Source organism: Prauserella sp. PE36 (assembly GCF_003311655.1).
GTDB lineage: Bacteria > Actinomycetota > Actinomycetes > Mycobacteriales > Pseudonocardiaceae > Prauserella_A > Prauserella_A endophytica.
The window spans coordinates 1-111,214 of sequence record NZ_QEQT01000092.1 but is presented as its reverse complement, the minus strand read 5'-3'; the positions used below and the strand labels follow the sequence as shown (position 1 = coordinate 111,214).

109 protein-coding genes, 1 pseudogene and 2 riboswitches (1 of these 112 cut by a window edge) are annotated in these 111,214 nt (G+C 71.7%); of the genes and pseudogenes, 52 read left to right on the top strand and 58 right to left on the bottom strand.

Annotated features, from left to right (window positions below; translation table 11 throughout):
• On the top strand, positions 1-22 hold the 3' end of the coding sequence (locus tag DI005_RS29175) for a TauD/TfdA family dioxygenase (RefSeq protein WP_113644278.1). The gene continues 905 nt to the left of window position 1, outside the view; 22 of the gene's 927 nt are visible here — the last part of the coding sequence; its start codon lies off the left edge, out of view; it ends in the stop codon at positions 20-22.
• 363 nt (positions 23-385) lie between these two features.
• Here the strand turns inward: DI005_RS29175 and DI005_RS29170 are convergent, their stop codons facing one another.
• Positions 386-985, bottom strand: a complete 600-nt coding sequence (locus DI005_RS29170; RefSeq protein ID WP_113644277.1) for a hypothetical protein — start codon at positions 983-985, stop codon at positions 386-388.
• 346 nt (positions 986-1,331) lie between these two features.
• Between DI005_RS29170 and DI005_RS29165 the strand changes: the two genes are divergently transcribed.
• From DI005_RS29165 to DI005_RS29145, 5 genes are all read left to right on the top strand, one after another.
• Positions 1,332-2,705: an MFS transporter gene (locus DI005_RS29165; RefSeq protein ID WP_233520359.1), complete on the top strand. Its 1,374-nt coding sequence runs from the start codon at positions 1,332-1,334 to the stop codon at positions 2,703-2,705.
• Positions 2,706-2,817: 112 nt separating this feature from the next.
• Positions 2,818-3,846 carry a sodium:calcium antiporter gene (locus DI005_RS29160; protein WP_113644276.1) on the top strand — a complete coding sequence of 343 codons (1,029 nt, stop codon included), beginning with the start codon at positions 2,818-2,820 and terminating at the stop codon, positions 3,844-3,846.
• Positions 3,847-4,096: 250 nt separating this feature from the next.
• Positions 4,097-4,621, top strand: a complete 525-nt coding sequence (locus DI005_RS29155; RefSeq protein ID WP_112269915.1) for a PadR family transcriptional regulator — start codon at positions 4,097-4,099, stop codon at positions 4,619-4,621.
• Entirely contained in the window at positions 4,618-5,298 is a 681-nt protein-coding gene (locus DI005_RS29150; protein WP_113644275.1) for an ABC transporter ATP-binding protein, read from the top strand. Before DI005_RS29155 ends, DI005_RS29150 begins: the two co-directional genes overlap by 4 nt.
• On the top strand, positions 5,295-7,613 hold the full coding sequence (locus DI005_RS29145; protein ID WP_113644274.1) for an FtsX-like permease family protein: 2,319 nt from the start codon (positions 5,295-5,297) through the stop codon (positions 7,611-7,613). Before DI005_RS29150 ends, DI005_RS29145 begins: the two co-directional genes overlap by 4 nt.
• Before the next feature lie 56 nt (positions 7,614-7,669).
• Here DI005_RS29145 and DI005_RS29140 read toward each other — a convergent pair whose 3' ends face one another.
• From DI005_RS29140 to DI005_RS29120, 5 genes are all read right to left on the bottom strand, one after another.
• A complete protein-coding gene (locus tag DI005_RS29140) occupies positions 7,670-8,239 on the bottom strand; it encodes a TetR/AcrR family transcriptional regulator (protein ID WP_112269919.1) in 570 nt (189 codons plus the stop codon).
• Positions 8,214-9,779, bottom strand: coding sequence for an MFS transporter (locus DI005_RS29135; protein WP_113644273.1), 1,566 nt, complete (start codon positions 9,777-9,779; stop codon positions 8,214-8,216). The genes DI005_RS29140 and DI005_RS29135 overlap by 26 nt, the downstream gene beginning before the upstream one ends.
• Positions 9,780-9,856: 77 nt before the next feature.
• Entirely contained in the window at positions 9,857-12,154 is a 2,298-nt protein-coding gene (locus tag DI005_RS29130; RefSeq protein WP_113644272.1) for a xanthine dehydrogenase family protein molybdopterin-binding subunit, read from the bottom strand.
• Positions 12,151-13,134, bottom strand: coding sequence for a xanthine dehydrogenase family protein subunit M (locus tag DI005_RS29125; protein WP_113644271.1), 984 nt, complete (start codon positions 13,132-13,134; stop codon positions 12,151-12,153). Before DI005_RS29125 ends, DI005_RS29130 begins: the two co-directional genes overlap by 4 nt.
• Complete coding sequence (locus DI005_RS29120; RefSeq protein ID WP_113644270.1) at positions 13,131-13,652, bottom strand: 2Fe-2S iron-sulfur cluster-binding protein; 522 nt, start codon at positions 13,650-13,652, stop codon at positions 13,131-13,133. Before DI005_RS29120 ends, DI005_RS29125 begins: the two co-directional genes overlap by 4 nt.
• Positions 13,653-13,841: 189 nt before the next feature.
• Between DI005_RS29120 and DI005_RS29115 the strand changes: the two genes are divergently transcribed.
• Both DI005_RS29115 and DI005_RS39545 read left to right on the top strand, forming a co-directional pair.
• The gene (locus tag DI005_RS29115; RefSeq protein WP_199543293.1) at positions 13,842-14,441 is read left to right on the top strand and encodes a TetR/AcrR family transcriptional regulator; all 600 of its coding nucleotides are present in this window, start codon (positions 13,842-13,844) and stop codon (positions 14,439-14,441) included.
• A 23-nt stretch (positions 14,442-14,464) separates the two neighbouring features.
• Positions 14,465-14,593, top strand: coding sequence for a hypothetical protein (locus tag DI005_RS39545; RefSeq protein ID WP_255565778.1), 129 nt, complete (start codon positions 14,465-14,467; stop codon positions 14,591-14,593).
• A gap of 26 nt (positions 14,594-14,619) precedes the next feature.
• On the opposite strand, the gene DI005_RS29110 is transcribed toward DI005_RS39545, so the two are convergent.
• Both DI005_RS29110 and DI005_RS29105 read right to left on the bottom strand, forming a co-directional pair.
• Positions 14,620-15,174, bottom strand: a complete 555-nt coding sequence (locus DI005_RS29110; protein WP_113644269.1) for a hypothetical protein — start codon at positions 15,172-15,174, stop codon at positions 14,620-14,622.
• Positions 15,175-15,251: 77 nt separating this feature from the next.
• On the bottom strand, positions 15,252-15,518 hold the full coding sequence (locus tag DI005_RS29105) for a hypothetical protein (protein WP_113644268.1): 267 nt from the start codon (positions 15,516-15,518) through the stop codon (positions 15,252-15,254).
• A gap of 370 nt (positions 15,519-15,888) precedes the next feature.
• Here DI005_RS29105 and DI005_RS29100 point away from each other — a divergent pair, with 370 nt between their 5' ends.
• The gene (locus tag DI005_RS29100) at positions 15,889-16,770 is read left to right on the top strand and encodes a helix-turn-helix transcriptional regulator (RefSeq protein WP_113644267.1); all 882 of its coding nucleotides are present in this window, start codon (positions 15,889-15,891) and stop codon (positions 16,768-16,770) included.
• Positions 16,767-17,597 carry an SAM-dependent methyltransferase gene (locus DI005_RS29095; protein WP_113644266.1) on the top strand — a complete coding sequence of 277 codons (831 nt, stop codon included), beginning with the start codon at positions 16,767-16,769 and terminating at the stop codon, positions 17,595-17,597. Before DI005_RS29100 ends, DI005_RS29095 begins: the two co-directional genes overlap by 4 nt.
• A 136-nt stretch (positions 17,598-17,733) precedes the next feature.
• Here DI005_RS29095 and DI005_RS29090 read toward each other — a convergent pair whose 3' ends face one another.
• A complete protein-coding gene (locus DI005_RS29090) occupies positions 17,734-18,141 on the bottom strand; it encodes a VOC family protein (RefSeq protein WP_113644351.1) in 408 nt (135 codons plus the stop codon).
• A 442-nt stretch (positions 18,142-18,583) separates the two neighbouring features.
• Entirely contained in the window at positions 18,584-19,474 is an 891-nt protein-coding gene (locus DI005_RS29085; protein WP_113644265.1) for a LysR family transcriptional regulator, read from the bottom strand.
• Between the two features lie 97 nt (positions 19,475-19,571).
• On the opposite strand from DI005_RS29085, the gene DI005_RS29080 reads away from it, so the two are divergent.
• Together DI005_RS29080 and helR are read left to right on the top strand one after the other, a co-directional pair.
• A complete protein-coding gene (locus DI005_RS29080; RefSeq protein WP_113644264.1) occupies positions 19,572-20,669 on the top strand; it encodes an alpha/beta fold hydrolase in 1,098 nt (365 codons plus the stop codon).
• 142 nt (positions 20,670-20,811) lie between these two features.
• Entirely contained in the window at positions 20,812-23,019 is a 2,208-nt protein-coding gene (gene helR, locus DI005_RS29075) for an RNA polymerase recycling motor ATPase HelR (RefSeq protein ID WP_199543290.1), read from the top strand.
• A 50-nt stretch (positions 23,020-23,069) separates the two neighbouring features.
• Here helR and DI005_RS29070 read toward each other — a convergent pair whose 3' ends face one another.
• From DI005_RS29070 to DI005_RS29060, 3 genes are all read right to left on the bottom strand, one after another.
• Positions 23,070-23,537: a nitroreductase family deazaflavin-dependent oxidoreductase gene (locus DI005_RS29070; RefSeq protein ID WP_113644263.1), complete on the bottom strand. Its 468-nt coding sequence runs from the start codon at positions 23,535-23,537 to the stop codon at positions 23,070-23,072.
• A gap of 246 nt (positions 23,538-23,783) precedes the next feature.
• A complete protein-coding gene (locus DI005_RS29065; protein WP_113644262.1) occupies positions 23,784-24,683 on the bottom strand; it encodes an LLM class flavin-dependent oxidoreductase in 900 nt (299 codons plus the stop codon).
• Between the two features lie 11 nt (positions 24,684-24,694).
• Complete coding sequence (locus DI005_RS29060) at positions 24,695-26,941, bottom strand: LLM class flavin-dependent oxidoreductase (RefSeq protein ID WP_113644261.1); 2,247 nt, start codon at positions 26,939-26,941, stop codon at positions 24,695-24,697.
• A gap of 80 nt (positions 26,942-27,021) precedes the next feature.
• Between DI005_RS29060 and DI005_RS29055 the strand changes: the two genes are divergently transcribed.
• Positions 27,022-27,492 (top strand): MarR family winged helix-turn-helix transcriptional regulator, encoded by a 471-nt coding sequence (locus tag DI005_RS29055; protein WP_113644260.1) that lies wholly within the window; start codon positions 27,022-27,024, stop codon positions 27,490-27,492.
• Between the two features lie 104 nt (positions 27,493-27,596).
• Here DI005_RS29055 and DI005_RS29050 read toward each other — a convergent pair whose 3' ends face one another.
• Positions 27,597-28,508, bottom strand: a complete 912-nt coding sequence (locus DI005_RS29050; RefSeq protein WP_112269947.1) for an alpha/beta hydrolase — start codon at positions 28,506-28,508, stop codon at positions 27,597-27,599.
• Positions 28,509-28,537: 29 nt separating this feature from the next.
• Here DI005_RS29050 and DI005_RS39540 point away from each other — a divergent pair, with 29 nt between their 5' ends.
• Positions 28,538-29,152, top strand: coding sequence for a TetR/AcrR family transcriptional regulator (locus tag DI005_RS39540; RefSeq protein WP_304481740.1), 615 nt, complete (start codon positions 28,538-28,540; stop codon positions 29,150-29,152).
• A 12-nt stretch (positions 29,153-29,164) separates the two neighbouring features.
• On the opposite strand, the gene DI005_RS38355 is transcribed toward DI005_RS39540, so the two are convergent.
• From DI005_RS38355 to DI005_RS29030, 4 genes are all read right to left on the bottom strand, one after another.
• On the bottom strand, positions 29,165-29,329 hold the full coding sequence (locus DI005_RS38355) for a hypothetical protein (RefSeq protein ID WP_158303063.1): 165 nt from the start codon (positions 29,327-29,329) through the stop codon (positions 29,165-29,167).
• A gap of 192 nt (positions 29,330-29,521) precedes the next feature.
• Entirely contained in the window at positions 29,522-30,523 is a 1,002-nt protein-coding gene (locus tag DI005_RS29040; protein ID WP_113644259.1) for an ABC transporter substrate-binding protein, read from the bottom strand.
• Positions 30,523-31,308 (bottom strand): ABC transporter ATP-binding protein, encoded by a 786-nt coding sequence (locus tag DI005_RS29035; RefSeq protein WP_112269953.1) that lies wholly within the window; start codon positions 31,306-31,308, stop codon positions 30,523-30,525. Before DI005_RS29035 ends, DI005_RS29040 begins: the two co-directional genes overlap by 1 nt.
• On the bottom strand, positions 31,308-32,375 hold the full coding sequence (locus DI005_RS29030) for an iron ABC transporter permease (RefSeq protein WP_113644258.1): 1,068 nt from the start codon (positions 32,373-32,375) through the stop codon (positions 31,308-31,310). Before DI005_RS29030 ends, DI005_RS29035 begins: the two co-directional genes overlap by 1 nt.
• Before the next feature lie 128 nt (positions 32,376-32,503).
• A riboswitch (cobalamin riboswitch) is annotated at positions 32,504-32,575 on the bottom strand.
• Between the two features lie 183 nt (positions 32,576-32,758).
• On the opposite strand from DI005_RS29030, the gene DI005_RS29025 reads away from it, so the two are divergent.
• Both DI005_RS29025 and DI005_RS29020 read left to right on the top strand, forming a co-directional pair.
• Positions 32,759-33,283, top strand: a complete 525-nt coding sequence (locus tag DI005_RS29025; RefSeq protein WP_113644257.1) for a hypothetical protein — start codon at positions 32,759-32,761, stop codon at positions 33,281-33,283.
• Between the two features lie 60 nt (positions 33,284-33,343).
• Complete coding sequence (locus DI005_RS29020) at positions 33,344-33,700, top strand: arsenate reductase family protein (protein WP_113644256.1); 357 nt, start codon at positions 33,344-33,346, stop codon at positions 33,698-33,700.
• A gap of 177 nt (positions 33,701-33,877) precedes the next feature.
• Here DI005_RS29020 and DI005_RS29015 read toward each other — a convergent pair whose 3' ends face one another.
• Complete coding sequence (locus DI005_RS29015; RefSeq protein ID WP_113644255.1) at positions 33,878-34,825, bottom strand: YafY family protein; 948 nt, start codon at positions 34,823-34,825, stop codon at positions 33,878-33,880.
• Between the two features lie 62 nt (positions 34,826-34,887).
• On the opposite strand from DI005_RS29015, the gene DI005_RS29010 reads away from it, so the two are divergent.
• Together DI005_RS29010 and DI005_RS29005 are read left to right on the top strand one after the other, a co-directional pair.
• Positions 34,888-37,152 carry an excinuclease ABC subunit UvrA gene (locus DI005_RS29010; RefSeq protein ID WP_113644254.1) on the top strand — a complete coding sequence of 755 codons (2,265 nt, stop codon included), beginning with the start codon at positions 34,888-34,890 and terminating at the stop codon, positions 37,150-37,152.
• Positions 37,149-38,036, top strand: coding sequence for a DUF2268 domain-containing protein (locus DI005_RS29005; protein WP_113644253.1), 888 nt, complete (start codon positions 37,149-37,151; stop codon positions 38,034-38,036). Before DI005_RS29010 ends, DI005_RS29005 begins: the two co-directional genes overlap by 4 nt.
• 91 nt (positions 38,037-38,127) lie before the next feature.
• Here the strand turns inward: DI005_RS29005 and DI005_RS29000 are convergent, their stop codons facing one another.
• The 4 genes from DI005_RS29000 to DI005_RS28985 all read right to left on the bottom strand — a co-directional run bounded on the left by DI005_RS29000 (position 38,128) and on the right by DI005_RS28985 (position 41,899).
• Positions 38,128-39,420, bottom strand: a complete 1,293-nt coding sequence (locus DI005_RS29000) for a TRAP transporter large permease (RefSeq protein WP_112269963.1) — start codon at positions 39,418-39,420, stop codon at positions 38,128-38,130.
• The gene (locus tag DI005_RS28995; RefSeq protein WP_113644252.1) at positions 39,420-39,998 is read right to left on the bottom strand and encodes a TRAP transporter small permease; all 579 of its coding nucleotides are present in this window, start codon (positions 39,996-39,998) and stop codon (positions 39,420-39,422) included. The genes DI005_RS29000 and DI005_RS28995 overlap by 1 nt, the downstream gene beginning before the upstream one ends.
• Complete coding sequence (gene dctP / locus DI005_RS28990) at positions 39,985-41,064, bottom strand: TRAP transporter substrate-binding protein DctP (protein WP_113644251.1); 1,080 nt, start codon at positions 41,062-41,064, stop codon at positions 39,985-39,987. Before dctP ends, DI005_RS28995 begins: the two co-directional genes overlap by 14 nt.
• 109 nt (positions 41,065-41,173) lie before the next feature.
• Positions 41,174-41,899, bottom strand: a complete 726-nt coding sequence (locus tag DI005_RS28985; protein ID WP_112269966.1) for an IclR family transcriptional regulator — start codon at positions 41,897-41,899, stop codon at positions 41,174-41,176.
• Positions 41,900-42,018: 119 nt separating this feature from the next.
• Between DI005_RS28985 and DI005_RS28980 the strand changes: the two genes are divergently transcribed.
• Together DI005_RS28980 and DI005_RS28975 are read left to right on the top strand one after the other, a co-directional pair.
• Positions 42,019-43,203, top strand: coding sequence for an acyl-CoA dehydrogenase family protein (locus tag DI005_RS28980; protein WP_233520358.1), 1,185 nt, complete (start codon positions 42,019-42,021; stop codon positions 43,201-43,203).
• Positions 43,204-43,214: 11 nt separating this feature from the next.
• Positions 43,215-44,414: a CaiB/BaiF CoA-transferase family protein gene (locus DI005_RS28975; protein ID WP_199543287.1), complete on the top strand. Its 1,200-nt coding sequence runs from the start codon at positions 43,215-43,217 to the stop codon at positions 44,412-44,414.
• Between the two features lie 13 nt (positions 44,415-44,427).
• Here DI005_RS28975 and DI005_RS28970 read toward each other — a convergent pair whose 3' ends face one another.
• Together DI005_RS28970 and DI005_RS28965 are read right to left on the bottom strand one after the other, a co-directional pair.
• A complete protein-coding gene (locus tag DI005_RS28970; RefSeq protein ID WP_233520357.1) occupies positions 44,428-45,204 on the bottom strand; it encodes a hypothetical protein in 777 nt (258 codons plus the stop codon).
• 80 nt (positions 45,205-45,284) lie between these two features.
• Complete coding sequence (locus DI005_RS28965; protein ID WP_112269968.1) at positions 45,285-46,994, bottom strand: FAD-dependent oxidoreductase; 1,710 nt, start codon at positions 46,992-46,994, stop codon at positions 45,285-45,287.
• A 510-nt stretch (positions 46,995-47,504) separates the two neighbouring features.
• Here DI005_RS28965 and DI005_RS28960 point away from each other — a divergent pair.
• On the top strand, positions 47,505-48,158 hold the full coding sequence (locus DI005_RS28960) for a maleylpyruvate isomerase N-terminal domain-containing protein (RefSeq protein ID WP_113644250.1): 654 nt from the start codon (positions 47,505-47,507) through the stop codon (positions 48,156-48,158).
• A 132-nt stretch (positions 48,159-48,290) separates the two neighbouring features.
• A complete protein-coding gene (locus DI005_RS28955; protein ID WP_113644249.1) occupies positions 48,291-48,653 on the top strand; it encodes a hypothetical protein in 363 nt (120 codons plus the stop codon).
• Between the two features lie 2 nt (positions 48,654-48,655).
• Here DI005_RS28955 and DI005_RS28950 read toward each other — a convergent pair whose 3' ends face one another.
• On the bottom strand, positions 48,656-49,294 hold the full coding sequence (locus tag DI005_RS28950; protein ID WP_113644248.1) for an NAD(P)-dependent oxidoreductase: 639 nt from the start codon (positions 49,292-49,294) through the stop codon (positions 48,656-48,658).
• Positions 49,295-49,384: 90 nt separating this feature from the next.
• On the opposite strand from DI005_RS28950, the gene DI005_RS28945 reads away from it, so the two are divergent.
• Together DI005_RS28945 and DI005_RS28940 are read left to right on the top strand one after the other, a co-directional pair.
• Positions 49,385-49,753 carry a helix-turn-helix domain-containing protein gene (locus tag DI005_RS28945; RefSeq protein WP_112269981.1) on the top strand — a complete coding sequence of 123 codons (369 nt, stop codon included), beginning with the start codon at positions 49,385-49,387 and terminating at the stop codon, positions 49,751-49,753.
• Between the two features lie 9 nt (positions 49,754-49,762).
• A complete protein-coding gene (locus tag DI005_RS28940) occupies positions 49,763-50,170 on the top strand; it encodes a VOC family protein (protein WP_233520356.1) in 408 nt (135 codons plus the stop codon).
• Between the two features lie 437 nt (positions 50,171-50,607).
• On the opposite strand, the gene DI005_RS28930 is transcribed toward DI005_RS28940, so the two are convergent.
• The gene (locus DI005_RS28930) at positions 50,608-51,006 is read right to left on the bottom strand and encodes a DUF4345 domain-containing protein (RefSeq protein ID WP_112269986.1); all 399 of its coding nucleotides are present in this window, start codon (positions 51,004-51,006) and stop codon (positions 50,608-50,610) included.
• A 94-nt stretch (positions 51,007-51,100) separates the two neighbouring features.
• Here DI005_RS28930 and DI005_RS28925 point away from each other — a divergent pair, with 94 nt between their 5' ends.
• Complete coding sequence (locus DI005_RS28925) at positions 51,101-51,703, top strand: TetR/AcrR family transcriptional regulator (protein ID WP_112269988.1); 603 nt, start codon at positions 51,101-51,103, stop codon at positions 51,701-51,703.
• A gap of 7 nt (positions 51,704-51,710) precedes the next feature.
• Here DI005_RS28925 and DI005_RS28920 read toward each other — a convergent pair whose 3' ends face one another.
• Genes DI005_RS28920 through DI005_RS28905 form a run of 4 tightly spaced genes read right to left on the bottom strand, consistent with a single transcriptional unit; the run spans position 51,711 to position 55,408 of the window.
• Complete coding sequence (locus tag DI005_RS28920; RefSeq protein ID WP_112269990.1) at positions 51,711-52,745, bottom strand: LacI family DNA-binding transcriptional regulator; 1,035 nt, start codon at positions 52,743-52,745, stop codon at positions 51,711-51,713.
• 48 nt (positions 52,746-52,793) lie between these two features.
• Positions 52,794-53,279 (bottom strand): VOC family protein, encoded by a 486-nt coding sequence (locus DI005_RS28915; protein ID WP_113644246.1) that lies wholly within the window; start codon positions 53,277-53,279, stop codon positions 52,794-52,796.
• Between the two features lie 8 nt (positions 53,280-53,287).
• Entirely contained in the window at positions 53,288-54,067 is a 780-nt protein-coding gene (locus DI005_RS28910; RefSeq protein ID WP_112269994.1) for an SDR family NAD(P)-dependent oxidoreductase, read from the bottom strand.
• A 12-nt stretch (positions 54,068-54,079) separates the two neighbouring features.
• Positions 54,080-55,408: an adenylosuccinate lyase family protein gene (locus DI005_RS28905; RefSeq protein ID WP_199543284.1), complete on the bottom strand. Its 1,329-nt coding sequence runs from the start codon at positions 55,406-55,408 to the stop codon at positions 54,080-54,082.
• A gap of 107 nt (positions 55,409-55,515) precedes the next feature.
• Between DI005_RS28905 and DI005_RS28900 the strand changes: the two are divergent.
• The 3 genes and pseudogenes from DI005_RS28900 (at position 55,516) to DI005_RS28890 (ending at position 58,715) form a co-directional block, all read left to right on the top strand.
• Positions 55,516-56,456: pseudogene (locus DI005_RS28900) on the top strand (thiamine pyrophosphate-dependent dehydrogenase E1 component subunit alpha).
• Positions 56,449-57,423, top strand: a complete 975-nt coding sequence (locus DI005_RS28895; protein WP_113644245.1) for an alpha-ketoacid dehydrogenase subunit beta — start codon at positions 56,449-56,451, stop codon at positions 57,421-57,423. The pseudogene DI005_RS28900 and the gene DI005_RS28895 overlap by 8 nt, the downstream one beginning before the upstream one ends.
• 20 nt (positions 57,424-57,443) lie before the next feature.
• Positions 57,444-58,715 carry an MFS transporter gene (locus DI005_RS28890; RefSeq protein WP_112270000.1) on the top strand — a complete coding sequence of 424 codons (1,272 nt, stop codon included), beginning with the start codon at positions 57,444-57,446 and terminating at the stop codon, positions 58,713-58,715.
• Positions 58,716-58,756: 41 nt separating this feature from the next.
• Here the strand turns inward: DI005_RS28890 and DI005_RS28885 are convergent, their stop codons facing one another.
• The 3 genes from DI005_RS28885 to DI005_RS28875 all read right to left on the bottom strand — a co-directional run bounded on the left by DI005_RS28885 (position 58,757) and on the right by DI005_RS28875 (position 61,359).
• The gene (locus DI005_RS28885; protein ID WP_233520353.1) at positions 58,757-59,008 is read right to left on the bottom strand and encodes a hypothetical protein; all 252 of its coding nucleotides are present in this window, start codon (positions 59,006-59,008) and stop codon (positions 58,757-58,759) included.
• Between the two features lie 537 nt (positions 59,009-59,545).
• Complete coding sequence (locus tag DI005_RS28880) at positions 59,546-59,944, bottom strand: NUDIX domain-containing protein (RefSeq protein WP_113644244.1); 399 nt, start codon at positions 59,942-59,944, stop codon at positions 59,546-59,548.
• Positions 59,941-61,359, bottom strand: coding sequence for a PLP-dependent aminotransferase family protein (locus DI005_RS28875; RefSeq protein WP_113644243.1), 1,419 nt, complete (start codon positions 61,357-61,359; stop codon positions 59,941-59,943). Before DI005_RS28875 ends, DI005_RS28880 begins: the two co-directional genes overlap by 4 nt.
• Here DI005_RS28875 and DI005_RS28870 point away from each other — a divergent pair.
• Positions 61,358-62,344, top strand: coding sequence for a DMT family transporter (locus tag DI005_RS28870; RefSeq protein WP_113644242.1), 987 nt, complete (start codon positions 61,358-61,360; stop codon positions 62,342-62,344). The genes DI005_RS28875 and DI005_RS28870 overlap by 2 nt on opposite strands.
• Here the strand turns inward: DI005_RS28870 and DI005_RS28865 are convergent.
• From DI005_RS28865 to DI005_RS28845, 5 genes are all read right to left on the bottom strand, one after another.
• Positions 62,307-63,077 (bottom strand): endonuclease I family protein, encoded by a 771-nt coding sequence (locus tag DI005_RS28865; RefSeq protein ID WP_113644241.1) that lies wholly within the window; start codon positions 63,075-63,077, stop codon positions 62,307-62,309. The genes DI005_RS28870 and DI005_RS28865 overlap by 38 nt on opposite strands.
• Positions 63,078-63,132: 55 nt before the next feature.
• Entirely contained in the window at positions 63,133-63,684 is a 552-nt protein-coding gene (locus DI005_RS28860) for a hypothetical protein (RefSeq protein WP_112270011.1), read from the bottom strand.
• An 85-nt stretch (positions 63,685-63,769) separates the two neighbouring features.
• The gene (locus DI005_RS28855) at positions 63,770-64,021 is read right to left on the bottom strand and encodes a helix-turn-helix transcriptional regulator (protein ID WP_112270013.1); all 252 of its coding nucleotides are present in this window, start codon (positions 64,019-64,021) and stop codon (positions 63,770-63,772) included.
• Positions 64,021-64,518 (bottom strand): DUF2975 domain-containing protein, encoded by a 498-nt coding sequence (locus DI005_RS28850; protein WP_112270015.1) that lies wholly within the window; start codon positions 64,516-64,518, stop codon positions 64,021-64,023. The genes DI005_RS28855 and DI005_RS28850 overlap by 1 nt, the downstream gene beginning before the upstream one ends.
• A 109-nt stretch (positions 64,519-64,627) precedes the next feature.
• Positions 64,628-65,143 (bottom strand): hypothetical protein, encoded by a 516-nt coding sequence (locus DI005_RS28845; protein WP_113644240.1) that lies wholly within the window; start codon positions 65,141-65,143, stop codon positions 64,628-64,630.
• A gap of 163 nt (positions 65,144-65,306) precedes the next feature.
• Here DI005_RS28845 and DI005_RS28840 point away from each other — a divergent pair, with 163 nt between their 5' ends.
• The 7 genes from DI005_RS28840 (at position 65,307) to DI005_RS28810 (ending at position 77,761) form a co-directional block, all read left to right on the top strand.
• Positions 65,307-68,750 carry a BTAD domain-containing putative transcriptional regulator gene (locus tag DI005_RS28840; protein ID WP_113644239.1) on the top strand — a complete coding sequence of 1,148 codons (3,444 nt, stop codon included), beginning with the start codon at positions 65,307-65,309 and terminating at the stop codon, positions 68,748-68,750.
• A 104-nt stretch (positions 68,751-68,854) separates the two neighbouring features.
• On the top strand, positions 68,855-70,060 hold the full coding sequence (locus DI005_RS28835) for an MFS transporter (protein ID WP_158303064.1): 1,206 nt from the start codon (positions 68,855-68,857) through the stop codon (positions 70,058-70,060).
• Positions 70,057-71,973: an FAD-dependent monooxygenase gene (locus DI005_RS28830; protein WP_113644237.1), complete on the top strand. Its 1,917-nt coding sequence runs from the start codon at positions 70,057-70,059 to the stop codon at positions 71,971-71,973. The genes DI005_RS28835 and DI005_RS28830 overlap by 4 nt, the downstream gene beginning before the upstream one ends.
• Before the next feature lie 6 nt (positions 71,974-71,979).
• Positions 71,980-72,792 carry a class I SAM-dependent methyltransferase gene (locus DI005_RS28825; RefSeq protein ID WP_113644236.1) on the top strand — a complete coding sequence of 271 codons (813 nt, stop codon included), beginning with the start codon at positions 71,980-71,982 and terminating at the stop codon, positions 72,790-72,792.
• 214 nt (positions 72,793-73,006) lie between these two features.
• Positions 73,007-73,432 carry a pyridoxamine 5'-phosphate oxidase family protein gene (locus tag DI005_RS28820; RefSeq protein WP_147263920.1) on the top strand — a complete coding sequence of 142 codons (426 nt, stop codon included), beginning with the start codon at positions 73,007-73,009 and terminating at the stop codon, positions 73,430-73,432.
• A 57-nt stretch (positions 73,433-73,489) separates the two neighbouring features.
• Positions 73,490-73,732: riboswitch (cobalamin riboswitch) on the top strand.
• Between the two features lie 136 nt (positions 73,733-73,868).
• Entirely contained in the window at positions 73,869-76,691 is a 2,823-nt protein-coding gene (locus DI005_RS28815) for a ribonucleoside-diphosphate reductase subunit alpha (protein ID WP_113644234.1), read from the top strand.
• 23 nt (positions 76,692-76,714) lie between these two features.
• On the top strand, positions 76,715-77,761 hold the full coding sequence (locus DI005_RS28810) for a ribonucleotide-diphosphate reductase subunit beta (protein ID WP_113644233.1): 1,047 nt from the start codon (positions 76,715-76,717) through the stop codon (positions 77,759-77,761).
• A 107-nt stretch (positions 77,762-77,868) separates the two neighbouring features.
• Here the strand turns inward: DI005_RS28810 and DI005_RS28805 are convergent, their stop codons facing one another.
• The 10 genes from DI005_RS28805 to DI005_RS28760 all read right to left on the bottom strand — a co-directional run bounded on the left by DI005_RS28805 (position 77,869) and on the right by DI005_RS28760 (position 87,583).
• The gene (locus DI005_RS28805) at positions 77,869-79,053 is read right to left on the bottom strand and encodes a 4-hydroxybenzoate 3-monooxygenase (RefSeq protein ID WP_233520352.1); all 1,185 of its coding nucleotides are present in this window, start codon (positions 79,051-79,053) and stop codon (positions 77,869-77,871) included.
• 114 nt (positions 79,054-79,167) lie between these two features.
• On the bottom strand, positions 79,168-80,256 hold the full coding sequence (locus tag DI005_RS28800; protein WP_113644231.1) for an alpha/beta hydrolase family protein: 1,089 nt from the start codon (positions 80,254-80,256) through the stop codon (positions 79,168-79,170).
• The gene (locus DI005_RS28795; RefSeq protein ID WP_113644230.1) at positions 80,253-80,918 is read right to left on the bottom strand and encodes a serine hydrolase; all 666 of its coding nucleotides are present in this window, start codon (positions 80,916-80,918) and stop codon (positions 80,253-80,255) included. Before DI005_RS28795 ends, DI005_RS28800 begins: the two co-directional genes overlap by 4 nt.
• Before the next feature lie 37 nt (positions 80,919-80,955).
• A complete protein-coding gene (locus tag DI005_RS28790; protein ID WP_113644229.1) occupies positions 80,956-81,924 on the bottom strand; it encodes a hypothetical protein in 969 nt (322 codons plus the stop codon).
• Positions 81,921-82,241 carry a WXG100 family type VII secretion target gene (locus tag DI005_RS28785; protein WP_113644228.1) on the bottom strand — a complete coding sequence of 107 codons (321 nt, stop codon included), beginning with the start codon at positions 82,239-82,241 and terminating at the stop codon, positions 81,921-81,923. The genes DI005_RS28790 and DI005_RS28785 overlap by 4 nt, the downstream gene beginning before the upstream one ends.
• On the bottom strand, positions 82,238-82,585 hold the full coding sequence (locus DI005_RS28780) for a YbaB/EbfC family nucleoid-associated protein (RefSeq protein ID WP_112270040.1): 348 nt from the start codon (positions 82,583-82,585) through the stop codon (positions 82,238-82,240). Before DI005_RS28780 ends, DI005_RS28785 begins: the two co-directional genes overlap by 4 nt.
• Before the next feature lie 29 nt (positions 82,586-82,614).
• On the bottom strand, positions 82,615-83,424 hold the full coding sequence (locus DI005_RS28775; RefSeq protein WP_112270041.1) for an ESX secretion-associated protein EspG: 810 nt from the start codon (positions 83,422-83,424) through the stop codon (positions 82,615-82,617).
• The gene (locus DI005_RS28770) at positions 83,421-83,807 is read right to left on the bottom strand and encodes a hypothetical protein (RefSeq protein ID WP_113644227.1); all 387 of its coding nucleotides are present in this window, start codon (positions 83,805-83,807) and stop codon (positions 83,421-83,423) included. The genes DI005_RS28775 and DI005_RS28770 overlap by 4 nt, the downstream gene beginning before the upstream one ends.
• Complete coding sequence (locus DI005_RS28765; protein WP_113644226.1) at positions 83,804-85,078, bottom strand: hypothetical protein; 1,275 nt, start codon at positions 85,076-85,078, stop codon at positions 83,804-83,806. Before DI005_RS28765 ends, DI005_RS28770 begins: the two co-directional genes overlap by 4 nt.
• Positions 85,079-85,204: 126 nt before the next feature.
• The gene (locus tag DI005_RS28760; RefSeq protein ID WP_113644225.1) at positions 85,205-87,583 is read right to left on the bottom strand and encodes a helix-turn-helix transcriptional regulator; all 2,379 of its coding nucleotides are present in this window, start codon (positions 87,581-87,583) and stop codon (positions 85,205-85,207) included.
• 116 nt (positions 87,584-87,699) lie between these two features.
• Between DI005_RS28760 and DI005_RS28755 the strand changes: the two genes are divergently transcribed.
• From DI005_RS28755 to DI005_RS28745, 3 genes are all read left to right on the top strand, one after another.
• Complete coding sequence (locus tag DI005_RS28755) at positions 87,700-87,912, top strand: hypothetical protein (RefSeq protein WP_113644224.1); 213 nt, start codon at positions 87,700-87,702, stop codon at positions 87,910-87,912.
• Positions 87,913-88,088: 176 nt separating this feature from the next.
• Positions 88,089-88,346 carry a hypothetical protein gene (locus DI005_RS38350; RefSeq protein ID WP_158559918.1) on the top strand — a complete coding sequence of 86 codons (258 nt, stop codon included), beginning with the start codon at positions 88,089-88,091 and terminating at the stop codon, positions 88,344-88,346.
• Between the two features lie 255 nt (positions 88,347-88,601).
• Positions 88,602-88,955 carry a VOC family protein gene (locus tag DI005_RS28745; protein ID WP_233520351.1) on the top strand — a complete coding sequence of 118 codons (354 nt, stop codon included), beginning with the start codon at positions 88,602-88,604 and terminating at the stop codon, positions 88,953-88,955.
• Between the two features lie 13 nt (positions 88,956-88,968).
• Here the strand turns inward: DI005_RS28745 and DI005_RS28740 are convergent, their stop codons facing one another.
• A complete protein-coding gene (locus DI005_RS28740; protein ID WP_112270051.1) occupies positions 88,969-89,313 on the bottom strand; it encodes a TfoX/Sxy family protein in 345 nt (114 codons plus the stop codon).
• Between the two features lie 69 nt (positions 89,314-89,382).
• Between DI005_RS28740 and lnt the strand changes: the two genes are divergently transcribed.
• On the top strand, positions 89,383-90,867 hold the full coding sequence (gene lnt / locus DI005_RS28735; RefSeq protein ID WP_113644222.1) for an apolipoprotein N-acyltransferase: 1,485 nt from the start codon (positions 89,383-89,385) through the stop codon (positions 90,865-90,867).
• Between the two features lie 161 nt (positions 90,868-91,028).
• On the opposite strand, the gene DI005_RS28730 is transcribed toward lnt, so the two are convergent.
• Positions 91,029-91,712 carry a TetR/AcrR family transcriptional regulator C-terminal domain-containing protein gene (locus tag DI005_RS28730; RefSeq protein ID WP_113644221.1) on the bottom strand — a complete coding sequence of 228 codons (684 nt, stop codon included), beginning with the start codon at positions 91,710-91,712 and terminating at the stop codon, positions 91,029-91,031.
• A gap of 70 nt (positions 91,713-91,782) precedes the next feature.
• Between DI005_RS28730 and DI005_RS28725 the strand changes: the two genes are divergently transcribed.
• Positions 91,783-92,262 (top strand): nitroreductase/quinone reductase family protein, encoded by a 480-nt coding sequence (locus tag DI005_RS28725; protein ID WP_112270057.1) that lies wholly within the window; start codon positions 91,783-91,785, stop codon positions 92,260-92,262.
• On the opposite strand, the gene DI005_RS28720 is transcribed toward DI005_RS28725, so the two are convergent.
• The 3 genes from DI005_RS28720 to DI005_RS28710 form a co-directional block, all read right to left on the bottom strand.
• On the bottom strand, positions 92,237-92,812 hold the full coding sequence (locus tag DI005_RS28720) for a TetR/AcrR family transcriptional regulator (RefSeq protein ID WP_233520350.1): 576 nt from the start codon (positions 92,810-92,812) through the stop codon (positions 92,237-92,239). The two genes, DI005_RS28725 and DI005_RS28720, sit on opposite strands and share 26 nt — an antisense overlap.
• 138 nt (positions 92,813-92,950) lie before the next feature.
• Positions 92,951-94,123, bottom strand: a complete 1,173-nt coding sequence (locus DI005_RS28715) for an acyl-CoA dehydrogenase family protein (protein ID WP_113644220.1) — start codon at positions 94,121-94,123, stop codon at positions 92,951-92,953.
• A 12-nt stretch (positions 94,124-94,135) separates the two neighbouring features.
• Positions 94,136-95,698: a long-chain fatty acid--CoA ligase gene (locus tag DI005_RS28710; protein WP_113644219.1), complete on the bottom strand. Its 1,563-nt coding sequence runs from the start codon at positions 95,696-95,698 to the stop codon at positions 94,136-94,138.
• A 168-nt stretch (positions 95,699-95,866) separates the two neighbouring features.
• Here DI005_RS28710 and DI005_RS28705 point away from each other — a divergent pair, with 168 nt between their 5' ends.
• The 5 genes from DI005_RS28705 (at position 95,867) to DI005_RS28685 (ending at position 101,553) form a co-directional block, all read left to right on the top strand.
• The gene (locus tag DI005_RS28705) at positions 95,867-96,835 is read left to right on the top strand and encodes a tripartite tricarboxylate transporter substrate binding protein (protein ID WP_113644218.1); all 969 of its coding nucleotides are present in this window, start codon (positions 95,867-95,869) and stop codon (positions 96,833-96,835) included.
• A complete protein-coding gene (locus DI005_RS28700) occupies positions 96,828-97,337 on the top strand; it encodes a tripartite tricarboxylate transporter TctB family protein (protein WP_112270067.1) in 510 nt (169 codons plus the stop codon). The genes DI005_RS28705 and DI005_RS28700 overlap by 8 nt, the downstream gene beginning before the upstream one ends.
• Positions 97,338-97,373: 36 nt before the next feature.
• Positions 97,374-98,894 (top strand): tripartite tricarboxylate transporter permease, encoded by a 1,521-nt coding sequence (locus DI005_RS28695; protein ID WP_113644217.1) that lies wholly within the window; start codon positions 97,374-97,376, stop codon positions 98,892-98,894.
• Between the two features lie 207 nt (positions 98,895-99,101).
• Positions 99,102-99,722, top strand: a complete 621-nt coding sequence (locus DI005_RS28690) for an antibiotic biosynthesis monooxygenase (RefSeq protein WP_113644216.1) — start codon at positions 99,102-99,104, stop codon at positions 99,720-99,722.
• A 322-nt stretch (positions 99,723-100,044) separates the two neighbouring features.
• On the top strand, positions 100,045-101,553 hold the full coding sequence (locus DI005_RS28685) for an FGGY-family carbohydrate kinase (RefSeq protein WP_112270073.1): 1,509 nt from the start codon (positions 100,045-100,047) through the stop codon (positions 101,551-101,553).
• Positions 101,554-101,630: 77 nt separating this feature from the next.
• On the opposite strand, the gene DI005_RS28680 is transcribed toward DI005_RS28685, so the two are convergent.
• Positions 101,631-103,073, bottom strand: coding sequence for an MDR family MFS transporter (locus tag DI005_RS28680; protein ID WP_112270075.1), 1,443 nt, complete (start codon positions 103,071-103,073; stop codon positions 101,631-101,633).
• A 259-nt stretch (positions 103,074-103,332) separates the two neighbouring features.
• Here DI005_RS28680 and DI005_RS28675 point away from each other — a divergent pair, with 259 nt between their 5' ends.
• The gene (locus tag DI005_RS28675) at positions 103,333-103,668 is read left to right on the top strand and encodes a cupin domain-containing protein (protein WP_113644215.1); all 336 of its coding nucleotides are present in this window, start codon (positions 103,333-103,335) and stop codon (positions 103,666-103,668) included.
• A 9-nt stretch (positions 103,669-103,677) separates the two neighbouring features.
• Here the strand turns inward: DI005_RS28675 and DI005_RS28670 are convergent, their stop codons facing one another.
• Positions 103,678-104,949 (bottom strand): erythromycin esterase family protein, encoded by a 1,272-nt coding sequence (locus tag DI005_RS28670; protein WP_113644214.1) that lies wholly within the window; start codon positions 104,947-104,949, stop codon positions 103,678-103,680.
• A gap of 147 nt (positions 104,950-105,096) precedes the next feature.
• On the opposite strand from DI005_RS28670, the gene DI005_RS28665 reads away from it, so the two are divergent.
• Positions 105,097-106,467, top strand: coding sequence for an FAD-binding oxidoreductase (locus tag DI005_RS28665; protein ID WP_112270081.1), 1,371 nt, complete (start codon positions 105,097-105,099; stop codon positions 106,465-106,467).
• 44 nt (positions 106,468-106,511) lie between these two features.
• On the opposite strand, the gene DI005_RS28660 is transcribed toward DI005_RS28665, so the two are convergent.
• On the bottom strand, positions 106,512-107,777 hold the full coding sequence (locus DI005_RS28660; RefSeq protein WP_113644213.1) for an RNA polymerase sigma factor: 1,266 nt from the start codon (positions 107,775-107,777) through the stop codon (positions 106,512-106,514).
• 1 nt (position 107,778) lies between these two features.
• Positions 107,779-108,198, bottom strand: coding sequence for a YciI family protein (locus tag DI005_RS28655; protein WP_112270084.1), 420 nt, complete (start codon positions 108,196-108,198; stop codon positions 107,779-107,781).
• 185 nt (positions 108,199-108,383) lie between these two features.
• Between DI005_RS28655 and DI005_RS28650 the strand changes: the two genes are divergently transcribed.
• The 4 genes from DI005_RS28650 (at position 108,384) to DI005_RS28635 (ending at position 111,199) form a co-directional block, all read left to right on the top strand.
• Positions 108,384-108,899 (top strand): VOC family protein, encoded by a 516-nt coding sequence (locus DI005_RS28650; protein WP_113644212.1) that lies wholly within the window; start codon positions 108,384-108,386, stop codon positions 108,897-108,899.
• Positions 108,896-109,543 (top strand): alpha/beta hydrolase, encoded by a 648-nt coding sequence (locus DI005_RS28645; protein WP_113644211.1) that lies wholly within the window; start codon positions 108,896-108,898, stop codon positions 109,541-109,543. Before DI005_RS28650 ends, DI005_RS28645 begins: the two co-directional genes overlap by 4 nt.
• A 249-nt stretch (positions 109,544-109,792) precedes the next feature.
• Entirely contained in the window at positions 109,793-110,245 is a 453-nt protein-coding gene (locus DI005_RS28640) for a hypothetical protein (protein ID WP_112270090.1), read from the top strand.
• A 47-nt stretch (positions 110,246-110,292) separates the two neighbouring features.
• Positions 110,293-111,199, top strand: a protein-coding gene (locus tag DI005_RS28635) for an IS5 family transposase (RefSeq protein WP_369973583.1) whose coding sequence is annotated in 2 segments (ribosomal slippage) — positions 110,293-110,663 and positions 110,662-111,199 — 909 coding nt in all. Because the reading frame shifts where the segments join, the coding sequence is not laid out codon by codon here.
• The last annotated feature ends 15 nt before the right edge of the window (positions 111,200-111,214 follow it).

Here is a 111,214-nt window from a genome sequence, read left to right as displayed (position 1 = left end):
GCACTACTCCACAGTGGACTGACGGGCCGGGGCTCGCCTGCGTGCCCGGTACGCCGCGGCCTTGACGCGGCTGTCGCACGCGTCCATGCCGCACCAGGTGAGCCGAGGTGCCACTGGCCTGGTCGGGGACGGCGGGCGACGCGGGGGAGCCGTGGTCGAACTCGTCGGAGCCCGCCGCGATCGCTGGCTGCTCCAGCCGCGGCGCTCGGCCGCCGCGTCCGGCAGGCCGGAGCTTTCGCCGCGCCGCACCAGGTGACCATGACCGGTGCGGCCCCGCGCGAGCGAGTCCGCAGGTGGATCATCCCCGGTGTGCGATGCGTGCCGGCCGATGGCATCGGCCGGGTCCGGGAGCGCCGGCGACCGCGGCGCCCGGCACCGGCCGTCGTCAGGCAGGCTCGGTGCGGGAGTTCACCAGCCACTTGCCGGAGGATCTGGTCAGCTCGAACGTCGCCGTCACGGGAACCTGGGGCGGGAACGGCGGGTTGGCCGAGTCCCGACGGCAGCTGGTGACGGCCACCGCCTGCACGAGCACCCACTGGCTCTCCTGTGCGCCGGGTGAGGAGGGTGAGGGCTGGGTACGCACGTCGCGCACGGTACGGGAGCACTGCTTGCGCTGGAAGTCCTCCCACACGATGCCGCCGTTGCCGTCCCGGAACTGTGCCAGCCCGGCCCGCATCCGCTCGGTGGAGAGCTGTTCCACGCGGCTGATCCAGGCGTCCGGCCGCGCGTCGTTCGCGTGCAACGTGTGCTGGCCGGTCAGCCACTGCCCGGCCACGGCCTCGGGCCGCGGAGCCCCGGGAGCGCTCAGGCTCGGCGGGGTCGGGCCACCCTTGGCCTGGTCGTCGATGGGCTCCCCGCCCGCTTCGGTGACCAGGTTCGCGCGGTCGTCGTCGGGGGCCTGCTGGTAACCCGCCCAGAACCCGCCGGCCAGCACTCCCACGACGGCGAGAGCACCCAGGTTGACCCAGATCTTGCGTCGGCTCACGACACCCCCGTTGTCACTCGGCTACGAGCGGTCGACGGTACCTCGGCGCTGATCGTTTCCACCAGCCGCGGTCGGACGGCCATTGAGGCCGGTGATGATGAATCTCTCGGCGCAGGTCAGGCCGCGCGTGCCCGTGTTCTCGCGGGGAGGGCGCCGGTCCGGACCGTGGTGTCCTGCTAGTCTGCGCGACATGTCTGGCGCTTCCGCCGCGGCCGCGGCCGTGACGAGGACGCTCCGCCACTAGCGGCGGAGCGGTTCTCCCGCAACATTCTCCGTCGCTTCGTTCTGGACCGGAGCGGCCTTATTTGTGCTGCTCGGATTTCTCTCGAGCAACGGAGCATCTTTCGTGCGTACGGACATTCACCGGGCGACGTCCGGGCTGCGGCCCTGGCTCGTCCTCGGTTCCCTTTCCATGCTGCAGTTCCTGATCGCGGTCGACGTCACCGTGGTCAACATCGCGCTGCCCTCGATCGGCGCCGACTTCGGCGTCGGCGCCCGCGAGCTGACGTGGGTCGTCGTCGGCTACACCGTCGCGGGCGGTGGCCTGCTGATGTTCGGCGGCCGTCTCGGTGACGTGCTCGGCAGACGGCGGGTCCTGCTCACCGGCGCGACGGTGTTCGGCGCCGCCTCGCTGCTGGCGGGCGTGGCGCCGTCGTATCCCCTGCTGGTGGCCGCGCGAATGCTGCAGGGGGTAGGCGAGGCGCTCGCCCTTCCCTCGGCGATGGCGGTGATCGTGCTGACGTTTCCCGAAGGGCCGCGCCGGACTCGCGCACTGAGCGTGTGGGCCGCCGTCGCCAGCACCGGCCTGGTACTGGGTTTCGTGCTCTCGGGCGTCATCACGGAACTGCTCGGCTGGCGGTGGATCTTCCTTGTCTGCGTGCCGTTCGTCGTGTTCGTGCTCGCCGCCGGCGCGGTCCTCGTTCCCACTGATCCACCGGGCGAACGGACACCGCTCGACCTGCCCGGCTCGGTGCTGCTGACGCTCGCGCCGCTGCTGCTGGTGTTCGGGATCGTCGAGGCGGGGGAGGGCGGCGGGCACCCGTGGGTGGCGGCTGTCGCGCTGGCAGGCGCGGCGGTGGCGGGCGGCCTGCTCGTCGTCGTGGAGCGGCGGGCGGCTCGCCCGCTGCTCCCGCCCGCGTTCTTCCGCAATCGGGCCCGGGTGCTCGCCAACGTCGCGACCGCGTTGCTCAGCGGCGCCCTGTCCACGTCGTTCCTGCTGCTGACGTTCCAGCTCCAGCAACGGGCGGCCCTCGGCCCGCTGGCGGCGGGCGTGGCGCTGCTGCCGCTCGCGGTGACGCTCGTGGCGGCGGCGACCCTCGTGCCCCGCGTCGTCGGCAGGTGGGGAGCGCGGGCCTGCGCGCTCGTCGGCATCGTGCTGACCGCGGCCGGGATGGTGTCGATCGCACTCGGCTCCGGTGTCGCGGCGGGTGCGCTGGAGTCGCTCCCGGCGATGGTGCTGATCGCCGCAGGCATGGGCTTCGGCCTCGTCGGCCTGCAGTACGCGGCGGTGAGCGGCGTGACCGGCGACGACGCGGGTGTCGCGTCCGGTGTCCAGCGTGCCGCCGACCAGCTCGGCGGCTCGTCGGGGGTCACGCTCTACGTCGGCATCGGTTTCGCTCCCGCGCTCTCCGGTTTCGATCCGTTCGTCGTCAGCTGTGCGCTGGCGACGGCGGGACTCGTCGCGGCGGGCCTGCTCGCGTGGCGCATCAGAGTGACCTGACCAGCGGTCTGTCCGCCGTGTCGTCCTCGGCGATGCATGAGACGGGGGGCACGCGGGTAGCCAGTGGCCACGTGATCACGGAGGCGGGACCGAAGGGGGCGGGGAGCCCGCGGTGCTGACCCAGCAATGGCCGGTCGGGTTGTCCGTCGCGGTGTTCGTGGCCGCCGCGGTGCTGACGGTGTTGTGCAGCATCCGGCTGGCCGCGCTCGGCGACACGCTGGCGGACCGGACCGGCTGGGGCGAGGCGCTGTTCGGCGCGGTCTTCTTCGGACTCGCGACGTCGCTGTCCGGGATCGTCATGACAGGCGTGAGCGCGGCCGCCGACCAGCCCGAACTGGCCTACGGCAACGCCGTCGGCGGGATCGCCGCCCAGACTCTCGCGATCGTGGTGGCCGACGCCGCGCACCGGCGGGTGAACCTCGAGCACGCGGCGGCCTCGCCCGGAAACCTCCTGTTCGGCTGCCTGCTGATCGTGCTGCTGAGCACGGCCCTGCTCGCGTCGTTCAGCCCGGACGTCACCGTGGCCGGTGTGCATCCGGCCTCGGCGATCCTCGTTGCCTTCTACGTCGGCGGGCTGGCGCTGATCCGGGGGCAGCCGCACCCGATGTGGCGTGCGATCGCCACCAGCGAGACGCAGCCGGACGAGCCGGACGACCACGGGCGATTGAGCAGCCGCGGTCTCGGTGCACTGTGGACGGAGTTCGTGCTGATCGCCGCCGTGGTGGTGGTCGGCGGCTGGGCGGTCGCACGTGCCGCCGACAGCCTGGTCACGGCAACGGGTCTGAACGCGGGCGTGGTCGGTGCCGTGTTCATGGGCCTCGTCAACGCTCTGCCGGAGACGGTCACGGCTCTCGCCGCGGTGCGCCGGGGCGCGGTGACGCTGGCCATCGCGGCCGTGGTCGGGGGCAACAGTCTCGACGCGCTGAACCTGGTCGTCGGCGACGTTCTCTACGGAGGCGGCTCGCTCTACCACGCCGCCAGCCAGGACCAGCTGTTCCTCACCACCTCGGCCCTGCTCATGACGGCGGTGCTGCTGGGCGGGCTTCTCGTGCGCCAGCGCAGGGGCTGGTGGCGGCTCGGGTTCGACGGCGTGGTGCTCGTCGTCATCTACGCGGTGACGGTGCTGACCCTCGCGATGTGAAACGGCCCGCGGCCGTCGTCGCCGCCGCAACGCCGCGGGGAGCCGTTCGGCGATCTCGAGGCCCCACAGTCCGAAGTGGTCGGTCATGGCGCCGGGGTCGGCTCGCCGGTCCAGGGCTTGCCTGCCTTCCTCCTCGGATCGCGCGAGCACCGCGGGGGCTCGCGGGCCAGGTCCCGGGTATACACGCAGTGAATACACCGTGTGTATAGTGCACGGCACAGACGCTCGACCACAGGGAAAGGAGGGGCCGATGTCGGTCTCGCGCACGCTGCTGGCGCTGCTCGAACCGGGGCCGCGACACGGCTACGACCTCAAGCGCGCCTACGACGAGCAGTTCGCCCATGGCAAGCAGCTCGCGTACGGCCAGGTGTACTCGACGTTGTCGCGGCTGCTGCGCAACGGGCTCGTCGAGGAGGCAGGGGTCGAACACGGGGCCGGTCCGGACCGCAAGCGCTACACGATCACCGACGCCGGGGTGACCGACGTCGAGACGTGGCTGCGCACGGCGGAGAACCCGGAGCCGTACCTGCAGAACACGCTCTACACCAAGGTGGTGCTGGCGCTGCTGTCCGGGCGCAGCGCCCACGACGTGCTGGACACCCAGCGCTCGGCCCACCTCGCCGTCATGCGCGACCTCACCAGGCGCAAGGCGGACGGCGACCTGGCCGACCAGCTGATCTGCGATCACGCCCTGTTCCATCTGGAGGCCGACCTGCGGTGGCTGGAACTCACCGCGGCGCGGCTCGACGCACTCGCGGAGGTGGTGCGCTCATGACCGAACCATTGCTCGCCGGACGAGACCTGCACAAGTCGTTCGGCCCGACCGAGGCGCTGCGTGGCGCGGACGTCGCCGTGCGCGCGGGCGAGGTGCTGGCCGTCATGGGCCCCTCGGGCTCCGGCAAGTCCACGCTGCTGCACTGCCTCGCGGGCATCGTCCGACCCGGCTCGGGCTCGATCCGATACCAGGGCCGGGATCTGGTCGAAATGTCCGACGGCGAGCGCAGCGCGCTGCGGCGCACGGACTTCGGGTTCGTCTTCCAGTTCGGTCAGCTGGTCCCGGAGCTGACCTGCCTGGAGAACGTGGCGCTGCCGCTGCGGCTCGGCGGGGCCAAGCGCAAGCCAGCGGAGGCCAGGGCGCGGCAGTGGCTGGAGCGGCTCGAGGTCGGCGACCTCGGCGACCGCAGGCCCGGCGACGTCTCCGGCGGCCAGGGTCAGCGCGTGGCGGTGGCCAGGGCGCTGGTCAGCGATCCCAAGGTGGTGTTCGCGGACGAGCCCACCGGCGCGCTGGACTCGCTCAACGGCGAGAAGGTGATGCGCCTGCTCACCGACGCCGCGCGCGGCGCGGGCGCCGCGGTCGTCCTGGTGACCCACGAACCGCGCGTGGCCGCTCACTCCGACCGGGAGATCGTGGTCCGCGACGGCCGCGTGAAAGACCTGGAGCTGGCGGCATGATCCGCGATCTCCTGCTGGGGCTCCGGCTGGCCGTCGGGGGTGGCCGGATCTCGGGGCAGGCGCTGCTGCGGCTGGCGATGACCACGCTCGGGGTCGCGCTCGTCGTCGCGGTCCTGCTCCCGGCGGCGTCGATCAACACGCTGGTGAGCGAGCAGGACGCCAGAGAGGCCGCCCAGGTCCCGCAGGTCGAACCGCGACCCGGTGTCGACCCGCTGTACCGGCTCGACTGGTTCATCGACGGGGGCGACGACTACCTGCAGGCCGTGGTCGTCGCGCCGGACGGGCCGAACGCGCCGGTGCCACCGGGGCTGGACCGCATCCCCGCTCCTGGGGAGGTCGTGGTCTCGCCCGCGGCGGCCGACTACCTCGCCACCCCGGCCGGTGAGCCGGCGCGGGCCCGCATCGGGGGCACCGTCGTCGGCGAGGTCGGCAAGGCGGGTCTGGGCCTGGCCAGCGACCGGGTGGTGTACGTCGGGGACACGGCGGAGCGGCTGAAGGGGGAGGACTACACCACGCCGGTGTACGGGTTCGGCGCGGAACCCGACGGCCTCGCCCTTGACATCACCACGGCGGCGTTCGTGGCGCCGGTCGCGGTGGTCCTCCTGCTGCCGCTGCTGATCTTCGTCACCACTGCCTCGCGCATGGGCGCCGCGCAACGGGAACGCAGGCTCGCGGCACTGCGGCTGCTGGGCGTCAGCGGACGTCAGGTCCGCCGCATCGCTGCGGCCGAGTCGCTGGTTGGCGCCGTGGCGGGGCTGGTGCTCGGTGGCGCGCTGTTCCTTGCGCTGCGCCCGCTGATCGGGCACCTCGACCTGTTCGGGATGCGGTTCTTCCCCGAGGACTTCGTCCCGTCGTGGCCACTGGTCGTCGTCATCGCGCTGCTGGTGCCGGGGCTGGCCGTTGGCGCGGCGATCTTCGGCCTGCGCCGCACGATCGTCGAACCGCTCGGGGTTGTCCGGCAGGGCAAACCCGCACGCAGGCGGATGTGGTGGCGCTGGTCGGTCGCGGCACTCGGCGGCCTGCTGATGGCGGGCACCCTGCTCGCCGATGAACGCTCGAACGCCACGCCGGTCGGCCTGGCGCTGGCCGCGGGCAGCTCGCTGCTGCTGATCGGTGTCGCGGCGCTGCTGCCGTGGGCGGTGGAGAAGCTCGTCGCCGGGCTGCGGGGCGGCACGCCGGCCTGGCAGCTGGCGGTGCGCAGGCTGCAACTGGAGAGCGGCACCGCGAGCCGCGTGGTCTCCGGGCTGGTCATCGTGCTCGCGGGCGCGATCCTGATCCAGACGCTCGTGGGCGCGGTCAGCGCGACGGAGTCCGAGGGCAGCAGGTGGCAGGCGGCGACCCCGGTCGCCGCGCAGGTCGTGGGCGACGACGAGCAGGTCGACGAGGCCGCGAGCCTGCTGGCCGGAACCGACGGGATCACGGCGGTGCACGAGGTCGTCGCGGCACCGTTGCGCGCGGCAGGCGACGGCTCGGGCTGGCACGGGCAGGTCCTGATCGGCGACTGCGCGGCGCTGGCCTCCCGTGCCGAGCTGGGCACGTGTGCCGACGGCGACGTGTTCTCGGTCGGCGCACTACGGGAGAGCAGCGGCCTCGCCATGCCCGAACCGGGCGCGCGGGTGCGGTTCTACTCCTACGGCGGCGACGGTGAGCAGACCGACGGTCCGCAGTGGACACTCCCGGCGGAGGTGCGGCAGGTGCCCGCGGACCAGGCTGCGCGCGAGGTCTCGTCCACCCTGCTCGTCACGCCGGGCGCGCTGGGTGGCGTGACCCCGTCCGACGCCGAGCGCGTGCTGTACGTGACGGGCACCGGGGCGCCGGCCAGGGTGTTCGAGGCCGCCTCACTTGCGGTCGGTCCACTGAGCTGGGAGGTCGACGTCCGGCCCGCGCTGGCGGTGTCCGACTCGAGCCGCCTCGACGAGACGACGCGCACGATGCGCGGCATGTTGCTGGTCGCGTCGATCTTCGTGCTGGCGGTGGCCGCGCTGTCGTTGCTGATGCTCTCGATCGAGCAGATCGTCGAACGCCGCCGCCCGCTGGCGGCCCTGTCGGCGGCTGGGGTCCCGCTGTCGGTGCTGACCAGGGGATCGTTGTGGCAGAACGCCATTCCCGTCGCCATCGGGGTCGTGCTCGCCGTCGTGGCGGGGATCGGGATCACGCTGCCGACCCTGCGCTACGCGGGCCTGAGCCTCAGCCTGGACGCCGGGCTCATCGGGATCGTGTGTGGCGCGGCGGTGCTCGCCGTGCTCGCGGCCACGGCACTGACGCTGCCGTTGCTGCGTCAGGTGACCAGGCTGGACGGTCTGCGGGCCGAGTAGTCGCGCCTCGCTCGACGGGCTCCCGGTGGCCCGGCGACGCCTTTCCAGGGTGAACGCTAGCGGTGCGGGTTCGTCAGCGCGTCGTTCAGGAGCTTGCGGATGTGCCTGGGATCCGCGTCGCGGTCGTCGAGCAGGATCGCGGCACACAGGCCGTCGGCCAGCGCGACCACGGACTCGATGGCGTCGGCGTCGGCGGTGAGCGTCCCGGCGAGCTCGGCGACGTTCTCCCGCCAGCGCCGCGCCACCGGGCGGAGAGCGGGGCGGCGCGCGGCCAGTGTCGACAGCTCCCGCTCGGCCAGCGCTCGTTTGCGGCCGGGGCCGGACGACTCGGCGATGAACTCGGCGAGCCCGGTGAGTTTGTCCCCATCGGACTCGATGAGCCCTCGGATGCGTTCGGTGTAGGCGTCCGCGATGCTGCTCAGAGCGCCGACCAGGAGATCGTCGAGGGTGGCGAAGTAGTAGAGGGTGAGGCTGGCGGGGATACCCGCTTCCTTGGCGACCGTCCGGTGGGTCACCCCCGAAGCTCCGTCGCGCAGCACCACGGTCAGCGTCGCCTCGATGATCTCGGCCCGGCGGCGCTGCCCGCGGAGCTTGCGCCCGTCAACCTCGTGGTCCCCGTCCGCCATCGTCCCTCCCGTGAGTCGAGAGTGCCGAGTCTGCCTCAACCGTGTCGGCGCCGATCGGGTGGAGGTGCCGGAGCGTGCTGAACGCCGCGAGCGCGCACAAGGCGATCGCGAGTCCGGCGGCGAGCGCGGAGACGTTGAGCCCGGTGGTGAACGCGGCCTTGGCCTGTTCGACCGCTCCGGCAGGCAGCTGGTGGGCGACCGACAGGGCTCCCGACAGGCTGTCGGTCGCCGTGGCGGCGGCGGCGGGCGGCACGCCGGGCGGCGCCTCCGCCATGGCCCGGTAGATGGCGGTGGTGAGGCTGCCGAGCAGGGCCACCCCGGCCGCGACGCCGAGCTCCTGCACCGTTTCCGACAGTGCCGCGGCCGAACCGGACCTCTCCGCCGGTGCGGCGCTCACGACGATGTCGGTGCCGAGTGCGGCGATGGCCCCGAGCCCGAGATAGACGAAGGCGAAGCCGGCGATCACGCTCGGCGCGCTGCCGGCACCGGCGACGGCGAGGAGCGCATAGCCGAGCAGGGACAGCGCGAGGGTCGCGGCCATGACGGCGCCGGGGGAGAAGCGGCGGGCCAGCAGGGGGGCTCCGATGGCCGCGACCAGCATCGCCAGCGCCGGCGGGCCCATCCAGAGCCCGGCGGTCATGGGCGACTGCCCTTCGACGAGCTGGAGGTACTGGGTAACCAGGATCATCACCCCGCCGACCCCGACGAGACCGATCAGCAGCACCGCCAGCGCCGCGGAGAAGGCCCGGTTCGCGAAGAGCCGCAGATCCAGCAGTGGTTCCCGCAGGCGCAGCTGACGCCGGGCGAAGGCGATCCCCGAGCCGACGCCGAGCAGGGCGGCGATCAGCACGTCGGCGCCAAACCCTTCGGTGGCCTGCTTGATCGCGTAGGTCACCGGCAGGATCGCCGTCAGCGACAGGCCGACGCTGAGCGGGTCGAGCCGCGCCGTGCGGGCCGACCGGTACTCCGGGAGCAGCGTGGGTGCGACGGCCAGCACCACGAGCGCGATCGGCACCGCGAGCAGGAACACCGCGCCCCACCACAACCCGGCGGCCAGCGCTCCTCCCACGACCGGGCCCGCCGCCATGCCGATTGCGAACATCGTCGCCCACACCCCGATTGCCACGGCACGCTGGCGGGCGTCGCGGAACATGTTGCTGATCAGCGACAGGGTCGACGGCATGAGAGTGGCTCCGGCGATGCCGAGCAGCGCCCTGGCCACGATGAGCCACGCGGCGTCGGGGGCGAACGCGGCGAACGCCGACACCGCGCCGAACGCGGCGATGCCGACCATGAGCAGGCGCCGCCTGCCGATGCGGTCGCCCAAGGTGCCCATGGTGATCAGGAACCCGGCGATGAAGAAGCCGTAGGCGTCCATGATCCACAACGTCTGCGCCGCGCTCGCGCCCAGCTCGCCGGCCAGGCTCGGCAGCACGAGGTACAGCGCCGTGACGTCGAGCCCCAGCAACGCGGTCGGCAGAGCCAGCAGCGCGAGGCCGCTCCACTCCCGCCAGTCGGCCCGTCCGGTGTCCTGCCCCATCCGCCCTCCAGCACAAAGTTGAACCGATGTACTAGTTTTACCATCGTTCAACTTTAGGCGTCGAGAGGGCCCCGTGGTCAGAGCAGCTTGTCGGGTGTGAGCGGGAGATCGCGGACGCGCTTGCCGGTGGCGTTGAAGATCGCATTCGCCACGGCGGCGCCCGCGCCGGTGATGCCGAGCTCGCCGATGCCCCGCGCGCCCGCGGGCGCGTGCGGGTCCGGGAGGTCGGTCCAGATCAGGTCGATCTCCGGGACGTCCAGGTGCACGGGCACGTGGTACTCCGCGAGGCTCGCGTTCAGGATGCGGCCGCGGCGCTCGTCGAACTGGGTCTCCTCCATGAGCGCGAGCCCGAGCCCGAGACCCATGACGATCCCGCCGCGCAGCTGGCTTCCCGCTGTCTTGGGGTTGAGCACGCGCCCGCAGTCGATCGAGCCGAGGAAGCGGCTGACCCGCGTCTCGCCGGTGACCGCGTTGACGCGGACCTCGCAGAACATCGCGCCGAACGAGTGCATCGACCAGTTCATCATCTCCAGCGGCGGCGGACCGCTCGCCTCGACCGACACCTCTTCGCGTCCGGCACCAGCGAGGATGGAGGGGTAACTCTCGTACCGTTCGGGCTCGTCGAGTTTGGCCAGCCCCCCGTTCACGGCGCCGATCTCGTCCGCCTCGAGCCCGGCGAGCGGGGAGTCGTCGCTGACGAGCTTGAGCAGCTCAGCCACCAGCGCGTGCTGGGCGGCGACCACGGCCGCGCCGATCGACGCGCTCTGCTGCGACCCGGCGGCGGGCACAAGCCCCGGCAGCGCAGAGTCCCCGTAGCGGAACGACACCTGGCCGGGCTCCAGGCCCAGCCGCTCGGCGGCGACCTGGGTCTGCGCGGTCTCGGTGCCCATGCCCATGTCGTGCGCGGCGACCTCCACCCGGGCGAGGCCCTTGTCGGTCAGCGTGATCCGCGCGGCGCCGCCGGGCATGCGGACGTAAGGATGTGACGCGGCCGCGCAGCCCATGCCCACGAGCCATTCACCGTCACGCACCGCGCCGGGCACCGGGTTGCGCCCGGCCCACCCGAATCGTTCGGCCCCCGCGCGCCACGCCTCGACGACGTGCCGGGAGGAGAACGGCCTGCCGTCGGTCGGACCGGTGGCGGGCTCGTTGCGGATGCGCAGCTCGACGGGATCCATGCCGAGCTTGGCGGCCACCTCGTCCACAGTGCACTCGAGGGCGTAGACCCCGACGGCTCCTCCGGGCGCGCGCATGCTCCCGTTGGCGACCATGTCGACGTACGCCGTCTGCAGGTCGAGCAGGAAGGTCCCGGCCGCGTAGTGGCTGTGCGCCGCCAGCATGAACGGCTCGGGCCACGCGCTGTGCCGGGTCGTCGCGCTCGTCCCGGTGTGGATGAGCGCGGTGAACCGGCCTTCCTCGCTCGCCCCGATGGCCACCCGCTGCTCGGTGCGCGCACGGCCGCCGATCAGCCGGTACACACCCTCGCGAGGGAGCGCGATGCGCACCGGGCGGCCGGCCAGCCGCGCGGCGGCCGCGCCCAGCACCTGGTGCTGGGCGACGAGCTTCCCGCCGAAACCACCGCCCACGAAGGGCGAGGTGACGTGGACCTGTGACTCGTCGACACCGAAAATGTGGGCGAGGGTCCACGCGGTGTGGGTCACGAGCTGGGTCGCGTCGTGAACCACCAGCTCGTCGCCGTGCCAGGCCAGCGTCGTCGCGTGCGGCTCGATGGCGTTGTGGTTGTGCGGCGGGGTGCGGTACGTGACGTCGACCGAGACGGCCGCCGCCCGCAGCGCCTCCTCCGCGTCGCCGATCTCCAGGTGGAGTGGACCGTGGAAGTCGCCGGTGTCGGTACCGTTCGCCTTCGCCTCGGCGAAGGAGGTGACGGCGTGCCCGGGCTCGTACGTCACGCGCACCAGCGACGCGGCGTGGTCCGCCTGCTCCTGCGTCTCGGCCAGCACGAGTGCGATCGGCTGCCCGTTCCAGTACACGCGCTCGTCCTGCATGATCGGCAGCGTGTCGGCGCCGCCCGCCTTCTCGCTTGAGTCGAACTGCTGCATCGGCCGCATGCGGGGAGCGTTGCGGTAGGTCATCACGAGGACCACGCCTGGCGCCGCCTCGGCGGCGGCGGTGTCGAGCGTGGCGATGCGGCCCTTCGCGATCGTGCTGAAGACGAGCGCGGCGTAGGCCATCCCCTCCGCCGGGAACTCGGCGGCGAACGGCGCCTTGCCCCGTACCTTGAGCGGACCGTCGAGCCGCGACACCGGCGCGCCGATCCGCCCGCCACGGCGACGGGCCAGCGGGTCCTCACCGTCCGCCCAGTTCTCCGGGCCCAGCGCGAGTGCGTCCTTCACGGTGTTGTCCGGCTTGCTCATGCTTGCTCCCTTGCCAGTCGGCCGAGCACGGCGGTGATGGTGCGGGCGGCGAGCTCCACCTTGAACCCGTTGTCGCGCAGCGGTTTCGCGTCGGCCAGCTCGGCCTCGGCGGCGGCGCGGAACGCCTGTTCCGTGGCGGGGCCGCCGAGGAGCGCGGCCTCCGCCGTGCGAGCCCGCCAGGGTTTGGGCGCGACCCCGCCGAGCGCGATCCGCGCGGCGGTGACGCGGCCGTCCTCGACGCCGAGCACGGCGGCCACCGACACCAGCGCGAACGCGTAGCTCGCCCGGTCGCGGACCTTGCGGTACGCCGACCGCGTCGCCGGTGGCGGTGCGGGCAGCTCGATCGCGGTGATCAGCTCACCCGGTTCGAGCACGGTCTCGACGTCCGGACGGTCTCCCGGCAGCCGGTGCAGCTCGGTCAGCGGTACGGTCCGGGTGCCCGTTGTGCCGTGCAGGTGCACGTCGGCGTCGAGAGCGGCGAGCGCCACGCCCAGGTCCGAAGGATGGACGGCGACGCACGCCGACGATGCGCCGAGGATCGCGTGCGTGCGATTGGAGCCGTCGACGGCGTCGCAGCCCTCGCCGGGATTGCGCTTGTTGCAACGGAAGCCGTCGGCGTCGTAGAAGTAGGGGCAGCGCGTCCGCTGGAGGAGGTTGCCGCCGACGGTCGCCATGTTGCGGATCTGCGCGGACGCGCCGGAGGAGATCGCACGGGAGAGCACCGGGTACCGGGTGCGCACGAGACGGTGCTCGGCGACCGCGGTGTTGCGGGCCGCCGCGCCGATCAGCAGGCCGCCGTCGCGCTCCTCGATGGCCGAGGACAGGCCCGTCACGTCGACCAGCGTGGTCGGCCGCTCGATGCTCTCGCGCAGCAGGTCGACCAGGTTGGTGCCACCGCCGAGGTACTTCACGCCGTCCGCGGCGCCGAGCCGGACGGCGTCGGCCGCGTTCTCGGCCCTGGCGTAGGTGAACGGGATCATCGGGCCTCCGTTCCGTAGGTCTCGGTGATGGCCGCGACGATGCCGTTGTGCGCGCCGCAGCGGCACAGGTTGCCGCTCATCCGCTCGCGCACCTCGTCGCGGCCGGGTGCGATCCGCGCGGCGGCGAGGTCGTCCGTGACGTAGCTCGGCACCCCGCGCTCCAGCTCCGCGGCCATGCCGACGGCCGAGCAGATCTGGCCGGGCGTGCAGTAGCCGCATTGGAAGCCGTCGTGCTCGACGAACGCCCGTTGCAGCGGATGCGGCCCGTCCTCGCCGGTGAGCCCCTCGATGGTCACGACCTCGCGCCCGGTGTACTGCACGGCGAGCGCGAGGCACGACACGATGCGCTCGCCGTCGGCCAGCACGGTGCAGGCGCCGCACGCGCCCTGGTCGCACCCCTTCTTCGTGCCGTGGAGCTCCAGTCGCTCCCGCAGCAGGTCGAGCAGGGACACCCGCGGATCGCCGGGTGGCTCGACCGCGGTTCCGTTGATCCGTATCGCGTCGGCACTGTCGGCCACGGAGACTCCTTCAACGATGTGGTGGTGGGAACGATGACGCGTTCACGGGATAACTGGAACGCTGATCCGATTATATGGAGCGCCGTTCCGCTTATCAACCGATCTCCGCCGTCCGCGCCGTAACCTGCGCGTTCGGGTGGCCTATCATCGAGCGAACGGCAGGTCGGACGGGTGTGGCTGAGGAGTGGCGTGGGCCAGGACAGCAGCGAGGAGGCGCCCTCGAGGCCGCTGCGCGCCGATGCGCGACGCAACGTCGACGCGCTGGTCGCGGCGGCGAAGGCGGTGTTCGCCACCTCGGGAGTGGACGCCCCGGTGCGCGAGATCGCGGCGAAGGCCGGGGTCGGCCTCGGCACGCTGTACCGCCACTTCCCTCGCAGGTCCGACCTGGTCACGGCAGTGTTCCGGCACGAGGTCGACGCCTGCGCCGACGAGGCGCCCGTCCTCGCGGCCGAGTGTGAGCCCGCCGAGGCGCTGGAGCGGTGGCTGTACCGGTGCGTCGACTTCGTCGCGACCAAGCGCGGGCTCGCCGCGGCCCTGCACTCGGGTGACCCGGCCTTCGACGCTCTGCCCGCCTATTTCGAGAGGCGGTTCCGGCCCGCACTGGCGGCGTTGCTCGAATCCGCGGCCGCGGCCGGGGCGATCCCCGCCGACCTGGACGCCATGGAGCTGCTCCAGGCGGTGTCCGGTCTGTGTTATGCCACCGACGCCGACCGGCCCGACCAGGCGCGGCGCATGGTCGCGCTGCTCGTCGACGGGCTGCGCTACCGCGCGGCGGAGCGGCCACGGTGATCTCCCCGGCGTCGTCTACCGCGGTGAGGACGCACCTCGCCATCGCGAAGCTGCCCGACCTCGCGGCGGCCGCGCGCGCCGGCGAGCTCATGGTCTCCTGGGAAACGCAGGACATCGCGGAGGCCTGCGATCGCGAACAGAACTCCTCGTAGTCGGCTTGGGGCCGGCTCGCGGCAGGTCACCCAGGAGGTTCTTCAGGTTCTTCGAGCTGGAAGGTCTTGGCCTTGCCGCTGAAGGGCAGCTCCACCACCCGCCAGTGGTGTCCACTTTGGATCAGCTCGGCGGTGGCTGCGAGTTCGTCGGGGTGGGCGGAGAGGGTGCCGCCGTTCTCCCGCAGCATGGTGAGCATGATCGCCAGGTGGGTGTCGGTCTCGGTGTCGCCGCTGAGCCCGGGTTTCGCCGCGGTCAGCGTCCTGTGGTGAGCTCGCAGACCCCCGTCGGGGCTCCCGGTGATGTCGATCAGCTGGACGCGGTGTGGTGTGGTCTGCCGCGTGTCGTGCAGGTGCAGGGTGAGCGTGTTCTGCGACGGGCGCTGCATCGACAGCTGCCATCGATACCCGCGCTCGACGTCTTCTCGGGCCAGTGCCCACCCGCTGGCCGTCAGGGACAGCACCCCGCGTCCGGCCCGCAGCGCCAGCAGGGTGACCGCCGAGGCCAGCTGCCACTGGTCGACGGCGAAGGTCGTGCCGTCACGCCGCTCGCCGGTGAAGATGGTCTGGGCAGCCGGCGTCACCCAGTCAAGTCCTGGAACACCCGTGGGAACCCTGCGCTGGGGCCGTGATCCCGAACCCTTCGGTCGCCGTTTGCGACTCACTCGACAGCCTCCTCCGCCCGGCCTCGGTGGCCGCTCGGGGCACCGTCCTCGGCCGCGATCTTGGACCCCGGAATTCCGGCGCCGGCTGCGCGCTGGTCGGCGTGTTCGTCGAGCAGGTCGCCGACCTCGATCAACCGTGCCGCCAGGCGGTGCTCCTGAGTCACCGAGAGGCCCTCACCGGTCGTCATCTGCTCCACGGCCTCGTGGGCGTCGCGGCACACCCCGCGCAGCGCGGCCGTCACCGCGGTGTCATGCACAACCACAGCTCGGCCTCCGTCCCCGTTGCGGACGTCGGCGCGAGAACAGCGAGTCGACTCCGGCCCTGATCGCGCGGCGCAGGTCCACACCGGACGGACAGCAGCACCCGCAGGCCCCAGCCACAACACCGAAGCGTGATGGCGCCCTCTCCGGGCGCAGGTCGGCAGCCCAGCCAACGTCATCGACGACAAGTGTCACGCTCATGCCATTCCTCCCCGCCCTGCTGCGTTTCATTAGATGAAACCATATGTGCTCTCAATGGTTTACGATAGTCGGCTATATAGCCTTTTCAAGGGGGCCATTTGAGCGACGCACTTGCCGTACCCGTGCCGACACGGCCAGGATTCAGGCTTGCCCTGGCCCTTGGGAACCGCGATGACCGCTTTCGACGCCGCCGTGGCGCGCACGCCGACCGGCCGCCGCCTCCAGTTGGCCGCGTTGTGCCATCACCTGCGTGCCCGCGCCGGGCTCACGCAGCTGGACGCCGCACGGACCGTGCGCCCTGGCATGAGCAGCGGAGTGGGGCAGAACAAGATCGCCCGGCTGGAACGCGGTGACGGCGGCATGCGCGAGGCCGACCTGATCGCGCTACTGCGCGCCTACGGCGCCGAGGACACCGTCATCGAGCTGGCGTGCACGCTCAGGCCCCGCTACGCCAAGCGCGACCGGTGGGGCGGACCGCGGGCGGCGTACGACACCGACAGCAGCCGGCGCTACGTCGACCTGGAGGAGGACGCCGCAAGTATCCGGCTGCTCGGCAGCGAGATGATTCCCGACCTGCTGGCCTGCGAGTCCTACGCCTACGCGGCCCTCGCCGGCCAGCCGGCGCGGCTGCGGCGGGCGAAGACCGACGCGATCCTGTCCCGCCACGACCGCGTGCTGTGCCGCCAAGACCCACCCGAGATCTACGCCGTGCTCAGCGAATCCTGCTTCTACCGGCGTCCGCCCGGTCCTCCAACGGTGCTGGAGGAGCAACTCGACCATCTCACCGCGCTCGCCGGTCAGCCGAACATCACCGTTCAGGTCTCGACGTTCGGCGCCACCCCCGGAGTACAGGACGCTCTCACGCTCCTGCGCCTGCCCCACCCAGTTCAGAGCCTCGACGACCTCACCTTTGCCTGGGGCCGCATCGGCGATGACCCGATCCCGATCAGCCGCATCGAGGCCTGCGAGCGACTCTGGTCCTCCGCCGTGCGCGCCGCCCTGCGCCCCGCCGACTCTCTGCGGTTTCTTCACGAGTTCAAGGAGCAACGATGACCCTGTCCGGCGAGCAGCCCGTCTACGGCCCACGGGAATCCGACCCCAGCAAGCCCAGCCCGGCCCGCGTCTACGACTACATCCTCGGCGGCTCGCACTACTACCCGGTCGACGAGGCCGCCGGCAACCGCATGGTGCGCGCACTACCACTGGTGCCCGTGCTGATGCGCTACAACCGGGAGTTCCTGCAGCGCGTGGTGCACCTGCTGACCGGCGAGTACGGGATCCGCCAGTTCATCGACTTCGGCTCCGGCCTGCCCACCGAGGACAACGTGCACGAGGTCGCCCAGGCCATCGCGCCAGAGACACGGGTGGTCTACATCGACTACGAGCGTGGCGCCGTGGACCTCGGCCGCGAGATCCTGGCCGACAACCCGCACGCCACCTCGATCCACGCCGACATACGCCAGCCCGAGCACGTGCTCGCCGATCCGGACCTGCGGGGCCTCATCGACTTCGACAAGCCGGTCGGGCTGCTGATGTTCGCCGTCCTGCACTTCATCTCCGACGAGGAGCTTCCCATGATCGAGCGGTACCGCCGCGCGGTGTGCCCTGGCAGCTACCTGGTCATCTCCCACGGCACCACCGCGCAGACCGCTCGCGTGGCCGCGCAGCAGAACCTCGCCAAGAAGGACTACGACCAGCGCACCGAACGCACCTGGATGCGCAACAAGGACCAGATCGCAGCCATCTTCACCGACGCCGAGATCCTCCACCCCGGCATCGTCCACATACCCGACTGGCGCCCCACCGACTCCGGCTACACCCCCGACCCCGACGACGAAGCCCGCCAGCTCGGCCTCGCCGGCGTCGGCCGCCTCGTCTGAGCACCGCCGCCCCGGTCGAGGCGCCGTCCGCCCGCCGAGTCCAGACCACAGCCTCCCGCGCCGTCGGCGGGGGGGGCGACCCGGCCACCGCGGTCGCGCCGGAGCAGCAGCCAAGCGCCCCGCACTGGCCGCGCGGTCACGCGGCGGGGTCGCCGGGACGGGCGTGCGCGGACACCTGCAGCGGCGTGCCGTCCGGGTCGGTGAACGGAAGCACCCATTGCGTGGGGAGCCGCTCGATCTCACCGATCGCCGCACCCGCCGCCGCCATGCGTTCCCGGAGTTCCCGCAGAATCGCGAGGGAGCCGACCGCGAGCCCGAACCGCTCGATCGCCGTGGTGGTGTGCGGCGCCCGGTAGGCCGGGTCCTCGACGAACTTCACATACCGGGTCCCACCGAGCTCGACGATCGCCGTGCGCGGGTGACCGTCGGTCGCTTGCCGTTCGAACACGATCTCCGCGCCGAACATGTCCGAGTAGAAGCGGGCCATGCGGTCGAGGTCCGTGGTGAACGTGGTGACGTGGTTGATTCCGGAGGTGACGGGCATGGACCCGACCTTGCCAGTGCGCACAGCCGGGCGGCTGGGATTCCTTTGCCCCAGGGTGAAACACCGAGGCGCCTGCCGACGATCAACCGGGCGCCACGGTGACAACGACCGCGCCGTGCCGGACATGCACAGGAAGGGGCGCCGCGAGATGACTCGGTTCAGCAGGATCTCCATGGGAGCGGGAAACTTGTGGAGGCGGTTGCTTGCCTGGCTGGACTCGCCGGTCCGCACGCGTTTCTAGACCGGCGCACGACGCACCGCGTGTGGGTGGTTCCGGTCGGCCGTGGGGACACGGTGTCCAATGCCCCGCGACGCCGGAACCGACACCGGGAACGCCCGGCTGTAGCGCGACCTCGATGAGCTCGGTGGCCAGGGCCGGGAGACGGCCGGTTGCCTCGTGCCGGTTGTCGGAGCGGGGCAGGCGATCGGCATCGGCGTTGCCTCATGAGGCCGCGCGCCTCACGGCGGTGACGAAGTTGCGCGCCACCGGGTTCTCCTCGTTCCGCCGTCTGGCCACCGCGAGGTGCACGACCCGGGCCGAGGGGCGTAGCGGCCGGAAAACCGCTCCCTGCCTGCGGGTGCGCGCCACCGACGAGGGCACGACCGATACCCCCAGCCCGCTCGCGACGAGCGCGACGATGGTCTGCATCTGCACCGCCTCCTGCGCGATGGCGGGCGCGAAACCGGCCTCGGCGCAGTAGCCGAGGATCCGGTCGTGCAGGCCGGGTCCGAGCTCGCGCGGAAAGAGCACGAACGGTTCGGCGGCGAGCCGTCCGGCGTCGACCACCCGCTCGGCGGCGAGCGGGTGGTCGACGGGCAGCGCCGCCATCAGCCGTTCCGCGCCGACCGGGTCGACGGTCAGCCCGGCAGCCGCATCGGCGGGCAGCGGCGGGCGCAGCAGACCCACGTCCAGCGCGCCTTCGCGCAGGGCGTGCGCCTGCTGCATCGTGGTCAGCTCCCGAAGGTGCAGCGTGACGTCCGGGTAGTCCCGCCGGAAGGCACGCAGTGCCTCGGGCAGCAGGACGTTCGTGGCCGAGCCGACGAACCCGAGCGACAGCTCGCCCGACTCGCCCCGGCCTGCCCTCCGCGTCGTGCGCCGCGCCGCCTGCACCGAGGCGAGGATGTCGCGCGCGGCCGGGTACAGCGTCTGCCCCGCGGCGGTGAGCCGCACCCTGCGGCTGCTGCGGTCGAACAGCGCGACCCCGAGGTCGTCCTCGAGCGCCTTGATCTGCTGGCTCAGCGGAGGCTGCCGGATGCCGAGCCGCTCGGCGGCCCGGCCGAAATGCAGTTCCTCCGCCACGGCAGCGAAGTAGCGCAGGTGCCGCAGCTCCACCGGCGTCCTCCCTCGATCGATACGGCCGGGATATCGATGGCCCCTCGCGCAGCTATATCACGTATCGAGAGGCGCCGGTCGGTCCCAGGATCGAGGCATGCGCAACGTGTTCACCATCCTGTCCAGCACCGCTGCGGCGATCGCGGCGGCCGCCGCGACCCTGGTCGCCCCCGCACCGCCGACCGAGGCCGGGCGCGAGCTGGTCCGCGCGGAGTTCCGGGTCACGAGCGATCCCGGCGTGCGGATCGCCGTCCGGGAAGTCCGGCCTGCCGGGCGACCGGCGCGGCCCAAGCCCCCGGTGCTGCTCCTGCACGGCGCGCGCGTGCCCGGTGTGGCGAGCTTCGACCTGCCCGTCCCCGGCGGTTCACTCGCAGCCGACCTGGCCAGGGCGGGACACCGGGTCTACGTGATGGACGCCCGCGGCTACGGCGCCTCCACCCGGCCCGCCGAGCTGCAGCGGCCGCCGGAGTCGAGCCCGCCCGCCGTCCGCTCCGCGGCCGTGGTGCGCGACGTGACCGCCGTCGTGGAGGCGATCACGCGTCGCGCAGGCAGCGGCCAGGTCGCGTTGCTCGGCTGGGCCACCGGCGGACACTGGCTCGGCCAGTACGCCGCCGCCCATCCCCACCGCGTCAGCCACCTCGTGCTCTACAACGCCCTCTACGGACCGCTCGACGGGCACCCGACTCTGGGCAGGGGCACCGACAACGAGGACCCCGACCACCCCGGCCGGTTCAACGCGGCCCGATACGGGGCCTACCGGCTGAGCACCGCTGCGAGCCTGCTTCCATCGTGGGACAGCGGCATTCCGGTCGAGGACAAGTCGGTGTGGCGCGATCCCGCCGTCGTCGACGCCTACGTTCGGGGCGCGCTGGCCTCGGACCCCACCAGCGGTTCCCGGCAGCCGGCGAGCTTCCGCGCCCCGTCCGGGGCGATGGAGGACAGCTTCTACCTCGCGACCGGCCGGCAGCTGTGGGACGCCAGCCTGGTCACCGCGCGGACCCTGATCCTGCGCAGCGAGTACGACTTCTGGAGCAGGCCGGGCGATGCCGACCTGCTGGCCGAGCACCTGGTGCACGCGCGGTCGGTGCGGTCGGTCGAGCTGGCGGGCGCGACGCACTACGCGCACCTCGATCGCGCCGAACGCGGTCGTGGGCAGTTCCTGGCGGAGGTGCGGGACTTCCTCGCGACGCCGTGATCCCTCGCCGACTGGCGTCTTCTCTTTCGTGAATCGCGAGAGGACTTGACACGAAGGGGACAATAAAAAATCGGCGTGCTTTCCGGAAAACAAAGGAAAACCCCGCCGAACCTAACGCCAGTTTAGTCACAGCGAGGGGCATGTGTCAACACAGGGGTACGACGAGGAACTGCGATCCGAACGGGACTACGTGGCCGGGTTGTACGCGCGGCTCGACGCCGAGCGCGCGCGGGTGAAGGGGGAGTACGAGGCGGCGTTGCGGGGAAACGGCGCGACACCGATGGAACGGGACGTGGAGGTGCGGTCGCTGGCGAAACGGGTGAGACGGCTGGAAGCCGTGGACAACGGACTGTGTTTCGGGCGGCTGGACAGCGATTCGGGCGCGCGTTCATACATCGGCCGGATCGGGCTTTTCGACGAGGAGAACTCGTACGAACCGGTGCTGCTCGACTGGCGGGCGCCGGCCTCGCGCCCGCTCTACACGGCGACCGGCGCCAACCCGGAGAACATGCGGCGGCGCCGCCAGTTCCACACCAGGGGGCGGCACGTCGTCGGCTTCACCGACGAGGTGCTCGGCCGTCCGGGCGACGCGGAGGGCGACGCCAGGGGAGACGCGGCCTTGCTCGCGGCCGTCAACGCACCGCGCGGTGACGGGATGCGCGACATCGTGGCCACGATCCAGGCCGAGCAGGACGAGATCATCCGGCTCGACCACCCCGGCGTGCTGGTGATCGAGGGCGGCCCTGGCACCGGGAAGACCGTCGTGGCGCTGCACCGTGTCGCGTACCTGCTCTACACCCAGCGGGAGCGGATGGAGCGTCACGGCGTGCTCGTTGTCGGGCCCAACCCGGCTTTCCTCGACCACATCAGCCGCGTGCTGCCGTCGCTGGGGGAGTCCGATGTGGTCTTCCTGACCACCGGCGACCTCGTGCCCGGCCTTCGCGTCACGGCCGAGGACACGCCGCAGGCCACTCGGCTCAAGGGGTCGCTGGCGATGCTCGACGTGCTCGCGGCGGCGATCGCCGACCGGCAGCGGCTGCCGGAGGGGCCGGTGCCGATCCAGCTGAAGGACGTCACGGTGCGGATCGACGCCGCGACCGCGGAGTGGGCGAGGGAGGAGGCGCGCACGAGCGGCCTGCCGCACAACGAGGCACGGTCGGTGTTCACCGAGATCATCACGTACGTGCTCACGGAGCGGGCGATCGGACGGATCGGCAAGGGTTGGCTGACCCGCGACGACCGAGCGGAATGGGAGGAGCTTCGCGGGAACCTGCTCGACGAGCTCGCGGAGAACGAGGCGTTCGCCGCCGCGATCGACGACCTGTGGCCGATCCTGACACCGGAGACACTGCTGGCGGGGCTGTACTCCTCGCCCGAGCGGCTGCGGGCGGCGGGCGCCGACCCGGCGTTGTGGCGTGCCGACGGTGCGGCGTGGACGGTGCCGGACGTGCCGTTGCTCGACGAGCTGGCGGATCTGCTGGGCCGGGACAAGGAGGCCGATCGGGCGGCCGAACGGGCTGAGGAGCGCAAGCGCAGGGCCGAGGCCGAGTACGCCGCCGGGGTGATGGACCTGATGAAACTGGACCGGGAGGAGCAGGACGAGGACATCCAGCTGGTCGCCGAGAACCTGCTCTACGCCGAGGATCTGGCCGAGCGGTTCGTGGAGGCCGATACCCGTGAGCTCGTCGAGCGCGCCGCCGCCGACCGCGACTGGACCTACCGGCACGTGGTGGTCGACGAGGCGCAGGAACTGTCCGAGATGGACTGGCGCGTGCTGATGAGGCGCTGTCCGAACCGGTCGTTCACCGTGGTAGGGGACCTGGCGCAGCGCCGGTCGGAGGCCGGGGCGACGTCGTGGGGGGCGATGCTGGAGCGGTACGTGCCCGGCCGCTGGGTCCACCGGTCGCTGACGGTGAACTACCGCACCCCGGCGGAGATCATGGCCGTCGCCGGCGCGCTGCTCGCCGAGTTCGCGCCGGAGGCGCGGCCGCCGGACTCGGTGCGGGCGTGCGGGATTCAGCCGTGGTCGAAGCAAGTCACCGGCGAGGAGCTGCCCCTCGTCATCGAGGAGTTCGTCCGGGACGAGGCCGGCCGCGAGGGCACCAGTGTCGTGATCGGACCGCCGGACGTGCCCGGCGCGGTGACACCGGCGGAGACGAAGGGCCTGGAGTTCGACGCCGTCCTGGTCGTGGAGCCGGAACGGATCCTCGCCGACGGCTCGCGTGGCGCGGCCGAGCTCTACGTCGCGCTCACCCGAGCGACCCAGCGCCTCGGCGTGTTGCACCAGGACCCGCTGCCACGGGTGCTGAGCGGGCTCGCCGAAACCGGGGCGCCGGTCGGATCGGCGTAGCGGGCGCGTGTGGCCGGCCTCGGGCGGGGCCGGCCACACGGCGTCCGCGGTCACCGCGGCGTCAGCCGGATGACGGGGTAGCGCCGCTCGGACTTCTTCTGGTACTTGGCGCAGCGCGGCTGGGCCTCGGTGATGCGCTGCCACGCCTTCTCCCGCTCGGCGCCCTCGAGCACGTGCGGCGTCGCCGGGACGGCGGACTGGCCGTGGAACTCGATCGCCGCCTTGTCGGGGTGTGCCATCAGGTTGAAGTACCAGTCGGGGTGCCTGCTGCCGCCTCCCGAGGCCACGATCAGGCGCGCGTCGTCGCCGTCGGCGAACCAGGTCAGCGGCGACTCCCGCGGCTGCCCGCTGTGACGGCCCACCGTGTGCAGGATGAGCATGTCCATGCCCATGACCTTGCCGGCCTTCCTGCGGATCTTCTCGTTGGTCCTGACGTTCATCCGCCGCTGGAACCAGTGCGACGCCCTGGTGAGCGGACCGCGCTTCTTCTGATTGCCTGTCTGCTGGCTCGAGGTCATGCGCTCACGGTAGGAACGGCCGCCCGGTCGGCGCTTCTCGATTCCTGATCGGTCAGCCGGAGGTCACCGGAACGAGCGCGATCACCGGGACGACCGGCCGATCCCGCGCTGGTACTCGGCGAGCCCCCGGTACCGTTCGGCCCGGAACGTTACCGCTCGTCGCGCTCGGCGTGCGGAGCGGCAGTGGCGCGCCGTCGGACGGTCCGCCTCGCCGGCACGCCCGCCCGGTCCAGCATCAGCAGGCGATCACCCTCGTCGTTCGGCCGCGACCAGTTCCCTGGTGGCTGGGGCGACCTCGGCCGCGAACAGCTCGGTGGTGTATTCGTCGTCGGTGGCGAGCACGAAGCCGGTGATGCCGTGCTCCAGCGTCAGCCCGGCCAGCTCTTCGGCCCACTGGTCCGGCGGGCCGTTGAGCAGCGAGGTGCTGGTGTCCCCGAACCGCCCGTTGATGTTGAGCAGCCGCCGAATGTCCGAAGGCGAGCGTCCGGCCGAGGCCGCCGCCTCGTCGATCCGCTCGTTCAGGTCGCCGAGGACGGCCGGGCCGCCCGGCAGATAGGGCAGCGAGGGCAGCCACCCGTCGGCGGTCTTTCCCGTCAGCGCCAGCATCTTGGGTTTGTAGGCGCCGATCCAGACGCCGATGTCGTGCGCCGGGGCCGGGCCCCGCTTCGCTCCGTCGGCGGCGTAGTAGTCGCCCTTCACGTGCACGCCGCCCGGCTGGTCGGCCGCCCAGATCTGCCGCATGATGGCGATCGCCTCCTCGAGGGCGACCACCGCCTGCGCGGGGGAGAGCCTGCGGCCGCCCATCGCGTCGATGGCGTCCCAGAACGCGCCCGCGCCGAGCCCGAGCTCGACCCGCCCGCCGCTGAGCACATCGAGGCTCGCGGCACTGCGGGCCAGCACGGCGGGCTGCCGCAGCGGGAGGCTGAGCACGTTGCCGCTCAGCCGGATCCGCTCGGTGCGGGAGGCCACATAGGACATTAGCGTCCACGTGTCGTGGAAGCGTGGCTGGTAGGGATGGTCCTGGAAGGTCACGAGGTCCAGGCCTGCCCGGTCGGCGGCCACCGCGAGGTCCACCGCGTGGTGGGCGGGCGAGGCCGAGGGCGTGACGAAGGTACCGAACAGCAGGTCGTGTCCGTAGTCGGGCATGGGTTCACTCCTCAGTGGGATCGGCGTTCGGGGGTGACGTTGAAGTTGTCGCGGAAGACGTTGCCCGGGTCGTAGGTGGCCTTGAGTTCGCGCAGCCGCCGCAGCGTCGCGGGCGGGAAGGCGTCGGCGAGCCGCTCCGGCCGGGGATCGGTCTCGAAGCTGAGGTACAACCCGTCGAGGTGCCCGGCCAGCCGGTCCCATTCGGCGTCGACCCGCCGACGGTCCACGCCGAAGGTGGTGACGGAGAAGTTGGCCGACCGGTGGGCGTACGCGGTCGCGTCCGGGGGCACGTCGGCCACCGCGCCCCCGACTGCCCGGATCTGGAAGAAGTACACGGCGCCGCTGCGGAGGAGTCGCTCGGCGTCGGCCGCGAACTCGGGTGTGATGTGCTCGGCGAACGCGGACCTCGTGACCGGTTCGCCGTGGCCGTTGTGCGCCTCGGGGCTCGCGTTCGCCATGACGGACGCGTAGGACGTCAGCACCACCGACTGGTCGTGGAGGGGACCGATCTCCGCGAAGGGCCGCAACCGGTCGAGAACGGTCTCCGGGTCGGCGGAGTCGACCATCGCCATCAGGTGCGCCACCGGCGGCCTGCCACGCCGGGGCGGGCCGACGAGCAGGAAGCTCGTCACGTCCCTCGGCGCGGCCTCCTGCGTGGCGCCCCAGCGGTGCAGCAGCCCGGCCGTGTCGCTCGCGTCGAACACGAGCCGCGCCCACCCGACGTCACCGACCTCGTCGGCTTCGAACTCGAACGAGGTGACGACGCCGAAGTTCGCGCCCGCGCCGCGAACGGCCCAGAACAGCTCTGGGTTCTCGTCGTCGCTCGCGCGGACCACGGAGCCGTCGGCGAGCACCATCCGCACCGCGCGCAGATGGTCGATCGTCAGCCCGTGCTCGCGGGCGAGGAACCCGAGCCCGCCCGCGGTGGCGAGGCCGCCGACCCCCACGCCGCCGTAGTCACCGGAGGTCAGCGCCAGCCCGTGGGGCGCGAGCGCCGCGGCCACGTCCGCCCACCGCGCGCCGGGGCCGATGTGGACACGGCGGCGGGCGGGGTCGACCACCTCGATCGAGTTCAGCCGGGACATGTCGATGACGATCCCACCGTCGTTGGTCGAGCGCCCGCTGATGCCGTGCCCGCCGCTGCGCAATGACAGCGGCAGCCGCGGGTGCGCCCGTGCGAAGGCCAGCGCCTCGGCGACCTCCTCCTCGGTGCCTGGCCGCAGCACCAGCCCTGGCGCGCCGCCCCGCAGGTAGGTCGACCTCACCCCGGCGTAGCCGACGTCGCCCGGCTCGATCGCGGCGTCAGCCAGCGCGGCGGGGACGTCGTCGTACGCGATGCCTTCGCGTCGCCTTGCCCGGACCGCAGCCCGGCGGAGCGGCGGCAGGGAAGTGCCGGGCAGCTCCCGGTCGACGGCCTCCCGCAGCGCCGGGGCGACCTCGCCCGCGAACCGCTCGAGGGTCGCCGTGTCGTCGGTCGCCAGGATGAACGTGCCCACGCCGTCCTCCACGCCGAGCGGCAGCAGCGCGTCGACCCACGCCTCGCCGGGCCCGCCGAGGAAGTCGCCGGAAACGTTCAGCAGGCGCCGGATCTCCCTCGGGTCCCGGCCCGCCGCCACGGCGGCCTCGTCGATGAGCTTGTTGCCCTCGGCGAGCTGTCCCGGTCGCAGCAGCTGGTGCGTCACCACCCAGCCGTCACCCTTCGCGCCGAGCAGGCGCAGCATGCGCGGTTTGTACGCGCCGAGCCAGAGCGGGACGTCGTGGGCGGGTTCGGGTCCGCGCGCGGCGCCGTCGACGCGGTAGTGCTCACCGTTCAGCCGGATCGGGCGCTCGTCGCCGACGTCCCAGCTCGCCCGGATGATGTCGATGGCCTCGCTGAGGGCGGTGACCGACTCGCCGGGGGAGAGCGTGCGCCCGCCCATCGCGCCGATCGCCTTCCAGAACGCGCCCGCCCCCAGCGCGAGCGCGAGGCGGCCACCGGACAGCCGGTCCAGGCTCGACGCGGCACCGGCCAGGACGGCGGGGTCGCGCAGCGGCAGGTTGAGCACGTTGGGGGCGAGCGTCACGCGGCGGGTGCGGCCGGCGAGCCAGGTCAGGAGCGTCCAGGCGTCGAGGTGAGCCGGCTGGTACGGGTGGTCCTGAATACTGACGAGGTCGAAACCCAGCTCCTCGCTGCGCGTGGCGAGTGACACCACCCGTGCGGGCTCGGTGGCCGTCGGGGTGAGGAACGTGCCGAAGGTCAGTGCATGACCGTAGTGCATCTCGCGCTCCTTAGGTTGATGCGTCAACCATATTAGCCGGGTTAAGTTGACGCATCAACCTGTTGGGTTACGCTGGGCACATGGCTACCTCCGGGCTCTCCGCGCGCCAGGCGGACGTGTGGGCGCGCTATCAGGCGATGCGGGTGCGACTGGCCGGTCAGCTCAACCGCGAGCTCGCCGCTTGCTCGGGTCTGTCGGAGCCGGACTACGAGATCCTCACCGCGCTGCTCGACACCCCCGGCGAGCCCGTGCGGGCGCTCGCCCTGCGCTGCGGCCTCGGATGGGAGAAGAGCCGGCTGTCCCACCAGTTGCGGCGCATGGAGCAGCGCGGGCTCGTCACGCGGTTCGACTGCGCAGAGGACAGCCGCGGCACCGTCGTCCAGATCACCGACCTCGGCCGCGAGCTGGCCGAGGAGGCGACGGCACACTACAAGCGAGCGGTGCGCAGGCACGTCGTCGACGCGCTCACCGAGGAGCAGCTCGACGCGCTCGGCGACATCGCGGACGCGGTGCTCAAGGGGCTGCCCCGGCACGAGCCGCACGGGTCATGACGATTCGGGCCGCCGCCGGACCGCGCACCGGCTCGCCGACGATCTTGCCCAGGCGCCGTGCGACGGTCCGCGGGCTGACGTGAAATCCCCGGAAGAGCTCGCGTTCAGGCCGGGCTCGGCTCGCCGAGAGCGACGATCAGCTCCGCCAGGCGGTGCGCGCCGGGGGCCTCCACCGGGTAGTGCCCGGCGCCCTCCAGCAGCACCAGCTCCTTCGGCGCGGCGAGCCGGTCGAAGAAGCGCAGGCTGACCTCGGTGGGGGTCCACCGGTCCTCGCCGGGATGGGCGAGCACGAAGCGGGGACCCGTCGCTTGTTCCGGCTCCACGCCGGGCGCCGAATCGAGGAAGCTGCGCAGGAAGCCCAGCGGCACCCTGTTCCCGCCGCCGAGCCGGTCGCCCAGCACCAGCCCGGTCAATCCCGGGTCGTTGCTGATCGCGCCCATGTTGGTGACCCAGCGCAGGGGTACCCGTAGCGACGCGAGCGGCCCGGCGAGCACGCGCAGCGCCGGACGGGCCGCGGCGCCGAGCCACGCGAACCGCGAGATGTGCCTGCGGGCCAACGGATCCCTCGGGTCGAACAGGCAGGTCGCCAGCACGCGGTCGGCGACACCGGTGCGCGTCGCCGCGTCGTAGGCCAGCAGCCCGCCCATGCTCGCCCCCACGACGACGAGCCGCCCGGCGTGGCTCCTCCGCTCGGCACGCAAGAGGTCGCAGACGAGCGCCACCCAGTCGGGGTAGCGCACGGCCGCGCGGCGCGGAACGCGCGTGCGCCCGTACCCGGGCAGGTCGGGCACCACGACGTGCAGGCCGTGCGACGCGGCGTAGGCGGCATAGGGCCACAGGGCGGCCGCGTGCCCGCCCGCGCCGTGCAGGAGGAGCACCCGGACCGGCGCCGCGGGATCGCCCACGCGCTCGAGGTGGATGTCGGCATCGCGCCACCGCCACCACGTGGACTCCCTGCGCGGCAACGGGTTCGCGCGCAGGTCCTCGGGCAGTCGGGCGAGGTAGGCTTCGTGCATGACCTCGATCCCAGCGGGTTCGGAGCCCCGTGACAACTCGCGTTAGGACCATCATCGACACGCCCCGGAAAAGGCCGCGCCAGCAGCGGTCCCGCGAGACCGTGGAGGTGGTGCTGGAGGCGGCTGCTCAGGTTTTCGAGCGCGAGGGGATCTCCGCCACCACCAACCGGATCGCCGAACGCGCCGGTGTCTCGATCGGCACGCTGTACCAGTACTTCCCCAACAAGCGGGCGCTCCTCCACGCGCTGGCGGAGCGGCACCTCGACGAGGCGGGGGAGCGGCTCGCGGCGCTGTCGGCGGAGCTGGCAGCCGCGCGCCCGGACTGGGAGACGACCGTAAGCATGGTCGCGGCGGCGGTCGACGACCTGCACCGGAACCGGCCGCGGCTGCACGCGGTGCTCTACGAGCACACGCCGCGCACGCCGGACGGCGTGGAGCGCCTGCGGGCACTGCACGACGGGCTCGCCGAGGAGCTGGCGGCCCAGCTGCGCCGGTGTGGCCGAGGAGGAGCGGACGCCGAGCACACGGCCGCGCTGCTCGTGCACGCCGTGGACGGCCAGCTGCACCGGGTGCTGCTCGGGGCCGAGTCGGCGGCCGACGACCTGGCCCGCACGATGCTGGCGCTCAGCCCCGGCCGGGACTGAGCGCCAGTGCCGCTACGACGCCTGTTCGGCGTCGGACGTCTCGGTGGAGCCGTCCGCCGTCACGGCGGGCGGCCACGGCTGCGAGGACGTGCCCCGGATGATCCGGTCCCGCTCGACGCGGACCCGGTAGGGGTTCGCGATCTGCCGGAACTGCGCGGCGGTGTCCGTGTGCTCCATTCAACCTCCTGCTCGTCGGGAACCGGCCGAGCCGGTTCGCACGCTGCCGATCGGTCGCCGCGGACAGGAACGCCAGGAACCTGTCACCAGCGGCAGGAGCGCCCCCGGCCGGAGGGCCGACGGCTCGGGCGCCCGCGACCGGGCGCCGCTGCCCTCAGTCTAGTCGTTGATCACCTGATCGGGTCCCATGGGTCAGTAGCCACCCAGGCCGTTGAGGTAGTCCGCGACCTTGCGCACGGCGGCGGGATTGCGCGGTCCCTGCACCAGCTCGGCGTAGTCGAGAACGAGGAACCGCTTGTGCTCGACCGCGGAGACGTGCCGCAGCGGCGGGAAGCTCTCCAGGAAAGCCCGCTTCTCCGCCGCGCTCGTCGGGGCGTAGTCGTTGATGACGATCACCTCGGGGTCGCGCTGCACGACCGTCTCCCACTGCGTCGTGGTCCAGCTGTCGGCGAGGTCGGCCATGACGTGCTCTCCGCCACCGCGCGTGATCACCTCGTGGGAGGCGGCGTAGCGCCCGCCGGTGAACGGCTGGTCGGTGCCCGAGTCGTAGAGGAAGACCCTGGGGCGCGGCCGGTCCTCCGGTACGGTCGCCTCGGCCTCCCGCACCACCTCGCGGTACTCGGTGACCAGCTGCTCGGCGCGCTCGGAGACACCGAAGACGCGGCCGAGGTTGCGCAGGTCGGTGTAGAGCGCCTCCAGCGGAGGCATGATGCCGCGCGAGCGCTCCGTGTTGCCGTTGCGGCAGGATTCACTGAGCACATAGGACGGTACGCCCAGCTCGTCGAGGTGCCGCGGCGTGAGCCCGGTGTCCTCGCGGAAGCCGTAGTTCCAGCCCGCGTACACGAAGTCGGCGCCCGCCTGCAGGATCACCTCCTTGCTGATGGTGTCGACGCCGAGGTTCGGCACCCGCTCGAAGTCCTCGCGCCACGGCGAGGACGCGATGTCGCGCTCGTGCGGCAGGACGTAACCGGCGATGCGGTCGCCGAGCCCTAGCGCGAACAGCGTCTCCACGATCCCGCTGTCGTAGGCCACGATCCGCTCCGGCGCGCGGTCGAACGTCACCTCCTGGCCGCAGTTGGTGACCGTGACGGGATAGCCGTCGGCGGCGGAGCCGGGCTCCTCCCGCACCTGCGCGCCGCAGCCGGAGACGAGCAGCGTGGCGGCGAGTGCGAGCACGGGCAGGGGGCGTCGCATCACGGCGTTCCTTCCGGGTCGGGTGCACTGCTGAAGACGAGCTGGGGCGCGCCGCTCACCGGGTGTTCGAGCACGTGCGCGTGCACGCCGAACACGGTGGCGAGCAGCTCCGGCGTCAGGACGTCGCGCGGACTGCCGCTGGTCACCACGCCGCCGGCGTCGAGGACGTAGAGGACGTCACACGCGCCCGCGGCCAGGTTCAGGTCGTGCAGGGCGACCAGCGCGGTGACGCCCGAGTCGCGCACCAGCGCGAGGATCTCCAGCTGGTGGCGGATGTCGAGGTGGTTGGTCGGCTCGTCGAGCACCAGCACGCTCGGCTCCTGCGCGAGCGCGCGGGCGATCAGCACCCGCTGCCGTTCCCCGCCGGAGAGCGTGAGGAAGCCACGCCGCGCCAGGTGCCGCACACCCACCCGGCGTAGTGCGGCGGCGCAGATCTCGCGGTCGGCGTCGCTGTCGGCCTCGAGCCTGCCCTGGTGTGGGGACCGGCCCATCGCCACCACCTCGGCGACCGTGAAGTCGAACTCGGCGTGCTGTTCCTGGGGCAGCGCGGCCACCCGCCGCGCGCTGTCGCGGGCGGTGAGCCGCCAGACGTCGTCGCCGTTCACCAGCACCCGGCCCGCCGAGGGGCGCAGCGCGCGGTACACGCAGCGCAGCGTGGTGGACTTGCCGCTGCCGTTGGGGCCGATGAGACCGACGACGGCGCCCGAGGGCACGGCGACCCGCAGGTCCGACACGAGCCGCGTACTCGCGACGGTGACGGTGAGCCCCTCGATGCCGACGTCCATCAGCGGCCCCCGAACACGTAGCCGCGGCGCCGGACGAGCCAGACGAACACCGGTACGCCGAGCGCCGCGGTGAGCACGCCGAGCGGCAGCTCCTGCGGGGCGACGAGCGTGCGCGCCAGCAGGTCCACCCACACGAGCAGCACGGCGCCCGCGAGCGGCGCCACGGCGAGCAGCCTGCGATGGTCGGCCCCGGTGACCATGCGCACCAGGTGCGGCACCATCAGCCCCACGAAGCCGACGGCCCCGCTCACGGCGACGAGGCAGCCGGTGACGGCCGCGCAGACCACGAACAGCCTGCGCCGCAACGGCCCCGGCTCGACGCCCAGCGCGGCCGCGGTCTCGTCGCCCATCGCCAGCGCGTTGAGCGCGCGGGCCTGCGACAGCAGGTACGCGATGCCGGCGGCAACGGCTGCCGCGGCCAGCGGCAGCGAGGGCCACGTGACGCCGCCGAGGCTGCCGAGCAACCAGAACAGCGCCGAGCGGGCCGCGTCGCCGCGCGGGGCGAGGAACACCAGCACGGTCGTGACCGCGGAGAAGCCGTACGCGAGCGCGGTGCCGGTGAGCACGAGCCGCAGTGGCGTGAGGTCCTGTGGCGACCGCGCGGCGAGGTAGACCAGCGCGGTGGCGCCGAGCGCGCCGAGGAAGGCCGCCACCGACAGGGCGTAGACGCCGAGGGCGGCGAACGCGCCGAGCACGATCACCGCGGTGGCGCCCACCGACGCGCCGGAGGACACGCCGAGCACGAACGGGTCGGCCAGCGCGTTGCGCACGAGAGCCTGGCTCGCGACGCCCACCGCGGCGAGCCCCGCGCCGACCACCGCGGCCAGCAGCACGCGGGGCAGCCGCACCTCCCACACGATCTGGTAGTCCGGCAGGTCGGCGGCGTCGATCCAGCCGCCCGTGAGGCCCGCGCCGAGATGGCCGAGCACGTCGGACAGCGGCACACGGGCGGCACCGAGGGCCAGCGCGCAGATCAGCGAACCCAGCAACCCCAGTGCCAGCGCCACCACGAGCGGGACGGGTGCGGGGCGGTGCGGGGCGGCCTGCCGTGCGACGGCGTCGGCCATGTCGTCCGCCTTCCGGAATGCGGGCCCACGGCGAAGGCCGCGGCGCCACGCCCGCGCTACGGCGGGCCGCGTTCCGAGGCTCCGGCCCGCAGACCTCGACGGGTGTCCAAGAGCGCGCCGCGCTCGCCGGGCGTTCGGGCTCGCCGTCCCTCGGACGGCCTACCGTTGCGGGTCAGCGCCGGACTTCGACCGGCTTCCCCCATGCGGGCGCGGATGCGGTTGTCGTCCATGATCGTCGGGCAGCGGCGGCGAGGGTGTCAATCCGCTGTGACGTGGACGTCAGCGGCGCGGGCCGGTGCCCAGCGAGGCAGCAACCGGTCAGAATCGTTCCCGCGGACGCGGGAACCTGGCATCGTGCGGCGAGGTCGTGACGGGAGCTGAGCATGTGGCGAGTTGGCGAGTGCCTGTGCTGCGGGAGGCGAGTCTGGGGCACGCGGCGTGGCTACTATCTCGACGCCGGCGAGGCCGGACTGCTCCTGCGGCTGCTCGGCGCGCCGAGGACGGAAGGCGAGGTCCGGCCGATCTCGCTGTACGGGCACCGGCGCTGGCTGGTGCACGCCTCGTGCGCGCGACTGCGGCCTCAGGAGATGGAGGCGGTCTTCCGCGAGCAGCGGATCGCCGCGCTGCAACGCGATCAGCGCGTGCGCGAACGGGCCGAGCGGCTGCGCGGCACGGAGCTCACCGCGGGCATGTCGCAGCGGGAGGTGGTCCGCCTGCTCGGAGAGCCGCTGGCGAGGATGAGCGTGGGGGAGCTCCTGGCCAGGCAGCGCTCGGTGCGGTTTTTCGGCGGGAGCCCGGGTGAGGTCGAGCTGTGGTTCTTCGAGGTGCTGCCCTCGCCGGACCGGGTGCTGCGGATCGCCTTCGGCGACGGCCGGGTGCTCGGCATCGAGGAGGTGGACCGACCGTAGCGGGAGGTGCGGCTAGGATGCCCCGGCCAACCTCGAACCCGGCACGAAGGATCCGCGCTGATGGAAATCTGGATCAACCCGGCCTGCTCCAAATGCCGCTCCGCACTGTCGCTGCTGGACGCCGAGGGAGCCGACTACACGGTCCGGTACTACCTGGAGGAGCCGCCCACTGCGGACGAGCTCGACGCCGTGCTGAAGCGCCTGGGGCTGGAGCCGTGGGACATCGCCCGGCTCGGCGAGGCCGCTGCCGGTGAGCTGGGCCTGGCCTCGTGGGCGCGCGACGCGGCGCATCGGGCGCAGTGGCTGGAGGCTTTGGCCGCGCACCCGGCCCTCATCCAGCGGCCCATCATCACCGCGGACGACGGGACGACAGTGGTGGGGCGCTCGGAGGAGGCCGTGCGCTCCGTCCTGCCGTAGCGGTGAACGCGACCAGGGAGCCCACGTCGGCGACGACCCGTTCGGCGTAACCGCCCCGTATCGACGTCGGCCACCACCCGGCGGCCCACTCGCCGGGCACGGCGCCCCGACGGCCGCGACGACACCGGGTCGGCGCGTGCTCGGGCCGTTGCTCCTCCGGTGAGTGGGGTCAGTCGCTCACTGCCGGAGGCGCGCACCGAAGCGCCGGCACGCCGCGGCGAACTCGGCGGGTTCGTGGACGGTGAAGTCGGCGTCGAGGAAGGCGAGGCTCGGCAGCAGCCAGTGCCAGGAGTCGAGCGACAGCACCGCGCGGGTGCGGTCCCCGGCGACAGGGGCGAGCTCGACGTCCTGGTACGTGAACGTGTCGGCCACCGCGGTCACCGGGGCGTCGATGGTCAGGACCACCCGCCGCCGGTCCTTCGCGAGCCCCTGCCGGAGGTAGTCGATCCCGGTTCCGGCGGGCAGCGGGCGGCGGGTGAAGCGCAGGCTCAGCTCGCGCAGCCCCGTGATGCGGTCGGTGCGGAAGACGCGCCAGTCGTCCCTGCCGGTGTCAAAGGCCAGCAGGTACCACCGCAGGTTCAGGTGAAGCTGACGGTGCGGCTCCACCCGGCGCGTGCTGGTGACGCCGGTCGCCGCGGTGTAGTCGAAGGTGACGACGTGCTCGTGGTGGATCGCGTCCGCGAGCGTGCTCAGCGTCCCCGCACTGGTGCTCGGGGCGCGTGTCGGCGTGGTCTCCAGGCTCTCGCGCAGGGCCGCCGCGCGCGGACGGAGTCGTTTGGGCAGGTACTGGTCGACCTTGCCGTAGGCGCGGGTCGCCGCGTCGTCGACGCCTCCCTCGGTGGCGTCACCGATCGCGGCCAGCGTCGCCAGCCCCAGCAGGGTCGCGATGGCCTCGTCGTCGTCCAGCAGCAGCGGCGGCATGGCGCGGCCGGCGGCGAGCCGGTAGTAGCCGCCAGGGCCCGGCTGCGTCTCGACCGGGTACCCGTAGCCGCGGAGCCGGTCGACGTCGCGCCGCAGCGTGCGCGGTGTGACGTCGAGCCGGGCCGCCAGCTCGTCGCCCGAAAAGGCCCTGCCCGTCTGCAGCACCGCCAGCAGGGCGAGGACTCGTCGCAGCACATCGGCCATGGCTCCATTGTCGCGATAGTCACGGACATTTTCTGACCACATCTGCCCGTACGGTCGGGGGCATGGCGGAGCGTCACATCCGGATCCGGGGAGCCCGGACCAACAACCTGAGGTCACTGGACATCGATGTGCCACGCGGGCAGGTGGTGGTGTTCGTGGGGCTGTCCGGCTCGGGCAAGTCGTCGCTGGTGTTCGACACGATCGCGGCCGAGGCCGGTTTCCAGCTCACCGAGACCTTCCCACCGTTCACCCGCAACCGGCTGCCGAAGTGGACCCGGCCCGACGTCGGCCACATCGACGGCCTCTCCCCGGTGGTGGTGATCGACCAGCGGCGCATCGGCGGGAACGCGCGCTCCACGGTCGGCACCATCACCGACACGTGGACCTACGTGCGGCTCCTGTTCTCCCGCGTGAGCACGCCGCACGTCGGCGAGTCGAACCACTTCTCCTTCAACGACCCGGCCGGCATGTGCGCAACGTGCTCCGGCCTCGGTGAGGTGGTGACCAGCGCGGTCGACCGCTTCGTCGACCTGGACCGGTCTCTCGAGGACGGCGCGATCCTGTTGCCGGGCTTCGGAAACGGTGGTTACTGGTACTCGCGGTACGCCGACATCGGCGCGTTCGACGTGAGCACGCCGCTGCGCGACTGGACGCAGGCCGAGCGGGAGGCGCTGCTGTACGGCGGCGAGCACGCCGCGCGGCTTGGCACCAAGCCTCCGAAGGACTACGAGGGCGTCGTCGAGCGCTTCGAGCGGATCTACCTGCACACCTCGGACAACCTGTCCGACCGCAAGAAGGAGACGCTCGCCCGGTTCACGCGCTCCGCGGTGTGCCCCGACTGCGAGGGCGACCGGCTCAACCCCATCAGCCGGACGGCCACGGTGCTCGGCCGCACCATCGGCGAGCTGGCCCGCATGGAGGCCGCCGAGCTCGCGGAACTGGTGACGGAGGTGACCGACCCGAGCGTGGCCCCGGTCGTGGCCGCGCTCAAGGACCGGCTGGACGCGATGGTCACCATCGGGCTCGGCTACCTCCACCTCGGCCGCGCCACCACGAGTCTGTCCGGGGGCGAGTCGCAGCGGATCAAGACCGTCAAGCACCTCGGCAGCAGCCTGATCGAGCTGCTCTACGTCTTCGACGAACCCACCGTCGGCCTTCACCCGCACGACGTGTCCGCCATGACGGCGCTCCTCGAACGGCTGCGTGACAAGGGAAACACCGTGCTGGTGGTCGAGCACGATCCCGCAGTGATGGCCATCGCCGACCAGGTCGTCGAGATCGGTCCGCGCGCGGGGGAGGAGGGCGGCAGGCTCGTCTTCCAGGGCACGTTCGCGGAGCTTCGGGAGGCCGGCACGCCCACCGCGGCTGCGCTGGCGCGCAGCCGGCCCGTCAAGGACCGGCCACGAACGCCGCGCGGGCGCATCACGGTCAGCGAGGCCACGCGCAACAACCTCCGGAACCTGACGGTCGACTTCCCGGCCGGCGTACTGAGCGTGCTCACCGGCGTCGCGGGTTCGGGCAAGTCCAGCCTCGCGGGCGAGCTCGTCGCCCAGCACGACGCCGTGGTGATCGACCAGAAGCCCGTCAGCACCAACCGCCGGTCGACCCCCATCACCTACACCGGCATCGCCGCGGCGATCCGGAAGCTGTTCGCTCGCCGCAACGGCGTCCCGGCGGCGCTGTTCAGCGCCAACTCCGAGGGCGCGTGCCCCGACTGCGGCGGTCTCGGCGTGATCTACACCGACCTCGCCTTCATGGACGGGCAGGAGACGGTCTGCCAGACGTGCCGGGGCCGGCGCTTCACCGACGAGGTGCTGCGGTACCGAGTGGACGGACTGTCCATTGCGGACATCGACGACCTCACGATCACCGAGGCCGTCCACCGCCTCTCCGACCGTGCGATCACCAGGGGGCTGCGCCATCTCGACGACGTCGGCCTCGGCTATCTGCGGTTCGGTCAGCCGCTGACCACGCTGTCCGGTGGCGAATGCCAGCGCGTCAAGATCGCGAAGGAGCTGCGCGACACCAGCGGCCCGGCCCTCTACGTGCTCGACGAGCCCACCACCGGGCTCCACCTGGCCGACATCGACACGCTGCTGGGGGTGCTCGACGACCTCGTGGACCACGGCCACACGGTGGTCGTCATCGAGCACAACCTCGACGTCATCCGCCGCGCCGACTGGCTCATCGACCTCGGGCCGGGACCGGGCAGGCACGGCGGCCGGATCCTGTACGAGGGACACGTCGCGGGACTCACAGGCACCGCGACCGCACAGGCGCTGGGCTTGAGTCTCCAGCGACTGGAGACCCTAGCCTCCACGGCATGACGATCACGGTCCTCGACACCTACCCGGCCATGCGCGACATCCTGCGGGCGCCCGTACCGGAGCGGCCCGCGCTGCTGCGGGCCATGCTGGAGCCGGCCGCGGGCATGTACCGGTACTTCCCCGGCGAGGTGGACCTCGTCGCGATGCACGGTGCGGGGTCGGGATTCCCGCTCGACCGTGAGGAGGCCCGGTGCCGGGAAGCCCTCGACGCGCTGCACGAGGCCGACGCGTGGGCCCGGATCGAGCGTGCCCTCGGTGACGCCCTCACCGTGCAGCTCGCCGCGACCCCCGGGATCACGGTGCCGGACCTCACCGTGCTCATCGTGCTCGGCGACCCCGGCGACGCCCACTTCATGGGTCCCGCCCTCGGCATGACGGCCAACGGCAGCGTGTCCGGCTACCTGTTCCTGAATTTCTGGCCGTACCCGGAGAACCTGGCGCGGCTGGAGGCGACGGCCGTGCACGAGCTGAACCACAACCTGCGCTACAGCCCCGGCGGCGTCAGGTGGGACCCGGCGACGGTCACGGTGGGGGAGCAGGTGGTGTCGGAGGGGCTCGCGGACGCGTTCGCGCGGCAGCTGTACGGCGACGAGCTCGGCTATGCCCGCATCGGGGTGCCGCACCTGCGCGACGACGCGGTGTTCGCGAAGGTCGTCTCCGGCCTCGGCGTGACCGGCATGGAGAACTTCGCCGCCTGGGTGCACGGCGACGCTACGGCCGCCCGCTACGGCGGGACGCCGGTCGGGCTGCCGAACGGGGCAGGCTACGCCGTCGGCAACCGGCTCGTCGACGCCTACCTCGCCGCGACCGGCCGCACCGCGGCGCAGGCCCTGCTGGTGAGCAGCCAGGAGGTGATCGACACCGCGCTCGACCGGATCCGGTGAGTGACCACCCGCAGTGAAGGCCACCTTCACTGCGTTGAACGCAGGCATGGTGGCCTTCACTGCATTAGGGCCGTACCGCGGGAGGGGCCGCTCACTCGGCGGTCATCGTGTCGGGGATCCAGAGCACGATCTCGGGGAACGCGATGAACAGTGCCGCGACGGCGACCACCGCCAGCACGAACGGCAGCGCACCCCAGAAGACCTCCGCAGCCGGACGCCCCGCCGTGCGTGCCACCACGAACACGTTGAGGCCAAGCGGAGGGCTGACGAGACCGATCTCGGCGAGCAGGACGATGAGCACGCCGAACCAGATCGGGTCGTAGCCGAGCTCCGTGACGAGCGGCAGCACCACCGGCACGGTGAGGGCGAGGATCGCGATCTGGTCGAGGAAGAACCCGAGCAGCACGTAGCAGAGCGCCAGGAAGACGATGATCACGATGGGCGCGACATCGAGCGAGGCCACCCAGTCCACGACGGTGGGCGTGACCCTGGTCGAGGTGATGAAGTAGCCGAGGATGTGGGCGCCCAGGATGATCATCAGGATCATCACGCTGGAGCTGATGGTCTCGGTGATCGCGTGCTTGATGGCCGCCCAGGTCGCCCGCTTGCGCGCGACGAGCAGCGCGAACCCGCCGACCGCGCCGAGTGCGGCCGCCTCGGTCGGTGTGGCGACTCCGAAGTAGACGGTTCCGGTGACAAGGGCGAACAGCGCCAGCACCGGACCGGCCGAGGTCAGGCTGCGGAGCTTGTCCCTCCAGGCGTGCCGCTGGCCGGGAGGAGCCGCTGACGGGTTCACCTTGATGAGGACCATCAGGGTGGCGATGAGTGCGAGGGTGACCAGCGCACCGGGAAGGAAGCCCGCGACGAGCACCTTGCCCACGCTCTGCTCGGCGAGGATGGCGTAGAAGACCAGGATGATGCTGGGCGGCACCATGGCGGCGAGCGTGCCGACGACGGCGACGAGCCCGGTGGAGATGCGGGTGCTGTATCCGGCGTCGATCATCTTGGTGGTCGAGGTGTGCGCGAGTGTCGCCGCGGCCGCGGTGCTGGAACCGGAGACGGCCGCGAACATCGCGCCCGCGCCGGTGGCGGCGATGCCGGCGCCGCCGCGGATCCGGCCCACCCACACCTGCGTGGCGCGGAACAGGTCATCCATGACGCCGCTCGCCACGACGAACTGTGCCATGAGGATGAACAGCGGGATCGGCGACAGCGAGTACGACGACACGGCGGCCGCGGGGGCCGACTGGAGCACGCCGACCACAACGGACAGTCCACCGTCGAGGTACAGGCCGAACGTCCCGGCGATGGCGATGGCGAAGCCGACCGGCACCCTGATGAGCAACAGCAGCAGCATCACGACGAGCACGACGAGGACGGACATCAGGCGTCGTCCCCCTTCTCGTCGTCCCGCCGGACGTCCCGGCGCGCGGCCAGGTCGCAGACCAGGCGCACGGTCAGCAGCGCCGCGCCGACGGGCACCAGCACGTGCCACGTCCACGTGGGGATGCTGAGCTCGGCGCCGCCGGGCGGCGGGATGTCGCGGGAGCTCCAGGCGTCGTGCGTCGTCAGCAGGCCCGCCCAGAGCAACAGCGCGGACAGGCCGAGCATGAGCACCCGGGCGATCACCGTCATCGCAGCGCGCACCGGGGCGGGGCAGCGCTGGTAGACGACGTCGATGGTGACGTGGGCGCCGGTGCGCACCGTGTACGCCAGCGCGAGGAAGAAGTAGCCGGGCAGCAGGTAGTCCTGGATGAAGCCGAAGTTCCAGCCGATCGGAGAGGCGATGAAGTACCGCATCGCGATCTCCACCACCATCAGCAGGGTCATGGTGACCAGCGCGCCGGCCGCCACGGCGAACGCGGCGCGCTCGACCGCCGAGGCCGCTCGAAGCACGCGGGAGCCGGCCCGCGCGGTGGCCGTCTCCGGCCGGGTGCGCCGGGGCGCGTCAGTCGTCGTCATGGTTCTCCCGTTCCACGCGCCGGAGCTCGTCCTTGAGGTCTCGCAGTGCGGCGGCGCCGGGCCTGCCGATGTCCGCCATGTTGGCGGTCCACTGCTCGTGGATGGGTGCGGTCGCGCGGTTCCAGGCCTCGCGTTGCGCCTCGTCGATCCGCTGTATCCGCACGCCGGCGTCGCGCAACGTCTGCCTGCCCTCGGCGTTGCCCTCCTGCAGGGCGGCGCACAGGCTGCGGGTGGCCTCCTGGCCGGCCCGGCGGAGCGCGTCGCGCAGGTCCTCGGGCAGCACCTCCCACGCCGCCTCGTTGATGCTGTAGGTCATGGTGAAGCTGCCGAGCCGGGCGCCCAGCGTCGCGTAGCGGGTGACCTCCTCGAGGTGGTACGGAGCCGCGCTCACCGGGCCGAGCACGGTTCCGTCGACGGTTCCGCGCGAGATCGCCTCGTACATCTCGGTGGCGGGCATGCCGACCGGCGCGGCGCCGAAGCCCTCGACGGCGCGGTCGATCGTCCCGCCGGAGGAGCGCAGCTGCAGCCCGCGCAGGTCCTGGGGGGTGCGGACGGGCCGGGAGCCGGTGAGCACCTCGTAGTCGGGGATCATGCCGACCACGAGCGGTCGCAGGTTCTTGGGCTGGAAGTCCTCCCGCCAGAGGACACCGCCCTCGGACATCAGCCGGGCCACCGCGACCGAGCCGGTGCACGAGTCCTCGACCAGGCCGGGCAGGTCGGCCACCCCGGACAGTGGCAGCTCGGCGGGAACGTAGGCGGGGGCGACCGAGCCGAGGTCGACGACCCCCGAGCGGATCAGCGACGGCAGGTCCGCGGCGTGGCCCATCTGCTCGGCGGGGAAGTAGTCGAACCGGAGGCGGCCACCGGAGAGCTCCCGCGCCCTTTCCATGAGCACGCCCGCCCCTGCTTCGGCGAACGGATGGCCCACCGGGTAGGAGTCGGCGACCTTCAGTGTGTAGACGCCGTCTGACTCGAGGCTGGGCGCCGGGGGAGCGCACGCGCTGCCCAGCAGCAGCACGAGCGGCACCGCCAGCAGGGCGCCGACCCGCCGAGGTGACTGCCTCATCGCATCACCGTTCCTAAATACGAATGGCTGTTCCGATATGCCACCGTAAGGAGTGGTCTGCCCCACTGTCAACGGTGGGGCTGCGGGTGCGGGAAGGCTGAGCCGGCGGTCAGGCCAGCCGGGCGGCCACGGCCTGGGTCGCGCCCACCAGCGCGTCCGCGATCTCCGGCAGGCGTTCCGAAATGCGGGTGGTGGGTCCGGCGACGGCCATGGCGGCGACCGCGCGGCCGTGGACGACGATGGGCCTCGCGGTGGCGCTGACGTCCGGCAGCGTCTCCCCGCGGTTGGTCGCCACACCCTCGGCGCGGACCCGTTCGAGTTCCTGTCTCGCCTGCTCGAACCGCTCGGGGTCGTCGATGATCGAGTGCAGGTAGGCGTCCCGCTTGCGGGGTGACCACGACGCCAGAAGCACCTTGCCCGCGCTCGGCGGGTACAGCGGGCGGCGAACCCGCAACGGGGCCGAGTAGCGGATCAGCTGCCGCGACTCGGCGGCGGCGACGTAGACCACCGAGTCGCCCACGCTGGTGCCGAGCATGGCGGTCTCGCCGAACGCGTCCCGCAGCTCCTCGAGGCTCGGCCGCGCGGCGTCGGCGAGGTTGGGGCGTTCCGCGGTGAGCAGGTTGCCCAGTGCGGGACCCAGGTGGTAGCCGCCGGCGTCCTCGACGAGGTAGCCGGTCGACACGAGGCCCTTCACCAGTCCGAACACGGAGGACTTCGGGGCGTCGAGCGCGGAGGCGAGGGTGCCGAGGCGGACGCCGGGCTGGTCGGCCGCCAGTTCGAGGATGGCGGTCACCCGGCTGACCGTGCGGTGGGATTTGGCGACTGATTCGGTCATGTCCACTCCTGGTCCGTTCGTATCTACGAACGATAGTCAACCGACTCCAGCGGTTGACAGCGCCCAGCGCGACTGCCTATGTTCGGAAATAAGAATCCAAGGTCGTATATACAAACGACGTGCGTGAAAGGCTCCTCGTGCATTTCGAGCTGACCGACGACCAGCGGCGGCTGCGGCAGGCCGCTCGCGACCTCGCCGCCGCGTTCCCCGACGAATACTGGGCCGAGCGGGACGAACGAGGGGAGTTCCCCTGGGACTTCTACCGGGCGTTCGCGGACGGCGGCTGGCTGGGCATCGCCATCCCCGAGGAGTACGGCGGCGGCGGGCTGGGCCTGCTCGAGGCGTCGCTGCTGCTGGAGGAGGTCGCCGCGTCCGGAGCGGGCATGAACGGGTGCAGCACGATGCACCTGACGATCTTCGGCCTCAACACCATCGTCAAGCACGGCAGCGCGCAGCTGCGCGAGGAGGTCCTGCCGAATGCGGCGGAGGGCAGCCTCCACGTGTGCTTCGGCGTCACCGAACCCGACGCGGGCACCGACACCACGCGCATCAGCACCTTCGCCCGCCGGGACGGCGGTGACTACGTCATCAGCGGCCGCAAGGTCTGGATCACGAAGGCCGGTCAGTCCCAGAAGATGGTGCTGATCACCAGGACGACCCCGCGAGCGGAGGTCGCCAAGCCCACCGACGGGATGTCGCTGTTCCTCGTCGATCTCGACTCCGACGCCGTACAGCTGCGGCCGATCCCCAAGCTCGGCCGCAACGCGGTGCCCTCCTACGAGGTCCTGCTCGACGAGCTGAGGGTCCCGGCGTCCGCCTTGGTCGGCGAGGAGGGCAAGGGTTTCACGTACCTGCTCGACGGCCTGAACCCGGAACGGATCCTGCTGGCGCACGAGGCGCTCGGCATCGGCAGGGCCGCGCTGCGCCGCGCGGTGCGGTACGCGAACGAGCGCGTGGTCTTCGACCGCCCGATCGGCCGGAACCAGGGTGTGGCGTTCCCGCTCGCCGAGGCGGTGACCCGGCTGGACGCGGCCGAGCTCATGGCCCGCAACGCCGCGTGGCGCTACGACAACGGCCTCTCGTGCGGGCGGGAGGCGAACATGGCGAAGTTCCTGTGCGCCGAAGCGGGGTTCGCCGCGGCGGACCAGGCGATGCAGACGCACGGCGGCATGGGCTACGCGAAGGAGTACCACGTCGAACGCTACTTCCGGGAGTCCCGGATCCTCCGGCTGGCGCCCGTCAGCCAGGAGATGGTGCTGAACTACGTGTCCCAGCACGTGCTCGGCCTGCCGAAGTCGTACTGAGGGAGCGAACGTTGCCGACCGTCGAAGGGGCCCTGGCCGGGATCAGGGTCGTCGATCTGTCCCGGGTGCTCGCCGGGCCGTTGTGCACGCAGATGCTGGCCGACCACGGGGCCGACGTGGTCAAGGTCGAACCGCCTGCCGGGGATGAGACGCGTGGCTGGGGCCCGCCGTTCGTGCGCCAGGGAACCAGCGCGTACTTCACCGGACTCAACCGGAACAAGCGCAACATCGTGCTGGATCTCAACTCGGCCGAGGGGCAGGCCGTCCTCGGTCGTCTGCTCGAGGAGGCCGACGTGCTCGTCGAGAACTTCAAGGCGGGCACCCTCGCCAGGTGGGGCTTCGACGACGACCATCTCCGGCGCGCCTACCCGAGGCTCGTGCACAGCCGCGTCACGGGGTACGGGGTCGACGGGCCGAGGGGATCGGCGCCGGGGTACGACGCCATCCTCCAGGCCTACGCGGGGTTGATGAGCGTCAACGGCGCCGCCGACGGCCCCCCGACGCGCGTCGGCGTGCCCATTGTGGACATGGTCACGGGGATCCTGTCGTTCTCGGGGATCCTGCTGGCGCTGCACGAGCGGCAGCGGTCGGGACGCGGCCAGCTGATCGACAGCACGCTGCTGGACACGGCGGTGACCCTGCTCCACCCGCATTCGGCCACCTGGTTCGCCAGTGGGCAGGTTCCCGCGCGCACGGGTTCCGCGCACCCGACCATCGCGCCGTACGACACCTTCGCCACGCGCAACGGGCCAATTTTCCTCGGCGTCGGCAACGACCGCCAGTTCCGGAGCCTCGTCGAGGTACTCGGCCGTCCCGCGCTCGCCGACGACCCGCGCTTCGCGGCCAACGCCGACCGCGTCATCAACCGTGCCGAGCTGAGCGCGATCGTCGGCGCGCTGCTGGCGGAGCACGACCGTGAGGAGCTCGGCGCGCGCCTGCTGGAACGCGGCGTGCCGTCCTCGCCCGTGCACGACGTCGGCGAGGCGCTGACCGACCCGCAGGTGCTGCACCGCGAGATGGTCGTGGAGCTCGACGGCTACCGGGGGATCGGCATTCCCGTCAAGCTCACGCGGACGCCGGGCAGCGTCCGGACCGCGCCGAGAGACCGTGGCGCCGACACGCTGGAGGTGCTGCGCGACCTCGGTTTCGGGGACGACCACATCGCCCGCGCCGAGGGCAGGGCACCCGCCGAACCCGGGCCGGGGACCTGACGACCGGCCGCGCTCAGCGCGGAGGGTACTGCTGTGGCGGCGGGGGAGGAGGGTACCGCAGGTACGGCGGCGGAGGGTACTGCGCATACGGCGATGGCGGCGGCGGGGGTGGTGGTCCCTGCGGAGTGCTCGCGGCCGCGGCCTTCAGCTTGGCGGCCCCGTAGAGCAGGTAGCCCGCCGCGACGACGGCGAACAGGAAGCCGAGGATGGTCAGGGCGAAGTCGCCGTCGTCCGGATCGAGGAAACCGCCGTACAGCCCGACGTCGGCCACGACGAAGTACACCAGGTACGCCAGCGGAAAGGCCACCCACGTCAGCGGGTGCCACCACCGGGTCGCCGCCTGGTTGCGCCCGACGAACAGCCAGTCGGCGAGCACGGCCAGCGGCGTCAGCAGGTGCTCGAACAGCGACCACGTCTCGCCGAGGTCGCCTCCCATGAGTGTCAGGAACGTGACCCCGACGAGGAGCAGCAGGACCGCGAGCGCACCACGCAGCCACGGCGAGCGCGGCTCGTGCGCGCGCCCGCCGGTGAACAGCGGGTACGCCAGCAGCCCGAGGTAGACCACCCCGGTGAGCAGGCTGGCCTGCTGGGACAGGCCCGGCATGGCCCCGTCGAGGCCCACATCGGACACCACGGCGCCGAAGCCGGTGAACGCGAAGACCACGATCAGCAGGCGCCACGCGCTCACCCCGGCGAGCACGGCGGGCGCGACCCTCGGCGCCTGCGGCTGCCACTGCTGTGGGTACGGATACTGCTGTGGTTGTGGCTGCCGGCCCCGCTGGTAGGTCACGTGTCCCCCCTCGTCGTCGCGAGTGGACGCTACCGAAGATCATCCGGCGATGTCAGGAGGACCGGGCATTCGGTGCTCCGTCACCCCGTTGCCGGTGCGACCGGCTCCCGGACGTGACCGCGCGGGAGCAGCTCGTGGGCCGCGAACATCCGGTGCAGAAGCTGGATCGCCACCGAACCCTCGCCCACCGCGGACGCCACCCGTTTCACGGAGCCGTGCCGGGCGTCGCCGGCGGCGAAGACGCCGGGCAGGCTCGTCTCGAGCGGCAACGGGTCGCGTTCGAGCGGCCAGGCGCCTTCGCCGAGGTCGCCTCCCGTGAGCACGAACCCCTGCGCGTCCCTGCCGACCTCGGGCGGAAGCCACCCGGTGTGCGGGCGCGCGCCGATAAGCACGAAGAGCCCATCCGCGCCGACCGTCTCCTCGCTGCCGGTCACGCGGTCGCGCAACACGAGGTGCTCCAGCCTGCCGTTGCCCCCACCGCCGACGATCTCGGTCGCCGTGCGGACCCGCACTCCCGGCGTCGCCTCCGCCTCGCGCACGAGGTAGTGCGACATCCCGTCGCCCAGCGACCGGCCTCGGACCACGATCGTCACGCTGGGTGCGTACCGCGCGAGGTACAGCGCGGCCTGCCCTGCCGAGTTCCCGCCACCGAGGACGTAGACGTCCCGGCCGCACATCGCGGGTGCCTCGGACGTCGGGCCGCCGTAGAAGACACCGGCCCCGTTGAGCGCCTCGAGCGCCGGCACGCCGAGCCGGTGGTAGCTGGCGCCCGTCGCGAGCAGCACCGCGCGGGACCGCACGCGGGCGCCGGTGGAGAGGGTGACGGACAACTCGCCGTGTTCGCGCCGCAGTCCGGTCACCTTCTGCATGAACGCGAACTTCGCCCCGAAGACCCACGCCTGGTCGTACGCCCGCTGAGCAAGGCGACGGCCGCTGACGCCTCGGGGAAAGCCGAGGTAGTTGCGGATCAGCGAGCTCGACGTCGCCTGTCCGCCGAGCCCGCCCTCGTCCACCACCAGGGTGCTGAACCCTTCCGACGCGCCGTACATGGCCGCCGAGAGGCCCGCGGGCCCGGCGCCGACGATCACGAGGTCGAACTCGGTGCGTTCCGGGTTCACCGGCGAGCCCGCCGCCAGCGCGATGTCGGCGTCGCTGGGATTGGTGAGCACCGTGCCGTTCGGGAAGACGACGATCGGCAGCTCGGCGGGCACCCCCGCGGCGGCGATGTGGGCGCGCCCCTCGCTGGAGTCGGCGAGGCAGAACGCGTGCGGGATGGCACAGCGGCCGAGCACCTGGCGCAGTTCGTAGGCCCGGCCCGACCAGGACTCGCCGACCACGTGGATCGTGTAGGGCGAGCTCCGGCGCGCCTCCGACCACTCGAGCAGCAGGCCCGACACCGCCTGGTGGAAGACCTCGTCGGGGGACGCCATCGGCCGGAGCAGGTAGTGGTCGATCCGGCCCCGCGCTATCCCGTCGAAGATCGCTTCGCCCGTCTCCCGGTCTCCCCACTGCCCCCATTCGATCAGCAGACCGCGCTTCGCGTGTGGATGGAGACGGCGGACGTGAGCGAGCAACTCGCTTCCTGTCATCCCCGACAACCACTGTCCGGAAAGGACCAGGGCGACCTCCTCGCCGTCCGCGGCGAGCTCGTCGAGACACCCTTTCGCCTCGTGCGACGAAGCCACGCTGACGACGCGGTAATGGCGCGCGTAGCGCTCTCGCAACTCCCGCTCGACGTCGCGCAGCACCTCAGCGTTCTCGTCGACGACGACGAGCGTAGCGCCAGACATGCCCCGACTCTAACGCCGCCGCACCACAACACAGAGTTCCCGTTTTACAAGGATCTTGCTCCGAGGCACAGCGACCAGGGGCGCGTGCGGGGGCGTTTCCAGTGGGGTGCCTGCACGCCTGGGCAGATCAGGTCGGCGGTGGCACGCCGGCGGGAGGACGGTGTCTTTCACGCCGTACGTATAACGACCTATACGGCTCGACTTTGTGGGGCCGGATCCAATGGACCGCCTGCGTCAGGTCGCGGGCCGGTCCCCGAGACGCTGGGGACGCCGACGGGCTCCTCGGGTCCGGTCAGCTGGAAGGCGTTCCCTGCCAAGGGGATCGGGGCCTGGTCGCTCCCGGCCGGTCAGGCGGGGCCCGCGCTCGTCGGCGCTCGTCGGCGTGAGAGCACGGACTCCCCGTTGTGGGCTGTCCTCCGGCCGCCGCGCCAGGGAGCTCGGAGCTCCGCTGGCACACGCGCCGCCGGGAAACCGGTCGCCGACCCGGAAGGGCGCTGTTACCTTGCGGCCGTGGATCTCTTCTCGCGCTCGTGGGCGGCACTGCGCAGCGCGGTGGCGGGACTCGCCGACGAGGACTTCGCCCGGCCCTCCGGCTGCACCGGCTGGCTTGTGCGCGACCTGGCGTGCCACCTCGTCATCGACGCCCAGGACGTCCTGATCACCCTCGCGACCCCCGTGGATTCGGAGCCGACGCGGGACGCGGTGACCTATTGGAACGTCGTCGAACCGCCGACCGGCACGGACCCGCTCGACGCGCTGATCGTGCGCCTCGCCGCCGCGTACGAGGAGCCGTGGTTGCTCAAGTTCCACCTCGACGACGTCGGCTCCGCGGCCGGGCGGGCGGCGGAGCTCGCCGACCCGGAGCTGCGGGTCGGCACGCGCGACGAGGTCCTCACCGCGGGCGACTACCTCGCCGCGTACGTCCTGGAGTGGACGCTGCACCACCTCGATCTGATCGCGCACCTGCCGGACGCGGCCGGGCCGCCCGCCGAGGGCCTCGCCCGCTCCCGCGAGCTGCTGGAGAAGATCGCCGGGTTCGCGTTCCCTCGGTCGTGGCCGGACACGGACGCCCTGCGCGTCGGTACGGGGCGGCGGGCCCCGAGCGACGCGGAGCACGCGGAACTGGGCGACGTGGCCGCGAAGCTCCCGCTCGCCCTCGGCTGAGCGCCGTTCGCGCAGGTCATGGCCACCGGCCAGCGATGGCCGCCGCGCGACCTTCCCCTGGCCCGCCGCCACCCGCACCGTGATGATCATGTCCGGCGAGGGGCCGGGCGGTGGATCCAAGGAGGATGACGCGTGGCAACGGTAACCAACCGCCGATGGCTCGCCGGACTCGCGGGCGGCGTCGCGCTGGCCGCCACGGCGACGGTCACGCGGTCGCCGCAGCTGGTCGGCGCCGACGGCATCGCGCTCGACGTCCACGGCGCGATCTACGTCGTCACCGCGCAGAACCTCGTCCTGCGGGTGGGCGCCGACGGCGCGATCGAGACCCTCGCGACGGCCGCCGACGGGCTGAACCAGCCGAGCACGGCGGCGTTCGGAACGGCGCGCGGCGACCAGCGGACGCTCTACATCGCCAACTTCTCGCTGTTCTCGCCGACCCCGACCCCGGGTGTGCTGACCCTCGACGTCGGCGTACCGGGACGCCCGCTCCCGTAGGGTCACGTCACGATCAGGTGGCTCCGGTGGTGCCGTGGGGTCCCGGCCTCGTCGAGCAGACTCAATGCGAAGTCGGCGTAGGAGATTCGGGCCTCGGGCTCGCCGTGGGCGCGTACCTCGTACCTGCCCGTGGGCTCGCCCTCGTGGCCGAAGTCGCCCGCCGGGGTGACGTAGACCCAGTCCAGCGCGTCGCCCTCGTCGCGGACGACCGTGAAACCGGCTTCGTGGGCCAGGCAGAAGGCTCGGAACTCGGCGGGGAAGCCGGGCGCGTCCACCGCGCGGGTCCCGTCGGCGCCGGGCAGCAGCACGGACAGTCCGATCGCGACGAGTCTGTCCACTCCGGCCCGGGGCAGCCCCTTGACGAGCGCCCGTGCGGCGCCGGGGAAGAATGCGTCCGGATCGGTGCCCTCGCCGTACACGGCGGCCGCGTGGATCGCGGCGTCGTGCCCGGCCGCGAGAGCGGCCACGGTCGCCACGTCGGTGACGTCACCGGCCGCGATCCGCACGCCCTCGGTCGCCAGGCCGCCGTGCCGCACGGGGTCGCGCACCACCGCGGTGACGTCGTGTCCACGTCGGCGTGCCTCGGCCACGGCCGACCTGCCCGCGCGGCCACCCGCGCCGAAAACGACGATCTTGCTCATCCCCGGAATACCTCCCGTCGAGTAGGTGCTCTGGAAGCTATCCAGCGGGGCGGTTACCACCTGGATACCGAGACAGGCAGGAGAGCACCCATGAGCGACCGGCGGCCGCTTCCCCGCGACATGTTCGATGAGGTCTGCCCGTCCGGGCTGGTGCCGTTCCGCTTCGGTGACAACAAGTGGTCGGCTCTGGTGCTGCGGTGCCTGGAGGACGGCCCGCGCCGGTTCTCCGAGCTGCGCGTGCCGCTGCACCGCGTCACCCCGAAGGTGCTGACCCAGTCGCTGCGCGGCCTGGAGCGCCGCGGGCTCATCTCGCGCACGGTGCGGTCCGGCCCGGCGCCGCACGTCGAGTACGCGCTGACGCCCTTGGGGCGCGGCATGCTGGAGCCGCTGGCGACCGCATGCGCGTGGGCCGCGGAGAACTGGGACCAGATCCTCGATGCGCGGGAGCGGCACCCGTAGGCTGGCGCCGTGCCGGAGTCCTCACCGTCCGATCAGCTGCGTTTCGTCGGCGTGTCACTGGACTGCGCCGATCCCGATGAGCTGGCCGCGTTCTACGTCGGTCTGCTCGGCGGCCGGTTGCTGTGGAGCGAGGAGCGCAGCGCGGCCGTGCAGGTGCCGGGACTGCTGCTGGTGCTGCAACGGGTGCCGGACTACCAGCCGCCGGTCTGGCCGGGGACCTCGATCGTGCACCTGGATCTGAGCGCGGGGGAGAAGCTCGCCGAGCCCGAGCAACGGGCTCTCTCGCTTGGCGCGACGAGGGCCGAACCTCAGCCCGATCCGCGCTGGCGGGTGTTGCTGGATCCGGCCGGGCACCCGTTCTGCATCACCACCCTCGCGCCACCCCCGGAGCTGCTGGAGTCCGCGTACGGACGATGACGGCCGGTCAACCGCCGCGGACGTTCACCGATTGGCACGTGGCGCGTCGCCCGCGGAGGAGCGCGTCGTTCACCCGGCGTCGGGCCCGGATTTCGATCATGACCGTGCCTCCCCGCGAGCACGCGAGTGTCTGCGTGCCGCTGCCGCCTACGGCGTCGGGCCGGCGACGCGCACCGCGCTGGGGCGCCTCGAGCTCCACTGGCAGGACTCGCAGCGTCGTGCAGCCGTGATGGGCCTGCGTGACTTCGACATCCAGGTGCACACCGCCGAGGGCCGGCGCACGGTGAGGGAAGCCGGGGGCAACGAGGCCGGGCCGGATCACCGCCACGTTCGAACCCGTCCAGGACGGCCGGGTCCCGGTCGTCGCGTGCGGCCCCGACGGCCACAGGTACTCCCGGATCGTCGAGCTCGAGGTGTAGGCCTCCTGGCCGCGGATTTCACGCGCTCGCCACACTCCGGTTGGCCCGTTCGTCGGCGCTCGCCAGCCAGAAGAACACGAACGGCAGCACGACCTCGATGCCGGTCAGCACCACCTGGAACCACTGTGGCGGGCCATGGATCGCCAGCGAGAGCAGCCTGCCCGCACCGCCGAGCAGGAAGATCCCGGACAGCCACCGCACCACGGTCGCGGAGATCGGTGACCGCCGTGCCGCCCACACCCAGAGCAGGCCGTAGCCCAGGAACAGCGCGCCGTAGAACCGTTCGCGGCTGTCGACGGTCGCCCCTGCCGAGCCCTCGCCCGGCACCGAGTCGATGCCCAGCGCGAAGTGGAACACGCCGATGGCCGCGCAGACGATCCCCATGAGCAGCGCGAGCGATCTCAGCAGCCTCGCCATGTCGAGCACCCCCCTTGCGCACTAGTAGACACGCGTCTACTAGTGAATTCGAAGCTACTGCCGCTGGTAGACACGTGTCAAGTAGCGTGGTGAGATGACCACTCGCAGCAGGCTCCTCCCCGCCGAACGCCGCAGGCGGCTCCTCGACGTGGGCGCCCGGCTGTTCGCGGCCAGGCCGTACGCGGACGTGCTGATGGAGCACGTCGCCGAGGAGGCAGGCGTCTCAAGAGCCCTGCTGTACCGGTACTTCCCGAACAAGCGGGACCTGTTCGCCGCCGTGTACCAGCGCGCCGCGGACCGGCTCCTGGCACAGACGAGGCTCGAGCCAGGGTTGCCGTTGTCGGCGCAGCTGGCGGCCGGCCTCGACGCGCACTTCGAATACTTCGTCGCGAACCGCAACACCGTGCTCGCGGCCAACCGCGTGCTCGCGGGGGACCCCGTGATCCAGGCCGTCATCGAGGGCGAGCTCGACGTGCTGCGCGGCAGGCTGCTCGACGTGACCGCGTTCGAGGACCGGGACCGGGAGCTGGTCTCCTCGGCGCTGATGAGCTGGCTGGTGTTCGTGCGCGCGCTGTGCGTCGAGTGGCTGACCACCGAGGCGTTCTCGCGCGCGCAGCTGCGCGACATGTGCGTCGGTGCCTTGCTCGGCGCGCTCGGCGCCGTCGTCGATGTCGACCGGCTCGAGCGCCCTGGCTAGGACGGGCTCACGGGGTGGGCGGGCCGGTCGAGGCGCGAACGACCACCTCGACGGGCTCGGCGACGACCTCGGTGATGTCGTCCTGCGGGTGCGTGGTGGCGAGCAGTTCGAGCGACCGCCTGCCGAGACCCTCCAGTGGCATCCGCACGGTGGTGAGCGCGGGGACGAGGTGGCCGGCGAGCGACATGTCGTGCATGGCGATGACGGACATGTCGCCGGGCACCGAGAGTCCCGCTTCGTGCAGGGTGCGGAGCGCGCCGACCGCGGAGGCGACGTTCGCGACGAACACCGCAGTGGGGCGGGGCCGGACCGCGAGGAGTTCCCGCATCGCCGCCGCCCCGCCCTCCGGGGTGTAGTCGGCGTGGGCCGTGTAGCGGGTGCCGGTGCGCAGCCCGGCGGCCGCCATCGCCGCGGTGTAACCGGCTCGCCTGCGGCGGGCGGTGTCCGCGGTCTCCGGGCCCGCCAGGTGCGCGATCCGGCGGTGACCGAGCGCCGCGAGGTGCTCCACGGCCAGTCCGCTGCCGCGCTCGTCGTCCAGCACCACATATCGCCGCGAGCCCTCGATACGGCGGTTGACCAGCAGCCAGGGCACCGACGCCGAACGCAGCCGCTCCAGCTCGTGCCCGGATTCCTCGCCCGCGAACAGCAACCCGTCGACGCGGCTCTGGCCGAGCAGGTCGAGATAGTGCTGGAGCCCCAGCCGGACGCCGCCGGAGCTCGCGGTCATGAGCCCGTAGCCCAGCTGGTTCGCGGCCTGCTCCGCCCCCTTGATGATCTCGGCGTACACCGGGTTGGCGAAGTCCGGGATGAAGAGCCCGAACATGTAGGCCCGCGCGGTGCGCAGGCTGCGAGCTGCCGCGTTGGGCCGGTAGCCCAGCCGCTCGATGGTGTCCAGCACGCGCTGCCGGGTCTCCTGCCGCACACTCAGCCTCGGGTCGTCGTTGATGACCCTGGACACCACCGAGCGGTCGACGCCCGCGACCGTCGCCACGTCCGCGAGCGTGACCTTGCCGCTGTGTGCCTGCTTGGGCCTGCCCGGCATCACGTCCTCGCCTTCGCTGTGACTACGACCTGGCCCGGAGTCTAGCCGTCACGTCGGGCCCGGCCGGGTCATGCGGTGTGCCGGAGGCTGCACCATTTCCAGCACGGCGCCGTCGGGGTCCTCGAAGTAGCAGGTGAAACCGCCCTCGTTGACACCGGCGGTGATCGCGTTGGGCGGTGAGTAGAACTTCACCCCCGCCGCGGAAAGCTCGGCGTACCGTTCGTGGATGTCGTCGACGGTCAGCGCGAGATGCGCGGCGCCCGGGTCGCGGATTTCGATGCCGAGTCGCCTGCCCACCGGGTTCAGGTACTGGACGAGTTCGAGGTCGTGGCTCGAGAGGTTCCGCGGCTGGCCCGGCACCGCGAGCTGCGCCACGCGCAGGTGCGCGTCGGGATAGCCGACCAGCGCGCTGGTGTAGGCGTTGCGTTGTTCCTGTGTGTGCACCAGCTCGAAACCCAGCCGGTCGCGGTAGAACGCCACCGAAACGTCCAGATCGGACACTGTGAAGCTGAAGTGCCAGACACCGTGCAGCATGTCGCTCCTCAATCCATTTCCAGTCCGCCACAGACGTTGACCGCCTGTGCGGTGATGTACGACGCGGCAGGGGAGAGCAGGAACGCCACCGTCTCGGCGACCTCCACCGCGGAAACGGTGCGGCCCAACGGGATCCGGGCCACCATCCGGGCGTAGGACTCCTCGGGGGTGATGCCCTCGAGAACGGCGCGCTCCCGGTGGATCGCCTGCGTCATCTCGGTGTCGACCACACCCGGGCAGACGGCGTTCACCCTGACCTGGTCGGCGGCCAGTGCTTGCGCCGCCGAGCGCACGAGGCTGATCACTCCCGCCTTGCTGGCCGCGTAGTCGGCCGAGGTCGGCCGGGCGCCCCGGCCCGCCACGGAGGAGATCGCGGTCAGCGCCCCGCCGCCGTGTGCGCGCGCTCGCCGGGCCGCTTCCTGGAGGAGAAGGAAGACGCCCTTGAGGTTCACGGCCATCGTGGTGTCCCAGCAGTTCTCGGACAGCTCGAGGAACGGGCCGTTGCGCATGATCCCGGCCGCCGCGACCGCGAGTGTCACCGGGCCCAGCTCCTGTTCCGCGGCGGCCACGACGTCCCGGACCGCGGTGCCGGACGTGATGTCCGCGGGGAAGGTCGCCGCGCGGCCGCCGCGCGCGGTGATCAGCTCGGTCGTTTGCCTCGCGCCGTCGGCGGCGATGTCGGTCACCGCCACGTGCGCGCCCTCGTCGGCCAGTAGCAGCGCGCAGGCTCTGCCGATGCCGCCCGCCGCGCCGCTGACGATGGCGGTCCTGCCTTCGAAACGTCCCACTTCGTTCCTCCTTCAGGGCTTTCCGGCGCGCCACTGGGCGAGTGCCGCGTCGACGGTCAGCTGCGGGTCCCCGACGTACCGCTCGGGGGACACCGGCTCGAAATCATCCGGCAGTACGTCGCGCAGGGCGTCGGCCAGGGACTCGCCGCTCGCCCGGCAGCGGCCCACCGCCTCGTAGACGGCGTCGTGCGCGCGCTCGCGGCCGAGCCGCGGCGCCAGCAGCATCATGTACGCCTCGGCCAGGACCAGCCCGCCGTCCGCGTCGAGGTTGGCGCGCATGGTTTCGGGAAAGACCTGCAAACCCTCCACAATGGAGGAAGAGGTGCGCAGCGCGGCGGCGCACAGGCTCACGAGCTGGGGGAGCACCTGCCATTCCGCCTGCCACTCTCCCGCCGCGCGTTCGTGCCCGGCCTCCATGGCACGGAACAGCGAGGAGGCGAGCGCTCCCGCCGTGGCCGAGAGGCCGATGACCGCCTCGGACTCGATGGGGTTGGCCTTCTGCGGCATCGTCGACGAGGCGCCGCGGTGATGCCCGGACGCCTCGCTCAGCTCGGCGATCTCCGTACGGGAGAGGTCGACCACCTCGCGGGCCAGCCGGGCGCAGGTGGCTGTGAACAGCGAGCAGGCCAGCCCGAACTCGGCGAGCCCGTCCCTGGCGACGTGCCACGGGACGTCGGTGGTGCGAAGGCCGAGCAGCTCGGCCACACGCGCCCGCAGTGCGGGGGCGGTCGCGCCGTAGGCGGCGGAGGTGCCGCCCGCACCGAACAGGGAGACGACACCGAGCCGCTCCCGTGCCGTTGCCAGCCGGTCGCGGTGGCGGGCCAGCTCGGCGAGGTAGGTGGCGAGCTTGGCGCCGAACGTGGTGGGCACGGCCTGCAGCGCGTGAGTGCGGCCGGCGATCACCGTCGACACGTGCTCGCGGGCCAGCTCGGCCAGTGCGTCACCGAGCCGGGTGAGCAGCTCGTCCAGCCGGTCCGCGGCGTCCGTCAGCTGCAGGGCAAGGCCGGAGTCCATGATGTCCTGTGTCGTCGCTCCGTAGTGGACCCGCCCGCGGCGCTCCTCCGGAAGCGCGGCGTCGATCTGCCGGATCAGCGACAGGATCGGGTAACCGACGGTGCGGGTTTCCTTCCACAGTCGCGAACGGTCGATGTTCGCCGGCGTCGAGGCGGCAGCGATGGCGTTGGCATCGGCCGGATCGAGCTGGCCGAGCTCGCCTTGCGCGGTGGCCAGAGCGGCTTCGACCCGCAGCCACGAGCTGATCATGGCGTCCTCCGACAGGATCGCCGCCATTTTCTCGTCGCCGTACAACCCGAGCAGCATCTCGAAGCGGTGCGGGCCCATCGTCCTCCCTTGTCGTAGTCAATCGTTTGTCTTACCGTACTGTCGCAGTCGCACTAAGGCAATGATCGAGAGATCAATCGTTTGACTTCTACAGGACGGAGGTGGCGATGACACGGGAAGGGCCCGAGGCCGATCTGCTCGCGATGTGGCGGATCCGTGCCTTCGAGGAGAAGCTGCGGGAACTGCACAAAGCCGGTGACCTGCTTGGCTCTGTGCACCTGTGCATCGGGCAGGAGGCCGGGCCCGTCGGCGCGTGCACCGCGCTGACCGAGCAGGACGCACTGTTCGCGACCTATCGTGGCCACGGCTGGGCCATCGCGCGGGGGGTCCCGCTGCGGCCGCTGTTCGCCGAGCTGCTCGGCAGGGCGACCGGGGTCAACGGCGGGCGTGGCGGCTCGGCCTACTTCAGCGCGGCCGACCATGGTTTCCACGGTGAGAACTCCATCGTCGGCGGTGGCGTCTCGCACGCGGTCGGCGCCGCGCTGGCCGGCAGGCACGACGGCAGCGGCCGGATCGCCATGACGGTGTTCGGTGACGGCGCGATGAACCAGGGCGCGGTGGCGGAGGCGATGAACTTCGCGGCCGCGTTCGACCTGCCCGTGCTGTTCCTGTGCGAGAACAACCGGTACTCCGAGCTGACGCCCATCCGGGACATGGTGCGCAACGAGGCGCTCACCGACAGGGCGACCGCGCTGGCATCGCCGCCACTCGCATCGACGGAAACGACCCGGCCCTCGTGCGCTCCACCGTCGCCCGGTACGCCGACGCGGCGCGGGACGGCCGGGGCCCCGCGTTCGTCGAGCTGATCACGCAGCGACTTGTCGGCCACTACATCGGCGACGTGCAGCAGTACCGCACCCGCGCTGAGCTGGAGGAGGACGGTCGCGCCGAGCCCATCGCGCGGGCCACGGCCGCGCTCGCGGAGTCCGGAGTGGACACGGAGGCGATCGAGCGCGCCGCCCGTGACGAGGTCGACGCGGCAGCGGCGACCGCGCTGGCCGATCCGCCTGCCGACCCAGCGACCGCGAAGGAGCACCTGTATGCCTGAGCTGAACTACGCCGGCGCGGTCAACGCGGCGCTGCGCCGGTGCCTGGAGGAACTGCCTGAAACGCTGCTCTACGGCGAGGACGTCGCCAAGCCGGGCGGCGTGCACGGGGTGACGCGCAGGCTCTGGAAGGACTTCGGCGACCGGGTGTTCGACACGCCGATCAGCGAGTCGGCGATTCTCGGCACCGCCGTTGGAGCCGCGATGATGGGCAGGCGGCCGATCGTCGAGATCATGTGGGCCGACTTCTTCCTCGTCGCGCTCGATCAGCTGGTCAACCAGGCTGCGAACATCCGTTACGTCTCGCAGGGGCGACTGGCGGCGCCGTTGACGGTGCGGACCCAGCAGGGCAACTCGCCCGCCGCCTGTGCCCAGCACTCGCAGAACCTGGAAGCGCTGTTCACGCACGTGCCCGGCCTGCGCGTGGTCGTGCCGTCCACGCCGCAGAACGCCTACGACTCCATGGTCTCGGCGGTGTACTGCGACGACCCGGTGGTGGTGTTCGACAACCGCACGCTCTATCTGGGCGAGAAGCAGCAGGTGGCCACCGGCGGCGCGCCCGCGCCGATCGGCGGCAGCACCATGCGCCGTACCGGCGCGGCGGCCACTGTCGTCACCTGGGGAGCCATGACGCACCGCGTGCTCGCCGCCGCCGACCGGCTCGCCGAAGAGGGCACCGAGGTCACGGTGCTGGAGACGCCGTGGCTCAACCCGTTCGACCACGAGGCGGTGCATCGGTCCGTCGCCGCCACCGGCGGGCGCCTCGCGGTGGTACACGAGGCCAACGTCACCGGCGGGTTCGGCGGCGAGGTCGTGGTGCGTGCGCTGGAGGCCGGTGTGCTGTCCGGCAGGCCGTTGCGCCTCGGCGCGGCGGACACCCGCATTCCGGCGGCGACCGCACTGGCCGGTGCGCTGATCCCGGACACCGAGCAGATCCTGACCGAGCTGCGGAAGTTCACCCGCGCCTGAGGACCGACGGAGAGTCAACGATGACCAAGATCCGCTACCGGGTGTTCGCGATGAACTTCCTGGCCTGCCTGATCAACTACGGGGACCGGGTGGCGCTGTCGGTGGCCGCGCCCTTCATCCTCGCGGAGTTCGACTTCTCGCCCGCTGTCTGGGGCGTGATCCTGAGCGCGTTCTTCTGGACGTACTCGCCCTTCGCGCTCGTGGGCGGGCTGATGGTGGACCGGATCGGGGTCCGGCGCGCGTACACGGTGTGCATGCTTTTCTGGTCGCTGACCATCCCGCTGACGGCGAGCGCCTGGAACGCGGTGTCATTCATCATCGCGAGGCTGTTGTTCGGCGCGGGGGAGGGGCCGCAGGCGCCGATCAGCACCAAGCTGACGGCCAACTGGTTCCCCCGCAGGCAGACCTCGACGATGCTCAACCTCGCGCAGGCGGGTACGACGATCGGCCCGATCATCGCGACCCCGCTGATCATCTGGGCCTGCACGTCGATCGGCTGGCGTCCCACGTTCGTCCTGCTCGCCTCTTTCGGCGTGGTCTGGTGCGCGGTGTGGTGGTTCGTGGCGAGGGACCGGCCCGCCGACCACCCGAAGGTCGACGACGCGGAGCGCGCGTTCATCACGGCTGACCACGAGTCCGCGGCCGAGCGGTCGGCCGCGCGGCAGACCGCGGGGTTCTGGGAGCTGCTGCGGGACCGGCGCATCGTCGCGCTCGCGATCGCGTTCTTCGCCTACTCCTGGGTGCTGTTCATGTTCATGACCTGGTACCCCCAGTACCTGGTCGACGCGCGCGGCGTGGACAAGGGCGATCTCGGTGGTATCGGGACGATCCCGTGGGTCGCGGCGACGGCGGGGCTCGTGGTCGGTGGGCTGGTGGCCGACCGGCTGATCCGGCGCACCGGCAGCTTCGTCACGCCGCGCAAGTGGATGATCGTGGGCTGTCTGGTGGCGGTAGCGGTCTGCTTCGGTCCCTCGCCGCTGGTGAGCTCGCCGACGCTGGGCATGGTCCTGGTGTGCGTGGCGACGTTCTTCCTGCTCGCCAGCTACCAGTACCAGGCGCTCGTCGTGGCATTGGTTCCGTCCCGCTACACCGGGCGGCTCGCCGGTGTGATCCAGATGTGCTCGACGCTGGCCGGGATACTCGCGCCGATCGTGACCGGTGCGGTGGTGCAGGCCACTGGCAGCTACACGTCGGCGTTCGTCTTCGCCGGCGTGCTGACGCTCGGCGGCGCACTGGCGGTGCTCATCCTGGTGCGGGAGCGTGGGCGGACCCCGGCCGAGGTGCCGGTGTGAGCGGAGCGGGGAGCCGGGCCGGTCCGGCTCCCCGCGCGCCGCTACAGCAGCTCGGCGGAGACGATGGCGGGCAGCTGGCGGAGGCTCTCCAGCAGCTGCTCGACGTCGGTGGTCATGATCGTGCAGACGACGCTGCTCTCGGCGACGCCGTCGTGGATGTCGACGGTCAGGTCGTGCACCTGGTATCCGCCCTGGTGCAGGGCCGAGGACAGGGTGAGCAGCCCTTCGACACCCCCGGTGAAGTAGGTGGCGATCCGGCGGCGCATGGGGAACGCCGCGCGGGCAGAGGGCATGCGATGTGTGGCTGGGCCGATGGCGAGAGACATGGAGGATCTCCAGTTCGAGGACTGACAGGATCCGGGCCAGGCCCCGAGAAGAATGCCGCTCGTCCGCGGTCGGCAGCGCTGCGCGCCGGCGACCTGGGTTCAGCCGGCGCGCCTCACTACTACGTCTCGCTTCGACGTCAGAGGCAGCTGCATGCCAGGCACGGTAGCAGACGTCGCCCGCGATCTCGACCCGCGTAGCGCGGACAGGAGTCCCGCGCCTCCGGGAGCAAGCGGAGGCCGAGTCGCACCAGGCACTGAGCGACCGTGGGTTCCGGAACAACAGGGACGAGGTCTGCGCCCGTGTCGAGCGCCGCAACGCCCGGTTCCTGGAGCGCCTCGTCGTGCGGGGCCGAGCCCGGCCCGTGGTCCCTCGGTGCTGATCTCGGTCCCGGTGACCGGACTGGTCGCCCGGTTCGCCGAGCCGGACGGGCTCCCGGCGCCGGGGACGAGGTCGCCGACATTCACCTGCGCCTGGCGGGGATGACCGAGGAAAGAGCGCGCGCCTCAGCGCAGGTGGCCGCTCTCGTGCAGGTGGTCGAAGATCAGCCGGTTCACCGGCGACACGCGGTCGCGGTCGGCGTAGATCAGCCAGCGCAGCTCGTCGATCTCGCCGGCGGGTGCGGGTGTGCCCCGGTAGTCGGCGGTGTAGCAGGTCATGCGCACCACGGTTCCGCCGGTGCGGCCGTGTGCCTGTGCCTCGAAGGTGCCGACGTGCACGGCGGTGCCGGGCTCGATGTCGACGGTGAGCTCCTCGCCGATCTCCCTGGCGAGGGTCTCGAGATCGGTCTCGCCGGGCTCGCGTTTGCCGCCGGGGAGGTAGTACACGTCCTTGCCGCGCGACCGCGCACCGAGGAGCCTGCCGTCCTCGATCCGGAGCCAGGCGATCTTGTCGATCGTCGTCATGGTCCCTTCCTACCGCGCTCCAGCGCCTCGCCGATGCGGCGCACCCCCTCGGGGAACGCGCCCGGGTTCGGGCCCGCGTAGTTGAGCCGCAGGTACGGCCCCGTGGGCTCGGCGGGGAACCACTCGGTGCCCGCGGCGACGATCACCCCCGCGGCTTCACAGTCCCGCACCAGCCGGGCCAGGTCGGTGGCGTCCGGCAACCGTACCCAGAGGTTCAGCCCGCCCTGGGGGATCGTGTCGAGGTGCGCGGCGGGGACGTGTTCGGCCAGAGCGCAGGTGAGCAGGTCGCGGCGGGCGGCGAGCTGGTGCCGGAGCCCGCGCAGGTGCGTGCGCCAGGCCGGCTGGGTCACCACGTCGAGCGCGGCGGCCTGCAGGAGGCCGCTCACGTACATGGCCTCGGCCTGGACGTCGCCGAGGATGCGCTCGCGCGCGGGGCCTCGCGCGATGATCCCGGCGACGCGCACGGCCGACGACACGCTCTTCGTCAGCGACCGCAGGTACACGACGTGCCCGCCGTCGTCGCGCGCGGCGAGCGGCACGGGGTCGGCGGTGATCCCGAAGTCGTGCGCCCAGTCGTCCTCGATCAGGAAGGCCCCGTGCCTGCGCACAGTGTCGAGCACCTGGTCGGCCACGTCGGGCGACCAGCGCGCGCCGGTGGGGTTGGCGAAGTTCGGCTGTGCGTAGCAGGCGCGGGCGCCGGTGCGCTGGAAGGCGCGGGCCAGCTCGTCCGGGTCCGGCCCGCCGCCGCCGCTGGGCACCGGCACGAGCTGAACGCCCGCCTGCCTGGCGGCGAGGATCGCGCCCCAGTAGGTCGGTGACTCCATCAGCAATGGCCTGCCCGCCCCGGCCAGCGCGCGGAACGCGGTGCTGAGCCCGCTCTGACTACCCGGTATGACGATCGCGTCGCTCGGCGCGGGCGGCGTGATCCCGGCCGGGCAGGCGGCGCCGAGTTCGGCCGCGAACCAGGCCTGCAGTTCCGGGAGTCCCGCCGCGGGTGGTCTGCTGACGGCCGCGGCACCGCGGGCGGCGCGGGTGAAGGCGGTCCGCACGAGCCGTTCGGGTAGCAGTTCCCGGTCGGGGAAACCCGAGTGCAACGCGATCACGTCGTTCGGCACGGTGCGCAGCGGGGTGGACAGCGCGGGGGAGCGGTTCGCCGGAGACCCCAGCGCGGCGGTCTGCCAGCTGTAGTCGTGCGGACGGGCGACCCGCACCGCACGGACGAAAGTGCCGACACCGGGACGGCTTTCGATCATTCCCCGCGCGGCGAGCACCCGCAGGGCCTTCTGCACCGTGACGGGGCCCGCGCCGTAGCGTGCCGCGAGTGCGCGGGTGGACGGCAGCTTCGCACCGGGCGCGGCCGTGGCGATCCAGTCGCGGAGCCCCGCGACGATCCGGCCACTGCTATCGTCGGACATGTCAGCCAATAGTAGCGCTACTCGCTCCGGTGCTTCGGCGCTATCGCAGCACCCGGCCGGCCTCTGGTGGGGGCTGCTCGGGGTCGCGGCGTTCTCGTGCACCGTCCCGTTCACGCGCTTCGCCGTCGAGGACGGCGGGCTGTCGCCGCTGTTCATCGGCTCCGGCCGGGCGGTGGTCGCCGCGCTGCTCGCGGCCGCCGCACTGGCGCTCACCGGGCAGCGGCCGCCCCGCGGCACGCAGTGGGTCCGCGTCGCTGTGGTCGCCGGGGGAGTGGTGGTGGGCTTCCCGGTGCTCACGTCCTTCGCGCTGACGGCCGCTCCCGCGAGCCACGGCGCCGTCGTGATCGCGCTGCTGCCCGCGGCGACCGCCGTGCTCGCCGTGCTCCGGGGACACGAGCGGCCACCGAGATCCTTCTGGGTCATAGCGGCCGTGGGCGCACTCGCCGCCGTCGCGTTCGCCGCGACGCAGGGCGGTGGACTCGGTGGGCTGCACTGGTACGACCTGTTGCTGTTCGGAGCAGTCGTCGCTGCCGCGATCGGCTACGCCGAGGGCGGGCTGCTCGCGCGCGAGCTCGGAGCCTGGCAGACCGTGTCGTGGGCGCTCGTGCTCGCCGCGCCAATGATGATCGTCCTCACCGGACTCTCGGTGGTCAGGGACCCGCCGAGCGCCACCCCGGCCGGGTGGGCGGCGTTCGCCTACCTGGCCGTGGTGAGCATGTTCCTCGGCTTCTTCGCCTGGTACCGGGGGCTCGCGATCGGCCCGATGACGCGGGTCAGTCAGGTGCAGCTCGTCCAGCCCGTGCTGAGCATCTGTTTGGCCGCGCTGCTGCTGCGCGAGCAGCTCACCTGGCCAACGGTGCTGGGCGGCATCGCCGTGATCGCCTGCGCCGGAACCGCCGTGCGCGCGCGGCTCGGACCGAGCGCGTCGTCCACTGTGGCCGGTGAGGTCACCAGATCTCGCCGGCCCACTCCGGGCGGTCGATGAACGGGTTGCGGTTGTGCTGGAACCGTTCGTGGATCAAGTTGTTGCGGTTGCGTTCGAAGGCGTCCGGCGGGTCGGCGGCGTGCCACTCCAGCAGCACCGAGAGCCTTCCCAGGTAGGGGGCCGAGCCGTTGCCCACCTGGTCGTTCGGCTCGAGGTCGGCGAAACCGTCGGTGCCCTCGTACCGCACCGCCATGTAGAGGATCATCCGTGCGACGTCGCCCTTGACCTCGTCGCGCGGTTCGAAGGAGTCGCCGTCGGTGTAGTTGCCGGGCGCGCCGTCGACCTCGCTGCCGCCGTTGTCGAAGTCCTTGCTGTCGCGGGTGCTGTTGACCTGCACGTCCGTCGGCCGCAGGTGGTGCAGATCGGTGCCGGGGCCGGGCGCGGTGCCGAAGTCGCCGTGGGACTTGGCCCAGACGTGCTCCCGGTTCCAGTCGCCGACGTCGCCACCGTTGCCGTTCTTGGCACGGGATTCGCCGCTGTAGAGCAGGATCACGTTGTTCGCGTTGGCCGGATCCTCGTCGGTGACCTGCAATCCCTCCCACACCTGGTCGTAGGACAGTTGCTCGCTTTCGCTGATGATCTCGTGCAGCCTGGCCTTGAGGGCGTCGCCGGTCAGTCCTTCGGTGCCGGAGTAGTAGTCGTCCTGTGCGGTGGCCGAAGGCGCCAGCACGGTCCCGGTGACCGCGAGCGCGGACAGCGTGCCCGCCAGCGTGCGTACGATTCGAGTGCGCATCTGTTCTCCCCGTGATCGTTTTCGCCCGATCACGCTCGCACGCCGAAGTGCCGGCTCAGTACCGACGAACGTCGTTGACCCCGTGAACTTCCGGTGACGAGCACGCCGACGCAGCCTGTCGAACGGCCTCGGCGAGACCCACGGCGTCGTGGGTCAGGCCGGTGATCGTCACGCTCCTTCGCCCGCCGACGGGGGAGCGCAGAGCGACGCGGTAGTGGACGTCGAGACCCAGTGCTCGCTGGAAAGCGGTGTCCCTGCCGTTGTCCTTGACTCCGGCGATGTCGCTCCAGCTCACCGCCCAGGACGTTCCGGCGTAGGCGTGGCCGAGACCGCCTTGGTACAGCGTGAAGACCTCGTCGGTGCGGGTGGCGGCCAGCCGGGCCTGCCACAGGCCGGCGAACAGCGCGCCCAACCCGAATCCGGTGACGAAAGCGGGGAAGACCATGGCGGATGCCGGTTCGTTGCCGGCGATGAGCAGCATCATCAGCATGCCGAGGCATCCGGCGACAGCGCCGAGGGGCGTGGCCAGGATGGCGATCCTCCGCCTGCGCCGGTTGTCGGTCGGGTACCGTCCGAGCACCGCGCCCAGCTCGCTTTCCGTTGCCATGGTTCACCCTTCCCGAGTCGGTGAAGGCGAAGGTATGGCAGTGCGTCGCGCGGCGGTGCGTGCTGACCGGAGGCTGCCACGACGGTTACCCGGCGCTGTGCTCCGGAGACACGACGACGCCGTCCCCGATATCGCCCGGCACCCAGCGCAGCAGGTCCCCCGGTTGGCAGTCGAGTGCTTCGCAGAGCGCGGCGAGCGTCGTGAAGCGGACCGCCTTGGCGCGGCCGTTCTTGAGGACCGCGAGGTTGGCGGGGGTGATGCCGACGCGGTCGGCCAGCTCGCCCACGGACATCTTGCGCTTGGCCAGCATCACGTCGATGTCGACGGCGATCGGCATCAGATCACCTCCCCGAGCTCGGCCCGCAACTGCGTGGCCTCGGCGTCGCGGGCGACGGCCTGGGCGAGCAGCATCCGCAACACGAGGACGGTGAGCGCGACCCCGAGTATCGCGACGACCGCACCGCACAGCAGGAGCACGATGCCGGGGGCGACGGCCTCTCCGGGAGCCAGCACGACCGCGAGCGCGAACACCAGCAGCGCGCCGGCGACGATCGCGCCGATGACGATGTGCACATAGCGGAACGAGGCGTGGGAGAACACGGTGCCACGGCGCACCATTGTCACCAGCCGCCAGACGCAGACCAGGACCACCTGGATGGTCACGATGCCGAGAACCACGATCACGAGGATCGGGGTGCGCAGGTAGGCGTAGTCGGGGTCGAGCGACTCGAGGTCCCTGGCCAGCAGCGTGACCATCACCGTTTGGACGAACACCGAACCGGCGAGCAGCACCGCGAGCACGGCGCGCAGGGCGAGCACCGTCAGCTTTCCCATCGTCTCTCCTTCGATCGACCCGCGATAGGAATCTATCGAAAGTCGATAGTAGGGGAGACGTATGGCCGCAGGCCACCTCGCTACGGAGTTGTGACCTGACGGGATCTGGTCAACGACCGGTCGCGGCCTCCACGTGCCGAAGCAGCCCCCGCGCGTCGCGGGTCAGGCCGGTGACCGTGATCTTCCGGTTGCCCGCGCAGTGGATCGTGTAGCCGAGGTCGGCGCCCGCCCACCGGGCGAGCGCGGTGTCCTTGCCCCGGCGGACGTCCACACGTTCCACCTCCGCCCACGTGACGCTCACGGGGCGGCCCGCGCGCGTACAGCGAAGGCCGTTGTCGTACAGCTCGAAGACCTCGCCGCGCCGGTTCAGGAACCAGATCCCGAACGCGGCGCCCAGGATCAGCAGGCCGAAGCCGAGCCCGAGCACGGCGCTCGGCAGCAGCAACGGGTCGCCTGCCGTGCCAGCCAGCCGGCCGGCGCCGTCGTCGACCGCCACCCAGAACGCCACCCCGGCCGCGGACACCGCGGCGCCGGCTAGCAGCAGGACCACCGCGAGCCGGCCACGCCGTGCGTTCTCGGTGCTATACGTTCCCAGCACCGTGCCCAGGTCGGTTTCCGTTGCCATGTCGGCCGCCTCCTCGTCGTGGCTTCGACTCCGCACCGGCCGACGGTGGCACGAACGCGGGTCCGGAAGGCACTCCGTGGCCACTAGCGGCCATCGCGCGCGTTGAATAGTTCGTCCCGCTCGAACGCGCCTCAACAGGGGAAACGCGACGTACCGTGCACGAATGCAGTTCGGTGTCCTCGGGCCGCTCGATGTCGTGGGTGACGGGCATCGGGTTCAGCTGGGCGGGCCCAAGCAACGAGAACTGCTGGCGATGCTGCTGCTGCACGCGAACCGGGTGGTGCCCGCGGGCCGGCTCGTCGAAGCGCTCTGGGGCACGGAAGCGCCGGCGCGCGCCGACGTGACCCTGCGCAGCCACGTGCTGCACCTGCGCCAGCGGCTCGCCGCGTCCGGCGGCACCGACGTGCTGCTCACCCGTCGGCCCGGCTACGAGCTGCGGGCCGATCCCGCCGACGTGGACGCCCACCGGTTCGAGCTGCTCGCCCGGCGCGGACAGCACGCCCTCGACGACGGTGACCCCGAGCGGGCCGCCGACCTGCTTCGCGAGGCCCTCGCGCTGTGGCGGGGACCCGTGCTCGACGATCTCGGCCAGCCCGCGTTCGCCCAGGCCGCGACCGCCCGGCTCGAGGAGCTCCGCCTGGTCGCGATCGAGAACCGGATCGCGGCGGACCTGGCCCTGCACCGGCACCACGAGGTGATCGCGGAGCTCGAGCGCCTCGTGGCCGCTCACCCGTTCCGGGAAGGCTTCGTCGGCCAGCTGATGCTCGCGCTGTACCGCTCGGGCAGACAGGTCGACGCCCTGGACACCCACGCGTCGGCGCGCAAGCGGCTCAGCACCGAACTCGGTTTGGACCCCGGCCCCGCGCTGGCGGAGCTGGAGACTGCGATCCTGCGGCACGACCCGGCGCTGTCCCTTCCCGCACGGAGGCCACCCGGCCACGACCGCGAGGTGCTGCCGCCCGCCGACGCGTTGTTCGCGGTGGTCCGCCGGGTGCCGATCGTCGGCCGTCCCGCCGAGCTGCACCGCCTCCGCGCGCACTGGGCCGAGGTGCGGAAGGGCGCCCGGCGGGTCGTGTTCGTCTCGGGCGAGGCCGGGGTGGGCAAGACCCGGCTCGTCGCCGAGTTCGCGCACGGACTCGGCGACGACGCCGCGTTACTCGTCGGCCGTTGCGATCCGGCATCGCCGGTGCCGTACGGTCCGGTCGCGGGCGCGCTGCGCGCGAGCGCCGCGGTCGGTCGCGTCGTCGCCGGTGCGCCGGACGGGTTCCGCGACCGGCTCTCGCCGCTGCTGGACGGCTCGGCCGGTCCGCGCGAAGCACCGGCCGACGACGCCGCGGACGAGCGGCTCGCGTTGTTCGACACCGTGGTGTGGCTGCTGGATCGCCTCGCGGCCGAGCTGCCGGTTGTGCTAACCGTGGAGGAGGGCGAGCACATCGACCGCGCCAGCTCCCTGCTCATCCGGCACCTCGTCGGCCACCTCCCGAGGCGGATGCTGGTCGTCGTCTGTTTCCGCGACCCGCCGGGCGGCAGGCATCCGCCGTTGCTCGAACTGCTCGGCGATCTGGAGGGCTTCGCCGACCGGCTCGCGCTGCACCCGCTCACCGAGGACGACTTTGGCCCGCTCGTCACCGGGCTGACCGGGGCAGGAGCGCCGCGGGACTTCGTCAGAGCGTTGTGGCGCCACACCGGCGGGAACCCGTTCTACGCGACCGAGGTGGTCCGCGACCTTTCGGCCCGCGCAGCGCTGACGGCCGACGGCCACTGGGCGGTGCCCGCCGGCGTGCGGGACGTGCTGCGGCACCGGATGCACGCGCTGCCGGAACCCGTGCGGCAGGTGGTCCGCGTCGCCGCGGTGCTCGGCCGCGAGGTGGAGTTCGACGTGCTCGCCCGGCTGGTGGACGTCGACGAGGACTCGCTCATCGACGCGCTCGACCTCCTGGTCGCTGCGGGGCTGCTGGTCGAGGCGGGCAGCTCCTGGAAGGCGAGCTACGCGTTCCCGCACGACCTCATGCGCGACGCCGTCCACGCCGACCTGGCCGTGCCGCGGCGGCAGCGGATCCACGTGCGGGCCGCGAGGGCGCTGCTGGCCCGCCGACCCGGCCGCGCGCAGGACGTCATCGCCGCCGCCGCGCACCTGCGGCGAGCGGGGGCGGCGGCCGATCCGGTGGAGGCCGCCGACGTGGCGCTGCGGGCTTCCGACGAGGCGGCCCGGCTCTACGCCTGGGACGAAGCGGTCGGCCACGCCGAGACGGCCGTCGCGATCCTCGGCGACGGGGGCGCGCCCCCGGACCGGCTCGCTGACGCCAGGGTGCGGGCGGCGATGCTGCGGCTGAAGTCCAGCATCGGTTACCCGCTCGCGGTGCGGCACCTCGAAGCCGCGCTCGAGTCGTACCGCGCGGCCGGCGACGACTTCGCGGTCGCGTCCGTCCACAGCAGACTCGGCGCGGCGCTGTGCGCCCACCACTCCGTGCTCGACATCCCCAGGGCCATCGAGCATTTCGCCGCCGCGGAGGCGGCGCACGGGGAGGGCAGGGCGGCGTTCCACCTGCAGCGCGGCCTCGCCCTCGCGGCCATGTACGGACTGCGGACCGAGCTGCTCGGCACGTCCTCGCGCCGGGCTGGCGAGCTCGCGGCCCGCCTGGGTGGTCGCGAACTTGCCGTGCCCGCGTGGTGGGGACAGGCGTGGTTCCGGCTCAACCGCGGGGAACTGTCGGCGGCCGCGGCGACGCTGTCCGGGATGTGGACGACGGCCCGCGACTGCGGTGACGCCTACCTCGGGTGGATGACCGTGAACGCGGCGGCCCTGCACGCGACCGAGTACCTGCTCGATCCGGTGGCGGGACGCGACTGGTGCCGGCGGGGCCTCGCGCAGTCCCGGCTCGACACCTTCGCGCACCCGCACCAGTCCGTGCTCGACCAGCTGACGCTGGCACTCGCCCGCGCGGGGGAACTGGCCGCTGCCCGTGACACGGCGAGCAGGCTCTCCGCCGACGCCGTCAGCCTGCGGCTGCTGCTGATCCTCGACGGTGAGTGGGAACGCGCCGAGGCCGCGCTGGCCAAGGCGCTCGCCGCCGACGAGGCCGCCGGTGACCTGAACGACGCCGCCGTGCACGCGCGCTGGCTGGCCGGCGCCCGGTTGCTGCTCGGCGCCGAGGCCGGGGCGGTGGCCGCCCTGGAACGGGCACTCGCACTGGGTGTCGAGGGGCCACAGGTGCCCACCGAGCTCAGCGCTCGGGCCGAGCTGGCCCGCATTCACGTGGTGAGCGACATCGAGAACGCCGAGCGGCACCTCGCCCGCTGCGATGAGATCCTCGGCGGGGGCGAGGACTGGCGTGGCCTCGCGGGCGTCGTCGAGCTGGCGAGGGGAGCCGTCGCCGGCGCACGTGGACAGTCGCGGGAATCGGACGCCGCCTACGAGCGCGCGGTGCGGATCTTCGCGACTCACCGCCTCCCGTGGCATCGCGCGGCCGCCCTGCACGCGTGGGCCTGCCTGCTACTGGCCAGCGGACGTCCCGCCGAGGCCGAGGGCAGGCACCGCGAGACTTCGGCGCTGTACGACGAGCTCGGCGCCGTGCCGCGCTGGCGCAGACCGCCGGCCCCGCCATGACCGGCAGGCAAGGCGTGGCCTTCCACGCTCGTTCCACGTCGCTTCCACCGTGCCGCTGGACCGTGGGTTCGACAACCACGGACACCACGGAAAGCGAGACCATCATGAACGAGCGCGGGACCACGACCCGCTCGGCGCGCGCGGCGATCGCCGCGGCGAGCGCGACGTTGTTCGCGTGCCTGCTGGCGGCCCAGTCGGGGCTGCTGGCGCTGACGCCCGTACTGGCCAGTGTCGCGGCCGACTTCGACGTCTCTCCCGCGACCGCGGGACAGCTGCGCGCCGTCTCCGGCCTTGCGGCGGTCGTCGCCGCGGCCGGTCTCGTCGTCGCGGCGCGCCACCGGGACCTGCGGCGGCTGCTCACCACCGGCCTCTCGGCGATCACCGTCGGTGCGGTCGCCAGCGCGGGAGCACCGTCCTTCTGGGTGCTGGCGGGCGCCCAGGCGGTGCTGGGCGGCGGGATCGCCCTGGTGCTGGCGGCAGGCCTGGCCGCGGCCGCGAGCTGGGTGCCGCCCGAGCGGCGCGCCACGGCCCTGTCGTGGGCACTCGTCGGGCAGCCTTCCGCCTGGATCGTCGGAATGCCGGTGGTGGGCGCACTGGGTACGCACAGCTGGCGGCTCGTCTGGGTCCTGCCCTTCGCGGCGAGCGTCGTCGCGCTCGTAGCCGTGGCACTGCGCCGGCGAAGTGCGCCCGAACCCGGGCACCTTTCCGCACGCACGCTGCTGCGGCGTCCCGGAACGGCCCGCTGGGCGGTCGGCGAGTTCCTGGCCTACGCGGGCTGGGCAGGTGTGCTCGTCTACTCCGGCAGCCTCCTCACCGAGGCGCACGGCGCGTCGGTATCGGCCGCCGGCACGGCTCTCGGGATCGGCGCCGTGGGGTTCGTGCTCGGGATCTTCACGGGCCGCCGCTGGGTGACCGGTTCGGCACGACGGCTCCTGCTCGTCACCGGGCCCGTGCTGGCGGTGGCGACGTTGCTGCTGGGCGCCTTCCGCCCGTCCTTCCTCTTCTCGGTGGGGCTGTTCGCGCTGATCGCGTTCTTCGCGGGGGCCCGCATGATCGCGGGCAGCGCGCTCGGCCTCGACCTCGACGGGGTCGGCCCGCTGCAGGCGATGAGCCTGCGCGCCGCGGCCATGCAGTCCGGCTACCTGGGCGGCTCCGTGCTCGGCGGGATCGGGCTCAGCGTGGCCGGCTGGCCGGGCCTTGGCGCCGTACTCGCCACCTCGTTGCTGCTCACCGTGCCCGCCGCCGTGGTCACGTTCCCGGCCGCTCGCGGCAGGTGCGCTCCGGCCTTCGCGGAGGGGAGCGCGCGATGAACGACCGTTACGACGCGATCGTGGTGGGTGCGCGGGTCGCCGGGTCGACGCTCGCGACGCTGCTCGCCAGGGCCGGCTGGCGGGTGCTGCTGCTCGACCGTGACCGGTTCCCGAGCGACACCGTTTCGACGCACATGATGTTCCCCGACACGCTCCACCGGTTCGACGAACTCGGCCTCATGGCCCGGCTCCGGGCCGCACACGACGTTCCGCTGGTCCGCTTCGGCTGGCGCGTGCTCGGTCATCAGGTCGCGGGCGACTTCACCCCCGTCGGCGGCCACGACCGGGGCGCGTCCGTGCGCCGGATCGTCCTCGACGCCGCGCTGACCGGGCTGGCCGAGGACGCCGGGGCCGAACTGCGGACCGGGCACGCCGTCACCGGACTGCTGGGCGCCGATCCCGTCGAGGGCGTCGTCCTCGACTCGGGTGAGCGGATCCCGTCGCGCTGGGTCTTCGGCGCCGACGGGCGTGTGTCGACCGTCGCGAGGCGGCTGGGGCTGCCCGCATCGCGCGAGCGGCGCGGCGAGATGGCCTTCCTGCTGGCCTACTGGCGAGGCCTGCCCGCCTCCGAATGGTGCCACCTCGACATCCACGAGCGGGCGGCGCTGATGTCGGTGCCGTGCGAGGACGGCATCCACCTGCTGTCCCTGGCCGGTCCTCCCGGCCTGACCCGCGGCACGGCCGAGCGGCGGGAGAGCGCCTACCGGGACGGGCTGCGGCAGTTCCCCGCCGTGCTCAACCCGCGTCTGCTGGACCGGGCCCGGCGCGTGTCACCGCTCGTGGTGGTGCCCGAGACGATGATGCGCGGACACTACCGGCAGGCTGCCGGCCCCGGGTGGGCGCTGCTCGGCGACGCCGGTCACTTCAAGCACCCGACCACCGCGCAGGGCATCGGCGACGCGGTGCAGCAGGCGTTCCACATCGCCGGACAGCTGACCGGCGGAGGTGACCTCGCCGGGTACGAGCGGTGGCGCGACGAGCGCGCGGGGGAGCACTACGACTTCTCCTTCGACCTCGCCCGCTTCGGCTCGCCACGGGCCGCGGCGCACTACTCGGGCCTCGCCGCCGATCCCGCGGCCGGCCGGGACTTCCTGGACACGTTCACCAAGCGGCGGCGCCCGTCCGAGGTCTACACGCCCGAGCGGCTCGCCCGCTGGAAGGCCGCCTGGGCCTACGAGGACGGCCAACACCGCGTGCGCACACTCGTCGAGAGCGCCGAACCGCGGGTGCTCGCGAAGCAGGTCCCGGCCTGTCCTGAGTGGACGGTGCGCGACCTGCTGGCCCACCTGACGGGTGTGGTGGAGGACAGCGAGCGGGGCGCGTACTTCCCCGCCGCCGCCGACGCGTGGCAGGACCCCGCGATCGCGGAGGAGCGGGAACGCTGGACCGAGAGCCACGTCCAGCGGCGAGCCGGTCAGGACGTCGCCTCTCTGCTCGGTGACTTCGACGAGGCGACCCGCCGGTTCCTCACCGGTCTGCGACGGGGGAGCGGGCCCGTCGCCAGTGGACCCGCGTGGTTGCTCACCGCGCCGGTCGCCGACCTCGCGGTGCACCTCGACGACCTGTGCGAGGCGCTCGGCGAGCCCGTGGACGAGGGCGCGGCGGTGTCGAGGCTCGGCTTCGCCGTGTACCGCGGCTGGCTGCGCGCCCGGATCACGCGCCTCGGACTGCCGGCGTTGCGGCTCTCCGACGGCGTCGAGCACTGGGTGCTCGGCGACGGCGAACCGGCCGCGGGCGTGACCGCGCCGCGGCACGAGTTGTTCCGTGCAATCAGCGGCAGACGCTCCGCCGCGCGGATCAGGGGCCTCGCGTGGACCGGAGACCCCGAGCCATACCTGCCGGTCCTCGCGCCCTACCCGATGCCAGTCGACGAACGTCCGGCCACACCGGTGGCCGGCTTGATGAAGGGATGACCGGAAATGACCACCACGACCCCGTTCGCGGACATCAAGACGAAACAGCAGAAGATCTGGAGCAGCGGCGACTACGGCAAGATCGCCTGGCTGACCGTGCCACTGGCCGAGACGCTGTGCGCGGTCGTCGACCCGAGGCCCGGTGCGAAGGTGCTGGACGTCGCCACCGGAACCGGCCACGTCGCGATCACCGCGGCCCGCCGCTTCTGCGACGTCACCGGCATCGACTACGTACCGGCGCTGGTCACTGCCGCGCAGCGCCGCGCGCAGGCGGAGGATCTCGAGATCGACTTCCGGGAGGCGGACGCCGAGGACCTCCCGTTCGCGGAGGACTCGTTCGACTACGTGCTCTCCGCGATCGGCGTGATGTTCACCGCCGACCACCAGAAGGCGGCCGACGAGCTCGTGCGGGTGTGCAGGCCGGGCGGGCGGATCGGGCTCGCCAACTGGACACCCACCGGCTTCGTCGGCGAGCTGCTCAAGACGGTGACGCGTCACGTGCCACCGCCACCCGGTGCCCTGCCGCCCACCCGCTGGGGCACCGAGGAGACGGTGACGGAGCTGCTGGGCGGGCGGGTCACCGACCTGACCTTCACCACTGCCAGCGCGCGGCAGCGGTTCCCCAGCGCCGACTTCTTCGCGGATTTCTTCCTCACCCACTACGGCCCGACGTACGCGGCGGCGCAACGCCTCGACGAGCAGGGCCGGGCCACGTTCCGCGCGGACCTCGTCGACCTCGGCAACCGTGCCAACGTCGCCTCCGACGGCACGGTGGCCGCCGACTGGGAGTACGGCGTCGCGGTCGCGGCCAAGCGGTGAGCGGTACCAGCCCAGCACCGCGGTGAAGGCCACCTCGCCCGCGCCCGCGCGTCTCCCTCCAACGCCCAAGGGGAGGCGCTGCGCGCCGCCGTGCCTGTTCAACGCAGTGGAGGTGGCCTTCACCGCGATCGGACTCGCCGCGCTCGTCGCACGCTTGACCTCGACATTGGTGGAACTTCTAGGGTCGTGCGTACCGGACGAAAAGGAGGAACCGATGCTTCCTGGCCTTGACGAGCCGACGAGTGAGCGCGCGGAGCGGCGGCTGCGCGAGGAGCGCGAAATCTGGATCACGACCGTGCGCTCGGACGGGCAGCCCCAGGCGTCACCGGTCGGCTTCCTGTGGGACGGCGCCGAGTTCCTGGTGCTGAGCCAGCCCGGCACCCCGAAGATCGGCAACCTGGCGGGCAATCCGAAGGTCGCCATGCACCTCGACCTCGACCGGGACAGCGAGGACGGCAGCGTCCTGACACTCGAGGGCGTCGCCACGCTCGACGGCGAGCCGCTCAGCGCGGACGAGGCGGCCACCTACGTGGACAGGTACCAGGACGTGATCCGGGCGGCGCAGCTGACTGAGCAGGAGCTGTTCGCCGAGTTCTCGTCGGTGATCCGGGTGCGGCCCACCCGCGTGCGGTTCCACTGATCAACTTCCAACACGCCACATTTTCTAGGGTCCCTGATCTCACAAACCACAAGATGTAGTGTTGCTCCCGCTGGTGGTTCACCTCGTTCGCGCGGGGTGAGGCAAGAGGGAACCCGGTGCGAGTCCGGGACTGCCCCGCAGCGGTGAGCGGGAACGAACGCCGTCACCGTGCCGTCGACGGACGGCGCGGTAGCGCACTGGGCCGACGGGCCTGGGAAGCGACGGCCAGTAGGCCCGGCGCGGTCGCGAGATCGTGCCCGCCCGCGAGTCCGAAGACCTGCCACCGGTACGCGCACCGCCGGTGCGCGTGTCCGGGGGCCCCGAGGGAGGGCTCGCACGGGTCGGCACCGTCGCCGTATCACTGTGCTCTCGTCGCGCCTCGCGCGCCCCCGGCATCGGCTGTCGAGCTCGCGAGGAGAGAGCTGTGACCCATAATGTGGCGGCAACGCCCGAGAGGAACGCACCCGGCGAAGCGCCGCCCGGAGTGCGGGTGATCCGCAGGGACGGGAGCGTGTCGCCGTTCGACGCGGGCAAGATCTCGGTGGCGCTGACGAAGGCGTTCCTGGCGGTGGAGGGCGACGACGCCGCGGCGTCCTCGCGGATCCACCACGTGGTCGCCGAGCTCACCGGGCAGGTGGAGGCGTCGCTGTTGCGGCACACCGGTGCTGAGACGGCGCTGCACATCGAGCACATCCAGGACATCGTCGAACTGGCCCTCATGCGCGGCGGCCACCACAGGGTCGCCCGCGCGTACGTGCTGTACCGGGAGGAACGTGCCAAGGCGCGCGAGCAGCGCGTTCCGAGGCGGGACGAAGGCGGGTTGACGGTGCGGGCCGCGGACGGCACGGCCTCGCCGCTGGACTGGCAGCGCGTGACCGAGGTCGTTGAGGAGTCGGTCGCCGGGCTGGAGGGCACCGCGGCGCAGCCGGTGCTCGCCGAGACGCGCCGCAACCTCTACGACGGCATCAGCGCCGAGGAGCTGGCACTCGCCCTGATCATGGCCGCCCGCACGCTGGTGGAGCACGAGCCGAACTACTCCTATGTGAGCGCACGGCTGCTGCTGGACAAGCTGCGCGGGGAGGCCCTGACGCACCTGGCGGGGGAGCCGAGGCAGGCCGATCATCGGCAGCTGGCGGACGGCTACGGCGACTACTTCCGCGCCTACGTCCGGCGCGGGGTGGAGCTGGAACTGCTCACTCCCGAGCTGCGGACGTTCGACCTCGACCGCATCGCGGCGGCGATCCGTCCCGAGCGAGACCTCGGCTTCGGCTTCCTGGGCCTGCAGACGTTGTACGACCGGTACTTCCTGCACGAGCGCGGCACGCGGTTCGAGCTGCCGCAGGCGTTCTTCATGCGCGTGGCGATGGGGCTCGCACTGCGCGAGGACGACCGCGAGGCGCGGGCGGTGGAGTTCTACGAGCTGCTCTCGACGTTCCACTTCATGGCGTCCACCCCGACGCTGTTCAACGCTGGCACCACGCGCCCTCAGCTGTCGTCGTGCTTCCTCACCACGGTGGACGACGACCTGAACGCGATCTTCCAGGGCTACCAGAACAACGCGCTGCTGGCGAAGTACTCGGGCGGGCTCGGCAACGACTGGACGCCGGTGCGCGGGCTCGGCGCGCACATCAAGGGCACCAACGGGCAGTCGCAGGGTGTGGTGCCGTTTCTGAAGATCGCCAACGACACCGCGGTGGCCGTGAACCAGGGCGGCAAGCGCAAGGGCGCCGCGTGCGCGTACCTCGAGACCTGGCACGTCGACATCGAAGAGTTCCTCGACCTGCGCAAGAACACCGGCGACGAGCGCAGGCGCACCCACGACATGAACACCGCCAACTGGGTGCCCGACGAGTTCCTTCGCCGCGTCGAGGCCGACACGACGTGGACCCTGTTCTCCCCGGACGAGGTTCCCGACCTGCACGACACCTACGGCAACGCGTTCGCCGAGCGCTACCGCGAGTACGAGGCCGCCGCCGACCGCGGCGAGATCCGGGTGTTCCGCCGGGTGCGCGCGGTGGAGCTGTGGCGGCGCATGCTGACGATGCTGTTCGAGACCGGCCACCCGTGGATCACGTTCAAGGATCCGTGCAACCTGCGCTCGCCGCAGCAGCACGCCGGAGTGGTGCACTCGTCGAACCTGTGCACCGAGATCACGCTCAACACCAGCGGCGACGAGGTGGCCGTCTGCAACCTCGGCTCGGTGAACCTCGCCCGGCACGTCACGCGCGACGGGCTCGACGCCGAGCGTCTGGAGCGCACCGTCACCACCGCGGTGCGGATGCTCGACAACGTGATCGACATCAACTTCTACACGATTCCCGAGGCCCGCAGGGCGAACCTGCGACACCGCCCGGTGGGGCTCGGGCTGATGGGCCACCAGGAGGCGCTGTTCGAGCAGGGCATCGCGCTGGCCTCCGATGCGGCGGTGGAGTTCGCCGACCGCAGCATGGAGCACCTCAGCTACTACGCGATCGCGGCCTCCTCGCGGCTCGCGGAGGAGCGTGGGCCGTACCAGAGTTACGAGGGTTCGCTGTGGAGCAAGGGAATCCTGCCGATCGACTCCCTGCGGTTGCTGGCAGAGCACCGCGTTGGCGACGGGCTTGACGTCGACTATTCGTCCACTCTGGACTGGGACACCCTGCGGCACCGGGTCCGCGCCAGCGGGATGCGCAACTCGAACGTGCTGGCGATCGCGCCGACGGCCACGATCTCCAACATCTGCGGCGTCGGCCAGTCCATCGAGCCGCAGTTCCGGAACCTGTTCGTCAAGTCCAACATGTCCGGCGACTTCACGGTGGTGAACCCCTACCTGGTGCGCGACCTCAAGGAGCGCGGCCTGTGGGACGAGGTGATGGTGTCGGACCTGAAGTACTTCGACGGCAGCCTCGGCGAGATCGACCGGGTGCCGGACGAGCTGAAGTCGCTGTACGCCACGGCGTTCGAAGTGGACAGTCGCTGGCTCGTGGACGCCGCGTCGCGCAGGCAGAAGTGGATCGACCAGGCGCAGTCGCTGAACCTTTACCTCGCCGCGCCGAGCGGGCGCAAGCTCGACGAGCTGTACCGCTACGCGTGGCACAAGGGCCTGAAGACCACCTACTACCTGCGGGCGCAGTCGGCGACCCACGTGGAGAAATCCACGCTGCGCGGCACCGACGGCAAGCTCAACGCCGTCGCCCCCGCCGTGCCCACGGTGCCCACCGTGTCGCCCGAGCCGGCGGCGTGCCGGATCGACGACCCCGACTGCGAAGCCTGCCAGTAAAGGACTACCGACCTGTGACGACAATGCAATCCTTCACCGTCGACCGCGGCGCCGACCGGGTCAGCGTCGACGACAAGGCGATGATCAACGCCCGCGCCGACGTCAACCAGCTGCTGCCGCTCAAGTACGGCTGGGCGTGGGAGAAGTACCTCGCGGGCTGCAACAACCACTGGATGCCCACCGAGGTGCCGATGCAGGCCGACATCGCCCTGTGGAAGTCGGCCGACGGGCTCACCGACGACGAGCGGCTGATGCTCAAGCGCAACCTCGGCTTCTTCGCCACCGCGGAGTCGCTGGTGGCCAACAACATCGTGCTCGCCGTGTACAAGCACATCACCAACCCCGAGTGCCGCCAGTACCTGCTGCGACAGGCGTTCGAGGAGGCCGTGCACACCCACACGTTCCAGTACATCTGCGAGAGCCTCGGCCTCGACGAGGGCGAGCTGTTCAACATGTACCGGGAGGTGCCCTCGATCTCCGACAAGGACGCATGGGCGCTGCGCTACACCCGGAACCTGGAGAACCCGGGTTTCGCCACCGGCAGCGCCGAGGCCGACCAGAACTTCCTGCGGGACCTCGTGGCCTTCTACGTGGTGTTCGAGGGCATGTGGTTCTACACCGGATTCGTGCAGATCCTGTCGCTGGGCCGCCGCAACAAGATGGTCGGCATCGCCGAGCAGTACCAGTACATCCTGCGCGACGAGTCGATCCACCTGAACTTCGGAATCGACTGCATCAACCAGATCAAGATCGAGAACCCGCACCTGTGGAGTCCGGAGTTCCAGGCGGAAGTGCGTGGGATGCTCACCGAGGCATGCGAGCTGGAGGTCGCCTACGCCCGCGACACCATGCCGCGCGGGATGCTCGGGCTCTCGGCGGCGTCGTGCGAGCAGTACATGCACTTCATCACCGACCGGCGGGCACAGCAGCTCGGGCTCGCTCCGGTCTTCGGCGAGGACGAGAACCCGTTCCCGTGGATGTCCGAAACCATGGACCTGAAGAAGGAGAAGAACTTCTTCGAGACACGGGTGATCGAGTACCAGAGCGGAGGCGCGCTGGACTGGGACTGACCTGAGACCAGCCGCAGTGAAGGCCACCATGCCTGCGTTGAACGCAGTGCAGGCCACCATGCCTGCGTTGAACGCAGTGAAGGTGGCCTTCACTGCGGTCGGCGCCCCTAGAAGTCGGCCGCCTTGCCGATGTAGATCTCCGAGAACGACGCGGCCGCGGCGGGGGAGGCGAGCAGACGGCGCAGCCGGGCCTGCGCCAGCCGCGCGCGGAACGGGTCCGGCGGCGGGTCGAGCGTCGAGCTGTGGAAGATGTCCGACAACCACTGCGAGAACTCCTGGTACTGCCACACCCGCGCCAGGCACGTCTGCGAGTAGCGCGCCAGCGGCTCGTCGTCGCCGCCGAGGTAGTGCGTGAGGATCGCCGAGGAGAGGTGGAACGCGTCGTGCAGGGCGAGGTTGAGGCCCTTCGCCGCGATCGGCGCGACGACGTGGGCGGACTCGCCCGCCAGGTACAGCCTGCCACGGGACATCGGTTCGGTGACGTAGTTGTGCATGCTCAGCACGCGCTTCTCGATCAGCGGTCCACTGGTGATCGGCCCGTCCGGCACGCCGAGCCGCGCGTGCAGCTCCTCCCAGACGCGCTCGTCGGGCCAGTTCTCCTCGGCGTCGCCGGGAGGGCACTGCAGGTAGAAGCGGGTGACCTGCGGGGTGCGGGCCATGTGCGCGGCGAAGCCACGCGGATGGATGCCGAACATGACGCCGTCGGAGCTCGGCGGTGCCTCGGCGAGCAGTGCGAGCCAGCCGACGCCGTAGTCGTGACTCAGCGTCCGCCCGCGGACGAGCCTGCGCGTGACGCCCTGCGCGCCGTCGCAGCCGGCGACGAAGTCGCAGTCCAGCCTGGTGGGCGTGCCGGTCTCGGGGTCGGAGAAGGTGACGGCCGGGGCGCCCGACTCGATGTCTCGCGGCACGGCGTCGACGACCTCGAACAGGACGCGCCCGCCGCGCTCGACGTAGCGCGAGACGAGATCGGTGACCAGCACCTGCTGTGGGTAGACGAAGTGCCGTTGCCCGGCCCAGCGGGTGTAGTCGAACGGGTGCCGGGCGCCTTCGAACCGGAACTCGAACCCGGAGTGGGTGGGGGCGGACCGCAGAAGCCCGTCGGCCAGGCCGTGCGCGTCGAGGCCGCGCACCGCCCACTCCTCGATGAACCCGGCGCGGGGGCGCTGCTCGATGAAGGCCCGCGTTCGCGCCTCCAGCAGCACGCAGTCGATGCCGTTGTCGTGCAGGATGTTCGCGAGTGCCAGCCCTGCCGGTCCGGCGCCGATCACGACGACACGGGTGCTATCGGCCACGGTGACCTCCCCAAGTACGGCGTTACCCATCTTGCTGACTCGGGGATGGGAAATCAACGAGCTACCGCCTGCCGCGCCGGCCGACCCCCAGCAGCGGTCGGCGCGGCAGGCGGGCTATGGGTGGGTGAGTCTCTCCATGAGCAGCCCGACGAAGTGGTTCATGTCGGCTTTCAGGCAGGGGGCCTGCGCGTGCTTGCCGTTGCAGCCCTCACCCCAGCCGGCGCCGTCGCCGTAGTCGATGAACGTGTGCGGGGTCCCGGCCGCGACAAGGTTGTCGCGCGTGACCAGGTTGGTGTCGCGCGCGATGCTCTCGGTGAGCGCCTGCGGGAGGTTGTCGGCGAGGTTTCCGCCGTTGCCGGTGTACATCGCCACGCCCATGCCGCGCAGGGACTGCACGTGCTGGGCGGGGCTTGTCTCGTTCCACACCGTGTCCAGGGGCCACACCGGCACGCCGAAGATGGCGTCCGGCGGCACGGTGGGCGTGCCACCGGCTGACAGCTGCGTGGTGCCGACCACCGCCACGCGCTGGGCCTGGTTCAGCAGGTCGAGACCGCCCGAGAAGCTGCCGACGTAGCCGAAGAGCTCCGGTCGCTTCTGCGCGTAATGGAACGCGCCGAAGCCGCCCATCGAATGCCCGGAGATGGCCCGGCCGTCCCGGCCGGCAATGGTGCGCAGGTTGGCGTCGACGAACGGGATCACCTGGTCGAGGTGGAAGTTCTGCCAGTTCTGCGCGCCGAGCGAGGCGGGCGGGTTGACCCAGTTGGTGTACCAGCCGCGCCCGGAACCGTTGGGGGCCACGGTGATCAGCGGGACACCACCGGCCGTGGACTCCTCGAACATCTGCTTGTTCAGCAGGCTGTCCGGGTAGTCGGGGTGGCCGTGCAGGTGGTACTGCACCGGGTAGCGGGTGTCGCCGGAGGAGTCGTAGCCCTCCGGGAGCGTCACCATGATCACGTGCTCGCCGGAGGTCTGCCCCTGCAGGGTCGAGTAGCGCGGCACCTCGGCCGTGCGCACGACGAACTTGAACGTGCGCCGCTCGTCGTCCACCCACCACGGCTGCCTGACGACCGTGAGCCCGTGGCCGTCGGCGAAGACCGGTGGCGCGGCGGCCGCCCGCGCGGCCGGGGCGGCCCCGGTGAGGCCGAGCACGCTCATCAGCGCGAACGCGACACCCAGTGCCGCCAGGGTTCTGCGTCGCCTCATCGGCACTCTCCCTCGCACAGCGCGGCGTCGGCCACGCCGGGGGACGACGGGGCCTGGGGGTTCATGTTGGAGCTGGTCATGCTCGACGCGAACCGGCCGTCGTCCGTGGCCATCGTGAGCGACGAGTGCCCGGGCGGCGAGGTGCCGTCGTGCCTCCACGCCACGACGCCGCACGACCGGTACCGGCTGCGCTTGCCGAGCCCGTAGCCGTCCGGGTGTTCCGGTGGGAACGCACCGTCGTGCGCATCTCGGCGAGCGCCTCCGGTGACACGACTGTCGTCCATCGCCGCGCGGACCAGCGCGGCCGGCTCGCAGGTGCCGGCCGGTCGCGCCGTCGCGCCGCTGGCGTTGTCGGGCAGCCCGGCGGTGTGGTTGAGCAGCGTGAACGTCTTGGTCTGGCTGCCCGCGCGGAACGGGCCGGTCGCCGTGACCGCCCGGTCCCCGCCGACGTCGGCCGACCCGCCGGCGAGCGTCCACCAGCCGGCTCCCCGGCCCGCGTGGACGGCGGCTCCTGGGCCCGCTTTCCCCTGGTGCCGGTCGAGGACGGCCTGGGTGCCGGCGTCCTCGTTCTCCTGTGCCGCCGCGGGTGCGATCGGGACGGTGCCGGCGAGCGGGACACCGCTCACAGCCCCGGCCAGCCACCGGGTGGTCGTTCTGGTCATGTCTCCCCAGTTCGGTGAGTACGGTGGGTTGCGCAGGTCACGCTCGCGTGGCCGGTGTCCATTCGCCGTCGAGCGGGTTCTCGGGCTTTGGTTCCTCTTCCTGCTCCGGCGCACTGTCCGAGCCGGACTCGGAAGAAGCGGGGGAATGGGCGCCGGATTGCTCGGAGGCAGTGGTGGATGAGCCGGACGAGTCGCCTCCGCCCGCGAGGTCGCCGATGACGGTGAGCCCTTCCTTGACGACGTTGAGCACGCCGACCGCGCCCTCGATGAGCTTCACCAGGTTCTCGCCGCTGGCCAGCAGCGCGGCCAGCTTGGCCGCGATCTGGCCGCCGTAGTCGACGGCGATGGCCACGCACTGGGGGATCGCCTGCGCTATGCTCGCTCCGAATGTCGCGGGCGCCGCGGCGATCGCCTGGGTCATGATGGGCACGATCTTGCCGACGGCCTCGGTGATGAGCCGGGTGACGATGTCGACGACCTGTGCCACCACCTCGCCCGCGGCGATCATCGCCTTCGAGTTGGTGGCTGCGGTTTCGGCGATCGACGTGATCCCGTCGACCAGTTTGGTCGCGGTCTCCGTGTAGTTCGTCTTGGCGTCACCGGACCACTCGCTGTTCTCTTTGTCTACTGTGGAGCCATATTCCCGGGCCACGGAGCCCGCGCCCTGCGCCGCGCTCTCGTGCTCACCGGCGGGTCCCGACACCGAGTCCGGCTCACCCCGCAGCTGCCCGAGCGGCTCCTCCAGGAACGAGATCATGGGGGTGAGGAAGTCGCACCCGGCGCTCGCGAGCGCCGACAGCGGGCTCGCGGTCGAACCGAGCATGCCGAGCGAGACCGCGGGCTCGCCCGCGATCTCGACCGAGAGCCATTCCTTGCTGTGCACGGAGTCGCTAGCGAGTCGCAGGTCGGCGAGTGCTGTGCTGATCTCCACCGCCGAGCGTTCCTCGGGCGAGCCCTCGGTGTCCTCCAGGGAAGGGTGCTGGGGGTACGTCGTCGTCGCGTTCACCGGGTGCCCTCCCCGATGCCGGTGAGGCCGCCCGCGTGCTCGGAGTCGGAGTCCTCGTACTGGTCCGCGGCCCGCCGCATCCCGTCACCCACTTTGTCCAAGGTGGACGCCGCGTGTGCGAATGCGCCCATCGTCTCGGTCATCGCCGCACCGATTCCGGCGGTGATGAACTGGGCGAAAGCGCCCAACGACCGGGCTCCCATCTCACCGGGCAGCACGGAGCCGATCGACGACAGCCGGTCGGCGTGCGCGGCCAACCTGCCCGCGTGCGCGCGCAGCTGCTCGGGGTCGACGGTGTAGGACGGATGTGGGCTCATCGCACGACCTCCGCGGGGAGGTGCTGCGTGATCTGGGTGAGCGCCGCGTTGTCGCCGAGATAGCCGGCCATCACCTCGGCCATCCGCGCGGCGGCGATGCGCTGGGCCTCGCGGGCGGTGCTGACGATGAGCGCCGCGAGGGCCTCGGCTTCGAGCCTGCGCGCCATGGGCGTCAGCTTGACGTCCTGGAGGGCGCCGGTGGCGTTGACCGACACCGTGACCTCTCCTCGGGGCGACGTCGCGGTCGCCCCGGTCTCCTGCAGGCTCTCGCTCGCCTGCCGTGCTCCGTACGCCGCGCGCTCAAGGCGGTCGCGGTACTCGGCCAGCCACTGCGCTGGTTCCATGAGGGTGTCCTTTCCTTCGTGTGGATGTGCTAGCCGCGGGCCGCGGTCGCCGCTTCGGCCAGCGTCCTGATCAGCTCGTTGTGCCGCAACGGATTGATGCTCACCCAGCCGCGAGTGTCGCTGTCCACCCTGAGCCTCCCTCTCGGACTGTCCAGCCACGACAGTTCGAGAGGGCGTTCGACGGCGCCGGTGCCAGGACGGCGCACCACTCCCAGCTGTCCGCGGCCCACCACCGAGGGCACGAGGTTGACGAGCGCGTCGACGGCGGCCTCGTCACCCCCGCGTTCCCGGACCAGGGTGCGCACCCGCTTGCGGGGAGCGGCGATGCCGGCCGTGTTCTCCAGCAGCCGCAAGGCGTCCCCGATGACGCCGGGTGGCAACGTGATCGGCATCGCAGACGCGGCCGTGGCCTTCGGGATGTACTTCGTGAACGCGTCGGTCAGGGCGGCGGCCGGGACGCGCGTGACGGTGACCGGGCCAGGGGTGCGGCCGATCGACTGGCGGCACACCACGGCGTGGGCCCCGGCGATCATGGCGACGACGCCCGTCACCGTGACGCCGTCGACCACCACCAGGTCGACCGCGTTCCGGTGACCCCGCAGGGCGGCGACCAGGTCCGCCGCGAGGCCGGCCGGGCCGCGTCCGGTGGCCAGCCGCCGCTCGGCCAGCGTGCGGCCCGCCGCGGCGAGCAGCGCCGTGCGCTCGCCCTCGATCCGCCCGAACGACGGCACCCGCAGCGGGAACGGAAACCGCACGCCGGCGAACGTGCCGAGAAGATCCAGCTCCGTCAGTGCCAGCTCGACGCCGTCGCCGGTGGCCGGTGCGATCGTGGCCGTCACGACGACCGCCCCGCCGCCTCGGAACGACCGGTCGCCGTGTGCCCGCCCGGATCGGCGGACTCCTCCGCCGCACGCAGATCCTCGCCGGAGGAGTCCTCGTGCTCCTGGTACTTCCGCTTGGCCTCGGACAGCATCTGCTGGTACTCCCGGACCTCGCGCTCCGTGGCCTTGACCTCCCCGGCGAGACCGGAGCTTCCCGCCGCCTCCCGCAGCCGCATCGCGAGGTGCACGGCGGGTGGCGCGGTGCCGAGCATCGGCAGCCGCTCGGCCAGCCTGCTCGCGGTCGCCACCAGGTCCCCGGTCAGGTCGCCCAGCTCGGCCAGCGCCGTGATCCGCTGGTCGAGCAGGTCCAGCTCGAGCTCGATCCCCTTGCCGTCACTCATTGGTCGACCTCCCCCTGAAGACCGATGACCGCTTCACTGCCGGGCTCCTGCAGCGGGAACAGCTCGTGGTCGATCGTCGGCAGCCGGTTCTCGTGCTCGTCGTCGTCGGAGCCGGGGCGCGCGCCGGCTGCGCCGGGCGGCACCATGCCGCCCATCGCACCCGAGCGGGAGGCGGCCGCCTCGGCGGCGAGCTGCGCGGCCGAGGCGGGTCCGCCGTGCATCGCCATCGAGCCGACCCGCATGCCCTGCGCGAGTGCGTTGGCCGCCTGGCCCATCCCCGCGACCTGGCCCATCCCTGCGGCCTGGCCGATTCCCGCCGCCAGGCCCCCGCCGGGGAGCGTGCCCGTGGTGGCCCCGCCCGCGAGTCCCTTGGCCGTGCCGCCGCCGGAGCCGACGAGGCTCTGCCACGACGGCGTCGCGCTCGCGGTCGTGGCGGACGACGGCGTGGTGGCGCTGGTCGGCGTGCTCGCGGCCGCCGGGATCGTGCCCCGCGCCTGACCGATCAGCTCGCTCGAGCTCGTCAGGCTGGTCTCGTAACCCTGCATCGCGCGCACTGCCTGCTGCTTCTGCATGTCCGTGGTGCCGGCGCCCGTGTAGAAGCTGAACCCGGCGCCGCCCACCGCCCCGAAGGCGCTGCCGGTGTCCGAGGTCGTGGTGCTCGGCTGTGGCTGCGCGGGCTGGAACTGCGACGCCATCCGCCGTCCGAACGCGGCCCAGTCGGACGGCGTCGGTGCGGCCGTGGCCGGGGTGCTCGTAGTCGGCGCCGTGGTGACACCGGCCCAGTTCGCGGCCGCGTCGGTCATCGGAGCGGCCGGGTCGCCGGGCGGCGGTGGCATCATGGCCCGCGCCCTCGCCAGTGCGTCGGCCGCCTGCTCCGCGGCCTGCTCTCCCGCGTGAGCGAGCTCGGCGATCTTCTCCACCCGGTCGGCGAGCACGTCGAGCCTGCGGGCGGCCTCCTCGGCGCCCGTTCCCCGCCAGCTCTCCAGCAGCGCGGTCCGCTGCTCGCGCAACACCTCGGCGTGGTTGACGAGTGCGGCCCGGTGCTCGGCCCACTCCGCGGCGACGGTGCTGACGTCGGTGACGTCGGCGTCCTGCCACAACATCTGGTACAGCTCCCCGTGGCTGTACGCGTCCCAGTTGACGCCGCCCTGCGGCGGTGCGGGCTGACCGAAGTACACATCCCACACGCCGGCGACGCCCGCCGTCGCCGGCTCCTCGGCCGGGGACACCGGCTCCGGCCGTGTCCCCGCCGATGACGTCTCGCTTGCCACCCGAGAATCCCCTTTCCGGTCGCCGACCTCTCATCGGCGTGGGGAGATATTCACGGGAAGCGGGCACAGCGTGGAAGGTCGCGGAGCGGCCATTTCTGGCCGGTGGCATTGACCTGGGGAAACGCCCTAACGGCCGGTGCGGTAGGACTTCGCGAGGTGCTCCTGGAGCCGGGCGTGGCGGAACTGGTAGACGGCGCCCGACTGCCGCAGCACGCCCCGCCGGTAGGCGTCGTCGAGCAGCGTGCCGATCGCCCACGGCAGCTTGCCGGAGAGCGGGAGCCGGAGGCGGGTGAACAGCAGCCAGTGGCCCCACGCCGTGAAGGCGATGATGTACCCGGTGGCCGCGCTCAACCCGCCCGTCAGTCCCACCGTCAGGCCACCGGACGCGTACCAGTTGATGTCGAACGGCAGCGAACCGAGCAGGGCCTTCACGGCGCCGGTGACGGGGAAGCCGGCGAACGTGATGGTGAGGGCGAGGGCCAGCGCGAGGGTGGCGGCGAGGCGCAGCACGGTCGTGCGGTTGGCGGCGAGCAGATCGCCCGGGCTGGTGGCCGTGGTGAGGTTGGCCGGTGCCTCCAGCGCGGCCGCGAGCGCCAGCACCACACCGCAGGCCAGACCGAAGACGGCGGTGAACGTGAGGGCGTCGCCGACGATCGCCTGCACGAGGGTGTCGGCGTCGGAGGCGATCTGCAGATACGGTGCCAGCGCCCTCACGAGAAGATTGCCGAAGGTGTAGACAACGCCCGCGACGGCGCCGCCGAGCGCGCCGGCCGCGAACCGGGTGATGATCTTGCGCCGGAGCCCTGGTCGCAGGCTCGACCGGTCGAACAGCCGCACCCGGACCCGCGCCGGTTCGAGGACTCTGTCCTTGCGCACCACCATCAGCACGTACAGCAACGCGAACGGCAGGCCGATGACCAACCCGGTCAGCAGCCCGTCCACCAGCACGACGTCCCAGTACAAGGGTATGCCGAGGACGAGCCCCGCCACCGGGGTGAAGAACAGCCAGTGGATCAGCGCGGTGGCCAGGATGATCGTCCCCGTCGCCAGCAGGACACGCGAGGACCGGCTGACGGGGCCACCGATTCGCCACCATTCGAGGTCGCCCGTGCCCCGGCGGTCGAGGTCGTCGGCGAGGAAGCCGAGCCAGCGGCGCACGCGGCCGACGTCCCAGCTCTGGCCTTGGCCGTCGGGTGAGGCCGACTGTCCGCCGTAGACGGTGGGCACGAACGTGTCGAGCAGGTGGTCCTCGATGGCCTCCCGCGTGGGGAATCGCGTGGTGTCGAGCAGCTCGGCGGGGTCGCGGTCGCGCGAGTCGCTGTAGACGGTGCGAGCGAGCCCGACCATGAGCGGCGTCTTCAGCGCTGCCGCCAGGTTGGCCGACGCGCCGGACCCGCCGTCCTCGCGCAGCGCATTGATGACGGTGTCCCACGCGGTGCCGTTGCCGTCGCCGGTGGTCACGCGGCGGGCCGTGCGGGGCAGGTAGCCGGCGAGGTCGTCGGGCGTGAGGTCGGTCAGCTCCACCACGGCGGCCGAGGTCAGCACGTCCACCACCGTCACGGCTCGTTCGTACTCGTCGAAGCGGCTGGTCAGCAGCAGCGGCATCGACACGGAGTTGAGCGTTTCCAGGGCGGGACGGTGGAGACCCTCGGCGATCTCGTCGAACCCGTCGAGGACGGGCAGGATGCGCCCGGTGTCGACCAGGACGGCCGCGAGCGTCGCGCCGCCCGGCGCGGCGGCCGCGAGGCCGGGGTGGTCGCGCTGCAGCATCTCGACCAGCCACGTGCGCAACGGCGTCCTCGTCGGATCCCACGAGCCGATGTTGAAGATCACCGGCACCGCGGCGCCCGGTGTGCGCGCGGCGAGCGTGTCGAGCACGAACCGCAGGGTGAGCACGGTCTTGCCCGATCCAGCGCGTCCCAGCACCACCAGCCGTCGTGACGGCACGCGCCGGTAGGCGGCCGCGACGTCGCCCACCTCGCCCGCGAGGTCCAGCGGCCTGGCGGTGACGCCCGCCGGGACGCGGCAGATGTTGTCCCAGTGGTCGGCCAGCCCTTCGGGCGCCTGCCGCCACCGGACGGGCAGCGGGAAGGGGTCGTGCACGCGGCGAAGTTCCTCCTCGCGCCGCAGGCGGGCCGCGATGACCCTGGCCAGGTTGTCGGCGGCCTCCGAAACCTCAGGTGGCACCGCGGGCAGAGCGCTGGGGACGGGGTTGAGCGGAACCTGCTCCGGTGGCTTCGCTGTGGCGGCCGGCGCGGGTTCCGGTTCCGGTGGCTGCGGGTGCTTGCCGTCGGCGGCCGCCAGCAGACCGCGGCGCTCGTCCTGGGTGACGTCCAGCGCGTCGGCGAGCAACGTGACGGTGCCGATGCGCGGGTCGGTGCCGCTGCCGGTCTCGAGCCGGCGAATGGTCCGGACCCCTACCCCGGACCTCGCGGCCAACTCGTCCTGCGTCAGGCCGGCGCGCCGCCGTGCATCGCGGAGGAGGACGCCGAAACGGTCGGCCACGTCGGTGTTCCTTCATTCAGGCGGCGGGTCGCGATGATCTTAGTGAGAGGCGACCGGCCATGAATGGCAGGTGCTCGACCTGGTCTCTGACCAGCGAAAGCGGTGAGACTACGCTGATGTCAGCGAAGTTCCGCTACTGGTGTGGCGAGTGCGGCCACAAGACACCGTGGCTCGACGAGGGCGAGGGCGCCGAACGGCTCGCGGATCACTATCTCCGGCGGCATCCGGGTACCGAGCCGGGTGGCGACTTCGAGATCCGGGCCGGCGAGGGGCAGCGCAGCGGCTGTCTTGGCGGGGTGGCGCGGCTGTTCCTGCTTTTCCCCGGTTGACCGTGGGCCTCCGTGGGTCCTCGGCGAACCGGCGCGGGCTCGGGTTCCGGCGCCTGCTCGGTGGCGCGCAGCGCGGCCGGCCGCCCCTTCGGCTCGCACGGCTCGCTGGTGAGCAAAGCGCTGACGGGACCGAGCAGCGAGTAGGCGAGGAACAGCAGCGCCAGAGGAAGGGCAACGTGGTGACGCAAGGCGGCACATCCGAGATCGTCGCCGGGATCTGGCAGGCGGATCGCGCAGGACACCACCACCGTGATCACGATGGCGATCACCGAGGCGGTGTTGAAGAGCAGGATGATCGGGATCGCCCACAGCGCGCCGAACAACGTGACCGAAAGGTAGACCGGGCGACGCCGACGCCGATGCCGACGGCCGAGGCGACGCAGCGTGCGAAGATCGTCTGGCCGCTCGTCGCGAGTTCCTCGGACTCCAGCTAGGAGATCGGGTAGGCGACGGCGTAGCCCGCCGTCTCGGCGATCCGCAGCCCGAGGCCGCGCAGCGCGCCAGTCGTCGCGCAGCACCTGCACGATCGGCGCCTTCACGATGTCACCGCTTTCGCGGAGGCCCTCGAACACCGGCGGCTCGGGCACCTTCGCCCGCACGACGCAGGAAGGAGCTTGCAGCGCGGCGACGAGTTTCGCGGTCCCGGCGGGTCTGTGCACAGAGGAACCCGATCAGGAAGGAAACTGGGCATGCCGACGAGCGCAGGAACGATGACGCACCTCTACAGCGTCGTGCCGGTGAGCGACCGGGCCGCCGCACTCGGCTGGTTCGCGGCGTTCTTCGGGCGGCCCGCGGACGAGGTCGTGGGCGGCGAGGCACTCTGGCGGGTCAGCGACACCGCGTGGGTCGTCGTCGACGAGCATCCCGAGCGGGCGGGCAACGCGCTGCTCACCCTGGGCGTGGCGGGGCTCGACGCGATACTGGCTCGCCTTGTGGCCCACGGTGCCGGGCACGAGCCGGTGGAGACCTACGGCAACGGTGTGCGCCATGTCGTCGTGGTGGATCCGGACGGCAACCGGCTCTCGCTCGCCGAGGCGCCGTAGGCGAGGACGTCGTTCAGCGGCGGGGAGTCTTGGCCGGGAGCGAACGCGCGTAGCCGACCCCGAGGGCGACCCACCGTTCGAGCTGGTCCCGCGCGCGGACGGCCGAAGCGTCGACGTGGAGCCAGCCCCGCAGCTCGCGTCCGCGCATCACCATCGGCTGTACGCCGGCCTCACCGGTCAGCACGCCGGTGTCCTCCGGGTCCACACGCACCATCAGCCCGCCCTGCCCGCTGGCCGCGACCGCCATGTTGCCGTCCACCAGGAACGCCAGGCCGCCGAACATCCTCCGCTCGGTCAGGTGCTGCTCCCGGGCGACCAGTTCGCGGACGCGGTCGGCGAGTTCGTGGTCGTAGGCCATCCCGGGAGTATCCCGCGCGGGAGTGCCGGGGCGCCACGGCGCGCGCCGACGGATCGGTAGCGTGCCGGTATGGGTGCTGCCGGGCGGGTCCGCCGGTGGGCGGTGCGCGGGCTCGCGCTGCTGCTCGGCTGCCTGCTGGCGTTTGCCTTCCCGGCGCCGGCTCTGTGGTGGCTGGGCTGGGCCGGTCTCGCCCCGCTGCTGATGTTGTTCGCGCGCGCGGGGTCGTACCGGGAGGCGGGCTGGCGAAGCTCGCTGGCGTCGGTGGGGTTCTTCCTCACGTTCTTTCACTGGGTGCTGCCGCACGTGGGGCCGCTGGCGCTGGCGATGGCGATCGTCGCCGGTGTGCTGTGGGTGCCGTTCGGCCTGCTGACGTTCCGGCTGTTGCGGGAGCCATCCCCGGCGCGGGTCGCGCTGGCGGGCATCGTGCTGCCCTCGGTGTGGGTGAGCGTCGAGGCGGTGCGGTCCTGGCAGCACCTCGGGGGTCCATGGGGGCTCCTGGGACTGACCCAGTGGCAGGTGCGGCCGGTGCTCGCGCTGGCGGCGCTCGGGGGAGTGTGGTTGCTCAGCGCCGTGCTGGTGGCCGCCAACGTCGGGTTCGCCGCCGCTGCCCTTCCCGGGGCGAGCCGCGCGGTGCGGCTCGCGGGCGCGAGCCTCGTCGTCGTGGTCGCCGGACTCGTCCTCGGCCACGGGCTGCTGAGGCCGGACGCGGCGGTGACCGGCACGATCCGGGTGGCCGGGGTGCAGGCCGGCGTCGTCCACGATGCCGAGCAGCGGTTCGCCAGGCACGTGGACCTGACCCGCACCGTGAGGGGCCACGGGCAGGACTTGGTGGTGTGGGGGCAGAGCAGCATGCCGTTCGATCCGGCACAGCGGCCCGACGCCGTGAGCCGGTTGCGGCAGACGGCGGAGTCCGTGGGCAGCGACGTGCTGGTGAACGTCGACGCGCGGGGTACGGACGGCCGGATCAGGAAGACGACCCAGCAGTACGGCGCCGGGGGACTGGTCGGCACGTACGAGAAGCGGCGGCTGGTGCCGTTCGGCGAGTACGTGCCGATGCGGTCGCTCCTCGGCGGTCTGCTCCAGGACACCGGGATCGCCGACGAGGACCGGGCTCCGGGGGTCGAGCCGTCGATCCTGCGGGCCGGAGGGGTGCGGCTGGGCCCGCTCATCTCCTACGAGTCGATCTTCCCGGACCTGCGCCGGGAACTCGTGCGACACGGCGCCGACGTGACGGTGGTGCAGGGCTCGCTGACGTCGTTCCACGGAACCTGGGCGCACCCGGTGCAGGCGAGTGCCGAGGCGGTCCGGGCCGTGGAGTCCGGCCGATCCGCCGTGCTGGTGGAGCTGGACGGCACGTCGGCGGCCTTCGACGCGCAGGGCAGGCGGCTGGCGTGGATGCCGCCCGACGAGCGGGGGATCTTCGTGGTCGACGTTCCGATCCACGAGGGAAGCACGCTCTATGTCCGGTGGGGCGACTGGGTTCCCGCCACGGCGTACGTGATCACCGCGGTGACGCTCGTGTTTCTCGGCTCGCGCGTGTTGCTCCGTCGCTGACGACGGCGGCGTGGAAGTCGTCCCCGGGGTCCGGGGTTGCCGGTACGGTCGGGGACGGGGGATCCGTGGCGAGGAGTGAAGTGCGGTCTGACGACGTGGCCCCGCACCGTCCGCTCGTGTCTCTCGACGAGCGGACCGCTCCTCGCGCTGGCGCGGTGTCGCTAGTGGACGGTGCGTTTCGATGCGGTGGCTTCGATTCCGGACAGTAGGAGTTCCAGTCCGAACGCGAAGTAGGCCTCCTTGTCCTCGCATTCGGTCAGCGGTCCCGCCGCCTCGACCAGCCGGGGATAGGTCTTGCCCGGCAGCGACTCCAGGAAGGTCCGGGCGTGCCGGGGATCCGCGAGCCGGCCGGTGGCTCCGGGCACCCCGCTGACGAGGTTGGTGACCGTGCTCAGCGCGTGACGGACGATCTGGGTCGCCTCCGCGGGGGAGAAACCGCCGCGCCCCAGGATGTCGAGCGCGGTCTCGATGGTGCGCAGGCTGCTCTCGGAGGTGACGTTGCGGGTGGCGAGCAGGGGCGCGGTCGCTGGGTGCGCGCGCAGCACGGTGACGATCGACTCCAGCAGCGTGCTCAGCTGCCGTGGCCACGGGGCGGACGCTTCCACGCCGGGAAGGTCGATCTCGTCGTAGAGCAGTTCGACGATGCCGTCCAGGAGCTCGTCCTTGTTGCGGAAGTGCCAGTAGAGGGCCATGGGCGTCACACCAAGGTCCTTCGCGAGCCTGCGGATCGTCACCGCATCGAGCCCTTCGGCGTCAGCGAGCGCGACCGCGGCCCCGGCCACGGCGCGGCGGCTGAGGGGCGTGCGCTCGTCGTCGGCCGGGCTTCGGCGTTCCGATTGTGTCATCGCTTGACAATATACAGCGTACAAGGGCACTGTACGATGTACATGTACAACGTACAGGAAGAGGTGGCCGATGAACCTGAAGCAGTGGCTCTACCGTGGCGGCAGGCCGAACGGGGTGGCGCGCGTCCTCGATCGGGGAACGGCCGCGGTCTACGCCCGCGGCGTCGCCCCTGACTACCTCGTCACCCTGGAGGTGCCGGGGCGGCGGTCCGGCCGGACCGTCAGCGTGCCGCTGGTGATGGTGGTCGTCGACGGCGAGCGCCACCTCGTGTCGATGCTGGGGGAGCGGGCGAACTGGGTGCGCAACGCGCGCGCTGCGGGCGGTGAGGTCACCATCCGGCACGGCCGCCGCGAGAAGGTGTGCCTGCGGGAGGTGCCGCCGGAGCGCCGCGCCGCGATACTCCGCGAATACCTTCGGCGGGCGCCCAACGCCAGGGCACACGTGCCCGTTGACAAGGACGCGCCGCTGGCCGAGTTCGAGCGGGTCGCGCCGGACCTGCCGGTGTTCCGGGTCGGGCCGCGGGCTACTCGGGGGCCGGGCCCAGCGTGACGTCGTCGGGCGGGCCGTCGAACCCGTTGGCCCAGTATCGGCCGCGCAGCGACAGGGTGAGGAGCATCTGCGTGATCTCCTCGGCCGTCATCGTGGGCTCGTCCTGCTCGAGCCACCACTGCAGGATCGCCACCTGCTCGCCGACCCATGCGCGGGCGAGCAGCTCTGGCTGGATCCGCATCGTCACACCGAGGTTGGCGGCGCGCTCGGCGAAGATCCGCGCCGCGCTGGCGGTGCGGATGTCGATGAAGGTCCGCAGGGCGGTGCCGTGTCCCTCGCCGCGCAGGATGACGCGGTACGCGTCGCGTTCCTCCCGAGCGTGCCGGAACAGCTCGAGGGCGGGCTTGCCGGTGAAGCCCCTGGACGACTCAGGGGCCAGCGGCACAAGCCGGGCCTGCAGCTCCGCGTGCACGTCGCTGACGATCTGGTTCAGCAGCGCCTGCTTGTCGCTGTAGTACTTGTAGAACGTGGCCCTGCTGATGTCGGCGTGCTCGGTGATGTCCTCGACGGTGACGTTGTCGAAACCGTTTTGGAGAACCAGCTCCACCATCGCGTTTCTCAACAGGCGCTTGGTTCGCCTGGTCCGGCGGTCCTCGGCCATCTGCCCTCCAGGTCGGCGGAGTCTCCAGGTGACGAACTTTACAACTCGCTACACCATGCAGGTTATTGGACATCACGTTCGCGGTGCTCAGTGGAGCAGGGCCTTGGCGATACCGTTCTTCTGGATCTCCGAGGAGCCGGTGAGGATGCGGAACATCCGCAGGCGGCGGAACAGCCACTCGATCTCCGATCCCTTCACCATCCCGGCCTTGCCGTGGATCTGCATCGCCGTGTCGGCGATGGTGAACGCGTTCTCGGTCACGAAGAGCTTGCACATGAACGCCTCGGTCCGGGGCCGCCTGCCCTCGTCGAGCGCGGTCAGCGCGGCGTAGGTCATCGACCGGGCCGCGTAGAACGCGGTGGCCATGTCGGCGATCTTGTGCTGAATGGACTGGAGGTCGGCCAGGGTCCCGCCGAAGACGGCGCGGTTCTTCGCGTGGGCGATGGTGAGCTCGAGAACGCGGCGGGCGTGGCCGAGGACGGTCGGGCAGTGCAGCAGCCGGTTGGTGGTGACCCGCCCCAGCCCGATCCTGAGGCCGTCGCCGATCTCGCCGAGCAGCTGTCCCGGGCCGACGTAGCAGTCGTCGAGCACGATGTCTGACTCGATGTGCTGGCCCGAGAGCGGAACCTCGCCCGGCAGCACGGTGCAGCCGGGGGAGTCGAGGTCGACGAGGAACGCCGAGTAGGTCTCCTCGGTGCCGGCCATGCGTGCGACGAGGATCGAGAAGTCCGCGAACGGGCCCGCCGAGCTGAACACCTTCCGCCCGGTGATCCGCCAGCCGTCACCGTCCGGCGTCGCGGTGGTGCGCATCGCGCGCACGTCCGAGCCGGCGTCGGTCTCGGTGAGCGAGAAGCAGCACGCGCGGTCGCCTTCGACGACCGGCACCAGGTACCGGCCGAGCTGTTCGGGGGTGGCATAGGCGAAGATCGCCCCGGCGCGAAGCGGGCCGCCCATGTCGCCGAGCACGCTGTGGTAGAGCGTGCGCCCCGACGCCCCGACCTCCTCCTTCAACGCGGCGAGCTCGGTGTGGCTGAGCCCTCGGCCGCCGTGTTCCGGAGGCAGGTGGATCCCGTAGAAGCCGAGTTCCCGGCTGCGTTTCCACACCGGCTGGAGCACGGAGCGGTCGTAGGCCGTCTCGGGTCCGAGGTCGTGGGCGCGTTCGTAGTCGGCGAGCTCGCCCTGGAGGTAGTCGCGCAGCTTGTCCACGACGGGCTTGATGTTCGGGAGCTCGTCGTAGCCGGGCATGAGGTCGAAGATCATCGTGGTCTCCTGTCAGTTCACGGCCCGGTCGGCACCGGCCCAGTACGGCGCACGCACCGCGCGGCGGTCGATCTTGCCGTTGCGGTTGACGGGCAGGGCGCCCACGACGTCGACGGTCCGCGGCTTCTTGAAGCGGTCGAGTCGTTCGGCGCAGAACGCGATCAGCTCCGCCGGATCGATCTCCGCGCCGGATTTCGGGACCACGACGGCCTTGACCGCCTCGCCCCACTTCTCGTCGGGCACGCCCACCACGCACGCCTCGGCGACGGACGGGTGCTCGTAGATCGCGGCCTCGACCTCGCTGCAGTAGATGTTGAAGCCGCCGGAGATGATCATGTCCTTCTTGCGGTCGACGATGAACAGGTAACCGTCCTCGCGGAGGTAGCCGATGTCGCCGGTGAGCACCCAGCCGTCCCGGAACGTCTGCGCGGACAGCTCGGGTTCGTTCCAGTACGCGCTGACGCAGTCCGGGCCGCGCACCACGAGCTCGCCCATGGCTCCCGCGGGAACCGGCTCGAACCGCTCGTCCACCACCCGGACCTCGGTGTCGAACAGCGCGCGCCCGCAGGAGAGCAGGAGCTCGGGATCGCTCTCGATGCCGCGCACGATGTCGTCGCTGGTGAGCACCGTGACCCCGCTCGTGGTCTCCGCCTGTCCGTAGCCCTGCATCACGATGGGCCCGAACAGCTCGACCGCCTCGCGCAGCCGCCGAGGGGACACCGGTGCGCCGCCGATCCGGACGGCTTTGAGCGAGGAGAGATCCGAGGTGTCGCGACCGGGATGGCCGAGCACCATGTTGAGCATCGTCGGCACCAGGAACGTCGAGGTGATCTTCTCCTTGGCGATGACGTCGAGGAAGTCCTGCGGGGTGAACGACGGCAGCACGACGATGGTGGTGCCCCGGCTCAGTGCGGCGAGCACGCCCATGCCGGAGGCGTGGGTGATCGGGCCCGCGACGAGGTACGAGTCGTCCGGGGACGCGGCCACGTCGGGATCCATCAGCCGCTTGCGCACGTTGGCCAGCCGGTTTCCGGTGGTCTGCACCGCGGCCTTGAGCTTGCCGGTGGAGCCGGAGGTGAAGTGCAGGACGCAGGGGGCCTCGAGGTCCACGTCGATCGCGATGGGCTCGTCGGCGCCCTCGGCGAGCAGGTCCGCGTAGGTCTCGGCTCCCGGCTGGTCGCCGTCGAACACGACGAGGGGGATGTCCCGGCCGCTCCCGCGGATCGCCTCCCGGCCGGTGTGAGCGTGGGCGACGTCGGTGAGCAGCATCCGCACGTCGGCGTCGACGAGGATGTGGCGGGCCTCCTCACGCCCGAGACGGTGGTTGACGGGTACGCGCAGCAGCCCGCCCTTGTACAGCGCGACCTCCACCTCCACGAGCTCGGCGCGGTTGGACGCGAACGTCGCCACCGCGGCGCCGCTGCCGATGCCCCGGCTCGCCAGTGCCGATGCGAGCCGGTTCGAGCGACGGTCGAGATCGGCGTAGGTCCACCGCTGTTCGCCGCAGACGAGCGCGTCGCGGTCAGACCAGTACGACGCGCTGCGCGCGACGAGCCGCCCGAGGTTGGTCAGCATGTTGTCCCCATCCAGCAGAACTAATCACCAAGACTGAATACGTTCACTGTGAACGTTTATATACACATTGTCTACCAGTTCGAATGCGCGATGTCCAAAGGTTGACAGCACGTTTACTTATATACAAGATGTCGCAGACCAGTGGCCGTCAGTCAGAGAGGACTGCGCATGGCATCGAGAAAGGGCAGGAGCCTGCTCGCCGTGCTGGCGATCGTGACTCTCGCCGGATGCGGGACCGCGGCGGGCGAGGGCCCGGACGCGCCGGGCAGCCAGATCCGCTACATCGTCCCGTTCAGCTCCGGCGGCGGCACCGACACCGCCGCGCGGGAGACCGCCCGCACGCTCACCGGCACCGGGATCGCCCGCGGAGACGTCTACGTCGAGAACCTCCCGGGGGCGGGCGGTCTGCTCGGCATCCAGACGCTGGCCCGGCAAGGCGACGACAACACGCTGATGCAGTGGGTGGACGTCCTCGCGCCGCTCTACCGGGAGGGCGCGCCGGTGGGGCTCGACGACCTGCGGCCCGTGGCACAGCTGGCCACCAGCCCGATGGTCGTGGTCACCGGCGCCGACTCCCGGCTGCGGACATTTCAGGACCTTCTCGACGGCATGGCTGCCGGCGAGGTCACCTTCGGCCTGTCGAGCACCCTGCAGTCCAAGGAGCCGTCCAAGTGGAAGGAGGTCGCCGAGGCGCGCGGCATCGATCCTGCGGGGCTGAACTTCGTGCCGAGCGAAGGGGTCGCGCAGGTCATCCCCGACGTGGTCAGCGAGCGGATCGACGTCGCGCTGGTGGTGCCGACCCTCGCTCGCAGCTACCTCAACAAGCGTGAGCTGCGCGCCCTAGGTATCACGGCGGACGAACGGCTCCAGTCCCTGCCGGATGTGCCGACACTGCGGGAACAGGGAGTGTCCACTTCGTACTACCGCGCGCAGGGCGTGATCATGTCTGCCAAGGCGTCCGACGACGCGGTCGCCTACTGGGCGGAGGCGTTGCGTGCGGTCAGCCGCAGCGAGGAATGGGCGGAGTACGCGGAGAAGAACGGCCTGCTCGTCCAGTACAAGGGGCCGGAGGAGTACGCGGAGTGGCTGCGCACCGAGGGCGCCACGTTCGGCCGCTACCTGAGGGAGCGTGACTGACGTGGCCGAGCGCACCCGTCGCGGACGCGTCTCCGCCTTCCCCGTGCTCGCCTGCCTCTGGATCGGCACGGTCGTGTGGCAGGCCGTCGAACTCGCGCTGCGGCACACCGACGACAGCGCCGACCTCGGCCCCGCGTTCCTGCCGCTCGCGCTGGGCGTGGTCGTGCTCGTGCTGCTGGTCGCCGACCTCGTCCGGCAGGTCCGGACAGAGCGCGCGGAACCGGCCGAACCGTCGGACGCGCTGGGCACTGGCCGGCGGCTGCGCCGGTGGTTCGAGCCCCCGCCGCGAAGGTTCGTCGCGCTGGCGGTGGTCGCGGCTGCGCTCGGTCCGTGGATAGGCCTCGCCGCGGCCATGGTCGTGCTGATCCTCGGCTGCCTGCGCTACGTCGAGCAACGCACCTGGAGCCGGGCGGTGCTGACCACCGTCGTGCTCGTCGCCGCCCTGTACGTGGTCTTCGTTGTGCTGCTGCAAGTGCGCATCGAACTCCTGCCCGCCTACTGACGCGCACGCGCGCCCTCACGAAAAGGATGTGCCGCGGTGGAAACCTTGACCCTGCTCAGCGGCGGGCTGACCGCCATCCTCTCCGACCCCGCGACCCTCGCCTGGTGCGCACTCGGCGTCACGATCGGAACCGTGGTCGGAGCACTGCCGGGAATCGGCACGGTGACGACCATGGCGGTGCTACTGCCGCTGACGTTCGGACTGTCCCCGGTGAGCGCGCTGGTGCTGCTCGTCGCCATCTACCTGGGCGGAATGTTCGGCGGACGGATCAGCTCGATCCTGCTCAACATCCCCGGTGACGCGTCGAGCGTCGTCTCGACGTTCGACGGCTACCCGCTCGCCAGGCAGGGCCGCGTCGGCTACGCGCTGACGCTGAGCGCCGTGGCGTCGTTCGTCGGCGGCCTGATCGGGTTCGCCGGCCTGGCCCTGCTCGCCGCGGTGCTCGCGAAGGCCGCGATCCTGTTCGGACCCGCGGAGTACTTTCTGCTCGTCTGCCTCGTGCTGCTGCTGACCTCCGGCATCTCGAACGCCACACGCTCGAAGGCGATCGCCGCCGTGAGCCTCGGCGTCATCATCTCGACGGTGGGCCTCGACCGCATCACCGGCGACGAACGGTTCACGTGGGGCATCGTCGACCTCTGGGACGGTGCCGACCTCGTCGTGGTCGCGATCGGCATCTTCGGGCTGTCCGAGGTGATCGTCCGCGTCCGTGACGGCGGCCGGATCGACTCCAGCGGCAAGCTGCCGCTGCGCTCGCTCTTCCCGCCGGTCCCCACCGTCACCCGGTACGCGCCGAGCATGGCACGCGGTGGCCTGATCGGCTTCCTCATCGGGATCTTCCCCGGCGCGGGCGCGTCGATGGCGACGTTCATCGCCTATGCCGCCGAGAAGACTCTCGGCAAGGACCGCGAGACCTTCGGCAAGGGCAATCCGCGCGGGCTCGCCGCGCCGGAGGCGGCCGACAACGCCTCGGTGGGCGGGGCACTGATCCCCACCCTGTCGCTCGGCATCCCCGGCTCGGCGAGCGGCGCGATGATCCTCGGCGGCCTGGTGATGGTCGGCCTCCAGCCGGGGCCAGAGCTGTTCACCAAGTCCGCCGACATCGTGTGGGCGGTGATCGCCGCGGTACTGGTGGCCAACGTGCTGCTGCTCGTCCTCAACACGGTGCTCGTGCCGTTCTTCGCCACAGCGCTGCGGGTGATCTCGCCGTATCTCACCGTGTTCATCGTGAGCCTGTGCTTCGTGGGCGTCTACTCCCTGCGCGGCAACTTCTTCGACGTCCTGCTGATGGTCGCGTTCGGACTGATCGGCTACCTCATGCGGCGCTCGGGATACCCGCTGACCAGCCTGCTGCTCGGGGTGGTGCTCGGCCCGATGCTGGAGGACAACCTCCGCAGGGCCCTGCTCCTCTCGCGGGGCGACTGGTCGGTCTTCTGGTCCAGCCCGGTGACGGTGATCCTGCTGACCACCATCGTCGTGGCCGTCGCGGCACTGCTGGCCCACGCCGTGTGGCGGCGCGCCCGGTCCCGCGCCGGCCGCGCCTCGGTGATGGGCTGACGGCCCGCGTTGTTATCGCCGTCGGAGGACCGATGACCCGTCCGTCCGGCGAAGCGCCTCTTCCGCTGGGAAGCGGGTCTGACCGGTTCGGCGTCCCGATGCAAAACTCCGTCCCGCTACGGCCTTGTTCGGGCCGACGCGGGGGAGGAGCGTTGGTCCATCGGCGACGTCAACGGGACGCCGCCCCGGACGGGCAGGAGGTGCATCGTGCACGCACGGTCCACGACGATCTGGGCGAGGACGGCGTCGATCGACGACGGGGTGGCGCACGTCCGCGACGAGGTGATGCCCACGGCACTGGAGATGGACGGCTGTGTCGGCCTGTCGATGCTCGTCAACCGCGAGGACGGCCGCTGCATCGTCACGACGGCCTGGGAAACGGCGGAGGCCATGCAGGCCAGCGCCGAGGCGGCCGGCGCGCTGCGGGAGAGGGCGCGGGATCTGCTTGGCGGCGACATGACGATCGACGAATGGGAGATCGCGGTGCTACACCGTGATCACCGGGTGGCGGAGGGCGCCTGCGCGCGGGCGACGTGGCTGCGCGTCGAGCCCGGCCAGATCGACCGGATGATCAGTGTCTTCACCGACACCGTCCTGCCCTCGCTCGAGTCGTTCGAGGGGTTCTGCAGCGCGAGCCTCATGATCGACAGGACCTCCGGACGGTGCGTGGGCTCGGTCGCCTACGACAGTGTCGAGGCGATGCGGCGTAGCCGCGAGCGCGCCGACGAGGTCAGGGCGGGCGCGATCCGCGAGTCGGGCGCCGAACGCCTCGACGTCGCCGAGTTCGAGCTGGCCATCGCGCACCTGCGGGTGCCCGAACTGGCGTGAGGCCCCGGGGCCGGGTGGACGCCGCCCGGCCCCGGCCTCGTTGTCATGACGGCCAGTGGCCCGGCGGCGTCGACAGCACCACCGTGCTCGACGGCCGACCATTGGCGCGAGCCGGTCGACCAGGCCCTCGAAGGCTGTCATGGTCAACCGTCAACGGTTGTTGTCGACGGTTGACCGAGGGCCGTGGAACGGCACCTCGCCGCCATCGCCGACGACTTCGCCTGCGCCCCCGACGCGGCCACCGCCGGCGGCGCGCTCACCGCGAAGGCCGACCTGTTCGTGCGGCTGGCGTTCGGGACCACCTGTGTGGTGACGTGGCACCGTGACGGGATCACTGGTGCTCGGCGTCGACGTAGGCACGTCCAGCACGAAGGGCGTGCTCGTCGAGCGGGCGAGCGGGACGGTGCTGCGCACGGCGGTGCGGGCGCACGAGGTGTCGCGGCCGCGGCCAGGGCATGTCGAGATGGACCCGCGCGTGTGGTGGACGGAGTTCCGGGAGATCGCCGGCGAGCTGCTCTCCGCGGCCGAGGGCCGGGTCGAGGCGGTCGGCGTCAGCGGCATGGGCCCGTGCGTCGTGCTGACCGGTGACGGTCCGGCCGGCGCGGAGGAGCCGTTGCGCCCGGCTATCCTCTACGGCGTCGACACGCGCGCCACCGAGCAGATCGCGCGGCTGAGCGACGAGCTCGGCGCGGAAGCCGTGCTGGACCGGTGCGGGTCGTCGCTGTCGACGCAGGCCGTGGGTCCGAAGCTGGCGTGGGTGGCCGAGCACGAGCCCGCCGTCGCGGGCCGGGCCCGGCGGCTCTACATGCCGAGCTCGTGGCTCGCCTCGCGGCTCACTGGCGAGTACGTGCTCGATCACCACTCGGCGAGCCAGTCGGTGCCGCTCTACGACTCCCGGGCCCTGGAGTGGTACGAACCCTGGGCGCGGCACATCGCGCCGCGGCTGGAGCTGCCGCCGCTGCGCTGGCCGGGCGAGCTCGCGGGCGCGGTCACGGCGCGGGCGGCCGAGCAGACCGGGCTGCCCGAGGGACTACCGGTGATCACGGGCACGGTCGACGCGTGGTCGGAGGCGGTCAGCGTGGGCGCGCAGCGCCCCGGCGACCTGATGATCATGTACGGCACGACGATGTTTCTCGTCGCCACCACCGGCGAGCGGCTGACGGTGCCGAACCTGTGGGGCACCCTCGGCGCCTACCCGGGTACTCGCAGCCTGGCCGGCGGCATGGCCACCTCGGGGGCGGTCACCGAATGGCTGCGCGGCATCGCCGGTGCGCCGGAGCACGGGGAGCTGCTGGCCGAGGCGCGGCGGTCCGGCCCTGGCGCGCGCGGACTGCTGATGCTGCCGTACCTCGCGGGGGAGCGGACACCGATCGCCGACCCGGACGCCCGCGGCGTCATCGCCGGGCTGACGCTGGAGCACACGCGCGGCGACCTGCACCGCGCGGCTTTGGAGGCGACGGCGCACGGGGTTCGGCACAACATCGCGGCGCTGCGCGACGCGGGTGCCGACCTGCGCCGGATCGTCGCCGTTGGCGGGGGCACGCAGGGCGGGCTGTGGACCCAGATCGTCAGCGACATCACCGGCATGGAGCAGGAGATCCCGTCGGTGACGCTGGGCGCGAGCTACGGTGCGGCCCTGCTCGCCGCGCAGGCGATCGGGGAGGCCGACGCGGCGCGGTGGAACCCGGTCCGCGAGCTCCGCGCGCCCGACCCGGCACTACGGGAACGGTACGACCGGCTGCACCGGCTCTACCTCGACCTCTACCCGGCGACCAGACCGGTGGTCCATGAGCTGGCCGCCTGGCAGCGCGGGCTGGGTCGACCGCAGTGAAGGCCACCATGCCTGCGTTCAACGCAGTGAAGGTGGCCTTCACTGCAGTTCGGCACCGGCAGCGGCAGCGGGTGCGGTCAGCCCTGCTCTTCGGGCGTGGTGCGCCCACGCACGAACAGCGCGGCGACCAGGGCCAGCAGCCCGACGCAGCCGGCGGCGAGGAACGCCGTGCGCAGGCCGTCGGCGTCGGGGCTGCCGGAGCCGGCGGCGCTGCCGATCGCCGCGACGGTGACGAAGACGGCCGTGCCGAAGGCCCCGGCGACCTGCTGCAGCGTCGAGAGGATGGCGCTGCCGTGGGAGTAGAGGTGGTCGGGCAGCACCCCGAGCGACTCGGTCATGAGCGGCGTCATCATCAGCCCGAGTCCCGCCATGAACAGTACGTGGAACGCGATGGCCGCCGCGAGGGGAGAGCCCGGCCCGAGAGTGGTGAACAACCAGAGCGAGCCCGCCATGGCCACCGTGCCGGGCAACACGAGAGGCCGCGCTCCGAACCTGTCGAACAGCGCCCCGACGGGACGGCCGAGCAGGCCGAGGACGAGGCCGCCGGGCAGCACCGCCAGCCCGCTGACGAACGTGGTCGTGTTCAGCACCGTCTGCAGGTAAAGCGGCAGCAGGATCGCCGCGACGCCCAGCAGGCACATGAACAGCAGAGCGGTGAGGATCAGCGCGACCACGAAGGTGCGGTGGGTGAACGGGCGCAGGTCTAGCAGTGCCCGGTCGGAGCGCTGGAGCCGGGTCTGGCGCCACACGAAGGCCGCGAGCGCGGCGAGCCCGACCACGATCGGCGCCCACGGCGGCACCGGATGCTCACCACCGCCGGACTCACCGATCGAAGACAAGCCGTAGAGCACGCCTCCGAACCCCATGGCGGACAGCAGCACCGAGAGCACGTCGAGCGGCACGGACCTGGTCTCGCTGTCCAGTCGCAGCCAGATCGCGCCGAGCACGAGCGCGGCCACCGACAGCGGGAGCACGATCCCGAACATCCAGCGCCAGCCCATCGACGACAGCACCGCGCCGCCGATGGTCGGTCCGAGCGCGGGGGCCACGGCGATGACGATGGTGATCGTGCCCATCGTCGCTCCCCGGCGTTGCGGCGGCACCAGGCGCATCACCGTGGTCATCAGCAGGGGAAGCATCACCGCGGTGCCGCACGCCTGCACGACCCGGCCGGCCAGCAGCACACCGAAGCCGGGCGCCAGGCCACTCACGAGCGTGCCGACGCTGAACAGCGTCAGTGAGGCGAGGAAGACCTGCCGGGGCGTGAACCGTTCGAGCAGGAACCCCGTGGTGGGGATGACCACCGCCATGGTGAGCAGGAACCCGCTCGTCAGCCATTGGACCGTGGTGGTGGAGACGCCGAGATCGACCGTCAGATCCCGCAGCGCGACGCTCAGAATCGTCTCGTTGAGGATCATCACGAAGGCCGAGACCACCAGCACGCCGATCAGCAGGGTGGCGCGTGGCGCGGCGGGCCGGTGGCCGGACGCCGCTGCCGTGGTGGGGGCAGTGTCGATCAAGGAAGCACCTCGGGAGGAAGGAGAACAGTCGATGAGCCGCGACGTCGGAGGCCCTCGTCCAGGGTGTCACAGCCGCCCCGGATGGCAAATGATTTTCGCCTTTCGCGCTGTCACCGGATCGGGCCGGCCCGGCGAGACCGCGCACGGTGCCCGCGTCGCGTGCCACTGGGCTACTTGACCGGGTCGGATATGGTCTACCGGAGCCGTGACGTGCGGCTTCGGTAGCCGCGAACCCCGCCGGGGCTGGGAGCCAAGTGAGATGACCGATCACCAGGAACCCGTGGCCTTGCCCGGCCTGGCCGCCGGGCTGCTCAGGGAGGCACGGGAGCACCCGTCGCGCCGCGCCGCGCGGACGGTCGCCTCCCGCACGTCGCAGCGGGCCACCGTCATCGCGCTGGCCGAGGGCGCCGACCTCGGCAAACACGACGCGCCTTCGGCCGCGACCCTGCAGGTGCTGTCCGGCCGTGCCCGGCTGGAGACCGCCGACCGCACGTGGGAACTCGACACCGGCGACCTGCTGCCGATCCCGCCGGAGCGGCACGGGCTGCACGCGATCACCGACACCGTCGTGCTGCTGACCGTCGCCCTGCGCTGATCCCGGCGCTCAGCCGAAGGCCAGCTCCACCTCCGCCGTGAGAGCCGGAACGGTGAGCACCGCATCGAACGCGTCGGCCACCGCGGTCGGCATCTGCGCGCTCTGCGCGCGGATGCTGGACAGCTCCGCTGTCGGATCGTCGCGCATCGGGCGCAGGTCGCACAGCGAGATGTCGCCGCCGAGACCCGCCGCGGAGAGCTCGTGCTCGACGCTGCCGGGCGGGGGCGGGTCCAGGACGGTGTCGGTGACGGTGAACCCGACCGGCTGCCCGGCGTCGGGGTACATCTCCGGGACCGACCCGGTGGTGTGGGTGAAGGCCACCGCGCGGTAGTCCGCACCGAGCTCCCGCGCGAGGTAGTAGCCCATCGGGTACGCCAGCGGCCCCTCGAACTCGACCGGGGTCTTCTGGATGTGGTTGTTGTGCGCCATCAGCACGACCCTGGCGTCGGGGCCGAGCCGCTCGAGGTGCCAGTGCAGCGAGTCGGCCATGAGCCGGTCGCGGACGGAAGAGTCCATGGGCAGACCGTCGCCGGCGAACAGCAAGGCGTGGATGGTCGCGAACATGTAGTCGGCGTGGATCGCGATCGCGAGCTGCTGCCGGGCCAGGTCGTAGCTCGCGCGGTCGCCGCGCTGGAGGTAGAGCGGTTCGAGTGCCCGCATCCGCACGGCAAGGCGGGAGAGCGCCGAGGTGAGCGCGGTCTGGTCGGCCGAGGGCAGCTCGGCCCAGCGAGCGGCGGCGGACGCGATCGAGTCGGCCTCCACGCGGGTGCCGATCTCCAGCGCGGTGCGGGCCAGCTCCACGTGCGCGGGGTCGACCGTGTCGAGATAGCGCAGCAGCGGCTCGAGGACGGGCCGCAGGGTGCCGCCCGCGACCGGGGTGTCCACTCCGATCAGGTGCACCGGGTGGTCGCTGGTGGTGTTGTGCCGGCGCAGCCAGCGGGCCATCGTGCCGTTGAGGCCGGAGCTGGTGGTGCCGATCATGCCGGTCAGGTCGCCGTCGGTGCCGTGGCCGTGCAGCCAGGTGTCGAGGGCGGGTGCCTCGGCGAAGCCGAACTCGAAGGCCAGCACCGTGAAGCCGCACCGCTCGGCCAGGTAGCGCAGAAAGCGCCTACGCGCGGCGCCGTACTCGGCGACGAAGTGGGCGCCCTCGCCGAGTGCGACCACGCGCGCACCCGCGGAGAGGTCCGCGAGTAGCTCCAACTCGTCGTCGGCGGCGGTGTCCAGTGAGGACAGGATCCGGGAATGGGCGCGCAGCGACCGTGCGGCCGGGGACAAGGACATGCGAGAGCTCCCCCTGATCGTGACTCCGGGCAACCGCGGCACAAAACGCGCGCGAGGTGTGGGCCTTGCGACTCTATCGGCGCCATGGCACGGGGGAGTGAGCTACGAAGGTTCCAGGACGGCGCCGACCGCTCGTAAGGAGGCATCATGGCCGCTCCTACAATCGCGACCCTGCACGATCGAGTACGCGGTCCGGTGATCACCGCCGACGACGAGGGGTACGACGAGGCCCGCAGAGTTCACAACGCGATGATCGACCGGCGCCCTCGGGCGATCGTGCGGGCCGCCAACGTCGGCGACGTGATGGCGGCGGTGGACTTCGCCCGCGAGAACTCGCTCGACCTGTCCGTCCGAGGTGGCGGGCACAGCGTCCCCGGCTTCGGCACGTGTGACGACGGCGTGGTGCTGGACCTGTCCGGCATGCACAGCGTGTGGGTCGATCCCGCCACACGCACCGCCCGTGCCGAGGGCGGCGCCACGTGGGGTGACCTCAACGCCGCGACCAACGCCTTCGGCCTCGCGACGACGGGGGGCATCATCTCCACCACCGGCGTGGGCGGGCTGACGCTCGGCGGCGGGATCGGCTACCTCGACCGCGGGTTCGGGCTGTCCTGCGACAACCTGCTGTCGGCGGGCGTCGTCACCGCGGACGGCACCTTCCGCGTGGCCAACGCCGACGAGAACGCGGATCTGTACTGGGCGCTGCGGGGCGGCAGCGGCAACTTCGGCGTGGTCGTCTCGTTCGAGTTCCGGCTGCACCCGGTGGCCGACATCTACGGCGGACCGATGTTCTTCGAGCTCGACGCGGCAGGGGACCTGCTGCGGACGTACCGCGAGTACATCTCGACCGCGCCTGAGCAGCTCGGCGGCTTCCCGGCGTTCCAGATCGCGCCGCCGCTGCCGTTCATCCCCGAGGAGCGGCACGGCGAGCCGTTCGCCGCGTTCGTGGCGTGCTGGACCGGCCCGATGGACGAGGCCGAGCGCGCGTTGGCGCCGATCCGTGACGTCGCGCCGATCGTGGCCGAGCACGTCGGCCCGATGCCCTACCCGGCACTCAACAGCGCGTTCGATGCGCTGGTGCCGCCGGGGCTGCAGCACTACTGGAAGGCCAACTTCGTCACCGAGCTCACCGACGAGGCGATCGCGGCGCACCTCGAGCACGGACCGAAGGTGCCTGTCGTCAACTCCACGATGCACATCTACCCGATCAACGGCGCCTGCCACCGGGTCGCGTCCGACGAGACCGCTTTCGCCTACCGCGACGCCAACTTCGCGACCGTGATCGCCGGCATGTGGCCTGACCCGGCGGACAACGAGGCGAACATCCGGTGGGTGCGGGACTACTACGAGGCCACGGCGCCGCACTCGGAGGATGGCGGGTACATCAACTTCATGGCGGACGACGACCAGGACCGCATCCGCGCCAACTACCGGGGCAACTACGACCGGCTGGTGAGCGTCAAGCGCCGCTACGACCCGGACAACCTGTTCCACCTGAACCAGAACATCCGGCCCTGACTAACGGCCGGTTCGGACGGGCCACGCCCGAACCGGCCGGCCGGTCAGCCGAGGTCGGCGAGCTTGCGTTGCAGCACAGCGCGCTCGCGTTCGTTGCCGCACCGGCGCACGGCGAGCTCCAGCTCGGCGCGCGCCTCGTCCGCGCGGCCCAGCCGAGTCAGCAGCTCGCCGCGCACGGTCGGCAGGAGGTGCGAGCCGGCCAGCCCTCCGGAGGCCGCCAGCTCGTCCACGATCGACAGCGCGGTGGCCGGGCCACTGGCCATGGAGACGGCCACCGCTCGGTTGAGGTCCACCACCGGTGACGGCGCAAGCCGGCCAAGTGCCTCGTAGAGCAGCACGACGCGGTCCCAGTCGGTCTCCTCGACCGACGGGGCCACGGCGTGGCATTCGGCGATCGCGGCCTGCAGGCCGTAGGCGCCGAGGCCCCGGCCCGCCCGTTCCGCGCGGGCCAGCGCCGCCCGGCCGCGGGCGATCGCGCTCCGGTCCCAGCGGCGGCGGTCCTGGTGCTCCAGCAGCACCGGCTCCCCGTCCGGCCCGGTGCGGGCGGGAAAGCGGGCCGCGGTGAGCTCCAGCAGCGCCAGCAGGCTGTGCACCTCCGGCTCGTCCGGCACGAGCCGGGTCAGCACGCGGGCGAGGCGCTGCGCCTCGCCCGCGAGGTCGAACCTGATCAGGTCGTCACCGGAGCTGGCCGAGGAGCCCTCGGTGAAGATCAGGTAGATCACGCTCAGCACGGAGCCGAGCCGTTCGGCCCGTTCGTTCGCTGGCGGGACCGCGAACGGCACCTTCGCCGCGCCGAGCGTCTTCTTCGCCCTCGTGATCCTGGCCTGCACCGTGGCGGTCGGGACGAGGAACGCCCTGGCGATCTCGTCGCTCGTCAGACCGCCGACCACCCGCAGGGTGAGCGCCACCCGTGCCTCCCGCGAGAGCACGGGATGGCACGAGACGAAGATCAGCGCGAGCACGTCGTCGTCGATCTGGTCCGGGTCCCACGGCATGTCGCCGCCGCCGTCGGGTGCGCGGCCGGAGGCGGCGCCGCCCTCGCCCAGCCCATGGGCGAGAGCGGCGTACCTCTCATCGAGCGCGGACCGCCTGCGGAACGCGTCGATCGCTCGGCGCCTGCCGACGGTGAGCAGCCACCCCGCGGGGTTGCGGGGCACGCCCTCGCGCGGCCAGGTCACGAGCGCCTCGGCCAGCGCTTCCTGGGCGAGATCCTCGGCCAGCGCGAAGTCGCCGGTGTAGCGCGCGAGCGCCCCGACGATCCGCGCGGACTCGATCCGCCAGACGGCGGCGACGGCCTCCCGGCCACCCATGTCAGAGCTGACCCGTGGACTCACGCCACGCCCGCTCCTTCTTGATCCACTCGTTGTCCTGCGGGAACTCGTCGATCGTGGTGACCCGCCGGATCTCGGTCTTGAAGCCGGGGCCCGTTGCGGGCAACCTCTTGGCCCACTCGATGGCCTCCTCCTTCGACGCCACGTTGAGGATGTAGAACCCGCCGAACAGCTCCTTGGTCTCGCCGTACGGGCCGTCGGTCACCACGGGCGGCTCGGAGGAGTGGTCCACGACCACGCCCTCCGCCGCGTCGTCGAGCCCCTCGGCGGCCAGCAGCACCCCGGCGCGGATCAGCTCGTCGTTGAACTTACCGATGGTCTCGACCATCTCGGTGAAGTCGGCGTTCTGCATCTGCGCGAGGCCCTCGTCGGTGGCTCGCATGATCAGCATGTACTTCATGGTTCGTCGTCTCCTCGGATCGGTGGGCCTGTTTCGGACCCTTTCATGCCACAGGTCGAACGGGGGCGCGCGCGGATCGACACGGTCTCGGAGTTTTCTGTGGAAAGTCGAAATAGTTGAACTTTCATCTATATCGGCGTACCGTCGACACCAGCCGGTCAGTCGTACAACGAGGAGAGCGCACCATGACGATCGCGGCCGTCCGCCTCAACCACGCGGTGCTGTTCGTCAGCGACCTGGAGCGCGCCGTGACGTTCTGGACCCGGGCCTTCGACATGGAGGTGGTGACCAGGGAGCCGAGAGCGGACGCGGCCTTCCTGCGCCTGCGCCGGTCGGGCAACCACCACGACCTCGGCCTGTTCGGGCTCGGTGCCGCCGCGCCCGCGCGACCCCGTGGCTCCGTGGGGCTGTACCACCTGGCCTGGCAGGTCGACACCATCGAGGAACTCGAGCAGGCGAGGATGACCCTCGCGAACCTCGACGCCTACACGGGCGAGTCGAGTCACGGGGCCACGAAGAGCATCTACGGCGCCGATCCCGACGGCAACGAGTTCGAGGTGATGTGGATGCTCCCGAGGTCGGAGTGGGGCGCCTACGAGAACTCGGCCCCGGTGGACCGGCTGGACCTCGCCGCGGAGGTGCGCCGGTGGGGCGGTGTGCCCACGTCCGGCCGGATCGTGACCGAAGAGGACGGCCGGTGAGCGCGGGCGCGTTCCCCGAGCCGGTCGTGGTGACGGCGGGTAGCACGGATCCCCGAGCCCCGCTGGTGGTGCTGTTGCACGGCCGTGGCGCCGACGAGCACAGCATCCTCGGCCTCGCGCGTGCGTTGCCGCCCGGTCCGGCGTACGCCGCGGTCCGCGCGCCGATCGCCGAGGGCGGCGGGTTCGCGTGGTTCGCCAACCGGGGCATCGGCCGCCCGGTCGCCGAATCCCTGCGCGCGACCATGGACTGGTTCCGGACGTGGCTCGACGCCGTCGCCACCGACGGCCGCCCCGTGGTGCTGATCGGGTTCAGCGGCGGGGCCGCCTTCGCTGGCGGGCTGATCCTGGTCGACCCCGAGCGCTTCACCGGTGCCGCCGTGCTCTACGGCACGCTGCCGTTTGATGCCGGCGTGCCGACCGGTCCCGGCCGGCTGGCCGGGCTGCCGGTGTTCGTCGCGCAGGGCACCGAGGACACGGTGGTCCCGCGTGAGCTGCTCGACCGCACGTGGACCTATCTCGACGGCGAGTCCGGGGCGCTCTGCACCGCCCGCCGCGACGCGGTGGGGCACGACGTCGGCCCGGCCGCGCTCGAACACCTCGCGGAGTGGCTGAGCGAACGGGTCGCACTGCCCGCAGCGGACTGACGCCGCGAGCGCACGACTCGCGATCCGGAGCGCGGGACTCGCGGTCGGGAGTGCGCGATTCGCGGTCGGGAGTGCGGGACTCGCGGTCGGGAGTGCGGGACTCGCGGCTGCGGCGCCTGCTCGCCGCGGGCGGGGGCGAAGCGGCGGCAGATTCCTCCCATGGTGCGACCCTGGTCGGATGCGCGATGACGGCGTGCACGCGATGCTGATCGACAGCTGACTCTGCACAGTGGGAGGTTGACGAGAACGGTGAGCGCGAGCACCTCTTCCATCCGCACGGCGGCTCCGTGGCACCTGTGGGTCGTCGGTGTGGTGCTCCTGTTGCTGTACGCCATCGGCGCGTACGACTACGTGCTGACCCAGGCTCAGGACACCGCGTACTTCGAGTCGCAGGGGTACGGACCGCAGCAGGTCGACTACTTCACGGACTATCCCGTCGTGCCGCTGGTGTTCTGGACCGTGAACATCGTGGCCGGTTTGGCTGCCGCCGTCCTGTTGCTACTGCGCTCGCGGTGGTCGCTCGCCGCCGTCGCGACCGCCGCGGTGGCGCAGCTGTGCCTCCAGGCCATCACGTTCGGGTTCATGGACCGATGGAGCGTGCTGGGCCCGCGCCTGTCGCTCCAGGACCTCGGCGTCCTCCTGCTGACCTTCCTCGTGTGGGCCTACTGTCACCGGATGCGACGGCGGAACGTGCTCACCTAGGGCGTGTCTCCTAAAGATCTGCGGTGTGAGCTGGGATTGTTGATCGCATGTCACGGTTTGCGGTGCTTACTGACGCTCAATGGGCTCGGATTGAGCCGCTGATGCCGTCCTCGGATGGCCAGCGAGGCAGGCCGTTTAGGGATCACCGGCAGGTGGTCGAGGGGATCGTCTACCGATTCCGGACCGGGATCGCGTGGCGGGACCTGCCTGAGTCGTTCGGACCGTGGCAGACGCTGTGGAAGCGGCACAAGCGGTTCTCGACCGATGGGACCTGGGATAAGATCCACGCTCGGCTGGTCGCTGAGGCTGACGCCGCCGGCGGGGTGGACTGGACGGTGTCGGTCGACTCCACCATCAACCGCGCCCACCAGCACGCGGTCACCCTGCGACGGGTCGAACATCCCGCAGGTCGGCGGCCCACAGGGGGCTGAGCCGAACTACAAGGATCTACGCGCCGAGCCGCTTGATCATGCGCTGGGACGCTCGCGGGGCGGGATGTCGACCAAGATCCACCAGCTCGTCGACGGCCGCGGCCGCCCGCTGGTCATCGCACTCACACCCGGCCAGGCCGGTGACTCCCCCATGCTCGCGCCGCTGCTGTCCCACCTGGCCGTCAAACGGCTCGGTCCAGGTCGGCCGCGCACTCGCCCCGAGGCCTTGATCGGCGACAAGGCCTACTCATCCCGAGCGATTCGAGCCAGACTGCGAGCCCGGGGCATCAAGACCGTGATCCCACAGCCCGCAGACCAGATTGCTCACCGCAGACGGCGTGGCGCCGCCGGAGGCCGCCCACCCGAGTTCGACGCCCTGACCTACAAGCGGCGCAACGTGATCGAACGGTCCTTCAACGACCACAAGCAATGGCGCGGCATCGCCACTCGCTACGACAAGCTCGCCGCCGTCTACCGAGGAGGCATCGTCCTCCGCGCGATCACCCTATGGCTTCGGCAATAAGGAGACACGACCTAG

Excerpts from the sequence above, each read along its gene's own strand:
- DI005_RS29155 (WP_112269915.1), top strand. The coding sequence starts at position 4,097 with ATGTCGGTCTCGCGCACGCTGCTGGCGCTGCTCGAACCGGGGCCGCGA.
- DI005_RS29150 (WP_113644275.1), top strand. The coding sequence starts at position 4,618 with ATGACCGAACCATTGCTCGCCGGACGAGACCTGCACAAGTCGTTCGGC.
- DI005_RS29145 (WP_113644274.1), top strand. The coding sequence starts at position 5,295 with ATGATCCGCGATCTCCTGCTGGGGCTCCGGCTGGCCGTCGGGGGTGGC.
- DI005_RS29140 (WP_112269919.1), bottom strand. The coding sequence starts at position 8,239 with ATGGCGGACGGGGACCACGAGGTTGACGGGCGCAAGCTCCGCGGGCAG.
- DI005_RS29135 (WP_113644273.1), bottom strand. The coding sequence starts at position 9,779 with ATGGGGCAGGACACCGGACGGGCCGACTGGCGGGAGTGGAGCGGCCTC.
- DI005_RS29130 (WP_113644272.1), bottom strand. The coding sequence starts at position 12,154 with ATGAGCAAGCCGGACAACACCGTGAAGGACGCACTCGCGCTGGGCCCG.
- DI005_RS29125 (WP_113644271.1), bottom strand. The coding sequence starts at position 13,134 with ATGATCCCGTTCACCTACGCCAGGGCCGAGAACGCGGCCGACGCCGTC.
- DI005_RS29100 (WP_113644267.1), top strand. The coding sequence starts at position 15,889 with ATGACCGCTTTCGACGCCGCCGTGGCGCGCACGCCGACCGGCCGCCGC.
- DI005_RS29095 (WP_113644266.1), top strand. The coding sequence starts at position 16,767 with ATGACCCTGTCCGGCGAGCAGCCCGTCTACGGCCCACGGGAATCCGAC.
- DI005_RS29090 (WP_113644351.1), bottom strand. The coding sequence starts at position 18,141 with ATGCCCGTCACCTCCGGAATCAACCACGTCACCACGTTCACCACGGAC.
- DI005_RS29080 (WP_113644264.1), top strand. The coding sequence starts at position 19,572 with ATGCGCAACGTGTTCACCATCCTGTCCAGCACCGCTGCGGCGATCGCG.
- DI005_RS29070 (WP_113644263.1), bottom strand. The coding sequence starts at position 23,537 with ATGACCTCGAGCCAGCAGACAGGCAATCAGAAGAAGCGCGGTCCGCTC.
- DI005_RS29065 (WP_113644262.1), bottom strand. The coding sequence starts at position 24,683 with ATGCCCGACTACGGACACGACCTGCTGTTCGGTACCTTCGTCACGCCC.
- DI005_RS29060 (WP_113644261.1), bottom strand. The coding sequence starts at position 26,941 with ATGCACTACGGTCATGCACTGACCTTCGGCACGTTCCTCACCCCGACG.
- DI005_RS29055 (WP_113644260.1), top strand. The coding sequence starts at position 27,022 with ATGGCTACCTCCGGGCTCTCCGCGCGCCAGGCGGACGTGTGGGCGCGC.
- DI005_RS29050 (WP_112269947.1), bottom strand. The coding sequence starts at position 28,508 with ATGCACGAAGCCTACCTCGCCCGACTGCCCGAGGACCTGCGCGCGAAC.
- DI005_RS38355 (WP_158303063.1), bottom strand. The coding sequence starts at position 29,329 with ATGGAGCACACGGACACCGCCGCGCAGTTCCGGCAGATCGCGAACCCC.
- DI005_RS29040 (WP_113644259.1), bottom strand. The coding sequence starts at position 30,523 with ATGCGACGCCCCCTGCCCGTGCTCGCACTCGCCGCCACGCTGCTCGTC.
- DI005_RS29035 (WP_112269953.1), bottom strand. The coding sequence starts at position 31,308 with ATGGACGTCGGCATCGAGGGGCTCACCGTCACCGTCGCGAGTACGCGG.
- DI005_RS29030 (WP_113644258.1), bottom strand. The coding sequence starts at position 32,375 with ATGGCCGACGCCGTCGCACGGCAGGCCGCCCCGCACCGCCCCGCACCC.
- DI005_RS29025 (WP_113644257.1), top strand. The coding sequence starts at position 32,759 with ATGTGGCGAGTTGGCGAGTGCCTGTGCTGCGGGAGGCGAGTCTGGGGC.
- DI005_RS29020 (WP_113644256.1), top strand. The coding sequence starts at position 33,344 with ATGGAAATCTGGATCAACCCGGCCTGCTCCAAATGCCGCTCCGCACTG.
- DI005_RS29015 (WP_113644255.1), bottom strand. The coding sequence starts at position 34,825 with ATGGCCGATGTGCTGCGACGAGTCCTCGCCCTGCTGGCGGTGCTGCAG.
- DI005_RS29010 (WP_113644254.1), top strand. The coding sequence starts at position 34,888 with ATGGCGGAGCGTCACATCCGGATCCGGGGAGCCCGGACCAACAACCTG.
- DI005_RS29005 (WP_113644253.1), top strand. The coding sequence starts at position 37,149 with ATGACGATCACGGTCCTCGACACCTACCCGGCCATGCGCGACATCCTG.
- DI005_RS29000 (WP_112269963.1), bottom strand. The coding sequence starts at position 39,420 with ATGTCCGTCCTCGTCGTGCTCGTCGTGATGCTGCTGCTGTTGCTCATC.
- DI005_RS28995 (WP_113644252.1), bottom strand. The coding sequence starts at position 39,998 with ATGACGACGACTGACGCGCCCCGGCGCACCCGGCCGGAGACGGCCACC.
- dctP (WP_113644251.1), bottom strand. The coding sequence starts at position 41,064 with ATGAGGCAGTCACCTCGGCGGGTCGGCGCCCTGCTGGCGGTGCCGCTC.
- DI005_RS28985 (WP_112269966.1), bottom strand. The coding sequence starts at position 41,899 with ATGACCGAATCAGTCGCCAAATCCCACCGCACGGTCAGCCGGGTGACC.
- DI005_RS28965 (WP_112269968.1), bottom strand. The coding sequence starts at position 46,994 with ATGTCTGGCGCTACGCTCGTCGTCGTCGACGAGAACGCTGAGGTGCTG.
- DI005_RS28950 (WP_113644248.1), bottom strand. The coding sequence starts at position 49,294 with ATGAGCAAGATCGTCGTTTTCGGCGCGGGTGGCCGCGCGGGCAGGTCG.
- DI005_RS28945 (WP_112269981.1), top strand. The coding sequence starts at position 49,385 with ATGAGCGACCGGCGGCCGCTTCCCCGCGACATGTTCGATGAGGTCTGC.
- DI005_RS28930 (WP_112269986.1), bottom strand. The coding sequence starts at position 51,006 with ATGGCGAGGCTGCTGAGATCGCTCGCGCTGCTCATGGGGATCGTCTGC.
- DI005_RS28925 (WP_112269988.1), top strand. The coding sequence starts at position 51,101 with ATGACCACTCGCAGCAGGCTCCTCCCCGCCGAACGCCGCAGGCGGCTC.
- DI005_RS28920 (WP_112269990.1), bottom strand. The coding sequence starts at position 52,745 with ATGCCGGGCAGGCCCAAGCAGGCACACAGCGGCAAGGTCACGCTCGCG.
- DI005_RS28915 (WP_113644246.1), bottom strand. The coding sequence starts at position 53,279 with ATGCTGCACGGTGTCTGGCACTTCAGCTTCACAGTGTCCGATCTGGAC.
- DI005_RS28905 (WP_199543284.1), bottom strand. The coding sequence starts at position 55,408 with ATGGGCCCGCACCGCTTCGAGATGCTGCTCGGGTTGTACGGCGACGAG.
- DI005_RS28895 (WP_113644245.1), top strand. The coding sequence starts at position 56,449 with ATGCCTGAGCTGAACTACGCCGGCGCGGTCAACGCGGCGCTGCGCCGG.
- DI005_RS28890 (WP_112270000.1), top strand. The coding sequence starts at position 57,444 with ATGACCAAGATCCGCTACCGGGTGTTCGCGATGAACTTCCTGGCCTGC.
- DI005_RS28885 (WP_233520353.1), bottom strand. The coding sequence starts at position 59,008 with ATGCCCTCTGCCCGCGCGGCGTTCCCCATGCGCCGCCGGATCGCCACC.
- DI005_RS28880 (WP_113644244.1), bottom strand. The coding sequence starts at position 59,944 with ATGACGACGATCGACAAGATCGCCTGGCTCCGGATCGAGGACGGCAGG.
- DI005_RS28870 (WP_113644242.1), top strand. The coding sequence starts at position 61,358 with ATGTCAGCCAATAGTAGCGCTACTCGCTCCGGTGCTTCGGCGCTATCG.
- DI005_RS28875 (WP_113644243.1), bottom strand. The coding sequence starts at position 61,359 with ATGTCCGACGATAGCAGTGGCCGGATCGTCGCGGGGCTCCGCGACTGG.
- DI005_RS28865 (WP_113644241.1), bottom strand. The coding sequence starts at position 63,077 with ATGCGCACTCGAATCGTACGCACGCTGGCGGGCACGCTGTCCGCGCTC.
- DI005_RS28860 (WP_112270011.1), bottom strand. The coding sequence starts at position 63,684 with ATGGCAACGGAAAGCGAGCTGGGCGCGGTGCTCGGACGGTACCCGACC.
- DI005_RS28855 (WP_112270013.1), bottom strand. The coding sequence starts at position 64,021 with ATGCCGATCGCCGTCGACATCGACGTGATGCTGGCCAAGCGCAAGATG.
- DI005_RS28850 (WP_112270015.1), bottom strand. The coding sequence starts at position 64,518 with ATGGGAAAGCTGACGGTGCTCGCCCTGCGCGCCGTGCTCGCGGTGCTG.
- DI005_RS28845 (WP_113644240.1), bottom strand. The coding sequence starts at position 65,143 with ATGGCAACGGAAACCGACCTGGGCACGGTGCTGGGAACGTATAGCACC.
- DI005_RS28840 (WP_113644239.1), top strand. The coding sequence starts at position 65,307 with ATGCAGTTCGGTGTCCTCGGGCCGCTCGATGTCGTGGGTGACGGGCAT.
- DI005_RS28835 (WP_158303064.1), top strand. The coding sequence starts at position 68,855 with ATGAACGAGCGCGGGACCACGACCCGCTCGGCGCGCGCGGCGATCGCC.
- DI005_RS28830 (WP_113644237.1), top strand. The coding sequence starts at position 70,057 with ATGAACGACCGTTACGACGCGATCGTGGTGGGTGCGCGGGTCGCCGGG.
- DI005_RS28825 (WP_113644236.1), top strand. The coding sequence starts at position 71,980 with ATGACCACCACGACCCCGTTCGCGGACATCAAGACGAAACAGCAGAAG.
- DI005_RS28820 (WP_147263920.1), top strand. The coding sequence starts at position 73,007 with ATGCTTCCTGGCCTTGACGAGCCGACGAGTGAGCGCGCGGAGCGGCGG.
- DI005_RS28810 (WP_113644233.1), top strand. The coding sequence starts at position 76,715 with ATGCAATCCTTCACCGTCGACCGCGGCGCCGACCGGGTCAGCGTCGAC.
- DI005_RS28800 (WP_113644231.1), bottom strand. The coding sequence starts at position 80,256 with ATGAGGCGACGCAGAACCCTGGCGGCACTGGGTGTCGCGTTCGCGCTG.
- DI005_RS28795 (WP_113644230.1), bottom strand. The coding sequence starts at position 80,918 with ATGACCAGAACGACCACCCGGTGGCTGGCCGGGGCTGTGAGCGGTGTC.
- DI005_RS28785 (WP_113644228.1), bottom strand. The coding sequence starts at position 82,241 with ATGAGCCCACATCCGTCCTACACCGTCGACCCCGAGCAGCTGCGCGCG.
- DI005_RS28780 (WP_112270040.1), bottom strand. The coding sequence starts at position 82,585 with ATGGAACCAGCGCAGTGGCTGGCCGAGTACCGCGACCGCCTTGAGCGC.
- DI005_RS28770 (WP_113644227.1), bottom strand. The coding sequence starts at position 83,807 with ATGAGTGACGGCAAGGGGATCGAGCTCGAGCTGGACCTGCTCGACCAG.
- DI005_RS28755 (WP_113644224.1), top strand. The coding sequence starts at position 87,700 with ATGTCAGCGAAGTTCCGCTACTGGTGTGGCGAGTGCGGCCACAAGACA.
- DI005_RS28745 (WP_233520351.1), top strand. The coding sequence starts at position 88,602 with ATGCCGACGAGCGCAGGAACGATGACGCACCTCTACAGCGTCGTGCCG.
- DI005_RS28740 (WP_112270051.1), bottom strand. The coding sequence starts at position 89,313 with ATGGCCTACGACCACGAACTCGCCGACCGCGTCCGCGAACTGGTCGCC.
- lnt (WP_113644222.1), top strand. The coding sequence starts at position 89,383 with ATGGGTGCTGCCGGGCGGGTCCGCCGGTGGGCGGTGCGCGGGCTCGCG.
- DI005_RS28730 (WP_113644221.1), bottom strand. The coding sequence starts at position 91,712 with ATGACACAATCGGAACGCCGAAGCCCGGCCGACGACGAGCGCACGCCC.
- DI005_RS28725 (WP_112270057.1), top strand. The coding sequence starts at position 91,783 with ATGAACCTGAAGCAGTGGCTCTACCGTGGCGGCAGGCCGAACGGGGTG.
- DI005_RS28720 (WP_233520350.1), bottom strand. The coding sequence starts at position 92,812 with ATGGTGGAGCTGGTTCTCCAAAACGGTTTCGACAACGTCACCGTCGAG.
- DI005_RS28715 (WP_113644220.1), bottom strand. The coding sequence starts at position 94,123 with ATGATCTTCGACCTCATGCCCGGCTACGACGAGCTCCCGAACATCAAG.
- DI005_RS28710 (WP_113644219.1), bottom strand. The coding sequence starts at position 95,698 with ATGCTGACCAACCTCGGGCGGCTCGTCGCGCGCAGCGCGTCGTACTGG.
- DI005_RS28705 (WP_113644218.1), top strand. The coding sequence starts at position 95,867 with ATGGCATCGAGAAAGGGCAGGAGCCTGCTCGCCGTGCTGGCGATCGTG.
- DI005_RS28675 (WP_113644215.1), top strand. The coding sequence starts at position 103,333 with ATGACCGATCACCAGGAACCCGTGGCCTTGCCCGGCCTGGCCGCCGGG.
- DI005_RS28670 (WP_113644214.1), bottom strand. The coding sequence starts at position 104,949 with ATGTCCTTGTCCCCGGCCGCACGGTCGCTGCGCGCCCATTCCCGGATC.
- DI005_RS28665 (WP_112270081.1), top strand. The coding sequence starts at position 105,097 with ATGGCCGCTCCTACAATCGCGACCCTGCACGATCGAGTACGCGGTCCG.
- DI005_RS28660 (WP_113644213.1), bottom strand. The coding sequence starts at position 107,777 with ATGGGTGGCCGGGAGGCCGTCGCCGCCGTCTGGCGGATCGAGTCCGCG.
- DI005_RS28655 (WP_112270084.1), bottom strand. The coding sequence starts at position 108,198 with ATGAAGTACATGCTGATCATGCGAGCCACCGACGAGGGCCTCGCGCAG.
- DI005_RS28650 (WP_113644212.1), top strand. The coding sequence starts at position 108,384 with ATGACGATCGCGGCCGTCCGCCTCAACCACGCGGTGCTGTTCGTCAGC.